This is a genomic window from Rheinheimera pleomorphica, assembly GCF_011634895.1.
GTDB classification, from domain to species: Bacteria; Pseudomonadota; Gammaproteobacteria; order Enterobacterales; family Alteromonadaceae; genus Alishewanella; species Alishewanella pleomorphica.
Genome location: NZ_SIRR01000031.1, coordinates 1 through 115,343, shown reverse-complemented (window position 1 = coordinate 115,343; position 115,343 = coordinate 1). Strand labels below are relative to the sequence as shown.

At 50.7% G+C, this 115,343-nt stretch carries 102 protein-coding genes and 3 tRNA genes (1 of these 105 running past the window's edge); 65 read left to right on the top strand and 40 right to left on the bottom strand.

All coding sequences use genetic code 11. The features are described 5' to 3' along the window. Both EYB30_RS16835 and EYB30_RS16830 read left to right on the top strand, forming a co-directional pair. Nucleotides 1–616, top strand: partial view of an HNH endonuclease gene (locus EYB30_RS16835; RefSeq protein WP_166840391.1) — the 3' portion only. Its footprint begins 173 nt before the window's first position; the window shows 616 of its 789 coding nt (coding positions 174–789); its start codon lies beyond the left edge, outside the window; it ends in the stop codon at nucleotides 614–616. 132 nt (nucleotides 617–748) lie between these two features. Continuing rightward, nucleotides 749–1,156, top strand: a complete 408-nt coding sequence (locus tag EYB30_RS16830; protein ID WP_166840389.1) for a DUF6508 domain-containing protein — start codon at nucleotides 749–751, stop codon at nucleotides 1,154–1,156. Between the two features lie 149 nt (nucleotides 1,157–1,305). Here EYB30_RS16830 and nth read toward each other — a convergent pair whose 3' ends face one another. The 11 genes from nth to EYB30_RS16775 all read right to left on the bottom strand — a co-directional run bounded on the left by nth (nucleotide 1,306) and on the right by EYB30_RS16775 (nucleotide 10,081). Further along, nucleotides 1,306–1,941 (bottom strand): endonuclease III, encoded by a 636-nt coding sequence (gene nth, locus EYB30_RS16825; RefSeq protein ID WP_166840387.1) that lies wholly within the window; start codon nucleotides 1,939–1,941, stop codon nucleotides 1,306–1,308. A gap of 5 nt (nucleotides 1,942–1,946) precedes the next feature. Further along, nucleotides 1,947–2,642: an electron transport complex subunit E gene (locus EYB30_RS16820; protein ID WP_166840385.1), complete on the bottom strand. Its 696-nt coding sequence runs from the start codon at nucleotides 2,640–2,642 to the stop codon at nucleotides 1,947–1,949. Nucleotides 2,643–2,659: 17 nt separating this feature from the next. Beyond that, on the bottom strand, nucleotides 2,660–3,286 hold the full coding sequence (gene rsxG / locus EYB30_RS16815; protein WP_166840383.1) for an electron transport complex subunit RsxG: 627 nt from the start codon (nucleotides 3,284–3,286) through the stop codon (nucleotides 2,660–2,662). Beyond that, on the bottom strand, nucleotides 3,283–4,350 hold the full coding sequence (rsxD, locus tag EYB30_RS16810; RefSeq protein WP_166840381.1) for an electron transport complex subunit RsxD: 1,068 nt from the start codon (nucleotides 4,348–4,350) through the stop codon (nucleotides 3,283–3,285). Before rsxD ends, rsxG begins: the two co-directional genes overlap by 4 nt. Further along, complete coding sequence (gene rsxC / locus EYB30_RS16805) at nucleotides 4,347–6,467, bottom strand: electron transport complex subunit RsxC (RefSeq protein WP_166840379.1); 2,121 nt, start codon at nucleotides 6,465–6,467, stop codon at nucleotides 4,347–4,349. The genes rsxD and rsxC overlap by 4 nt, the downstream gene beginning before the upstream one ends. Before the next feature lies 1 nt (nucleotide 6,468). Continuing rightward, entirely contained in the window at nucleotides 6,469–7,020 is a 552-nt protein-coding gene (rsxB, locus tag EYB30_RS16800; RefSeq protein WP_166840375.1) for an electron transport complex subunit RsxB, read from the bottom strand. Further along, a complete protein-coding gene (gene rsxA / locus EYB30_RS16795) occupies nucleotides 7,020–7,601 on the bottom strand; it encodes an electron transport complex subunit RsxA (RefSeq protein WP_166840372.1) in 582 nt (193 codons plus the stop codon). Before rsxA ends, rsxB begins: the two co-directional genes overlap by 1 nt. A gap of 129 nt (nucleotides 7,602–7,730) precedes the next feature. Then, nucleotides 7,731–9,656 (bottom strand): EAL domain-containing protein, encoded by a 1,926-nt coding sequence (locus EYB30_RS16790; protein WP_166840368.1) that lies wholly within the window; start codon nucleotides 9,654–9,656, stop codon nucleotides 7,731–7,733. Between the two features lie 145 nt (nucleotides 9,657–9,801). After that, nucleotides 9,802–9,878: transfer RNA gene (locus EYB30_RS16785), tRNA-Asn, on the bottom strand. Nucleotides 9,879–9,898: 20 nt separating this feature from the next. Continuing rightward, nucleotides 9,899–9,975: transfer RNA gene (locus tag EYB30_RS16780), tRNA-Asn, on the bottom strand. A gap of 29 nt (nucleotides 9,976–10,004) precedes the next feature. Beyond that, nucleotides 10,005–10,081 (bottom strand) — tRNA-Asn (locus EYB30_RS16775). 586 nt (nucleotides 10,082–10,667) lie between these two features. Between EYB30_RS16775 and EYB30_RS16770 the strand changes: the two genes are divergently transcribed. The 5 genes from EYB30_RS16770 (at nucleotide 10,668) to EYB30_RS16750 (ending at nucleotide 20,142) form a co-directional block, all read left to right on the top strand. Then, nucleotides 10,668–12,017 carry an MATE family efflux transporter gene (locus EYB30_RS16770; RefSeq protein WP_166840365.1) on the top strand — a complete coding sequence of 450 codons (1,350 nt, stop codon included), beginning with the start codon at nucleotides 10,668–10,670 and terminating at the stop codon, nucleotides 12,015–12,017. Continuing rightward, nucleotides 12,014–14,011, top strand: a complete 1,998-nt coding sequence (gene uvrB, locus EYB30_RS16765) for an excinuclease ABC subunit UvrB (RefSeq protein ID WP_166840361.1) — start codon at nucleotides 12,014–12,016, stop codon at nucleotides 14,009–14,011. The genes EYB30_RS16770 and uvrB overlap by 4 nt, the downstream gene beginning before the upstream one ends. 181 nt (nucleotides 14,012–14,192) lie before the next feature. Beyond that, nucleotides 14,193–15,284 (top strand): efflux RND transporter periplasmic adaptor subunit, encoded by a 1,092-nt coding sequence (locus EYB30_RS16760; protein ID WP_166840358.1) that lies wholly within the window; start codon nucleotides 14,193–14,195, stop codon nucleotides 15,282–15,284. Between the two features lie 2 nt (nucleotides 15,285–15,286). After that, the gene (locus EYB30_RS16755; RefSeq protein ID WP_166840354.1) at nucleotides 15,287–18,352 is read left to right on the top strand and encodes an efflux RND transporter permease subunit; all 3,066 of its coding nucleotides are present in this window, start codon (nucleotides 15,287–15,289) and stop codon (nucleotides 18,350–18,352) included. After that, nucleotides 18,349–20,142, top strand: coding sequence for a M14 family metallopeptidase (locus EYB30_RS16750; RefSeq protein WP_166840352.1), 1,794 nt, complete (start codon nucleotides 18,349–18,351; stop codon nucleotides 20,140–20,142). Before EYB30_RS16755 ends, EYB30_RS16750 begins: the two co-directional genes overlap by 4 nt. A gap of 9 nt (nucleotides 20,143–20,151) precedes the next feature. Here EYB30_RS16750 and EYB30_RS16745 read toward each other — a convergent pair whose 3' ends face one another. Both EYB30_RS16745 and fusA read right to left on the bottom strand, forming a co-directional pair. Continuing rightward, complete coding sequence (locus EYB30_RS16745) at nucleotides 20,152–21,429, bottom strand: acetyl-CoA hydrolase/transferase family protein (RefSeq protein WP_166840349.1); 1,278 nt, start codon at nucleotides 21,427–21,429, stop codon at nucleotides 20,152–20,154. 172 nt (nucleotides 21,430–21,601) lie between these two features. Continuing rightward, the gene (gene fusA, locus EYB30_RS16740) at nucleotides 21,602–23,701 is read right to left on the bottom strand and encodes an elongation factor G (protein WP_410200351.1); all 2,100 of its coding nucleotides are present in this window, start codon (nucleotides 23,699–23,701) and stop codon (nucleotides 21,602–21,604) included. A 512-nt stretch (nucleotides 23,702–24,213) separates the two neighbouring features. On the opposite strand from fusA, the gene EYB30_RS16735 reads away from it, so the two are divergent. The 7 genes from EYB30_RS16735 to murI all read left to right on the top strand — a co-directional run bounded on the left by EYB30_RS16735 (nucleotide 24,214) and on the right by murI (nucleotide 27,854). Beyond that, nucleotides 24,214–24,456 (top strand): type II toxin-antitoxin system VapB family antitoxin, encoded by a 243-nt coding sequence (locus EYB30_RS16735; protein ID WP_206674677.1) that lies wholly within the window; start codon nucleotides 24,214–24,216, stop codon nucleotides 24,454–24,456. Beyond that, a complete protein-coding gene (locus EYB30_RS16730; protein WP_166840341.1) occupies nucleotides 24,453–24,830 on the top strand; it encodes a type II toxin-antitoxin system VapC family toxin in 378 nt (125 codons plus the stop codon). The genes EYB30_RS16735 and EYB30_RS16730 overlap by 4 nt, the downstream gene beginning before the upstream one ends. Further along, the gene (locus EYB30_RS16725; protein WP_166840338.1) at nucleotides 24,823–25,164 is read left to right on the top strand and encodes a nuclear transport factor 2 family protein; all 342 of its coding nucleotides are present in this window, start codon (nucleotides 24,823–24,825) and stop codon (nucleotides 25,162–25,164) included. Before EYB30_RS16730 ends, EYB30_RS16725 begins: the two co-directional genes overlap by 8 nt. 269 nt (nucleotides 25,165–25,433) lie before the next feature. Then, nucleotides 25,434–25,853 carry a Tse2 family ADP-ribosyltransferase toxin gene (locus EYB30_RS16720; RefSeq protein ID WP_166840335.1) on the top strand — a complete coding sequence of 140 codons (420 nt, stop codon included), beginning with the start codon at nucleotides 25,434–25,436 and terminating at the stop codon, nucleotides 25,851–25,853. Beyond that, a complete protein-coding gene (locus tag EYB30_RS16715; RefSeq protein WP_166840333.1) occupies nucleotides 25,846–26,064 on the top strand; it encodes a hypothetical protein in 219 nt (72 codons plus the stop codon). Before EYB30_RS16720 ends, EYB30_RS16715 begins: the two co-directional genes overlap by 8 nt. A gap of 227 nt (nucleotides 26,065–26,291) precedes the next feature. Then, nucleotides 26,292–26,933, top strand: a complete 642-nt coding sequence (locus tag EYB30_RS16710) for a hypothetical protein (protein WP_166840331.1) — start codon at nucleotides 26,292–26,294, stop codon at nucleotides 26,931–26,933. 132 nt (nucleotides 26,934–27,065) lie between these two features. After that, nucleotides 27,066–27,854 (top strand): glutamate racemase, encoded by a 789-nt coding sequence (gene murI / locus EYB30_RS16705; RefSeq protein ID WP_166840329.1) that lies wholly within the window; start codon nucleotides 27,066–27,068, stop codon nucleotides 27,852–27,854. A gap of 58 nt (nucleotides 27,855–27,912) precedes the next feature. Here murI and rimO read toward each other — a convergent pair whose 3' ends face one another. The 10 genes from rimO to EYB30_RS16655 form a co-directional block, all read right to left on the bottom strand. After that, nucleotides 27,913–29,316 (bottom strand): 30S ribosomal protein S12 methylthiotransferase RimO, encoded by a 1,404-nt coding sequence (gene rimO / locus EYB30_RS16700; RefSeq protein ID WP_166840327.1) that lies wholly within the window; start codon nucleotides 29,314–29,316, stop codon nucleotides 27,913–27,915. A gap of 223 nt (nucleotides 29,317–29,539) precedes the next feature. Continuing rightward, the gene (locus tag EYB30_RS16695; protein ID WP_166840325.1) at nucleotides 29,540–32,686 is read right to left on the bottom strand and encodes an efflux RND transporter permease subunit; all 3,147 of its coding nucleotides are present in this window, start codon (nucleotides 32,684–32,686) and stop codon (nucleotides 29,540–29,542) included. Nucleotides 32,687–32,697: 11 nt separating this feature from the next. Continuing rightward, nucleotides 32,698–33,936 carry an efflux RND transporter periplasmic adaptor subunit gene (locus EYB30_RS16690; RefSeq protein WP_166840323.1) on the bottom strand — a complete coding sequence of 413 codons (1,239 nt, stop codon included), beginning with the start codon at nucleotides 33,934–33,936 and terminating at the stop codon, nucleotides 32,698–32,700. 4 nt (nucleotides 33,937–33,940) lie between these two features. Then, complete coding sequence (locus tag EYB30_RS16685; RefSeq protein ID WP_166840321.1) at nucleotides 33,941–35,224, bottom strand: TolC family protein; 1,284 nt, start codon at nucleotides 35,222–35,224, stop codon at nucleotides 33,941–33,943. A gap of 51 nt (nucleotides 35,225–35,275) precedes the next feature. Further along, nucleotides 35,276–35,611 (bottom strand): cobalt transporter, encoded by a 336-nt coding sequence (locus EYB30_RS16680; RefSeq protein ID WP_241698070.1) that lies wholly within the window; start codon nucleotides 35,609–35,611, stop codon nucleotides 35,276–35,278. Between the two features lie 82 nt (nucleotides 35,612–35,693). Then, complete coding sequence (gene ylqF, locus EYB30_RS16675; RefSeq protein WP_166840319.1) at nucleotides 35,694–36,629, bottom strand: ribosome biogenesis GTPase YlqF; 936 nt, start codon at nucleotides 36,627–36,629, stop codon at nucleotides 35,694–35,696. A 103-nt stretch (nucleotides 36,630–36,732) separates the two neighbouring features. After that, nucleotides 36,733–37,014: a hypothetical protein gene (locus EYB30_RS16670; RefSeq protein WP_166840317.1), complete on the bottom strand. Its 282-nt coding sequence runs from the start codon at nucleotides 37,012–37,014 to the stop codon at nucleotides 36,733–36,735. 143 nt (nucleotides 37,015–37,157) lie between these two features. After that, nucleotides 37,158–38,270, bottom strand: a complete 1,113-nt coding sequence (locus EYB30_RS16665; RefSeq protein WP_166840315.1) for a CsiV family protein — start codon at nucleotides 38,268–38,270, stop codon at nucleotides 37,158–37,160. Beyond that, a complete protein-coding gene (mfd, locus tag EYB30_RS16660; protein WP_166840313.1) occupies nucleotides 38,267–41,743 on the bottom strand; it encodes a transcription-repair coupling factor in 3,477 nt (1,158 codons plus the stop codon). Before mfd ends, EYB30_RS16665 begins: the two co-directional genes overlap by 4 nt. Nucleotides 41,744–41,779: 36 nt before the next feature. Further along, entirely contained in the window at nucleotides 41,780–42,379 is a 600-nt protein-coding gene (locus EYB30_RS16655; RefSeq protein WP_166840311.1) for a PilZ domain-containing protein, read from the bottom strand. A gap of 96 nt (nucleotides 42,380–42,475) precedes the next feature. On the opposite strand from EYB30_RS16655, the gene EYB30_RS16650 reads away from it, so the two are divergent. From EYB30_RS16650 to EYB30_RS16640, 3 genes are read left to right on the top strand one after another with little or no spacing between them, the layout of a single operon-like run. Next, nucleotides 42,476–43,675, top strand: coding sequence for a lipoprotein-releasing ABC transporter permease subunit (locus EYB30_RS16650; protein WP_166840309.1), 1,200 nt, complete (start codon nucleotides 42,476–42,478; stop codon nucleotides 43,673–43,675). Then, nucleotides 43,668–44,351, top strand: coding sequence for a lipoprotein-releasing ABC transporter ATP-binding protein LolD (gene lolD, locus EYB30_RS16645; RefSeq protein ID WP_166840307.1), 684 nt, complete (start codon nucleotides 43,668–43,670; stop codon nucleotides 44,349–44,351). The genes EYB30_RS16650 and lolD overlap by 8 nt, the downstream gene beginning before the upstream one ends. Beyond that, nucleotides 44,344–45,582 (top strand): lipoprotein-releasing ABC transporter permease subunit, encoded by a 1,239-nt coding sequence (locus tag EYB30_RS16640; RefSeq protein WP_166840304.1) that lies wholly within the window; start codon nucleotides 44,344–44,346, stop codon nucleotides 45,580–45,582. The genes lolD and EYB30_RS16640 overlap by 8 nt, the downstream gene beginning before the upstream one ends. Before the next feature lie 15 nt (nucleotides 45,583–45,597). On the opposite strand, the gene EYB30_RS16635 is transcribed toward EYB30_RS16640, so the two are convergent. Continuing rightward, nucleotides 45,598–46,125, bottom strand: coding sequence for a DUF2062 domain-containing protein (locus tag EYB30_RS16635; protein ID WP_166840302.1), 528 nt, complete (start codon nucleotides 46,123–46,125; stop codon nucleotides 45,598–45,600). A gap of 64 nt (nucleotides 46,126–46,189) precedes the next feature. Between EYB30_RS16635 and EYB30_RS16630 the strand changes: the two genes are divergently transcribed. Genes EYB30_RS16630 through tcdA form a run of 7 tightly spaced genes read left to right on the top strand, consistent with a single transcriptional unit; the run spans nucleotide 46,190 to nucleotide 53,590 of the window. Beyond that, complete coding sequence (locus tag EYB30_RS16630; RefSeq protein WP_166840300.1) at nucleotides 46,190–48,397, top strand: DNA internalization-related competence protein ComEC/Rec2; 2,208 nt, start codon at nucleotides 46,190–46,192, stop codon at nucleotides 48,395–48,397. 35 nt (nucleotides 48,398–48,432) lie between these two features. Beyond that, the gene (msbA, locus tag EYB30_RS16625; protein ID WP_166840298.1) at nucleotides 48,433–50,181 is read left to right on the top strand and encodes a lipid A export permease/ATP-binding protein MsbA; all 1,749 of its coding nucleotides are present in this window, start codon (nucleotides 48,433–48,435) and stop codon (nucleotides 50,179–50,181) included. After that, on the top strand, nucleotides 50,178–51,164 hold the full coding sequence (lpxK, locus tag EYB30_RS16620; protein ID WP_166840296.1) for a tetraacyldisaccharide 4'-kinase: 987 nt from the start codon (nucleotides 50,178–50,180) through the stop codon (nucleotides 51,162–51,164). The genes msbA and lpxK overlap by 4 nt, the downstream gene beginning before the upstream one ends. After that, nucleotides 51,154–51,351, top strand: a complete 198-nt coding sequence (locus EYB30_RS16615) for a Trm112 family protein (protein ID WP_166840294.1) — start codon at nucleotides 51,154–51,156, stop codon at nucleotides 51,349–51,351. The genes lpxK and EYB30_RS16615 overlap by 11 nt, the downstream gene beginning before the upstream one ends. Continuing rightward, complete coding sequence (gene kdsB, locus EYB30_RS16610) at nucleotides 51,339–52,091, top strand: 3-deoxy-manno-octulosonate cytidylyltransferase (RefSeq protein ID WP_166840292.1); 753 nt, start codon at nucleotides 51,339–51,341, stop codon at nucleotides 52,089–52,091. Before EYB30_RS16615 ends, kdsB begins: the two co-directional genes overlap by 13 nt. Next, entirely contained in the window at nucleotides 52,092–52,796 is a 705-nt protein-coding gene (locus tag EYB30_RS16605; protein ID WP_166840290.1) for a pseudouridine synthase, read from the top strand. 2 nt (nucleotides 52,797–52,798) lie between these two features. Further along, nucleotides 52,799–53,590: a tRNA cyclic N6-threonylcarbamoyladenosine(37) synthase TcdA gene (gene tcdA, locus EYB30_RS16600; protein WP_166840288.1), complete on the top strand. Its 792-nt coding sequence runs from the start codon at nucleotides 52,799–52,801 to the stop codon at nucleotides 53,588–53,590. On the opposite strand, the gene EYB30_RS16595 is transcribed toward tcdA, so the two are convergent. The 3 genes from EYB30_RS16595 to gltA all read right to left on the bottom strand — a co-directional run bounded on the left by EYB30_RS16595 (nucleotide 53,583) and on the right by gltA (nucleotide 56,681). Continuing rightward, on the bottom strand, nucleotides 53,583–54,032 hold the full coding sequence (locus tag EYB30_RS16595) for a SufE family protein (protein ID WP_166840287.1): 450 nt from the start codon (nucleotides 54,030–54,032) through the stop codon (nucleotides 53,583–53,585). The genes tcdA and EYB30_RS16595 overlap by 8 nt on opposite strands. Next, nucleotides 54,029–55,261, bottom strand: coding sequence for an aminotransferase class V-fold PLP-dependent enzyme (locus EYB30_RS16590; protein ID WP_166840285.1), 1,233 nt, complete (start codon nucleotides 55,259–55,261; stop codon nucleotides 54,029–54,031). The genes EYB30_RS16595 and EYB30_RS16590 overlap by 4 nt, the downstream gene beginning before the upstream one ends. A 136-nt stretch (nucleotides 55,262–55,397) precedes the next feature. Then, the gene (gene gltA, locus EYB30_RS16585; protein WP_166840283.1) at nucleotides 55,398–56,681 is read right to left on the bottom strand and encodes a citrate synthase; all 1,284 of its coding nucleotides are present in this window, start codon (nucleotides 56,679–56,681) and stop codon (nucleotides 55,398–55,400) included. A 392-nt stretch (nucleotides 56,682–57,073) separates the two neighbouring features. Between gltA and sdhC the strand changes: the two genes are divergently transcribed. The 8 genes from sdhC to sucD all read left to right on the top strand — a co-directional run bounded on the left by sdhC (nucleotide 57,074) and on the right by sucD (nucleotide 66,677). Then, nucleotides 57,074–57,451, top strand: coding sequence for a succinate dehydrogenase, cytochrome b556 subunit (gene sdhC / locus EYB30_RS16580; protein WP_166840282.1), 378 nt, complete (start codon nucleotides 57,074–57,076; stop codon nucleotides 57,449–57,451). Continuing rightward, nucleotides 57,442–57,789 (top strand): succinate dehydrogenase, hydrophobic membrane anchor protein, encoded by a 348-nt coding sequence (gene sdhD, locus EYB30_RS16575; RefSeq protein WP_166840280.1) that lies wholly within the window; start codon nucleotides 57,442–57,444, stop codon nucleotides 57,787–57,789. The genes sdhC and sdhD overlap by 10 nt, the downstream gene beginning before the upstream one ends. After that, nucleotides 57,790–59,562, top strand: coding sequence for a succinate dehydrogenase flavoprotein subunit (gene sdhA / locus EYB30_RS16570; RefSeq protein WP_166840278.1), 1,773 nt, complete (start codon nucleotides 57,790–57,792; stop codon nucleotides 59,560–59,562). A 12-nt stretch (nucleotides 59,563–59,574) separates the two neighbouring features. Beyond that, nucleotides 59,575–60,294 (top strand): succinate dehydrogenase iron-sulfur subunit, encoded by a 720-nt coding sequence (locus EYB30_RS16565; RefSeq protein ID WP_166840276.1) that lies wholly within the window; start codon nucleotides 59,575–59,577, stop codon nucleotides 60,292–60,294. A 102-nt stretch (nucleotides 60,295–60,396) separates the two neighbouring features. Then, entirely contained in the window at nucleotides 60,397–63,207 is a 2,811-nt protein-coding gene (sucA, locus tag EYB30_RS16560; RefSeq protein WP_166840273.1) for a 2-oxoglutarate dehydrogenase E1 component, read from the top strand. A 66-nt stretch (nucleotides 63,208–63,273) separates the two neighbouring features. After that, a complete protein-coding gene (gene odhB, locus EYB30_RS16555) occupies nucleotides 63,274–64,482 on the top strand; it encodes a 2-oxoglutarate dehydrogenase complex dihydrolipoyllysine-residue succinyltransferase (protein ID WP_166840271.1) in 1,209 nt (402 codons plus the stop codon). A 145-nt stretch (nucleotides 64,483–64,627) separates the two neighbouring features. After that, a complete protein-coding gene (gene sucC, locus EYB30_RS16550; RefSeq protein ID WP_166840269.1) occupies nucleotides 64,628–65,794 on the top strand; it encodes an ADP-forming succinate--CoA ligase subunit beta in 1,167 nt (388 codons plus the stop codon). Between the two features lie 10 nt (nucleotides 65,795–65,804). Continuing rightward, nucleotides 65,805–66,677, top strand: coding sequence for a succinate--CoA ligase subunit alpha (gene sucD / locus EYB30_RS16545; RefSeq protein WP_166840267.1), 873 nt, complete (start codon nucleotides 65,805–65,807; stop codon nucleotides 66,675–66,677). Between the two features lie 82 nt (nucleotides 66,678–66,759). Here sucD and EYB30_RS18765 read toward each other — a convergent pair whose 3' ends face one another. Next, nucleotides 66,760–66,891: a hypothetical protein gene (locus EYB30_RS18765; RefSeq protein WP_277816738.1), complete on the bottom strand. Its 132-nt coding sequence runs from the start codon at nucleotides 66,889–66,891 to the stop codon at nucleotides 66,760–66,762. A gap of 363 nt (nucleotides 66,892–67,254) precedes the next feature. On the opposite strand from EYB30_RS18765, the gene glnS reads away from it, so the two are divergent. Then, entirely contained in the window at nucleotides 67,255–68,922 is a 1,668-nt protein-coding gene (glnS, locus tag EYB30_RS16540; RefSeq protein ID WP_166840265.1) for a glutamine--tRNA ligase, read from the top strand. Between the two features lie 63 nt (nucleotides 68,923–68,985). Here glnS and EYB30_RS16535 read toward each other — a convergent pair whose 3' ends face one another. Beyond that, on the bottom strand, nucleotides 68,986–69,180 hold the full coding sequence (locus EYB30_RS16535) for a DUF3185 family protein (protein ID WP_166840263.1): 195 nt from the start codon (nucleotides 69,178–69,180) through the stop codon (nucleotides 68,986–68,988). Between the two features lie 128 nt (nucleotides 69,181–69,308). Between EYB30_RS16535 and EYB30_RS16530 the strand changes: the two genes are divergently transcribed. The 5 genes from EYB30_RS16530 to efp all read left to right on the top strand — a co-directional run bounded on the left by EYB30_RS16530 (nucleotide 69,309) and on the right by efp (nucleotide 72,936). Continuing rightward, nucleotides 69,309–69,932 (top strand): LysE family translocator, encoded by a 624-nt coding sequence (locus EYB30_RS16530; protein WP_166840261.1) that lies wholly within the window; start codon nucleotides 69,309–69,311, stop codon nucleotides 69,930–69,932. A gap of 28 nt (nucleotides 69,933–69,960) precedes the next feature. Beyond that, a complete protein-coding gene (locus EYB30_RS16525; protein ID WP_166840259.1) occupies nucleotides 69,961–70,290 on the top strand; it encodes a rhodanese-like domain-containing protein in 330 nt (109 codons plus the stop codon). Beyond that, nucleotides 70,265–70,804: a hypothetical protein gene (locus EYB30_RS16520; RefSeq protein ID WP_241698069.1), complete on the top strand. Its 540-nt coding sequence runs from the start codon at nucleotides 70,265–70,267 to the stop codon at nucleotides 70,802–70,804. Before EYB30_RS16525 ends, EYB30_RS16520 begins: the two co-directional genes overlap by 26 nt. Nucleotides 70,805–71,187: 383 nt before the next feature. Beyond that, nucleotides 71,188–72,357 carry an elongation factor P maturation arginine rhamnosyltransferase EarP gene (gene earP / locus EYB30_RS16515; RefSeq protein WP_166840257.1) on the top strand — a complete coding sequence of 390 codons (1,170 nt, stop codon included), beginning with the start codon at nucleotides 71,188–71,190 and terminating at the stop codon, nucleotides 72,355–72,357. 18 nt (nucleotides 72,358–72,375) lie between these two features. Next, nucleotides 72,376–72,936 carry an elongation factor P gene (gene efp, locus EYB30_RS16510; RefSeq protein WP_458411343.1) on the top strand — a complete coding sequence of 187 codons (561 nt, stop codon included), beginning with the start codon at nucleotides 72,376–72,378 and terminating at the stop codon, nucleotides 72,934–72,936. Nucleotides 72,937–73,025: 89 nt separating this feature from the next. Here the strand turns inward: efp and EYB30_RS16505 are convergent, their stop codons facing one another. Continuing rightward, complete coding sequence (locus EYB30_RS16505) at nucleotides 73,026–73,409, bottom strand: hypothetical protein (protein WP_166840255.1); 384 nt, start codon at nucleotides 73,407–73,409, stop codon at nucleotides 73,026–73,028. 9 nt (nucleotides 73,410–73,418) lie between these two features. Beyond that, entirely contained in the window at nucleotides 73,419–73,700 is a 282-nt protein-coding gene (locus EYB30_RS16500; RefSeq protein WP_166840253.1) for a hypothetical protein, read from the bottom strand. Between the two features lie 111 nt (nucleotides 73,701–73,811). On the opposite strand from EYB30_RS16500, the gene EYB30_RS16495 reads away from it, so the two are divergent. Continuing rightward, nucleotides 73,812–74,375, top strand: coding sequence for a sugar O-acetyltransferase (locus tag EYB30_RS16495; RefSeq protein ID WP_166840251.1), 564 nt, complete (start codon nucleotides 73,812–73,814; stop codon nucleotides 74,373–74,375). A 112-nt stretch (nucleotides 74,376–74,487) separates the two neighbouring features. Next, nucleotides 74,488–74,808: a hypothetical protein gene (locus EYB30_RS16490; protein ID WP_166840249.1), complete on the top strand. Its 321-nt coding sequence runs from the start codon at nucleotides 74,488–74,490 to the stop codon at nucleotides 74,806–74,808. 32 nt (nucleotides 74,809–74,840) lie between these two features. Here the strand turns inward: EYB30_RS16490 and EYB30_RS16485 are convergent, their stop codons facing one another. The 5 genes from EYB30_RS16485 to EYB30_RS16465 all read right to left on the bottom strand — a co-directional run bounded on the left by EYB30_RS16485 (nucleotide 74,841) and on the right by EYB30_RS16465 (nucleotide 80,025). Then, nucleotides 74,841–75,506 carry an exonuclease domain-containing protein gene (locus EYB30_RS16485; RefSeq protein WP_241698068.1) on the bottom strand — a complete coding sequence of 222 codons (666 nt, stop codon included), beginning with the start codon at nucleotides 75,504–75,506 and terminating at the stop codon, nucleotides 74,841–74,843. Then, nucleotides 75,506–77,332: a putative nucleotidyltransferase substrate binding domain-containing protein gene (locus EYB30_RS16480; protein WP_166840247.1), complete on the bottom strand. Its 1,827-nt coding sequence runs from the start codon at nucleotides 77,330–77,332 to the stop codon at nucleotides 75,506–75,508. Before EYB30_RS16480 ends, EYB30_RS16485 begins: the two co-directional genes overlap by 1 nt. 39 nt (nucleotides 77,333–77,371) lie before the next feature. After that, nucleotides 77,372–77,890, bottom strand: coding sequence for a hypothetical protein (locus tag EYB30_RS16475; protein WP_166840245.1), 519 nt, complete (start codon nucleotides 77,888–77,890; stop codon nucleotides 77,372–77,374). A 94-nt stretch (nucleotides 77,891–77,984) separates the two neighbouring features. Then, the gene (locus EYB30_RS16470; protein WP_166840243.1) at nucleotides 77,985–79,754 is read right to left on the bottom strand and encodes a sodium:solute symporter family protein; all 1,770 of its coding nucleotides are present in this window, start codon (nucleotides 79,752–79,754) and stop codon (nucleotides 77,985–77,987) included. Between the two features lie 7 nt (nucleotides 79,755–79,761). Further along, the gene (locus EYB30_RS16465; protein WP_134054540.1) at nucleotides 79,762–80,025 is read right to left on the bottom strand and encodes a DUF4212 domain-containing protein; all 264 of its coding nucleotides are present in this window, start codon (nucleotides 80,023–80,025) and stop codon (nucleotides 79,762–79,764) included. Nucleotides 80,026–80,185: 160 nt separating this feature from the next. Here EYB30_RS16465 and EYB30_RS16460 point away from each other — a divergent pair, with 160 nt between their 5' ends. Next, nucleotides 80,186–83,737 carry a PAS domain-containing hybrid sensor histidine kinase/response regulator gene (locus EYB30_RS16460; RefSeq protein ID WP_166840241.1) on the top strand — a complete coding sequence of 1,184 codons (3,552 nt, stop codon included), beginning with the start codon at nucleotides 80,186–80,188 and terminating at the stop codon, nucleotides 83,735–83,737. An 8-nt stretch (nucleotides 83,738–83,745) separates the two neighbouring features. Here the strand turns inward: EYB30_RS16460 and EYB30_RS16455 are convergent, their stop codons facing one another. Together EYB30_RS16455 and acs are read right to left on the bottom strand one after the other, a co-directional pair. Next, a complete protein-coding gene (locus tag EYB30_RS16455; RefSeq protein ID WP_166840238.1) occupies nucleotides 83,746–84,423 on the bottom strand; it encodes a LuxR C-terminal-related transcriptional regulator in 678 nt (225 codons plus the stop codon). Nucleotides 84,424–84,531: 108 nt separating this feature from the next. After that, nucleotides 84,532–86,496, bottom strand: a complete 1,965-nt coding sequence (gene acs, locus EYB30_RS16450; protein WP_166840236.1) for an acetate--CoA ligase — start codon at nucleotides 86,494–86,496, stop codon at nucleotides 84,532–84,534. A gap of 246 nt (nucleotides 86,497–86,742) precedes the next feature. On the opposite strand from acs, the gene EYB30_RS16445 reads away from it, so the two are divergent. After that, entirely contained in the window at nucleotides 86,743–87,900 is a 1,158-nt protein-coding gene (locus tag EYB30_RS16445; protein ID WP_174978764.1) for a DcaP family trimeric outer membrane transporter, read from the top strand. Nucleotides 87,901–88,048: 148 nt separating this feature from the next. Here the strand turns inward: EYB30_RS16445 and rne are convergent, their stop codons facing one another. Further along, nucleotides 88,049–91,171 carry a ribonuclease E gene (gene rne / locus EYB30_RS16440; RefSeq protein WP_241698067.1) on the bottom strand — a complete coding sequence of 1,041 codons (3,123 nt, stop codon included), beginning with the start codon at nucleotides 91,169–91,171 and terminating at the stop codon, nucleotides 88,049–88,051. Between the two features lie 500 nt (nucleotides 91,172–91,671). Between rne and rluC the strand changes: the two genes are divergently transcribed. Together rluC and EYB30_RS16430 are read left to right on the top strand one after the other, a co-directional pair. Next, the gene (gene rluC / locus EYB30_RS16435) at nucleotides 91,672–92,625 is read left to right on the top strand and encodes a 23S rRNA pseudouridine(955/2504/2580) synthase RluC (RefSeq protein ID WP_166840232.1); all 954 of its coding nucleotides are present in this window, start codon (nucleotides 91,672–91,674) and stop codon (nucleotides 92,623–92,625) included. Then, nucleotides 92,625–93,302, top strand: coding sequence for an HAD family hydrolase (locus tag EYB30_RS16430; RefSeq protein WP_166840230.1), 678 nt, complete (start codon nucleotides 92,625–92,627; stop codon nucleotides 93,300–93,302). The genes rluC and EYB30_RS16430 overlap by 1 nt, the downstream gene beginning before the upstream one ends. A gap of 135 nt (nucleotides 93,303–93,437) precedes the next feature. Here the strand turns inward: EYB30_RS16430 and EYB30_RS16425 are convergent, their stop codons facing one another. After that, nucleotides 93,438–94,037, bottom strand: coding sequence for a Maf family protein (locus EYB30_RS16425; RefSeq protein WP_166840228.1), 600 nt, complete (start codon nucleotides 94,035–94,037; stop codon nucleotides 93,438–93,440). Nucleotides 94,038–94,167: 130 nt separating this feature from the next. Between EYB30_RS16425 and yceD the strand changes: the two genes are divergently transcribed. The 21 genes from yceD (at nucleotide 94,168) to EYB30_RS16320 (ending at nucleotide 115,252) form a co-directional block, all read left to right on the top strand. Further along, nucleotides 94,168–94,695, top strand: a complete 528-nt coding sequence (gene yceD, locus EYB30_RS16420) for a 23S rRNA accumulation protein YceD (RefSeq protein WP_166840226.1) — start codon at nucleotides 94,168–94,170, stop codon at nucleotides 94,693–94,695. A 16-nt stretch (nucleotides 94,696–94,711) separates the two neighbouring features. After that, nucleotides 94,712–94,876: a 50S ribosomal protein L32 gene (rpmF, locus tag EYB30_RS16415; protein ID WP_008223049.1), complete on the top strand. Its 165-nt coding sequence runs from the start codon at nucleotides 94,712–94,714 to the stop codon at nucleotides 94,874–94,876. 6 nt (nucleotides 94,877–94,882) lie between these two features. Further along, nucleotides 94,883–95,923: a phosphate acyltransferase PlsX gene (gene plsX, locus EYB30_RS16410; RefSeq protein WP_174978763.1), complete on the top strand. Its 1,041-nt coding sequence runs from the start codon at nucleotides 94,883–94,885 to the stop codon at nucleotides 95,921–95,923. A 6-nt stretch (nucleotides 95,924–95,929) separates the two neighbouring features. Continuing rightward, nucleotides 95,930–96,889 (top strand): beta-ketoacyl-ACP synthase III, encoded by a 960-nt coding sequence (locus EYB30_RS16405; protein ID WP_166840222.1) that lies wholly within the window; start codon nucleotides 95,930–95,932, stop codon nucleotides 96,887–96,889. 40 nt (nucleotides 96,890–96,929) lie between these two features. Next, nucleotides 96,930–97,868, top strand: coding sequence for an ACP S-malonyltransferase (gene fabD / locus EYB30_RS16400; RefSeq protein WP_166840220.1), 939 nt, complete (start codon nucleotides 96,930–96,932; stop codon nucleotides 97,866–97,868). A 9-nt stretch (nucleotides 97,869–97,877) separates the two neighbouring features. Beyond that, nucleotides 97,878–98,624 (top strand): 3-oxoacyl-ACP reductase FabG, encoded by a 747-nt coding sequence (gene fabG / locus EYB30_RS16395; RefSeq protein ID WP_174978762.1) that lies wholly within the window; start codon nucleotides 97,878–97,880, stop codon nucleotides 98,622–98,624. A gap of 136 nt (nucleotides 98,625–98,760) precedes the next feature. Continuing rightward, on the top strand, nucleotides 98,761–98,997 hold the full coding sequence (acpP, locus tag EYB30_RS16390) for an acyl carrier protein (protein ID WP_008223041.1): 237 nt from the start codon (nucleotides 98,761–98,763) through the stop codon (nucleotides 98,995–98,997). An 80-nt stretch (nucleotides 98,998–99,077) separates the two neighbouring features. Continuing rightward, a complete protein-coding gene (fabF, locus tag EYB30_RS16385) occupies nucleotides 99,078–100,316 on the top strand; it encodes a beta-ketoacyl-ACP synthase II (RefSeq protein ID WP_166840217.1) in 1,239 nt (412 codons plus the stop codon). A 117-nt stretch (nucleotides 100,317–100,433) separates the two neighbouring features. Then, nucleotides 100,434–101,192 carry an aminodeoxychorismate lyase gene (pabC, locus tag EYB30_RS16380; protein WP_166840215.1) on the top strand — a complete coding sequence of 253 codons (759 nt, stop codon included), beginning with the start codon at nucleotides 100,434–100,436 and terminating at the stop codon, nucleotides 101,190–101,192. Next, nucleotides 101,186–102,193: an endolytic transglycosylase MltG gene (mltG, locus tag EYB30_RS16375; RefSeq protein WP_166840213.1), complete on the top strand. Its 1,008-nt coding sequence runs from the start codon at nucleotides 101,186–101,188 to the stop codon at nucleotides 102,191–102,193. Before pabC ends, mltG begins: the two co-directional genes overlap by 7 nt. Next, nucleotides 102,193–102,822 carry a dTMP kinase gene (gene tmk, locus EYB30_RS16370; RefSeq protein WP_166840210.1) on the top strand — a complete coding sequence of 210 codons (630 nt, stop codon included), beginning with the start codon at nucleotides 102,193–102,195 and terminating at the stop codon, nucleotides 102,820–102,822. The genes mltG and tmk overlap by 1 nt, the downstream gene beginning before the upstream one ends. Then, on the top strand, nucleotides 102,822–103,715 hold the full coding sequence (holB, locus tag EYB30_RS16365; RefSeq protein WP_166840208.1) for a DNA polymerase III subunit delta': 894 nt from the start codon (nucleotides 102,822–102,824) through the stop codon (nucleotides 103,713–103,715). Before tmk ends, holB begins: the two co-directional genes overlap by 1 nt. A gap of 11 nt (nucleotides 103,716–103,726) precedes the next feature. Continuing rightward, on the top strand, nucleotides 103,727–104,053 hold the full coding sequence (locus EYB30_RS16360; protein WP_166840206.1) for a PilZ domain-containing protein: 327 nt from the start codon (nucleotides 103,727–103,729) through the stop codon (nucleotides 104,051–104,053). Nucleotides 104,054–104,092: 39 nt separating this feature from the next. Beyond that, on the top strand, nucleotides 104,093–104,875 hold the full coding sequence (locus EYB30_RS16355; protein ID WP_166840204.1) for a TatD family hydrolase: 783 nt from the start codon (nucleotides 104,093–104,095) through the stop codon (nucleotides 104,873–104,875). Nucleotides 104,876–105,405: 530 nt separating this feature from the next. Further along, nucleotides 105,406–106,089 carry a GntR family transcriptional regulator gene (locus EYB30_RS16350; protein ID WP_166840202.1) on the top strand — a complete coding sequence of 228 codons (684 nt, stop codon included), beginning with the start codon at nucleotides 105,406–105,408 and terminating at the stop codon, nucleotides 106,087–106,089. Nucleotide 106,090: 1 nt separating this feature from the next. Beyond that, nucleotides 106,091–106,975 carry a methylisocitrate lyase gene (gene prpB / locus EYB30_RS16345; protein ID WP_166840200.1) on the top strand — a complete coding sequence of 295 codons (885 nt, stop codon included), beginning with the start codon at nucleotides 106,091–106,093 and terminating at the stop codon, nucleotides 106,973–106,975. 52 nt (nucleotides 106,976–107,027) lie between these two features. Continuing rightward, the gene (gene prpC / locus EYB30_RS16340; protein WP_166840198.1) at nucleotides 107,028–108,158 is read left to right on the top strand and encodes a bifunctional 2-methylcitrate synthase/citrate synthase; all 1,131 of its coding nucleotides are present in this window, start codon (nucleotides 107,028–107,030) and stop codon (nucleotides 108,156–108,158) included. A gap of 324 nt (nucleotides 108,159–108,482) precedes the next feature. After that, on the top strand, nucleotides 108,483–111,068 hold the full coding sequence (gene acnD, locus EYB30_RS16335) for a Fe/S-dependent 2-methylisocitrate dehydratase AcnD (RefSeq protein WP_166840196.1): 2,586 nt from the start codon (nucleotides 108,483–108,485) through the stop codon (nucleotides 111,066–111,068). Further along, nucleotides 111,068–112,255: a 2-methylaconitate cis-trans isomerase PrpF gene (gene prpF / locus EYB30_RS16330; RefSeq protein ID WP_166840194.1), complete on the top strand. Its 1,188-nt coding sequence runs from the start codon at nucleotides 111,068–111,070 to the stop codon at nucleotides 112,253–112,255. The genes acnD and prpF overlap by 1 nt, the downstream gene beginning before the upstream one ends. A gap of 700 nt (nucleotides 112,256–112,955) precedes the next feature. After that, nucleotides 112,956–113,357 carry a hypothetical protein gene (locus EYB30_RS16325; RefSeq protein WP_166840192.1) on the top strand — a complete coding sequence of 134 codons (402 nt, stop codon included), beginning with the start codon at nucleotides 112,956–112,958 and terminating at the stop codon, nucleotides 113,355–113,357. Between the two features lie 749 nt (nucleotides 113,358–114,106). Further along, nucleotides 114,107–115,252, top strand: coding sequence for a serine hydrolase domain-containing protein (locus tag EYB30_RS16320; RefSeq protein WP_166840190.1), 1,146 nt, complete (start codon nucleotides 114,107–114,109; stop codon nucleotides 115,250–115,252). Nucleotides 115,253–115,343 lie beyond the last annotated feature (91 nt).

Sequence of the window (115,343 nt, the reverse complement as noted above, 5' to 3'; positions counted from 1 at the left end):
GGCGCTGTGCGGAGCATGCCATGACAAGGTGACCAGGCGTGTTTGGTCTAAAGAGAAAGTGATACGTCACAACGAAAAGCCAAAGTGCGTTGTAGATGGATATGCGTCTGACTTCTTCGACATTGGGCAGAACGTGCCCAAGGTTGTTTTTGGAGGTACAGAATGGATAGAAACACCAGTCATAATCGAGGCGCTTGGAGAAACAATTCTAGGATTGGCCCGAAACGATGATTCTGGAATGGTTGAGATGTCCGGGGTCTTTCGCAATGATGATGATCAAGAAATATTCAGAATTGAGAACAATGAGTGGAAAGGATCGGCAGATAATTTTGATATTGATGTTGTAGGAAACGTACTCACCGTTAGAAAAGAAAAGCGAAAAATCGCTCTAAAGATCAGAGTTGAACCGCCCAACGCTTTTATCGTTGAGGAGATAGATATGCTCTTTCGAGGAGCAAGAATCTCAGGAGTTAGAGGCCAGGGCTTCAATGCTGTAGCTCCAGATGGTTCAACGATTGTAGTTGCCGGCCTGAAGGCAGAAAACTGTGCCGCCGGCGTAATTATCGGAGAAACGAGCGTCAGTTTAGGTCAGAGGTGTAAAAAGCTAAGGCTATAGCCTTTCGGGCAGGGGCCTTGTCACACAACAAATCGGTCAACCGGACGCCAAAAGCGTGGTGCTTTTGGTTCCCTCCGCTGGCGCTCCGGCGCCGGTTATCATCAGTGTTAGGCATCCGAAAGAGGTCAGAAAATGCGCGCAGTATTTCCAGATGAAAACCAAATCATGGAATTGGTTCAATTTATCCCCCTTCTTTACCGAGATGGTTTTGATCCCATTAAAAAATGGTGTGGTGGAGAAGAGAGAGATGGTGTTTTCACTATGCCATGGCCAGAGTATGAAGAAAACGTAGAAAAGTTTTTACGGGTAGCATCGCAAGAGCACTGGTGCGACTACGGGTATAGCCCAAAAGAAGCAAAAAAGATGATCGAAGATAAAAAATTAATCGAATCTTCTGGCCTCGACGAAATCAGGACTATGCTGACCTACTGCGTTCGTGGTGAACGGTTTTGTGATGGGCACATGGGTGCTATGATTCGTGAGGGTAAGATTGGATTAATTCTCAAACGGCTAAATGAATTATCAAGCAAAAATGCCTAACACATATGAGCCTTCTCGGAGTCAATAGGTAAAACCGCTCTTCTGGCCGCGTTAGCGGCCAGTCCGCTGTTCCATCTGTAAAATAGACTGCTTTATCTGTCATCATGGTTGCCTGGCGATAGTTTGCAACATTGGTCGCCTGATACTGCTTATTGCTCTGTCTTGTCTTTAAACTCACACAAGTCTTCAATAATACAGCTGCCACAGCGCGGTTTACGTGCCACACAGGTGTAGCGACCGTGCAGGATAAGCCAGTGGTGCACGTCGAGTTTAAACTCGGCCGGTACTACTTTAAGTAGTTTATGCTCGACCTCGTCGACATTTTTACCCGGCGCCAGTTTAGTGCGGTTGGATACGCGGAAAATATGCGTATCGACCGCTATAGTCGGCCAGCGAAAGGCAGTATTCAACACCACATTAGCGGTTTTGCGGCCAACGCCGGGCAGGGCTTCGAGTGCTTCGCGGTTCTCCGGCACTTCACCGCCGTGTTGCTCTATCAGAATACGGCAGGTTTTAATCACGTTTTCGGCTTTGGTATTAAACAGGCCGATAGTTTTAATGTAATGCTTAACACCGTCAACGCCTAAATCCAGCATTTGCTGCGGCGTGCGCGCGGCCGGAAACAAATGTTTGGTTGCTTTGTTCACGCCAACGTCTGTTGCCTGAGCGGACAGCAGTACAGCAATTAACAGCTCAAACGGCGAGCTGTATTCCAGCTCGGTGGTGGGCTTGGGGTTGGCCTCTCGCAGCCGGCTTAATATTTCAATGCGTTTTTGTTTATTCATTGTACTTACTGTGCCGTGCCGGTAACCCGGGCCCGGGCGATACTACCTTTTTCAACAGCTTGTTTTTGCTTAAGTTTGTTGTCTATGGTGTTTTTCAATGCGATTAACAGGCCCATGGCAAAAAAGGCACCCGGCGGTAACATCGCCAGCAAAAAGTGACTGTTGACTTTAAACAGTTCAATACGCAGCGCTTTGGCCCAGTCACCAAGTAGTAAGTCGGCGCCGTCGAATAAGGTACCCTGGCCGAGTATTTCCCGCATCGCACCCAGTAGCAATAACACCAGCATAAAACCCAGCCCCATCATAAAAGCGTCAATAGCCGAAGGCAGCACGGCGTTTTTCGAGGCAAAGGCTTCGGCGCGGCCAATAATGGCGCAGTTGGTAACGATTAACGGGATAAAAATGCCCAACGACTGGTATAAACCGAAGGTATAGGCATTCATCAGCAGCTCTACCGCGGTGACCAGGCTGGCGATGATTAGCACAAACACCGGGATGCGAATTTCGCTGGCAACATGGTTACGCACCAGAGAAACGACAATATTAGAGCCCAGTAGCACCACTAAGGTGGCAATACCCAGCCCAAGGGCATTGGTAATAGTGGCGGTAACGGCTAATAACGGGCACAGGCCCAGCAATTGCACCAGACCGGGGTTATTTTGCCATAAGCCCTGTAGAGTCAACTCTTTAAATTGGTTCATCAATATCTGGTACCTTATCAAACCGCACAGTTGGCTGGCATAGTGGCCAGCTGCGGGTGTTGCTGCACATACAGTACGGCATTACGCACCGCATTAATGACGGCGCGTGGTGTAATAGTCGCACCGGTAAACTGATCAAAGTCGCCGCCATCTTTTCGTACTGCCCATTTATCAGCATTGTCAGGGCTTACCACTTTACCGCTGAAGCTATAAATCCAAGGTGAACGGCGTGTTTCAATTTTATCGCCAAGGCCGGGGGTTTCTTTGTGCTCCAGCACGCGGCTGCCCAGCACAGTGCCATCGGGGCTTAGGGCAACAATTAAATCGATATTGCCACTGTAGCCATCCGGTGCAGTAGTTTCAATAATATAAGCACTAAGTTCACCGTTCTGACGCCAGCGATACAGGGTTTGGGCACTGGTTCTGCCCAGCAGCTGTGCGTCGGTTACCTGCAGACAATCCTGCAATAATGCCTGACCCGCATCAGCATTGGGCAGCACTTCCGATAAAATGGCCAGTTTGGCGGCCAGCCGCTGCTCGCTTATGCGCGCAGCAGTTTGTTGATTAACCAGGCTGAGTATGGCGACGCAAATTGCTGCCGCAGCACCTAATGCCAGTGCATTTTTACTGATAGCACGGATCATTTCAGTTCGCTCCGCGGGCGGTGGCCATAAGTGCGTGGCCGGGTGTAGTAGTCAATCAGCGGTACGACCATATTGGCCAGTAACACGGCAAAGGCATAAGCGTCGGGGTAACCGCCAAAATTACGGATTAAAAACACTAACAGACCAATTAAGCCGCCGTAGAGTAAACGGCCTTTATTGGTAGTTGAAGCCGATACCGGATCGGTGGCAATAAAAAATGCAGCCAGCATAGTGCCGCCACTAAACAGATGAAATAACGGTCCGGCGACAGTGTCAGAACTGGCCAGGCTGGCAATGCTACTTAGGACAAACAGGCTGCTCAGTATTGCTAGCGGGATGCGCCAGCTAATGATTTTTTGCTGAAGAAGCAGTAAGCCTCCGGCCAGATAGGCCAGGTTCACCCACAGCCAGCCTGCACCGGCGAAGCCATAAAACACCGGTTTTTGCAGGCTTTCGTCCAGCGTCAGACCGCGGTTAAGATCGGTGCGCAAGGTATCAAGCGGGGTTGCCATTGTTATGCCATCAATACTGCTTTGCAATTGTGACAAACTAAAGCCGCTGCAGCTGTACTGGCTAAATACCGTACATAGCGCATCAAGTGGTGTCAGGCTAACGCTTTGCAGTGATAAAGGCGGCAGCCATTGTGTCATTTGCAAAGGAAAGGATATCAGCAGCAACACATAAGCGGCCATGGCCGGGTTAAACAGGTTGTTGCCCAGGCCGCCATACAGCTGCTTTACGATAATGATGGCAAAGGCCGTACCGATAACAACCAACCACCAGGGAGCATAAGGGGGAATAGATATCGCTAACAACACGGCTGTTAGCAGGGCACTGTTATCCTTTAAACTTGGCAGCACCGCTTTGCCACGCAGTTTTAATACTGCCGCTTCACTGAGCCAGGCGGTGACGATGGCCAGCAACAGCTGGATAAGCACACCGTAGCCAAATAATACCGCCTGGACCGCGATGCCAGGCAGGCAGGCTAGCGTGACGATACGCATAATTTGCGCTGTGCTGCGCGAAATCCGTTGATGCGGTGAGCTGGCGATTTTAAAACTCATGAGTTCTCACTGTCGGCTTGTTTTTTAGCTTTTGCTCTGGCAATGGCGGCGGCGATAGCCGCTTTACGTGGATCTTCAATAGCTTGTTCAGCTGCAGCTGCGTCGGTAGCCGGCTCTGGGCTAGTCGCGTGCCCGGCGGCCTTTTTGGCTTTCGCCCGGGCTAAGGCTGCAGCCACGGCTGCTTTGCGTGGATCCGTCGTGCTAGTATCCGCTGTGCTTATCTCAGGCGCAGGGGAGGTGGCGACTTCAGTGGCGCCAGCCTTTTTAGCCTTGGCTCTGGCAATCGCCGCGGCAATAGCGGCCTGGCGTGGGTCTGTTGTGCTGCTATCTGCCGCCGGTTTATCTGTCGCTGTAGCCGGGCTGATGGCGTCGTCAGTTTTCACACTGTCGGCGGCTTTTTTGGCTTTAGCCCGGGCGACGGCAGCGGCGACGGCAGCCGCTTTGCTGTCAGCGTCAGACGCCGGCTGTGCCGCAGGCTCAGTGTTGGCGGCGGCTTTTTGCTGTTGGTATTCCCGCGCTTGCTGTTTTTTCTGTTCGCGCTCTGCCTGGATCACGGCTTTATCAGGGCCAGCGGCGCCGTCAGTTTGCTGCGCCTGGCGCGCTTTAATGCGTGCCAGGGCATCTGCAACGGCATCGCTGGCACCACTGGCCAGTTGCTGCTGTTGTCGTGCCGCGGCCAGTTGCTGGTTGCGTTCAGCCCGTTGTTGTTTCTCACGCTCTAATCTGGCGTTGCGGGCTTCAAAGCGCGCTTTGGCCTGCTCGGCTTTTAAAGCTTCGCGCTGCTGCTCACGGATCTCTGCTTTAGCCACGCGATAATATTGCACCAACGGAATTTCACTGGGGCAGACATAGGCACAGGCACCGCATTCAATGCAGTCAGCCAGGTTATACTCGGCTAATTTGTTCGTGTCTTTCGCTTTGCTGTACCAAAGCAATTGCTGAGGCAGCAAGCTGGCGGGGCAGGCATCAGCACAACTACTGCAGCGGATACACGGCATTTCTTTTGTATCTGCAGGCAGCTCTTGGGCGCTGGGTGCCAGAATGCAATTGGTGGTTTTTACCACCGGTACGCTTAAGTCGGCCAGTGCAAAGCCCATCATAGGGCCGCCCATTATTACCCGTTGGGAAGATTCAGGCTGAAAACCGCAAAAATCCAGCAAAGCCGATACCGGGGTACCAAGCAGTGCCAGTACATTTTGTGGCTGGCTCAGGGTATCACCGGCAACAGTGACAATACGTGACAGCAATGGCTGGTCGTCCAATACCGCTTGCGCTATGGCAAAGGCGGTGCCGACGTTTTGCATCACTATACCTATATCAACCGGACGCCGGCCATTAGGCACTTCTTTGTTGGTCAGCAATTGGATAAGTTGCTTCTCACCACCTGATGGGTATTTAGTGGGCACTGTGCGCACCAAGTAATTTTCGCGCTGATTACAGGCGGCCATCATAGCGGCGGCGGCGATGGGTTTGTCATCTTCAATACCAATAAGCACGGCTTTAGGGTTTAACAGCCGGCACAGAATATCAATGCCTTTGACAATAGTGGTGGCCGCTTCCTGCATCAGTAAGTCATCGGCACTGATGTAGGGTTCGCACTCTACTGCATTGATGATCAGATAATCTACCGGCTGCGTCACACCGCTTTTTAAATGAGTAGGAAAGCCGGCGCCGCCCATACCGGCAATGCCGCTGTCCTGGATCCGGTTTAGCAACGTCATTTTGTCACTGGTGGCAAAATTTAGCGGCTCACGTGGCCGCCACTGCTCCAGGCCATCGGGCTCAAGCAGCAATGTCAGCTCAGGTAGGGCTGAAGGGTGCGGGCTGGTATGCGGCATAATAGCGCGCACTATGCCGGAAGTAGGGGCATGTACCGGCACGGCCATAGAGTTATCGGCGGCCGTTAATGGCTGGCCTTTGAGTACCTGATCGCCGGGTTTTACCAGCAGCTGGCCAGCTACACCAATATGCTGGCGCAGCGGGATATACAGCCGATCCGGCAACGGCATAACCGCAACCGGTTTTTGGCTGGTTTGTTGCTTACGTGGCGGCGGGTGCACGCCGCCGTGAAAGTCCCAAATAACACCGGCTTGAATTTGCTGAAATAAACTTGGCATCTTACTCCACCACCTTGACCGGTATCGCGGTTAAATCCCATTTCCAACGCTCTGGCGTAGCGGACAGCGGTACCATATCGATACAATCAACCGGACAGGGTTCAACACACAAGTCGCAACCGGTGCATTCGTCTACCAGTACGGTGTGCATTAATTTTGACGCCCCGACAATGGCATCTACCGGGCAGGCTTGAATACACTTAGTGCAGCCAATACATTCATCTTCACGAATGTACGCTACCCGTTTTACCGCTTCGGTTTGCGCCGCATCAAGCGGTTTAGCGTCAACGCCCATTAAATCGGCCAGTTTGCGGATAGTGGCTTCGCCGCCGGGCGGGCACTTGTTAATATCATCGCCATTAGCAATCGCCTCAGCATAAGGCCGGCAGCCGGGATAACCACATTGCCCACACTGGGTTTGCGGCAAAATATCATCAATTTGCTCTACCAGCGGATCACTTTCTACTTTAAAACGGATAGCGGCATAGCCCAGCACGGCACCAAAAATCAGGGCCAGGCTACCAAGCGCTATCAGGGCGGTCAGCAAGGTCATCAGATTTTCACCAGCCCGGTAAAGCCCATAAAGGCCAGTGACATTAAGCCTGCGGTGATCATACCAATGGCGGCACCTTTAAAGGGTACAGGTACATCGGCAGCAGCCAGACGTTCGCGCATGGCGGCAAACAGGATCAGTACCAACGAAAAACCGACGGCGGCGCCAAAACCATATACAACGGAGTTAATAAAGTTGTGCCGGGCATTAACGTTAAGCAGGGCAACCCCCAGCACGGCGCAGTTAGTTGTAATAAGCGGTAAGAAAATGCCGAGCAGCCGGTACAGTGTCGGGCTGGTTTTATGTACTACCATTTCCGTAAATTGCACCACAACAGCAATAACCAAAATAAAACTCAAGGTGCGTAAATACAACAAATCCAGCGGTGCTAATAAATAATGATCAACCAGATAACTGCACAAGGATGCCAGCGTCAGTACAAAGGTAGTAGCAAGTGACATACCAATAGCCGTTTCCAGCTTGCCCGATACCCCCATAAAGGGGCACAGACCAAGAAACTTTACCAACACAAAGTTATTCACCAGTACGGTGCTGATTAACAACAGCAGAAATTCAGTCATCGTGGCGCTCAGGGAAAAATAAGGGCTATATTATGCAATTAAGCTGGCATCGACACAACCGGATAAAAGCTAAGGGTATTGCTGTTTGGGGCGTTGCGACACGCCCCGACACGGCTTGACTGATTCGCGCTACAGTGGGGCAGGTTTACCGACGTAATAGCCTTGGTTACCATCGATAAACAAGGATTCCAGCATATGTTTCTCTTCCTGGGTTTCTACGCTTTCAGCAAAAACACCAACACCGATGCGGTGCGCCAGATCGATCATCAGCCGCATAAAGTATTGATTGTTCTTATCGTCATTAATGTGACGGGTGTAGCTGCCGTCCATTTTGACGTAATCGGGTTTTAAATCGCGGAAAAATTTAAACGAGGTAATGCCAACGCCAAATTTTTCCACCGTTACCCGGGCACCGGCCCGGTGCACCATATCAATAAAACGCTTGCTGGTTTTCAGGTTTTGTTGCAAACCAAATTCAGTTACTTCAAATATCAGTTTGGCGGCAATATGGGCATCTTTTAATAAACGCCGTTCCAGCCAGATCACAAACTGGTCATCGTGCACGCAGCGTGCAGACAGGTTAAGGCCAAAGTACTGATCCTGTAAGTTCTTATTTTTGATTGTTGTTAATGCGGTTTCAATGATTAACCGATCTACCGCGACAATCCGATCCAGCTTTTCTGCCATCGCCAAAAAGGATGCGGTAGGCAGCGTTTGTCCTTCCTGGGTTTTAAAACGCACCAGAATTTCAGAATAGGCTTTGGACGAGCGATTAGACGGTTGTATTAACTGCGCTAACAAGCTAATTCTGTGATTACTTAATACATCATCAATCACGTTGCGCCAGTTCTGGTTGCCGTAGCCGCCACTGGACATCTCCAGGCCAGCCGATTCTTTTTGTAAATGCCAGGAATTAGACTGTTTAGTTTGCGCCAGACTGATAGAGGTATCGGCTACTGCCAGTAGCTCGCCAAGTGCCTTGCCGGATTCGTAAGTCACCAGACCGGTGTAAGCAACGGAGTCCAGCTCGGCAACTTTCTGATATTCATTCAGCCGGCTTTGCAGTTGCAGGGCAAAATTTTCGGCTTCTTTCGGCGTCACCCGCGGCAATAAAATACCAAAATCTGAGCTGTTAAGCCGGTATATTTTATGGTCTTTATAGGTACCGCTTAGTTTTTTAATGACGCCAGCCACTTCGCGTATATAGTTATCACCTTCCTGATAACCCCGGGTTTGGTTTAATGTTTGCAGCTCTGTGCAGCGGGTAATGGCAAAAACACCAAACTCGTTGTTTTCATTCTGGCGAATGTTTTCTTCGTAATATTGCACAAAGCGATTGCGGTTGGGTAACTCTGTGACCGGATCTTTATAGGCCTCTTCAGCGATTTGATGCGCATTGCTGGCCATTTGGTTATATTGACTGCGGGTATAGTTCGCCAGTTTCTGCAAAGCGGTATTAATGTCGGCAAATTCGGCCGGAATTTTCTGCCAGTCAGGTTCTGCTTTTTGCGGATCTTTAATAAAGCGGTCTATCAGTTCATTGACAGCAGTAGTGGTGCGCCGGTAACTGCGGCTGATGCTGCTTTTACTCAGTAACACCGGCAACCAGCCCAGCAGAAAAGGCAACAGCAGTAATATCAGTAACATTTGCTGAAACTGCTGTAACCGGGCACTGAAATCCAGCTGGTAGCTCAGCTGAATATTTTGTTGCTGGTTACGCACTGTTTGCGCTTTAAATTCGCTGCCAAATAACTGTAGCAGCCAGCTGGCTAGCGGCGCATGGTCACCGTTCAGGTTTTGTTCGTGCAGTACGGTACCGTCAAGCTGGCTGACACGCAGGCTTTTCAGGCTGAAACTACGATCTAGCTGACGGCTTAATACTTTGCCATCTCCGGTAATATGATGTTCGAGGATCTGCTCCATCGCCGTCCTGGCACTACGCTGAGCTGATTCCAGTTGTTGCTGGGTGTAAAACACCAGTATAACCAAAGCGGCACCGGCCAGAATAACGGCTGATAACAATTGGCTGATAAGCAGAGTACGCAATATTCTCATAAGCTGTGACCACCAGACATAACCAGTTTCCTTGTCCTAATGCTTAATATAGTTTAGGTATACGTAATAGAAAGCTAATTAAATCAAAAAAATAGTGATAAATATAGCAATAACGACAGACGGAGGAAAAAACGGGAGCTGTGGATGGCTCCCCAGACTGGACTCGAACCAGTGACCTACGGATTAACAGTCCGCCGCTCTAACCAACTGAGCTACTAGGGAATAGAATAAAACAGAGAAATTGGCTCCCCAGACTGGACTCGAACCAGTGACCTACGGATTAACAGTCCGCCGCTCTAACCAACTGAGCTACTAGGGAAGGGTGTAACCTGAAATCGTGTTTGCTGTTGGCTCCCCAGACTGGACTCGAACCAGTGACCTACGGATTAACAGTCCGCCGCTCTAACCAACTGAGCTACTAGGGAACAGCATTCAACGGGGCGCAATACTAATGCCAGCTATACCCACTGTCAACACTTTGCCACAGGGATTTTTGCCTTGTTGTATCACTTGCGTAATGTTTGAACAAAGCCAGAGTGATTGTCAGCCAGCCTGGCCTGATCAGGCGCAAAAAGCCGCCCGTTTTATCCTTAATATAAAAATAGAGCGGGCAACAGATGTCTGGTGATAGCATTATGACAGCACGACGCTATACCCCACGCCCACTACACAGAGTTACCCACAGAATCTGTGGATAACTCTGTGTACGGCCAGGGTGTTAACGGGGGCAGGGCTTATGGTTATTGGTTTAGCTGCAGGTCAAGCAACTTGCGACGAAAATATATATCAAGTTAAATCAGTGGCTTAGCAAAAATTTGTCACGGGGGCTTTTTAATCGACTGGTTGCAGAACTGGCACAAATTAAGCACGGCGGAATTGTGAACTGTTTTTAGGCTGTGGTGCGTATCAAGGACAAACGGTCAATTATTAACGGCAGATACGGCCAAATTAGCATAGTGTGTGCCCGTGCTTTTCTCTACAATAGCGCCATGCCGGAATAACTGTGTATTTATGACCACTGCCACTTCTTTAACACAAGACCCGATTAAACCAACGCTGGTAGCGATGACGTTGCCGATGCTGGTGGGCATGATCACCCTGATGACCTTTAATCTGGTCGACACCTTTTTTATCAGTATGCTCGGCACAGTGCAACTGGCCGCCATCAGTTTTACCTTTCCGGTATCTTTTACCCTTATTAGTTTATCGATAGGTTTAAGCATTGGTACCTCTGCGGTTATTGCCCGGGCACTGGGCGCCAAACGACTAACCGAAGCCCGCACAGACGGCCAGGTTGCTTTGTGGTTGGGGGCGGCGCTGGTGGCCTTGCTGGCGTTAATCGGTTACCTGTGTACCGTGCCCTTGTTTACTGCGCTTGGCGCAGGTGCTGAGGTAATGCCTTATATCCGGCAGTATATGGATATCTGGTTTGCCGGTGCGGTGTTATTGGTGTTGCCGATGGTAGGTAATGCTGTACTGAGGGCGGCGGGTGATACCAAAACGCCAAGCATGATTATGGCCGGTTCTGGCCTGGTCAATGCTGTGCTTGACCCGCTGTTGATATTCGGCCTGGGGCCGATCCCCGCACTGGGCATGCAAGGCGCGGCTATTGCAACGCTGATCTCCTGGATAGTGGGGTCAGTGCTTATTATCGCGTTATTGCTAAAACGGGACCTGATAGCCACACGCATGATCGCGCCAGCCGCGCTGTTTAGTATCTGCCGTAAAATTTTACGCATTGGCCTGCCAGCCGCAGGGGCCAATATGCTAACCCCTTTGGCGATGGGGGTACTCACTGCCATTATGGCCAGTTATGGTGCAGCAGCCGTGGCAGCCTTTGGCGTTGGTGCCCGGTTGGAAAGCATCGCCTGCCTGGTGGTGCTGGCCTTATCAATGACCTTGCCACCTTTTGTCAGCCAGAACTTTGGCGCCGGTTTAATGCAGCGGGTTCAGCAAGCGTATCGTTTATGCGCCCGCTTTGTGCTGCTGTGGCAGTTTGCGATTTATCTGCTGCTGGCGCTTGGCGCCATACCGCTGGCCAGGTTGTTCAGTGACGAAGCCGAAGTTATCAGTATTATCAGTCAGTTTCTGTGGATAGTACCGCTTGCGTATGGTTTGCAAGGCATTATTATTCTGACTAACTCGTCGTTTAATGCGCTGCATCAGCCCGGCAGTGCGCTGATTTTAAGTGTTATCCGGCTATTTGTGTTTTATGTGCCACTGGCCTGGCTGGGCGGTAAACTGTATGGTGTGACTGGGTTATTTATCGGCTGCGTGCTGGCAAATATTTTAACCGCAACGCTGGCCTGGTTTTGGTTTAACCGTGCCGTGGTGCGCACGTCACAGGAGAGTATGGTATGAGCCGCGACTTTGAGCTTCGTTCACCTTATCAACCTGCCGGTGATCAGCCCGAGGCCATAAATAAGCTAGTGGATGGTTTGCAAGCTGGCCTGGCACATCAAACCCTGTTGGGGGTTACCGGCTCTGGCAAAACCTTTACCATGGCCAATGTGATTGCCAGGGTGAACCGGCCAACGTTGATTATGGCGCACAATAAAACGCTGGCGGCGCAGCTGTACGGCGAAATGAAGGAGTTCTTTCCACATAACGCCGTGGAATACTTTGTCTCTTACTATGATTACTATCAGCCAGAAGCCTATGTGCCCTCAACTGATACCTTTATTGAAAAAGATGCCTCTATTAATGAGCATATAGAGCAGATGCGTTTATCCGCGACCAAAGCACTGATGGAGCGGCGTGATGTTGTCATTATTGCTTCGGTGTCGGCTATTTACGGTTTGGGCGATCCTGAGTCCTATATGAAAATGCTGCTGCATTTAAAAGTCGGGGATATTGTCGATCAACGCTTTATTTTACGCCGGCTGGCCGAGCTGCAATACAGCCGTAATGATATTGAGTTTCAGCGCGCAACTTATCGGGTACGGGGAGATGTCATCGATATTTTTCCGGCAGAGTCAGACGATGTTGCCGTGCGCGTAGAGCTGTTCGATGAAGAAATTGAACGTATCAGCATCTTCGACCCGTTAACCGGTGCGGTGGAAAAAGTCGTCACCCGTTATACGGTGTATCCGAAAACGCACTATGTTACGCCCAGAGAAAAAATTCTTGCGGCGGTAGATGAGATAAAGGTTGAGTTAAAGCAGCGCCGCGACGAGCTGATGGCGAATAATAAGTTGGTAGAAGAGCAGCGCCTGAGCCAGCGTACCTTGTTTGATATCGAAATGATGGTCGAGCTGGGTTACTGCTCGGGTATCGAAAACTATTCGCGCTATTTATCCGGTCGCGCCAATGGCGAACCGCCGCCAACCTTGCTGGATTATTTTCCCGCCGATGGTCTGATGTTTATCGACGAGTCGCATGTCACTATTTCGCAAATCGGCGCTATGTATAAGGGCGATCGCTCGCGCAAAGAAAATCTGGTTAATTATGGCTTTCGTCTGCCGTCGGCCCTAGATAACCGGCCGCTGAAGTTCGACGAGTTTGAAGCCATAGCGCCACAGCGTATTTATGTCTCGGCTACGCCGGCAGCTTATGAGCTGGAGCACTCTGCGGGTGAAGTGATAGAGCAGGTGGTGCGGCCAACGGGCTTGGTTGACCCACAAATTGACATCCGGCCGGTAGCGACACAGGTGGATGATTTGCTGTCAGAAGCATTTGACCGGGCGAAAAAGCGTGAGCGGGTGCTGGTGACCACCCTGACCAAAAAAATGGCCGAAGACTTAACCGATTACCTGAACGATCACGGTGTAAAAGTGCGTTACCTGCACTCGGATATTGACACCGTAGAACGGATGGAAATTATCCGTGACTTGCGTTTGGGTGTGTTCGACGTGCTGGTAGGCATTAACCTGTTACGCGAGGGCCTGGATATTCCTGAAGTGTCATTAGTGGCGATATTAGATGCGGATAAAGAAGGTTTCTTACGCTCTGAACGTTCGTTAATTCAGACCATAGGCCGGGCGGCGCGTAACCTGCAGGGCAGGGCCATTTTATATGCTGACCGCATTACCGGCTCGATGCGCCGGGCGATAGATGAAACCGAGCGGCGGCGCGCCAAGCAGCTGCAGTTTAATTTTGAACATGGTATTGCACCGACGGCAATAACGAAGAAAATTGCCGATGTGATGGACCTGGGCCAGGACGCTAAGGCATCCTTACCTATGGTGGCGGAAAAAGTGAAGCTTATCAAAGGTAAAACACCGTATCAGGTGGAAGCTGACATTAAGCAGCTGGAGCAAAAAATGCTGCAACATGCCCGCGAGCTGGAATTTGAACAGGCTGCGGCACTGCGCGACCAGGTGCATTTATTAAAGCAGGCGTTACTGGAAATTTAAGTTTAAAGCAGCAGCTTGGTGCTTTATCGACACAAACCCGCTGTATATAGCGGGTTTTTTCTTACCGGGGTAAAAAAGTTGCTGTGAGCCAATGATTTTTAAGGTTAAATAAGGCGATCTGGTCAGACTTGGCTAAGCTTGCTCTGTACCTTGCTTTTGTTACCGTTTCAGGATGATACCTATGTCACGCTGCTCGCCATTATTGCTTAGTGTTTTTTCTGCTGTTATTGCGTTATCTGCCTGCTCTAAAGTTGAACCCGAGCCATTACCGTCACCAGTGCGACCTGTGAAGTTGCATCAGGTAAGTGCTGAGGCGCAAGGCGCGGTCAGGCAATTTCCGGCCGTGGTAGCGCCAACAGAACGCGCCAGCCTGACGTTTCGTGTTAGCGGTAAGCTGGTGCAATTAGTTGCCCGTCCGGGGCAAATGGTCGAGAAAGGTGAGCTGCTGGCCAGGCTGGATGACACTGATTTTAAGTTGAAGCTTGACCAGGCCAAGGCCCGTTTTGAGCTGGCGCACACCCAGTTTGTCCGCGCCGAGCAGCTGATTGAGCAAAAGCTGGTGTCGCAAGCGGTGTTTGATGAAGCCAAAGCCCAGCTGCAGGTAGCGCAAGCCGATTTATCTACCGCCGAAACCGCACTGAGCTATACCCGACTGGAAGCGCCTTTTGCCGGCAACATTTCCCGTCTGCTGGTTGAAAACCACGAAAATGTCGCGGCGCAGCAGGGCATAATGGAATTGCAGGTGCGCGATCAGGTTGATGTGGTGATCCAGGTGCCGGAAGATGTGATCTCCAACGTGCGTAAAGATTTTGATTATCAGCCCGAAGTGGTGTTCGACTCTCATCCGCAGTACCGCTATCGAGCCCGTATCCGCGAGTGGGATACGCAGGCCGATCCTGCTACCAATAGCTTTAAAGTGGTATTTAGCATGCCCACACCAACCGAATTTAATGTGTTGTCCGGCATGACGGCCAATGTTATTGCTGAGGTCAGCAAAATAAGTACGGCGTACACTGATGCGTTATTTATTCCTGCCAGTGCCATCTTTATGCCAGCAGATGTGAGCCTGGCACAACAGCATAGTTTTGTCTGGGTGTATGACGCCAATACGGGCAGTGTCAGCAAGCGCCAGGTCAGTGTTAGCAGCCTGACCAGTGCCGGTGCAGCGGTAACTGCCGGCTTGGCCGCCGGGGAGCAGGTGGTCAGTGCCGGGGTACAGCAATTAACAGAGGGGCAGAAAGTCAGGCCCTGGGTGCGTGAGCGGGGGCTGTAACCATGGATCTGGCCCGTTATTTTATTCGCTACCGCACCTCTTCGTGGTTGTTCGCGGCTATTTTGCTGTTTGGTGGCATTGTCTCTTATCTCGGTCTGGGGCGGTTGGAAGATCCTCAGTTTACGCTGAAGCAAGCGTTAATTATTACCCAGTATCCCGGCGCGTCACCTACCCAGGTGGAAGAGGAGGTTACCTACCCACTGGAAAACGCCATTCAGCAACTGCCGTATGTTAATCATGTCACCTCCGTGTCCACTGCCGGTTTGTCGCAGCTGATGGTGGAAATGAAAGATACCTACCGCGCCAAAGCGTTAAAACAAATCTGGGATGAATTGCGGCATAAAGTCAACGATCTACAGCCGCAGTTGCCGCCCGGTGTGCGGCCACCGCAGGTAAAAGACGATTTTGGTGATGTGTACGGTATCTTGTATGCCGTCACCGGTGATGGCTACAGTGATGATGAACTCAGAGACTATGTTGACTTTCTGCGGCGGGAATTAGTGCTGGTGCCCAGTGTCGGTAAAGTGGCGGTTGGTGGTGTACAGCAGGAGCAGGTGATCGTTGAAATTTCCAGGCCGCGCCTCAGTGCACTTGGCATAGCGCCACAAACCTTATCGGCCTTATTGCAAAGCCAGAATATGGTGGCCAATGCCGGTTCAATTAAAGTAGGACCGGATCGGCTGCGCATTTACCCTACCGGCGAGTTTCAGTCGGTGTCGGAGCTGGAAAGCCTGATTATCTCCAGTCCGGATTCAAAAGAGCTGATTTATCTGGGCGATGTGGCCCGGGTGTATCGTGAAAATGCCGAAGTACCGGCGCAGTTGATCCGCTTTGCTGGTCAGAATGCATTAACGCTTGGCGTATCTTTTTCATCTGGCGTCAATGTGGTGGAGGCCGGTGCGCAAATTCAACAACGTTTAACTGAGCTTGAATATAACAAGCCGGTGGGCATGGAACTGCATACTATCTATAACCAGCCGGATGAAGTGGCCGGTTCCGTCAGGGGGTTTATTGTTAATCTGGCCGCTGCCGTAGCCATCGTCATAGTAGTATTGCTGCTGTTTATGGGGTTGAAAAGCGGTGTGCTGATTGGCCTGATTTTGCTGCTGACGGTGCTGGGCAGCTTTATTTTTATGCGGCAGATGAATATTGAGTTGCAGCGGGTGTCGCTGGGGGCGCTGATTATCGCGCTGGGCATGCTGGTCGACAATGCCATAGTGATCACTGAAGGTATTTTAATCGGCATGCAGCGCCGGCTGAAGCTGGCGGACGCGGCCAGTTTAATTGTCAAACAAACGCAATGGCCGCTGCTGGGCGCAACGGTTATCGCCATAGCGGCGTTTGCGCCTATCGGTTTGTCCAGTGATGCCACCGGTGAATTTGCCGGTAGCCTGTTCTGGGTGCTGCTGGTGTCTTTGCTGTTAAGCTGGGTGACGGCGATTACGCTGACACCCTTTTTTGCCAGTATGTTGTTTAAAGACAAAGTACAGATGGAGAACAACGCTGAGCAACCACTATATCAGGGCGCGCTGTTTAATGCTTATCGTACGGTGTTGATGTTGGCGTTGCGCTATCGCGCGGCAACCTATGCGCTGACCATTTTGCTATTGATCATGGCCGTTGTCGGTTTTACCAAGGTAAAACAGGTGTTTTTCCCACCGTCGAATACGCCGATTTTTCTGGTAGATCTATGGCAGCCTGAGGGCACCGATATCCGTCATTCAGCGGATGACGCCGTACGGTTGATGAATTATCTGGCCACGTTAGAAGGGGTTAGCCATGTTACCAGCACCAGCGGCCGCGGCGCTGAACGTTTTATGCTGACCTACCAGCCAGAGAAAAACTTTGCTGCCTACAGCCAGTTAATCGTGCGGGCCGAGCAGCGGGAACAACTGCCGGCTTTGATGCAACTGACCCGCAGTTATATCACCGAACATCTGCCGCGTTTGCAATATAAGCTGCTGCGGCTTGAAGTGGGACCATCAACACCGGCGAAAATAGAGGCCCGTTTTAGTGGTGCGGATCCGGATGTGCTGCGCCGCCTGGCAGAGCAGGCCAAAGCCATACTGCTGGCCGACGGCCGGGCGGTCAGTATCCGCGATAACTGGCGTGAGCGCACTAAGGTGATCCGGCCGCGCTTTAACGAGGCCATGGCTCGCCGCGCCGGCATCAGCAAACAGGACATTGATGAGGTGCTGTTAAGCAGTATGTCTGGCCGTACTGTCGGTATTTACCGCGATGGCACTCATTTATTACCCATAATTGCCCGCTCGCCACTGGCCGAGCGCGACAACCTGGATGCGCTTTACGACTTACAGGTTTACAGCAATAAACTGCAGCGCTATGTGCCGATAACCCAGGTGGTCACCGGTTTTGATTTGGTGTGGGAAGATGCGCAAATCCAGCGTCGTGACCGCAAACGCACCATTACCGTGATGGCCGATCATGACAACCTGTCGGATGATACGGCTTCTGCACTATTGGCAAGAGTAAAAGCAGATATTGAAGCCATCGCCTTGCCGACCGGTTATTTTCTGCACTGGGGGGGGGAGTTCGAAGCGCAGCAAAAGGCACAAAAAGCGCTGTTCAGCTCGTTACCGCTGGGCTATCTGATGATGTTTATTATTACGGTATTGCTGTTTAACTCAATGCGCAGTGCCTTAGTGATCTGGGCGTGTGTGCCGCTGGCGATTATCGGCGTCAGTTTTGGCTTATTACTGCTTGGTGCACCGTTCGGCTTTATTGCGCTGCTGGGCTTTTTAAGTTTGTCTGGCATGTTAATCAAAAACTGCATCGTGTTAGTGGAGCAAATCAAGCTGGAACTGGAAGACGGTAAGGACGCTTTTAACGCCGTGTTTGACAGTGCCGTCAGCCGGGTAAGGCCAGTGTCTATGGCGGCCATTACCACCATTTTAGGCATGCTGCCGCTGCTGGGGGATGACTTTTTTGCCAGTCTGGCTGTGGTCATTATGTTTGGCTTAGGCTTTGCTACCGTGCTGACCTTAGTATTTTTACCGGTGCTGTATTGCAGCATGTTTAACATTAAAACCGTACAGGAACCACAATGAAACTGTTCGTTGCTCCAATGTTTTGTGCCGGCCTTGTGGCTTCGGCTTTGGCCAGTGCCGCAGAAGACTGGTTACCCCCGTTACCGGCCTGGCAGGGTAGCAGTGAGGCACTGATAAAAGGCCGTGCAGATAACTGGGTCACTCCAGCCGAATTGACTGGGCTCACCGACAGCCCGGATTACGCAGCAACGTTGGCCTATATGCAGGCGTTGGTTGACAGCTCTGATTGGTTACAACTGGAGCAGTTTGGTGTCAGTCCGCAGGGCCGGGCGTTGTATTTGATTAAAGCCAGTAAGGCATTGCATAAAATCGCCAACAATCCGGCCCGGCCACTTTTGCTGGTGCAAGCGGGTATCCACAGTGGCGAGATTGACGGTAAAGACGCCGGTCTGATGTTACTGCGCGATATTGCCCATGGCAGTAAAGCGACGCTGCTGGACAATGCTGATCTGTTATTTATTCCGATTTTATCGCCTGATGGTCATGAACGGCGTGCTTTATATAACCGCATGAATCAACGTGGCCCGCTGCAGCAAGGCTGGCGGGCCACGGCACAAAATTTAAACTTGAACCGTGATTACGCCAAGGCCGATGCGCCGGAAATGCAGGCGCTGCTGGGCGTGATTAATCAGTATCAGCCCGACTTATACATTGATGTGCATGTTACCGATGGTGAAGATTACCAGTATGATGTTACCTATGGCTTTAACGAGCCCTTTGCCGCTATCAGCGTAAATTCGGCCAGTTGGCTGGCTAAGGTGTATCGCCCGGCGGTTAACACGGCGCTGGAGCAAGCTGGCCATATTCCCGGTCCGCTGGTGTTTGGTGTGGATAATAAAGATTTTAGCAAAGGCTTAAGCGGTTGGACGGCCAGCCCGCGTTTTTCCAATGGCTATGGTGATGTGCGCCACTTACCAACAGTTCTGGTAGAAAACCACAGCTTAAAGCCGTACCGGCAGCGGGTGCTGGGCACCTATGTGTTGTTGCAGCAAAGCCTGAAACTGTTAAATGAGCAGGGCAAAGCGCTGATACTGGCTCGCCAGGCCGATATGCAGGCGCGGCCAAAGCGAATGACATTAAGCTTTAAAGCGGCGGAGCAGGCCGATGTTATCGATTTTAAAGGTATCAGTTACGAGCTGCGCCAATCTGCGATCAGCGGCGACAGCTACGTCGCCTGGACCGGTCAACCAAAGCTATACCCGCAACTGCCGGTATATTGGGACAAGGTAGCTGATAAAGAGGTTGCCATACCGCAAGCCTACTGGATACCGCCAGAGCAACAGCTTGTCATACAGCGGCTTAAGCTGCACGGCATTGCAATAAGTGTATTAGACAAGCCGCAGAAAATCAGTCTGCGACAGCTCAGTGTTAGCGACTATCGTTTTGCTGACAAGCCGTTTGAAAGCCGGCTTATGCTCACTGACGCCAGCTTTGATGCGGCGGTGCAAAGCCGCAGCCTGAGTGCAGGTTGGGTTAGGGTCAGTACCGATCAACCGTTGGGACGGCTGGCGGTAGCTCTGCTGGAACCGACGGCACCGGATTCCTTCTTTAGCTGGGGCTTTTTCCCGGGCATGTTTGAACGTACCGAGTATTTTGAGCCCTATGCCATAGAGCCGTTAATTGCCCGTATGCTGGCGCAGCAGCCAGCGTTGCAGCAACAGTTTGAGCAAGCACTGGCAAAGGATGAACAGCTGAGAAACAACCCGCGTGAGCGTTATAACTGGTTTTACCGCCAAATGCCGTTTTATGACCAACAGTACCTGAAATACCCGGTATTCATTGAGCCCTAACCTTAGCCGTTACAGCGCCAGGCCCCAGTCGGTGCGGGCCTGCTCGGTTAACGCGGCGCGAAATTGTGGCGCCGCAATGTTAATCAGCGCTTGCGCCCGTTCAGTCAGGCTTTTACCGCGCAGGTTCGCTATGCCGTATTCGGTGACAATATACTGCACATGAGCGCGGGTGGTGACCACGCCGGCGCCGGGGCTGAGCATGGAGCTGATGCGCGACACGGTGCCAGCGGCGGCCGTGGCGGGCAGGGCGATAATGGCGCGGCCACCTTCCGATAAGGCTGCGCCGCGAACGAAGTCCATTTGACCGCCAACACCGGAATAAATTTTTGTGCCCAGTGAGTCGGCGCAAACCTGGCCGGTTAAATCAACCTGCAATGCACTGTTAATGGCCACCACTTGCGGGTTTTGCCGGATCACAGCGGTGTCATTGGTGTACTCTACATCCAAAAAGACCACCTGCGGATTGTCATGTATAAAGTCATACAGCTTTGGGCTACCCATAGCGAAGGTGGTGACAATTTTGCCGCGATGTTTGCGTTTATTCTGGTTGGTAATAACGCCTTGCTCTATCAACGGCAGCACGCCGTCAGAAAACATCTCGGTGTGTATACCCAAATCTTTTCGATCTGTCAGGCAACTTAGCGTTGCATCCGGAATAGCGCCTATACCCATTTGCAGACAGTCACCATCGCGAATAAGGCTGGCCACATGACGGCCAATTTGCCGGGTAATATCATCCTGTTTTGCAGCCCTGTGCAGTGGCATAGCGCTGCTATGTTCGACATAACGGTCAAACTGGCTGATATGCACAAAAGAATCACCGTGGGTGCGTGGCATTTGCGGGTTAACCCAGGCGATCACTTTTTTCGCTACCTGCAGCGCAGCACGGGTGGCCTCTACTGAGACGCCCAGGCTGCAAAAGCCATGCGCGTCCGGCGCGCTGACCTGCACCAGTACCGCGTCCAGCGCTTGCTCCTGGCTGCGAAACAGCTTGGGCACCTCTGATAAAAATATCGGCACATAATCGGCCTGGCCGCATTGCACCGCAGCGCGGGTGCTACTGCCAACAAAAAAACAGCGTTGCCGCAAATGGCCGCTAAGCGCTTCGTCGCAAAGTATCTCGCTGTGCTCTGTATGCAGCTGTAATAACGTCAGGTTGCGCCGTTCAAGCGCCACCTTGGCCAGTGCCTGTAGTAAAAAGTAAGGGGTAGCGGCCATCGAATGGCACCAAATCGTATCGTTATCCTGTAAAACACAAAGCGCTTGCTCTGCGGTATCAACGCGCATAAAAACTCCGGGCTATCTTAAACGGCTATATTGGGCATTAGCCTAACAGTGTAGCGGGGGAAAACTATGATGGGGATCAAGCGGTGGTATCCAGTGCGGTAAATTCAAACATTTTTAGGCAATAAAAAAGCCCCGCTGTGTTACCGGCGGGGCTTTTTCTAGCAGCTAGAACTTAGTTTTTAGCGGCTTTCTTTTCTTTTTCTTTGGCAATTACCGCATCCGCTACGTTAGTAGGACAAGGCGCGTAGTGTGAGAACTCCATAGAGAACTGACCACGGCCTGATGTCATAGTACGCAGGGTAGAGATATAACCAAACATTTCTGAAAGTGGTACGTCAGCTTTAATACGTACGCCAGTCACACCAGCTTCCTGGCCAGAGATCATGCCACGACGACGGTTTAAGTCGCCGATAACATCACCTACGTGATCTTCCGGCGTGAACACGTCCACTTTCATGATTGGCTCAAGCAGCTGTGGACCTGCTTTAGGCATAGATTGACGGAAAGCACCTTTAGCGGCGATTTCGAACGCGATAGCAGATGAGTCAACCGCGTGGAAGCCACCGTCGAACAGTTCAACTTCAACGTCCAGTACCGGGAAGCCAGCCAGAGGACCGGTTGCCATCATAGACTCGAAGCCTTTTTCGATAGCCGGGAAGAACTCTTTTGGTACGCTACCACCAACAACGGTAGAGGTGAACTTAAAGCCAGAGTTCTGCTCGCCCGGACGAATACGGTAGTCGATTTTACCGAACTGACCCGAACCACCAGACTGCTTCTTGTGGGTGTAGCTGTCTTCAACTTCACGGGTAATGGTTTCGCGGTAAGCAACCTGAGGCTGGCCTACTACTAACTCAACACCGTAAGTACGCTTTAAGATATCTACTTTGATATCCAGGTGTAATTCACCCATACCTTTAAGGATGGTTTCACCTGAGTCAACGTCAGTTTCAACACGGAAAGTTGGATCTTCAGAGACCATCTTACCGATAGCAATACCCATCTTCTCCACTGAACCTTTATCTTTTGGCGTAACAGAGATAGAGATTACCGGCTCTGGGAATACCATTGGTTCCAGTGTGCAAGGGTGCTTAGGATCACACAGGGTGTGACCGGTCTGGGTGTTGTTTTTCATACCGACGATGGCAATGATGTCACCAGCCTGCGCTGTGGTCAGGTCAGTACGGTCATTAGCGTGCATTTCAACCATACGGCCGATACGCTCGGTTTTACCAGTGAACGAGTTCAGGATGGTATCACCCTTGTTCAGTACACCAGAGTATATACGTACGAAGGTCAGGGCGCCGAAACGGTCATCCATGATCTTGAACGCTAACGCGCGGAACGGCTCATCTGGTGACACGATAGCGTGCTGGCCAGTCTCGTTACCTTCTTCGTCAGTCAGTGGCTGTGGAATAACTTCAGTTGGTGACGGTAAGTAATCAACAACAGCGTCTAACAGTAATTGCATACCTTTGTTTTTAAAGGCAGAACCACAGTACGTTGGGAAGAATGCCAGGTCGCGGCAACCTTTACGGATACAACGCTTGATATCTTCAATTGAAGGCTCTTCACCTTCCATGTAGGCCATTAACAGGTCGTCGTCTTGCTCAACGGCAGTTTCGATCAGTTGCTGACGGTACATTTCAACGTCATCAGCCATATCAGCTGGTACGTCGGTGACAGTGTAGTTTTCTGGCTGGCCAGAATCATCCCACACGTAAGCTTGTTTGGTTAACAGATCAACCACACCGGTAAAGGTGTCTTCGCGGCCGATTGGCAGCGTCATGATCAATGGGTTAGCGCCCAGCACTTTTTTAACCTGTTCGGTTACGCGGATGAAATCAGCACCGATACGGTCTAATTTGTTTACGAAAATCAGACGTGATACTTCAGCGTCGTTCGCATAACGCCAGTTGGTTTCTGACTGAGGTTCAACACCGCCAGAGCCACAGAATACGCCGATACCGCCATCCAGTACTTTCAGTGAACGGTATACTTCAACCGTGAAGTCAACGTGACCCGGGGTATCGATAACGTTGAAACGGTAACCTTTCCAGTAACAGCTTACGGCTGCTGACTGAATAGTAATACCACGCTCTGCTTCCTGCTCCATAAAGTCAGTAGTCGATTCACCTTCGTGAACTTCACCTAATTTATGGATCTTACCGGTCAGTTTCAAAATACGTTCGGTAGTTGTGGTTTTACCGGCATCAACGTGAGCGAAGATACCAATGTTTCTGTATAACGATAAATCAGCTGCCATAGTCATCTCTATAAGCTTGGGGTTTGAAAATAGTGCGACAATATACAGGATTTTAAATCGATTTGCCCGAAAAAAAATTATCCTGCAGTGCAAAATTTTTCGCTTAGCGTCAAAGCAGCGCTACAGTGCCGACTTTAGCAAAGGGTAAGCAAAGCTTGCCTGGCTTAGCCGGTATCCCGGTGCTGATATAACTTTGATGGGGCAGCGACATTTTAGTCACGTTGGCTTTGCTAACCTGGCAGTGTTGCATCAAGCAAACACAGCGGATGGTTGAAGGAGAGCAAGATGGGCAGGCAATTGAGACAAGTATCGGGGTTAATACTGTGTGCAAAGGGCGCGTTACAGCTTAGCAGCAACCCAGCTCACCAGCACCAGTCGGGCGGGGCGTCATCTCATGGTTATGGCCTGGGCTTGGGAATCGTGCAACGGCTGTGTGAGCGCCATGGCTGGTTGTTTGCGCTGCACGTTGACGGTTCGCGAGTAGCCGCCAGTATTTCATGGTGAAGATGCCAGTTTTGATGCATACTTATGCTTTATCTGATGTTGAGGTCGATATGCGTACCACAGTAACCATTGACGATGAGTTATATCAACAAGCGCTGGCGTTGGCTGAACCGGATATGGATAAAGCTGAGTTGTTTCGTGAGGCGATAAAAACCTATATTCGGGTGCAAGCCGCCCGTCGACTGGCAGCACTGGGCGGTACCGCCCCCGATATGCAACAACCTAAACGGCGCCGTGCTGAGCCTGCCGGGGCATGAGCGTATTAGTCGACACTTCTGTTTGGGTTAGTCATTTTCGGCAGCACAATTTGGTGCTGGTAGAGTTACTACAGGCTGATCTGGTTTTAACTCATCCGCTTATCGTATTAGAGCTGGCATGTGGTACACCACCGGCACCCCGCCAGCGAACATTAGCAGCGTTGCGGTTGTTACGTCAGGCTCAGCAGCCGGCCTTACAGGAAGTTGCTGATTTTATTGAACGCGAGCGACTCTACAATCAAGGTTGCTGTTCGGTTGATATGATATTGCTTTGTGCCACCTTATTAACTCCGGGCACAACACTTTGGACACAAGACAAAAGCCTGCAGCAATTAGCTAAGCGTTTTGGCATAGCGTTTAAGCAACATGACTGATAATACTGCCCCGGTACAGCGTCAGTTGGATGCGTACAATGCTAAAGATCTCGCCGCCTTTATCAGTTGCTACCACAACGATATTGCTATTTACCGTATGCCGGCAACGCAGCCTTCTTTAAAAGGCCGCGCTGCACTGGAAGCCTTTTATAAAACCGAACGCTTTAGCATAGCCGCGCTGCGCGCCGAAGTACTGCAGCGTATGGTTGTAGGTAATAAGGTTATCGACCACGAAAGGGTATATGGCATGACCGAGCAACCGTATGACGTAATGGTGGTGTATGAGGTACAAGACGGCCTAATACTAAACGCCTGGTTTTATCCTGTTGGGTGAATAGCGTCGGAAACGATCTTTATGCGTCAAAAGCAGTTATGCAACTTAATTTTGTTTGGATCACCAAATTTCTGCCACTCAAATTTAAGCTATCAAAGTTGGGTCACAGAGTAAAACTACCGCGCTGGACAGCACCAATTTACCTAATTTAATTATTTCTATGAAATCCATAGCAATTGTTTCTTTTGGTGTTTTGTGTATATTTAGGTTTAATTAAATGTTTTTTTTAGGTTAAAGTGAGGGGTGTTCACTGGCAAAGGAGGTTTCACGTGATCAGTTTCGAGCTGCTTTATATTGAAAATTTTGAAGAGCTACAACGGCCGCTGTATCGCAGTGGTAATTCTGTATCACCCGGTTTTAGCGAAAGTCGGGCGTTAAAAGATATTGTTACGTACGAGCGTGCTGGTATAGCTTACGTCAAGGCTAATGGTAATGGGTTCTCTACGTTTGATCACATCACTACAGGTATGAAACGCCAAGGAAAAAACGTATGGATGATAAAAAAGGGCATTCCGATTCCTGCTGGCTTGAAGATAGTGCATGATAGAACACCAACCAAAACAGGGCATTTTATGATTGCACCGGAAACTGATATGCCATTGATGAAGTACATCGGGCTGTTGCAGGAGCTTGGAGGGGATATGTCTAAATGTGTAAAACTAACACCGCAGGAGATTTTAAATGGCTAAGTTAGATGGTTTGGCAATACCGATGATCAAGGGTGACTGGCGTTTAGTTATAGAAGCGCTTGAGCAACGTTTGGCGTCAAACTTAAGCATAGATCTGGATAGCGTAGATGAAGATGAAGCTGCTGAGATATCAGAGGATATAGACCGGCTTGAAGGTATTCTTGGTTACCTGAAGTCTGAATACGAAAAAGAGTATGGTCAGGTCTATTAAGAAACAGGCAGTTAGGGCTGCCTGCTTGGTCTGGTAGGTAGGACATCGCGCCGAGCCAACATGATCTAAAAGGGTCCTGATTATGCATAATTGCTTAACCACAAAAAAGACTTAAATTACGCGCCGCTAACAAGTAATTATTATCGTCAGCTAAAAGCGCTGCCTGCGACGTCAACCCGCTGCGCGACTTTCCGCGCTAAATTTAGGCGTTCTACGCAAGGAAAGTCATGACTCCAGAGCATAAGTTCCATTCATATGTAACGACATTAACAATCATGGTTATGTATTTTATTATTTCAGAATTAGTTCCGATTATTGATGGTGTGGGCGATAGCTCAATGTACTTGAAACCTCTGGTGAGTGTTCTTTCGGCGTTCGGGCTATATGGGTTATTTGCAAAGGTTATGAATGGCATCGCATGTAACTGGAATTGGCTTAAAAGACATCTACTGGGGCCGACTTATTTGAACGGCACTTGGGTAGGAAGATTTATTAATAGCCAAAATGAGGAAAAGATTACGGTAGAGTTTTTTGAGCAAACTATGTCATCCCTTACTATCCGTGGTGAAGCCTTCAATTCAGATGGTTCAACGTATGCTCAATGGACATCTATTGCGGCATCAATTAATGAGCGCAATGGCGTTCTCACCTACACCTATACATGTGATTCACACATCGATTATTCTACGTTTCAGGGGATAGGGGTCTTTAGTTTCGAGCGTAAAAGCGCTCATCTGCCACCGACCTTTATCAAAGGGTATTCGGCAGATATCAACGATGGTGTCAGAACAGAAAACCGAGAAAAACGCATTTCAGAAAAGTTACTTGAATTACATGAGGCTTACGAGCTTGCCAGGCAAAACGTATAACACGTTGGCGAAGACATTTCTGAAACTAAAGTGCTGTGCAGTCAGCTAAGGTTTAACTGGCTGTGGCACAATGTTGCGCATTACAATTGCCCCCACCTTAGAGATTACAGCGCTGTGCACACGGAGCCTTTATTGCACCAACACCAATCGATAGGCGTATTTGACTCAGGCGTTGGTGGACTGTCGGTGGCGTGGGCTATTCGTCAGTTATTACCGGCAGAAAGCTTGTACTATTTCGCCGATACCGGCTATGCACCTTATGGTGAAAAAACCGATAGCGATACTTATCAGCGTATGCAAGCGATTACCCGGCATTTGCTGGCCTGCGGTGTAAAGGCGATAGTGGTGGCGTGCAACACGGCAACCACGGCGGCGATTAAAGAGTTAAGAGCGCAATATTCGCTGCCAATTATCGGCGTAGAGCCTGGCGTAAAACCGGCGGTACTGGCCAGTACAACCGGCGTAGTAGGGGTGCTGGCTACGCCGCGCACTTTGTTAACACCAGCCTTTGCCAGTTTAAGCCAGCGCTATGCGGGTAAGGCCCGGGTATTGCTGCAACCTTGTCCGCAGCTGGTGCCAATGATAGAGGCGCTGGAGCTAGATAGTGCAGTGATGCGCGAGCTGGTAGCTGGCTATACTCAGCCGCTGCTGGCACAGGGCGCCGATACCCTGGTGCTGGGCTGCACGCATTACAACTTTATTGCCGATGTTATCGCCGATGTTGCCGGGCCTGGCATCAACATAGTGCGCACTGAAATGGCGGTGGCAAAACAGCTGCAGCACCGCTTGGCACAAATGCAGCTGCTAAACAGCGGGGCAGTTGGCAAAGCAGACTGCTTTTACAGCAGCGGTGATGCTGGCCTGTTTCACCGCCAGTTGCGGCGGTTATGGCCTGCTGCTGCCACCGCTTTGCCGCTGTAATGCCAATAAAAAAACAGGCGGCCTAAGCCACCTGCTGCGGTTGTTTAAAGGCCTGCGGTTATTCGGCCACCGATGCCCATAAGTCGTATTCGTCGGCTTCTTCTACCACGGCGTCGATTATATCGCCCGCTTTAACCTTGGTTAAACCGTTTAAATACACCGCGCCGTCAATTTCCGGCGCGTCGGCAAAGCTTCGGCCAATGGCGCCTTCGTCGTCTACTTCGTCAATCAGCACTTTAATGGTTTTGCCAATTTTCGCCTGTAAGCGGGCAGTGCTGATAGCCTGCTGGGTTTGCATAAAGCGGTGGTAACGTTCTTCCATTACCTCATCCGGCACCGGATCGGGTAAATCATTGGCCTTAGCGCCTTCTACCGGGCTGTATTTAAAGCAGCCGACGCGGTCGAGCTGGGCTTCTTTAAGCCAGTCAAGCAGCAGCTGGAAATCTTCTTCGGTTTCACCGGGGAAGCCAACAATAAAGGTAGAGCGGATGGTCAGCTCTGGGCAGATTTCTCGCCATTTTTTAATCCGCTCTAATACTCGGTCGGCCTGGCCCGGGCGTTTCATCAGCTTTAAAATACGCGGGCTGGCATGCTGAAATGGAATATCTAAATACGGCAGTACCTTGCCCTGTGCCATCAGCGGAATAATGTCATCGACATGTGGGTAGGGGTAAACATAATGCAGACGTACCCAAATACCCATCTCACCCAGCGCTTCACACAAGGATTGCATTGAGGTTTTTACCGGCTGGCCATTCCAAAAACCGGTGCGGTGTTTTACATCGACGCCATAGGCGCTGGTGTCTTGCGAGATAATCAGCAGCTCTTTTACACCCGCGTTTTTTAAGCGCTGTGCTTCATCTAACACTTCACCGACCGGGCGGCTGACTAAATCGCCCCGCATCGACGGAATAATGCAGAAGGTACAGCGGTGGTTACAGCCTTCAGAGATTTTTAAATAAGCATAATGCTTTGGTGTTAGTTTCACGCCGTGATCCGGCACCAGCATGGTAAAAGGGTCATACTTGGGCTTAGGCACAAACTCATGTACCTGTTTTAATACGTTTTCATAGCTGTGCGGGCCGGTAATGCCCAGTACACCCGGGTGTACTTCGCGGATTTCATCTTCGCGCGCACCCAGGCAGCCGGTCACGATCACTTTGCCGTTTTCGGCTAAGGCTTCGCCGATGGTTTGTAATGACTCCTGCACCGCGCTGTCGATAAAACCGCAGGTGTTAACTATTACCAACTCGGCGTCATCGTAAGTTGGCACTATGTTGTAACCTTCGCTTTTAAGCTGGGTAAGAATACGCTCTGAATCCACCAGGTTTTTCGGGCAGCCAAGGCTGACAAAGCCGATGGTATTACCTTGGCCGCTAGCAGTTTTTGCCTGTTGGCTCAAGGTTTTACCGGCGGTGTCTAAGGTTGTGGTCTGGCTGGGATCAAAGGTTTGTACTGTCATAGTGTCTCTTAACGTCGGCTTAGCCTAAAAAAAGTCGGCGGATTATACCTGAAAGCGTGGCAAGAAACAGGTCGTGCTGGTTAAATTTTGACCCGTTTGCGGTTATTTTGCTGCAGCAGCGTAGAATTGCTGAGTACGGTTAAGCATAACGCTAACAACGGCAGACACAGCAACAGGCGGATAGCCGCGATGCTATCCGCCGGGAGTACGGTGTTGCCGGACGTTAGATGCTGGCCTGCTGGCCGGTTTTACTGGTGTGTTGATGCATCAGCCGGTACAGCGCCGGTAAAATAACCAGCGTCAGCAAGGTTGAGGTAATAATACCGCCAATGACAACGCTGGCCAGTGGCCGCTGAATTTCGGCGCCGGTACCGCTGTTAAACGCCATCGGCACAAAGCCAAGACTGGCTACCAGCGCCGTCATCAGCACTGGCCTTAAACGCTGCACTGCGCCTTGTGTAATCGCATCGGTCAGCGCCATGCCTTGCTCGCGTAGCTGTTTGATCATCGCCATCATGACCACGCCGTTAAGCACAGCGATACCGGATAACGCAATAAAGCCCACCGCAGCCGAAATAGACAGTGGCATATCGCGTAGCAGCAATGCAGCAATGCCGCCGGTCAGGGCAAGGGGTACGCCGCTAAACACGATCAGTGCATCTTTGGCAGAATTAAGCGCGCTAAATAACAGGCCAAAAATTAACAGCAAGGTTAGCGGCACCAGCCACTGTAAGCGAGCTGTTGCCGACTGCAGCTGCTCAAAGGTGCCGCCGTAGCCCAGCCAGTAGCCGGCCGGCAGGCTGAGCTGGCTGTTCAATGCCTGCTGCGTATCTGCGATAAAGCTGCCTAAATCACGCTCTGCTACGTTAGCTGTTACCACTATATTGCGCTTACCACTTTCGCGGTTAATCTGATTCGGCCCAGTCGATTGCACCAATTGCGCTACTTCCCCAAGTGGCACATAGGTCATTTCGCTGGCGGCATCTGTTGGTAACGCCACCGGCAGGCGCGCTAACGTCGCCAAATCAGTGCGCTGCGACTCGTGCAATCGCACCAGCAGCGGAAAACGCTTATCGCCATCGAAAATCTGCCCCAGCACCAGACCGCCAACGGCGGTTTGCAGCGTTTGCTGCACTGTGGCAACATCAATACCCAGTAACGCCAGATGCTCGCGTTCTGGCTCAACCGACAACAGCGGTAAGCCGGTCGCTTGCTCCATGCGCACATCTATCGCTCCAGGCACAGTGGCTAAAATAGCACTGGCTTGTTCGCCCAACGCTTTGAGCTTTTCCAGATCATCGCCATAAATACGCACCGCCACGTCGGTTCTGACACCAGCGATAAGCTCGTTAAAGCGCATTTCAATCGGTTGGGTAAACTCGTAGTTATTGCCGGGTACGGCCTGCACTTTTTGCCGCAGTAACTCCACAAAGGCGGCCTTGCTTAACGCCGGATCCGGCCATTGCGCCTGCGGTTTGAGGATAACAAAGGTGTCGGCCACGCTCGGTGGCATCGGATCGGTGGCAATCTCAGCAGTCCCAATTTTTGAGAACACCCGCTCTACCTGTGGTAACGCCATGATCTCCTGCTCCAGCATCTGCTGCATTTTTACCGCTTGCTCAAGGCCGGTACCAGGCACCCGCAGTGCATGCAGCGCCACATCACCCTCATCCAGTTGGGGCATAAACTCGCTACCCATTTTCGCCGCAGCATAGCCGCCCAGCCCAATTAGTAGCAGTGCCAGTAAAGCTGCCGTGCCACTGTAATGCAAACTAAGCTTAAGCACAGGCTGATACGATGCTTTAAGGCGCGCCAGCAGGCGGCTATCCTGTTCAGCGACTTTGCCCCGTACCAACAGCGCAATGGCGGCCGGTACAAAGGTAACCGCCAGGATCAAGGCACCTAACAAGGCGGCAATAACAGTAAAGGCCATCGGATGAAACATTTTGCCCTCAACACCGGACAAGGCAAAAATCGGCAGAAACACCAGCATAATAATCAGCACACCAAAGACGGCAGGGCTGAACACTTCCCGGGTGGCGTGATATACCACCTCAAGCCGCTCAGCTGCGCTTAGCAGCCGTTGCTGCTGATGTTGCGCCATACCCAAACGGCGCAGGCAGTTCTCCACCACGATAACAGCACCATCGACCATCAGGCCAAAATCAATCGCCCCCAGGCTCATCAGGTTACCGCTAACCCGGTTCAGCGCCATACCGCTGATGGCAAATAGCATGCTAAGCGGAATAACCAGGGCGGTGATAAAAGCGGCGCGAATATTCCCCAGGAAGATAAACAGCACGACGATAACCAGCACGGCACCTTCAAACAGGTTTTTTTGTACCGTCTGGATAGTTTTATCCACAAGGCTGCTGCGATTGTAAACAGCAACGGCCTGCACACCGTCAGGCAAATGCAGATTAATTTGCTGCAGACGCTGTGCAACGCGTTGTGAAACGGTGCGGCTGTTCTCACCGCGTAGCATAAACACGGTGCCAAGCACCGTTTCTGCACCGTTTTGCAAGGCGGCACCGGTGCGCAGCTCTTTGCCGATAAACACCTCAGCGACATCACGTACCCTTACCGGTGCATCATCGCGTTTTGCCAGCACCAGATTAGCAATATCATCGATACCGCGCAGTTGGCCCGGCGAGCGCACCAGCCACTGCGCGCCGTGGCGTTCAATATAGCCTGCACCGACATTGGCGTTATTGCGGCTAAGCGCGGTTGCTAAATCATCCAGCGTCAGTTTAAAGGCCAGCAGTTTGCCTACATCCGGTGCCACCTGATACTGGCGTACATAGCCGCCAATTGAGTTTACTTCGGTCACACCACGCACTTTTACCAACTGGGGTTTAATGGTGTAATCCTGCAAGGTGCGTAGATCTTCCGGGCTGTAACGGGTGCCGTCCGGCTTACGCGCATCGGGCGTTGCTGTGACCGAGTACATCAGAATTTCGCCCAGCCCGGTGGTTATGGGCCCCAGCGCCGGTTCGGTTTCTGGCGGTAGCTGTGAACGTACACTTTGCAGCCGTTCACTGATTTGTTGTCTGGCCCAGTAAATATCGGTGCCATCTTCAAATACCACCGTCACCTGCGACATGGCATAGCGTGACAAAGAGCGGGTATATTCCAGCTTTGGCAGGCCGGCCATGGCATTTTCAATCAGCAGGGTAAGCCGCTGCTCTGTTTCCAGCGGCGAGTAGCCGGGGGCTTCGGTGTTGATTTGCACCTGTACATTGGTAATATCCGGCACCGCATCCATTGGCAGGCGCTGTGCATGCCAAATGCCAAGTGCTGCCATCAATAAAGTCAGGCCCAGCACCAGATAACGCCTAGACAACGCGAATTTTAAAATCAAATCAATCATGGCAGGCGCTCCTAATGATCATGGCTGGCGCCAGCTTTTTCAACGTCTGCTTTAAGCAGGTAACTATTGTCGGTGGCGTATTCGGTGCCCGGCTTTAAGCCCGACAACACTTCAATATAGTCATCATCTTCTATGCCAAATTCAGGCATCCGCACTTCAAAGGTGTTACCGATGCGGGCAAACACCACCGGCCTATCGCGAAATGACTGAATAGCACTTTTACGCACGGCAATGGCCACCTCACGCTCAGCCACCAGAATATCCGCTTTGACATGCATACCTGGGCGCCAAAGGCCGTTGCTGTTATCAATCACGGCTCTGGCGCGGGCGATATGGCCATCGGTCATGGCGGGGGCAATAAAGCTGAGTGTGCTTTGTACACTCTGAGCACGGTGCAGGTTAAATACTGTCACTCTCTGGCCTGACTTAAGCTGTTGCAAATCAGAAGGGAAGGCTGATAATTCAACAAACACCCGGCTGAAATCGACAATTTCCAGCAGGCTTTCGCTGCCAACGACCTGGCCCGGATTAACCTGCCACTTAGTGATAACGCCGTTGGCCGGTGCTGTTAGGGTAAATGCCTGTAATGTGGTGGTATTGAACAGCTTTAGCAGTGGCTGGCCTTGTTCTACCTGCTGTCCCAATTCAACCAATACCTGTTGCACCTGAGCGGCATAGGGCGACTGCACCTGATATTGCCGGCTCGGGTCAACAGCAACCACACCAAACAAATGCACTTGCTGCGCCAGCAAACGCGTTGTAGCCAGCTCGGTTTTCAGCCCGCTAAGCTGTATCATCCGATCGCTCAGTTCCACCCGGCCTTCAAACGAGTCGTACTGCCACTGAAAGGTTTTGCCCTGATAGCTGGCGCTGACGGATACACCGTAAGAATGGGGCTCTGCAATGGTAGTATTGCCTAGCAGATAGTTATCCTCGGGCATAAAGTTAAGCACGTTCTGCTCGCCATCCAGCCGTGACAGCGTGACTTGCAGCTGCACATGCTCAGGCGGTACCGCGGTGCCTGCCTGATAGCTAAACACCCGCATTTCCGGTGGTACGCCGGATTCGAAAATACTTATTTCAACAGCAAAATCATCTTGTTGTAACAGACGGCCGCCGTGTGGGCCTTCTGGTGCTTCCTCAGCGCTATGCTCTTCAGCATCGTGATGACCTGGTCCGGCAAAGGCGCTTTGTAATAAGGTACTTAACAGCAGCAGACTGACAATTAAACAACGGTTAAAAATAGGCATAACATCACTCCAAAGCAGATAGACGAACCGGGCCTGATACGGTAAGGCTCTGGCCGGTTAAGCGTTCAAGTTCAAGTAGTTGCAGATGAAAGCGGCTTTGTGCGCTAACCAGGTCCACCTCGGCCTGGTGCAATTCCTGCTCAGCAGAGAGCAAGCTAAATAAGTCCACCTGTCCCTGCTGATAACCCCGCTCGCTGAGTTGTTGTAACTGCGCAGCCTTGGGAATAAGCGCGCTTTGCAATACGCTGGCGTACTGGCGTAACTGTTCCAGCTCCAGATAAATTTGCTGTACCAGCAATCGCAAGGCCGTATGAGTTTGCTGTTGCTGCAGTTGGCTGAGCTCAATGTGCGTGTTGGCGGCTAAACGTGCGCCAGCACTGACATCATTTAACTGCCACGGCATCGAAAACCCTAATACAAAAGCCGTGTCGTTATTGCTCTGTGTGCGGCGTATGCCCGCAGTTAGACTGATATCGGCGCTTTGCCCGGCCTGGGCCAGGCTTAACTGCGCCTGGTGCAGGCGGCTTTGGCTAACAAACTGCGCTAAGCTGGGTGACTGCAACAGACTGCGTTGTAGCTCAGCCAGTGCCGGCAACAGCGGCAGCGACTCCAGTGAGCCTTCGACCTGGGTAAAGTTGGCCGCTTCACCCCAGTGTGCGGCTAATTGGGCGCGGCCAAGTTCCAGCGCATTATCTAAGGCGGTAAGCGCCAATTGGCTGCGAATAAGCCGCAGCTCCAACCTGCTGACATCGGCGTCACTTAAACTGCTGGCCGCCGCCCGTTGTTTGGCCAGCGCCAATAAACGCTGTTCGCGTGCTAAGCGCTGCTGCTGCAGTTGCTGCTGTTGCTGTAGCGCTACCTGATGAATATAGCTGCGGGTGGTGGCCGACAACACATCAAGCCGGCTGATTTCAAACTGTTGCTGTAGCAAAGTGTGTTGCCACTGGTTTTTTTCCAGCCGGTATGTCCGTTTATCCCCCATTTCAATTAACTGACTCAGGGTTAGCGTCAGCTCCGCATTTTTCAACCCACGGCTGCTACCGGTGCCGGCAATATTTTCCAGGCTGACAGCAAATTCCGGGGTGGGGGTTAACGCCGCCTGCAGCTGCTGCGCTTCATTTAAACGCAGCTGATAGGGGTACTGTTGCAGCGCCGGTGCCTGTTTAAGGGTTTTCTCCAGCGCCTGCGCCAGGCGTAATGCCTCGCCGGCCAGCGCTTGCGGTAACACAAGCCAAGATACCAGACACACCATGACGGCCGTCATAGGTGCGGTAAATCTCATACGCATAGGTATGCTCCTGATTAATATTCAACAATAAAGACAGTGAATTAAGCAGGATCAGGCATTAGGTGGTGGTACGGCGGGCTGATAACTGATGGCGTTAAAAGACGGGGTAATAGCGGCTATCGCGCTGGTATTGGCTGGCGCTGCATCAAACCGATAATAATAAGCAATATGGCAGCTAACATGGGCGTGATGCAGATGGTTGTGCTCGTCGTCTTGTGCTGTCGTGTCAGCATGCGACGCAGACGCTGTCGTTGGCTCATGACTGTGTGATGAGCTGGTGTAGCTATGATGGTGATCAGGCAAGTGCATTACCATAGCATCACAGGCTAACACTGCATGGTTTAGCATAATTAACAGCAGTAGTATTAAGCCTGAGATAGGGCGCAATGATAATTTCCTGAAAACATGACGGCGTTATAGTAGCCTTGTAGCGTGCTGGCGGCAAGCATCATGACGCCAGCTAGCGCTACTAGCGGTATTTTCGCTGTGCTTTACGTTTACGCTCGGCTTCGCGCTCGGCTTTTTCTTTGGCTTTTGCGCCTTCCTCCGCTTTCGCGTCAATTTGTTCCTGGCTCACCATTTCCGGCGTTTCCAGTGTAATGGGGCCCAGGTTACCGGCGCGCAGCTCGGTAATTAAAATGCTGCCGGCTTTTTCTAAATCAACGATACCGCCTTTGCGCATCGCGCCGCGTTTTACACCTATGGCATCCATCAGGGCTAAATCGTTTTCTGGTTGCTCTGTTAAGCCAAAGCGTTGCATAACTGCTGCCGGGTAGGCTTTTAGCAGGTAGTCGGCGGCAAACATGGCAATATCGGCATAGTCAAATACTGTGTCTTTAATGGCGCCGGTCACCGCCAAACGGTAGCCACAGGTAGGCGGGCTAAGCTTGGGCCATAAAAAGCCCGGCGTGTCGGTTAAAATAACATTATTGTCCAGCTTAATGCGCTGTTGCATCTTGGTGACACCGGCTTCATTGCCGGTTTTGGCAATGGTGCGCCCGGCCAGGGTGTTAATTAAGGTGGATTTGCCCACATTAGGAATGCCCATAATCATTGCCCGGGCACCGCGAATGTCCAGGTTACGTTCGGGCAGCATGTCGTTACATAACTGCAATAAGGCTTTAATTTGTTCCGGGTTTTGCTGGCTTATCGGTATGGCTTTAATACCGGACTGGCTGTCAAAATGCTCAACCCAGCGTTTGGTCAGGGCAGGGTCTGCCAGATCGGCTTTGTTTAACACTTTAATACAAGGCGTATTGCCGCGCAGCTGCGGTACCAGTGGGTTTTCGCTGGAAAACGGAATACGCGCATCAAGCATTTCGATAATAATATCGACTTGGGGCATTACCTCGGCAATTTCTTTGCGGGCCTTGTGCATATGGCCCGGAAACCAGTTAATGGACATCCGTTGCTACCTATCAATAACAAATAATACACAGCGGCCGCGCTGAAACAGAAACGCCCACTGCAAAATGGGCGCTATGATAACTTAAAAGGCCGGTGGGATGTTAGTGCAGCACAAACTGGTAAAAGCTAAGTACCGATAGTGGTGCTAATAAGGCCGAATAACAGGCTACACCAGGTAAGCGGATAATGCCAAGATTGCGAAATAACAACAACAACTGAAACAAGCCCAGCAACGGCGGTAACAGCGTAAGCCAGATACTGCCGCTTAACGCAGGAAACAGCCAGCCCAGCAACGGATTGCAGCTGGTGGCGAGTACTAACAACGCCAATAACAGCAAGTACTGTGTCGGAGTAAACTCCGGTATTGGGATTAAATCATCCATAATGCTCTGCGAGAAGGTAACACTGTGCGGATAATATAGGAAAATAACATGGCATTTACCCGCACCGTTTTGTTTAAAAATGTAATAACGCGGCAAGCTTAGGCATTTGTCACCGTTTTAGCAATGCCTTTGCCATAAATTTATTACTCTGTTAGCAATTTGTGCTCGGTTTCATCCGTAATCTCTGGCTGTGGTGGCTCAAAACGCCGGATCTGCAGCACTATGCCAAGGTAGGGGTGATCCAGATAATGTATTTCGCCGCTGATCACCCGCCGGCTTTGCCGCACATGAATGGTTTTTAGCTGCTCAGCAGTGGGTAATCGTAAATTAAACTCAGTATTTACAAACAGGTAATGGTCAAGATGTAGCTTAAACAAGCCGTCGAGCTGCCATACCTGATCCGGCAGCTGGCCGGGTGTCAGCAGATTGTTACTGCTGATACTGTCAAGCGCAGTGTTGCTGCTGTCCGGCAAACGGCTGTTGGCGTTTAATTGTTGTAGCAACAGCTCAATATTGTTAAGCAGCTCATCGGCTGTATCGGGCTGAGCTGCCGGCAAGGGCGTCTCAGGCTGTGGCGACGTACTGTCTGTGTCGCTGATTGGTATTAGCGGCTGGCCCCAATAGTCAAATTGCTGACTGAAATTTTGCCCGGCAAACCAGCGGCTGGCAATAGCGCGCCGCTCGGTTACCGGTGCCTGGCGCCAGGCCGTATGCAGCAGCAAAGTAGTGCCAGGCAATCGTTTGATTTTACTGGCGATATCGCCAAGTTGCAGCGCGCTGTCTTCCGCCAGATAAGGCCCGGGCTGATGTTGACCGCTGCCACTGACGGCATAATCAATCTGCTGTGGGTAAGGCACTTTATTGTTGATGCGCCGTGGTTCAAACAGGCTGCTATGCTGCCAGCTGTATGGTTGGGGTTCGATAATACATAAGCTGCGCGGCATGGTGAAGGTCACTGGCTGGCTGTCTGGCTGTGCTACAGCGGCAGGGGGGCATAACGGCAGCTCTGATAGCAGCGTATCCAATTGCGGTTGATAGCGTGCTGTCAGCAAGTCATAGGCCCGGCCCGGTTTAATCGGCGTTACCGTATCATTAAATTGCTCTTGCAGCATCACCGGCGGCGTTTGACTAAACACCAGCATTTCCACTTCAAACCAGCGTTGTTCCTGGGCTTGCACTGTGTTTATTAGCGCAGTGCCCAGCGTAAAACACAGCCAGCTGGCGCTTATTGCACTGTAACGGACAGCTTTCGTCATTTTTCTACCTTATGTCTGGCAAAGTCGGACAACATATTGGCTATCAGACTTAAGCGTTCGGCACCGTCGTTTGACGCTATACTAAAGCGCAACTTCTGGCCGCCTTCAAGCTTAAACACCCGAGATTGTTTTTGAATAAGTTCAATAATATACGCCGGAGACACGGCGGTTTTATCACTAAATTCAACCAGACCGCCTTTATTGTTGGCTTCAATACGACGAATACCTAATTGCTCGGCCTGCAGTTTAAATTCAGACAAGGCGACCAGATTTTTCGCCGCATCGGGCAGCAAACCAAAACGGTCAATCAGTTCTACCTGCACGTCATCCAGCTCGTCATTGCTGCGCGCTGAGGCCAGTTTTTTATAACAGGATAAACGCAGGTTAACATCCGGAATATAGCTGTCGGGCAGCAGGGCCGGGATGCGCAGTTCAATTTCAGTTTGCTGGCTGAGCATAGCATCTAAACTGGGTTCACGGCCGTTTTTCAGCGCGTTGACGGCTTGTTCCAGCATATCCATATACAAGCTAAAGCCGACTGACTCGATCTGGCCGCTTTGTTCATCGCCCAGCAGCTCACCGGCACCGCGAATTTCCAGATCGTGTGTGGCCAAGGCAAAGCCAGCACCTAAATCTTCCAGGCTGGCAATGGCCTCCAGCCGTTTTTCAGCATCCTTCGTTAGCCGTTTCGGTGGCGGCGTTAACAAATAGGCATAGGCCTGGTGATGTGAGCGGCCAACCCTGCCACGTAACTGATGCAGCTGCGCCAGGCCGAAGTTATCGGCCCGGTTAATAACAATGGTATTGGCGGTGGGTACATCGATACCGGTTTCAATAATGGTAGAGCACAACAGCAGGTTAAAGCGCTGGTGGTAAAAATCAGACATGATTTGTTCCAGCTCGCGCTCGCGCATCTGGCCGTGCGCTATGCCAATGATGGCTTCAGGCAGTAATTCGGCCAGTTCAGCGGCGGTTTTTTCGATGCTGGCAACATCGTTGTGTAAAAAGTACACCTGGCCGCCGCGCAATATTTCCCGCATCACGGCTTCGCGAATAAGGCCTGCCTCATACTCACGGACAAAGGTTTTTACTGCTAAGCGTCGCGCCGGTGGCGTGGCAATTATGGATAAGTCGCGCATGCCGGACATCGACATATTCAGCGTACGCGGAATAGGCGTAGCGGTAAGGGTTAAAATATCAATATTGGCGCGCAGCGCTTTAATTTTCTCTTTTTGCCGCACACCAAAGCGGTGCTCTTCATCAACAATCAGTAAGCCCAGATCATGCAGCTTAATGTCGTCCTGCAGTAGTTTGTGCGTACCAATTAAAATATCCACTTTGCCGTTCTCTACATCCTGCAAAATGGTTTTTTGCGCTTTCGCGCTGACAAAGCGTGATAATACCTCAACCCGCACCGGCCAGTTAGCAAAGCGGTCTTTAAAATTGTCAAAATGTTGCTGTGCCAATAGGGTAGTGGGTACCAATATGGCCACCTGTTTGCCATCGTTGACAGCGACAAAGGCGGCGCGCATAGCCACTTCGGTTTTACCAAAGCCGACATCGCCGCATACCAGGCGGTCCATTGGCTGCGGGCTTTGCATATCGCGCAGCACAGCGTCAATAGCATCTTGCTGATCGGCAGTTTCTTCAAACGGGAAGCTGTCAGCAAAAGCCAGATATTGCGCTTCGTCAATGCTAAATGCATAGCCCTGATGTGCGGCGCGCTGGGCATAGACATCCAGCAATTCGGCCGCCACATCACGCACTTTTTCGGCCGCTTTACGGCGTGATTTCTCCCAGCTGTCGTTGCCAAGTTTGTGCAGCGGCGCATGTTCGGCATCACTGCCGCTGTAACGGCTAAGCAGATGCAAGGCGGTAACAGGCACATATAACTTGCTGCTACCAGCGTATTCAATGGTAACAAATTCGGCGCTGATACCGCCGGCATCGAGCAATTGCAGGCCCTGGTAACGGCCAATACCGTGTTGCAGGTGCACAACCGGCTGGCCAATATTCAGCTCGGCCAGGTTGCGGATCACGGTGTCGCTGGACACCTGCTGGCTGCGTTTACGCCGCCGGCGCTGGCTGATTTTCTGACCAAACAGCTCGTTTTCACTGATCAGCGCCAGTGGCGTGGGTTGTTGTAAAAAGGCGCCTTGCTCCAGTGCGCCTACCACGATACCAACATCATCGGCGCTTTTATAAAACGCCTGCAAATTGTCAAATTGCGATATATGCATGCCAGCTTTATGCAATAGTTGCAGTAAGCTTTCACGCCGGCCTTCGCTTTCAACAAAAAACAGCGCCCGGCCATGTTGTTGCTTTAACTGCAGAATAAACTGCTGTAATGCCTGCAAAGGGTTGTTTTGTTGATGATTAACCGCTAATGACGGTAAAGGCGCTAACGCCAGATTAGCCTGGCCGGCACGCGACGGTAGCTCTGCCTGGCTTAAGCGAATACGGCTGTAGGCTTTTAAACCGGCAAACAGCTGATCGACCGACAGGTACAGCTCTGACGGCGGCAATATCGGCCGCAGTAAATCTATCGCTCTGTCATCATAACGGCGTTTTAGCTCGAGCCAGAACTTGTCGGCGCTGTGCTGGATATCGCCCAGTAACAAGGTGCGGCTGCTCGCCGGCAGATAATCAAACAGGCTGGCGGTTTTTTCGGTAAATAGCGGCAGATAATACTCAATACCGGCCGGCAGCATACCCTGGCTAACCTGTTGATACAGCGATTCTTTCTCGTTTCGGGCGTTAAAGCGTTCGCGATAGCCGATACGAAAGCGTTCAATGGCCGCCTGATCCGTTGGAAATTCATGTGCCGGCAGTAGCTCAATAGCATCAACCTGCGCCAGACTGCGCTGGTTATCCGGGTCAAAGGTACGGATGCCGTCAACTTCATCATCAAAAAAGTCGATGCGATACGGCGTATTAGCCCCCATAGGGTACAAGTCGAGAATAGAGCCGCGCACAGAAAACTCGCCGTGCTCCATCACTTGTTCCACCGCCCGATAGCCCACAGCAGTGAGGCGGCGTTTTAAGGCGGCTAAATCAACCTGTTGGCCTTTGCTGATTAAAAAGCTGTGTAATGCCAGATAATCCGGATGACACAGCCGCAGCAGCAAAGTGCTTACCGGCACGATCACCAGGCCCTGGCGTAAACCGGGGAGTTGATGCAACGTTTTCAAACGTTGCGAGACAATATCCTGATGTGGTGAAAACACATCGTAAGGCAGGGTTTCCCAGTCGGGCAGGCTAAGCAGCGGGCAGTCAGCGTGCTGGCAGAATACGCTCAGCTCCTGTTCCAGCCGCAACGCGGTTGGGGTATCGGGTACCAATAATACGTAGGGTGCCGGTTGCTGCTCAATCAGCTGTGCTATTGCCAGCGGCAGCGCAGCGCCTTGTAAATTGCCCCAGTGTAACTGGTCTGCCGGCTGTTTTATCTGTGGTAATGCGAAAATAAGATCCATGTAAAACGGTTAACCTTAACTACCTTAAAGCCACTGTTAAGAAGATGTGTGTTGCTGACGTTGCTCAGCTTTTTGTTTTAATAAGCGCGACTGCTGATGCAGGCTGGCGCGGACAATCAGTTCGCGATCTTCATCTCTGATGCGGGAAAATACAACCTTTATCTGCCATTTATCTGCCTGTGGCTGACAACTGACCACCTGACCGTAGCAAAACACTGCGCCATCATTGTTATCGAGAAATAATTTTATCTCCAGTACCTGCAGCGGTGTAAAGGCGCTGTCTGCGATAAAGCAGCAGCCGCTGCCACCATAGCTTTGTGTGCTGTAGCGCTGAGCGCTGTCATCTTGCTGTTTCAGTACATAATGCAGTAGCAAGTCAATTTTGCGGGCCTGCTGCTGCAGATAACTGGCCAGCTCTTCTGCCAGCTCACCCAGCCGGTGCAGAGAGCGCAGTGCCGAGCTGTTCAGGCTGTTTACATCAGAGGCCAGTAAAAACGGTGCCGGAATGGCATTGAGCAGCGCCGCTTCATCGGGCAAAGCACCGGCAATGGCACGGGCATTCAGGCTGATACCGTGTTCAACACTAAAATAATCCTGATAGGCATCTGTTAGCTGCTCTAATGTTAACTCACTCATGGCGCTACCCTTGCAAGCTGCTTGTCACGACAAACAATAATCTCTATGATCGACGCCACTTTACCATCTAACGCAGGCCTTGTCCTGAATATTAGGATGCCGTTGCCAGTCAGTTTATTTATCGGTTTGCGCTATAGCCAAAGCCGCAAAGGTAATGCCTTTATCTCATTTATTACGCTGTTTTCGGTGGCCGGTATTTTTCTCGGCGTAATGGCGTTGACTATTGTCAGCTCCGTGATGAACGGTTTTGAGGGCGAGCTTAAAAAGCGCATTTTAGGTGTCATACCGCATCTGGTGGTGAGCGCGCCTGCTGAGTATGTTGAGCAGTGGCAAACGCCGCTGTTACGCCAGCCACAAGTGCAGCAGGTTACCCCCTTTTTGCAAGCCGAAGCGCTGGTGCAGTCGCCCAGACAGCTGACCGGTGTGTTATTGCAGGGGGTAAAAACAGACGCGTTACCCGATTTTATGCGCCAGGCGTTGTTGCTTGGTGACTGGCAGCAATTTGCCAGCCAGCGTTATGCCGTTGTGCTGGGGCGGGCGCTGGCGGAGCAGCTGGAAGTCAGCGTGGGTGACAAGCTACGTTTTATGCTGCCGCAGGCCGGCAGTTATACGCCAATGGGTTGGGTGCCGCGTCAGCGCCTATTTACCGTAGCGGGTATTTTAGATACCGGCTCGGATGTTGATAAGCTGGTAGCGCTGACCGGCCTGGCAGACTTGCAGCGTTTACTGGGCAGCAGTGCTACAGCCTCGCAGTGGCGTGTTACCTTAACCGAACCTTTTGCGGCGCCGGAGCTGGCGCAGCTACTGGCACAGGACAGCCAGTTGCAGGTACAGGACTGGCGGCAAAGCCATGGCAAATTGTTTGCAGCAGTGGCGATGGAAAAAGCCATGATGTGGCTGATGTTACTGCTGATTGTCGCGGTAGCGGCATTTAATATCGTATCGGCATTGGTGATGATGGTGACCGATAAACAGGCCGAGATCGCCATTTTAAAAACCCTCGGCATGAGCGACCGGCAACTGTTTAATGTGTTTGCTGTGCAGGGGCTGAGCAATGGTGTGGCCGGGGCTCTGTCCGGCGCCGTCGCCGGGGTGTTGCTATGCTGGCAGTTAAACCCGCTGCTGAGTGTACTGGGGCTGCAATTAGCGCCCGGCGTTATGCTGCCGGTAGATATCCGGTTTGGTCAACTTTGTTTAATTTTGCTCAGCGCCATCAGCCTGACCTTGCTGGCCGTGTGGTATCCGGCCAGACGTGCGGTGAGCATTAACCCGGCGGAAATTTTACGCGATGAGTAATGTACTGACAGCCACCCAGATCTGCAAAAGCTACCGTGACGGCCAGCAGGTTACCCAGGTATTGCATGGTGCTGATTTGCGAATTGAGCGCGGCGATATGCTGGCGATAGTCGGCAGCTCGGGGTCGGGCAAAAGTACCTTGCTGCACATTCTGGGCACTTTAGATAAAGCCGATAGTGGGCAGCTGAGTATTCTGGGCCATGACATTGCCAAACTTAGCGTGGCGCAAAAAGCCCGGCTACGGAATGAGCAACTGGGCTTTATTTATCAGTTCCACCATTTATTGATGGATTTTACTGCGCTGGAGAATGTCGCCATGCCGCTGTTAATCCGAGGTCTGAAAGCCGCTGAGGCTAACCGCCGTGCGATGACGATGTTAGAGCGGGTGGGGTTGTCGCATCGGGTGAGTCATCGTCCGGCTGAGTTAAGTGGTGGAGAACGCCAGCGGGTAGCGATTGCCCGCGCCCTGGTCAGCGAGCCGGCATTGGTGCTGGCGGATGAACCCACCGGTAACCTGGATCAGCACACGGCTGAAACCGTCTATCAGTTGCTGCGCAGCTTAAACCGCGAACTGGGCACCAGCTTTATTGTGGTGACGCATGATTTAGCACTGGCGTCTAAACTGGACAGCTACCAGTTGATGCGCGATGGCCATCTGGAGAGAGCAGATGGCTAATCTGGCCTGGCAACTGGCAAAGCGTTACCGCAATACCCGCCATAGCAGCGGCTTTATCCGCTTTATCTCGGCCAGCTCTACCTCAGGCATCGCGCTTGGAGTGGCAATTTTAATTCTGGCGCTATCGGTAATGAATGGCTTTGAACTGGCACTGAAACAGCGGTTATTGTCGGTGATCCCGCATGTTGAGCTGGAGGCGGTGCAGCAAAAAATTACCGATTGGCCGCGCAAACAGCAACAATTTGCTGCGGTTGCCGGCGTTGAAGCCGTTGCGCCCTACATTAAAACCAATGGCATGTTGCGCTTTGGCGCCGCGGTTAAGGCGGCCGAAGTGCGTGGCATAGCGCTGGATGCGGAGCGGAAAATCAGCGATTTTGCCGGTTACATCAGTGCCGGCCAGTTAGACACGCTGGCCGATACTGATGTTGTATTGGGACAGGGCATTGCCGATGCGCTGGGGGCGAAGGTTGGCCAGCAGGTACAATTGCTGTTACCTAAGCTGACTGACGATGGCCGCCTGGCCAGTCATGCCAGTACCAGTTTAACCGTCAGCGCTATTGTTGCCGTGGGTGGTCAGCTTGACTACAGCCAGATCTGGCTGAGCATGCCAACACTAGCGCAATTGCTGGAGTTTCAGCCGGACGCCATACAGGGCTTTGCGTTTCGGCTGCACGATGTGTTTGCAGCACCGGCGCTGGCTCGCGAACTGGGCCGCGTATCTGAGGACTATGTTTATCTGTTGGACTGGTTTCGCACGCAAGGCCATGTCTATCAGGATATTCAGATGGTACGCAGCATTTTATACCTGGTACTGGCACTGGTGATAGCCGTGGCCTGTTTTAATATTGTTGCCACCCTGGTGATGGCGGTGCGGGAAAAAGAGGGCGATATTGCCATTCTGCTAACGATGGGCGTATCACCGGCGACCATTATCTTTACCTTTATGTGGCTGGGCTGGCTTAATGGCCTGGTCGGCAGCCTGCTTGGCGCTGTAGCCGGCGTACTGCTGGCCAGTTATATTGAGCCGATATTTGCACTGCTTACGCAATGGCTGGGGCAGTCGCTACTGGACCCAAGTATTTACTTTATCAATTTTATTCCATCGTTATTGCAATGGCAGGACGTGGTGCTGACGCTGGGGGTGGCATTACTGATGAGCTTGCTGGCAACTTTATATCCGGCCTGGCGCGCCAGTAAAGTGCAGCCCGCGCGGGTGTTGGGGCAGCGCTAGCTTTCTGTTTGTTCGTTAATGTGGATGGCGTTTGCGTTTTAGCGCCCGCAGCAGCTGCGATTTACGTATTGATAAGCGCCACAACCAGTCAATAACAAAGTAACCCACAATGGCAGAACAAATGCCCATCAGCAGGCAGCCGGTTAAAAACGGTTTGCCAATGGTAGCGATACTGTGCTGCAACCAGGCCCAGCTGGCTTCAAAAGCAAAGGGCTCCATTGGTGTGCGCAGTGTGACCGTGCCGACCAGATAAGCAATATAAAATAAAATCGGCATGGTCAGCGGGTTAGTGACCCAGACCAATGCCACCGACAAGGGTAAATTAACCCGCAACGGTATAGCCACCGCCGCCGATACCACCATTTGAAAAGGTATTGGCATCCACGCAAAAAATAAGCCGACGGCAAAAGCGCCGCGCGCCGAGCGCCGGTTTAAATGCCATAAATTGCCGTCATGCAATAGCGAGCCAAATATCTTTAATAGCTTCTGCTGCTTGATTTTCTCAGGCGATGGTAGATATTTCTTAATAAAGTTCTTTGGCATTACAACCTATTCACAAAAAACAAACATGAAATCTTTTTGTATTGGTGTGCTCGCTGGCTGCCTATTGTCATTATTTTTGCCAATAGTGCCACCCTTTTTCACGCTATTTTTGCTGACGGCCAGCATTTTTATCGTGTTGGCCTACCGGCAATGGTGTTTAGCAGGCGTAGCGGCGTTCTTTATTTGTTGGATCTGGCACTATACGGCCTATGTTCAGGCCCAGCAGCAGATGCTAAGCATGGCATCGCCGCTGACCGGAGTCATTGTTGGTACGCCAAAACATTATGCTGAGTATAGCCAATTCCACTTTAAGCTTGATAGTGCGCCGGGGCGTAATTATCAGCTGATATTAAACTGGAGCGCACCTGCGACGGTGTTGCGCCCTGGGCAGCGCTGGCAACTTAGCGCCCGCTTAAAGCCGGTGGCTGGTGTCGCAAACCCTGGCGGTGTCAATCGCGAGGCGCAAGCTTTATTGCAGCAGGTGCTGGCGCAGGGCAGTGTCGATACCGCAACCGAGCCTAAGCTGCTGGCACAGCAGTTTAACTTGCGCCAATATTGGCTGGATAAAATGCAGGGTGCGACGGCCGCGCTTAATACCGGCCCTTTGTTGCTGGCGCTGACGATGGGAGAGCGCCAGTTTAGCCGCGAGCTGTGGTTGGGGCTGCAGCAGTCGGGGCTGGCACATCTGGTGGCAATATCCGGCTTGCATATTGGTTTAGTATTCGGCTGGGTGCTGTGGCTGTTGCGTATTGTACCCTGGCCGCTGCGCTATCTGGCCTGGCGCCGGCCGCTAGCTTTGCTGGTGGCGATGTTAGCCAGCTGCAGCTATGCCTGGTTGGCGGGGTTTGCCATACCAACGGTGCGGGCGATGCTGGCGCTGCTACTGTTAGTGGTCGCGCTGTTGCAGCACAGAAACCTCAGTTACAGCCATTATTGGCTATTGCTATGCGCAGTGCTGTTGCTGGCAGAACCTTTTTTGGCGTTAAGCAAAAGCTTTTGGCTGTCAATGTTGGCCGTTGGCGTGATCTTTTTTTTGTTATGGCAGCATGGCCCGGCCAGGTTAAGTCGCTGGCAACGCTTGCTGCTGTTTCTGCGCTTTCATATCAGCCTGAGCCTGTTTATGGCATTGCTTAGTGTATTGATGTTCGGTGGCAGTTCAGCCTTGACGCTGTTGTCTAATTTGTTATTTGTGCCCTGGTGTACGCTACTGGCTATTCCGTTACTGTTACTAGGCCTGCTGGCAGAGCTAACCGGCTTACCCGGGCGCAGCCTGCTGTGGCAGTTGTGCGATACGGTGTTTCAACCGTTGCAGTGGTGGTTGAACTGGAGCGCCAGCCAACAGAGCTGGTGGGCCGTGCCGGATGTGCCGCTGCTATCGATTGTGGCACTGGCACTGGTGTTGCTAGCACTGTATCTCAGTGGCCGCCGCTGGTTATACAGTGCGCTGGCGCTGTCACTACTGCCTTTGCTGCTGGCCTTTCACCGGCCGGTGCAGTGGCAGCTGCATCTTATCGATGTCGGGCAGGGGCTGGCGGTATTGCTGCAGCATGGCCAGCGCGGCTTATTGTACGATGCCGGCCCGCGTTATGGCAGCCATAGCGCTACCGCAGCGCAGGTATTGCCCTATTTACGCAGCCGGGGAGTGCGCCAGCTGGACTATTTGATTTTAAGCCATGATGACAGCGATCATACTGGCGACTGGCCCTTGCTGCTGACGCACTATCCGCAGGCGCAAATATACAGCGATATTAGCCATATTGATGCGGCAAGGCCTTGTGCCCAATTGCCAAAGCAGTTTGGCGCAGCCCGGTTAACCCTGCTGGACAGTCAGGGCGATTTCAGTAGCAAAAATGATCGCTCCTGTGTGCTACTGATAGCGCTTTATCAGTGGCGTATTTTATTGCCCGGTGATATTGGCCAGCAGGTTGAGCAGCAGCTGTTGGCGCGTTACCCACAGCTGCAGGCGCATGTGTTGGTACTGTCGCACCATGGTAGTAACAGCTCCAGTCATTATGCGTTTTTGCACCAGCTGGCACCGATGCTGGCATTGAACAGTGCCAGTTTATACAACCGGCACCAGCACCCGGCACAAGCTGTGCAGCTGCGGTTGCAGCAGCTTGGTATTCCGCTGCTGAATACCGCGCAAAGCGGTGCTATCCGGCTGAATATTACTGAGTCAGGTATCGTCATAAAGCAATACCGTGCACAAAGAATCCCCTATTGGTTACAAAAGCCGGTGGGAAATGCTGAAACCTTAGACGCAACACGCTAGAATAAGCCATATTTTATCTGCAGGGCGCTATTTTGGTGCAGCCGACTACAGTCACTTCTTCAACCGCGCGGCGTTTGCTGCGTTATGTAAAGCCTTACCGGCTGGGTTTTGTCGCCGCTGCCTTGGGCATGCTCGGCTATGCGCTGGTTGATGTTTACTTTATCTCGAATTTGCCGGATTTTATTGATAAGGGCATTAACGACAAAAACACGGATTATCTGCGCTATGCGCCGTTTTTTGTTATTGCGATCTTTATTCTGCGTGGTGTGTGTAATTTTGTTGCCAGTTATTGTTTGAACTGGGTAGGTACCCATATAGTGCAAAATCTGCGACAGCAATTGTTTGAACATTATATGCGCCTGCCCGTCAGCTTTCATGATCAACATTCTACCGGCGAGCTGATCTCTAAAGTCACCTACAACACTGAGCAAATTAAGCAGGCCACGTCAAAAGCGCTGGCGGTATTGGTACGCGAAGGCGTATTTGTTACCGGTTTACTGGTGATGATGTTTTATTACAGCTGGCAGTTATCGGCAATATTTTTGCTGATAGCACCGGTGATTGCCGTAGTGGTGCGGTTTGTGTCACGTCGTTTTCGCCTGCTCAGTAAAAATATCCAGACCGCAATGGGCGATGTCACCACCAGCTCAGAACAAATGCTCAACGGCCATAAAGTGATTTTATCTTTTGGCGGTCAGAAAATTGAAAGTAAACGCTTTGCCAGCATTAATAATTTAACCCGGCGTCAGGACGTAAAAATGGAAGCGACCCGGGCCATCAGCGTGTCGACCATTCAGATTATCGCCTCTTTTGCGCTGGCCTTTGTGGTGTATATGGCCAGTTTCCCGGATATGTTAAACAGCTTATCGGCCGGCGTCTTTACCACTATTGTTGGTGCCATGATGATGCTACTGCGACCGCTGAAACAGCTTACCACGGTAAACAGTGAGTTTCAGCGCGGTCTGGCCGCAGCCAGAAGCGTGTTTGAGGTGTTAGATCAGCCGGTAGAGCAGGACACCGGCAGCACAGTGCTGAATAAAGTGCAGGGTGATATTTGCTTTGATAAGGTTAATTTTACCTATCCGGGCCACGATAAGCAGGTATTGTTTGATATCAGCTTTAGCGTGCCAGCGGGTAAAACGGTGGCACTGGTGGGGCGTTCCGGCAGCGGTAAAACCACGATTTCCAGCTTGTTACCCCGCTTTTATGAGCTAAGCAGTGGTGATATTTTTATTGATCAGCATAATATCCGCGACTGTACGCTGGCATCGTTACGCCAGCAACTAGCGCTGGTGTCGCAACATGTCAGCCTGTTCAATGACAGTATTGCTAACAATATTACCTATGGCTGCACTGAGCCGGTGTCAGAGCAGCGTTTACTGGCTGTAGCAGAAAAAGCCCATGTGCTGGAATTTGCCAGCCAGTTAAAAGATGGCCTTAACACGGTGATTGGTGAAAACGGTGTCAGCTTATCAGGTGGCCAGCGTCAGCGTATTGCCATCGCCCGCGCGTTACTGCGCGAAGCACCGATTTTGATCCTGGATGAAGCGACCTCGGCACTGGATACTGAGTCTGAACGCAAAATTCAGGCCGCACTGAATGAGTTGTTAAAAGGGCGCACCAGCATTGTTATTGCACACCGTTTATCCACCATTGAAAATGCCGACAGCATTATCGTGATGGAACAGGGGCGTATTGTCGAGCAGGGCGATCATCATACATTACTGGCGCAAAACGGCGCTTATGCCCAGCTGTACAAATTACAATTTGGCGAGCCGCAGTGAGCCGCAGTAGTCAATGGCTAGAGCGGCTGTGGTATCAGCCCGGTAAGACGTACTGGCCATTATTGCCGCTTAGCTGGCTGTTTGGCGCTGTCAGCGCCGTGCGACGCGCTTTGTTTAGGGCGGGTATTCTGCGTCAGCAAAAACTGCCTGTACCGGTGATCATCGTAGGCAATATCAGTGTGGGTGGCACCGGTAAAACCCCGTTTACGTTGGCGCTGTGTCAGCTATTACGCCAGCAAGGCTGGACACCCGGTATTATCAGCCGGGGCTATGGTGCCAACATCCGTGTACCTACTTTGGTCAGCTTGCAACATAGCGCAGCAGAGGTGGGTGATGAACCCTTGCTGCTGGCACAACAAAGCGGTTGCCCTGTGGTCGTGTGTCCGGATCGGGTGGCAGCCGGTACGTTTTTACTGGCGAACACAGACTGCAATATTATTGTCAGTGATGATGGTTTGCAGCATTATCGTTTAGCGCGGGATGTCGAAATTATTCTACTGGACGGTAGCCGTGGGTTAGGTAATGGCCAGCTGCTGCCGGCAGGGCCGCTGCGTGAAGCGCCATGGCGTTTAGCTACAGCCGATTTAGTGGTGGCAAACAGCCAGAGCCTGGCGCAGGCTGATGGTGTGATGTCATTACAAGTCAGCGCTGCGAATGCCTTAGTTGGCCAAAACACATTAGCCCCTTGTGCGGTGACGTTAGTGGCGGGCATCGGTAACCCGGCACGTTTTGCCCGCACTGCGCAGCAAGCGGGTTTTACGTTAACACAGCAATATTACTTTGCCGATCATCATCGGTTTTCTGCCGCTGATTTTGCCGCCATTGACGGCCCGGTGCTGATGACTGAAAAAGACGCCGTAAAATGCCGCCCTTTTGCGAAAAACAACTGGTTTAGTCTGGGCGTAAAGGCGGAACTTGATCCTAGCCTTAGCACTAAACTTAATACAATTTTGACTAACCTGCGGAGCAGTTATGGCGCTTAAACTTGCATTAACCGAAATTCTGGCTTGTCCACTTTGCAAAGGTAAACTGAAGTACGATCAAGCCTCGCAGCAGCTGATTTGCAGCTTCGACCGGCTGGCCTTTCCGGTACGGGATAACATTCCGGTGCTGCTGGCCGATGAAGCGCGTGAACTGACACTGGAAGAGGTAGAGCAATGGCGTTCTTAGTCGTCATTCCGGCCCGTTATGCCAGTAGCCGCTTACCGGGTAAGCCGCTGGCTGATATCGGCGGCAAAAGCATGATCGAGCGGGTGTATCAGCAGGCACTGCAAAGTGGTGCCGGTCGTGTTGTCGTGGCGACGGACGATCAGCGCGTTGCTGCCGCTGTTGACGCTTTTGGCGGTGAGGTCTGTATGACCCGCGCTGAACACAACTCCGGCACCGAGCGTTTGGCCGAAGTGGTCAGTAAACTGGGCTTAGCCGCTGATACGGTGGTGGTGAACGTGCAGGGCGATGAGCCCTTTATACCGCCGCTGATTATCCGGCAGGTAGCGCAGAATCTGGCGGCGCAGCAAAAAGCCCGCATGGCAACCCTGGCGGTGCCGCTGTCTGACTCGGCAGAAATTGCTAACCCGAACATTGTTAAAGTGGTGAGTGATAAAGACGGTTATGCGTTGTATTTTAGCCGCAGCGTTATCCCGTACGATCGCGACGGTGTCGCCAGGGCCGATTTAGCGCAGCATTACCGGCGCCATATTGGTATCTATGCCTACCGTGCCGGTTTTATTCAGCAATATGTCAGCTGGCCAGCTTCGACGCTGGAGCAAATCGAAAGCCTGGAGCAGTTGCGGGTGTTGTGGCAGGGCGAAGCCATTCATGTAGACACCGCGTTACAAACGCCAGCGGTGGGGGTAGACACTGCGGATGATTTAGCCCAGGCCCGTCGTTATGCGGCAAGTCAGGCCTGAATGATGCCGGCTTTTAGTATCGTTGAGCAGCAGGCGGATTTTGTCGTGTTGCACAAAGCCGCTGGTGTCAGCTTTCACTCCGATGCGGGTGCTGGTCTGGTCGCCCAGGCTGAGCTTCAGCTGGGCTATAAGTTATACCCGGTCCATCGGTTGGATAAGGTTACCTCAGGCTTAATTTTACTGGCGCGCAGCAGCAGGGCGGCCGCAGAATTGACTGCGTTATTCACTGCGCATCAGGTAGAAAAATACTATCTGGCACTGGCCACGGGCAAACCAGCAAAAAAGCAGGGCTGGGTAAAAGGCGATATGGCACCTGCGCGGCGCGGTAGCTGGAAGCTGCTTAGCAGCCAGCAGCAGCCGGCGGTAAGCTATTTTATTAGCCAGGGTTTTACTGATTTACCGTTCAGGGCCTATCTGGTCAAACCCTACAGCGGTAAAACGCATCAGGTCCGGGTGGCGCTGAAAAGCCAGGGGGTGCCCATTTTAGGTGACAGCCAGTATCAGGGGGCGCCGGCAGATAGGGTGTATTTGCATGCGTATGCGCTGCGATTTTATTTAAACAACACCGAATATCGGTATGTGCAGGCCCCGTTGACGGGCAGCTGTTACCAACAATTAGCTCAAACTGGTCTGTTAACTGACTGGGCTCAGCCCTGGTTATTGCCATGGCCGGCTTATACTTTACCGAAACAGGCTACTGAATAACGATGTCCGATTATCAATTACGGTTTGCCGGCATTGCCCGGTTATATGGGGTGGCGGCACTGGAAACGTTTCGCGCGGCGCATGTCTGTGTAGTCGGCATAGGCGGTGTGGGTAGCTGGGCGGCTGAAGCGTTGGCGCGCTCTGGTATTGGTACTATTACGCTGATTGATCTGGACGATGTGTGTATCAGCAATATTAACCGCCAGTTGCATGCGCTGACAGACACTGTTGGACAGGACAAAGTTGCTGTGATGGCGCAAAGGATAAAGGCGATAAACCCGGATTGTATCGTGCATCAGGTAGAAGATTTTGTCACGACCGACAACCTGCGTCAGCTTATCAGCAGCGATATCGATTATGTGGTTGATGCGATAGATTCAATTAAAGCTAAGGTGGCTTTGCTGGCGCATTGCAAGCGCAATAAAATTAAAGTTATTAGTACCGGTGGCGCAGGCGGCCAGACCGATCCGACACAAATTCAGATTGCTGATTTAACCCAGACCATCAATGACCCTTTACTGGCGAAGGTGCGGAACAGCCTGCGGCGCGACTATAACTACAGCCGTAATCCTAAGCGACGCTTTGGTATTGATTGCGTGTTTTCTACCGAGCAACTGGTATACCCGCAACCGGACGGCAGCGTGTGTCAGCAAAAAACGGCCCAGCTTAATGCAGACGGCGAGGCAAGCAGCATGCGGTTGGATTGCAGCGGCGGTTTTGGTGCCGTAACGGTGGTCACCGCCAGCTTTGGTTTTGCCGCCGTATCCAGAGTGCTGAAAAAGTTGGCTATTTAGCCGGACAGCAGGCTTTAATGCGCTCTGCCATCGCGGTTAAACCATTACCGCGTGACTGGCTTAAATAGGGCTTTAAGTTCAGCTGGTCAAAGCTGTGGCATAAGTCAAATTTGCACAGCTCAGCGGTGGTCATACCGTTAACCAAACACAGCATAATGGCCATTAAACCTTTAACGATACGGGCTTCGCTGTCTAACACAAAGTAATGCCGGTCGGCGGTTTTGTCGTGATAATGCAGCAGCCAGGCCCGGCTTTCACAGCCTTTCACCAGTAGTTCCGGTTGCTTCATTTTCTCTGGTATTGCCGGCAGCTTTTTCCCCAGCTGCATCAGCACCCGGTATTTACTCTGCCAGTCTTTCGCCTGTTTGATGTCGGTTAGATCACGTTGCTGGATCTCCAGCAGCGCCGGCTTAGTATCTGCTAATAATTGTTCTAATGTCATGCAGTTAATATCTCCACGGCTTGCTCCAAAGCGAGCAGGCACCGGTTTACCTCATCCAGCGTATTATAAGCAGCAAACGAGCAACGCACGGCACCGTGCTGTGCAGAGTTGTGCTGCGCTAAGTAGCTAAACAATGGCATAGCACAGTGTTGGCCGGCGCGCACAGCAATATGTTGCTGATTGAGGAGTTCAGCCACATCAGCGGGGTGCTGGCCGTCAACATTTAATGCCACTATGCCTGCATTATGCACAGGCAGTGACAAAATATCTATGCCTTTTATTGCCGACAAGCCGGAGTAAAAGGCTTTTAATAACAGCAATTTATGCTCAATAATTTGCGCTATGTTGTAATTTTGTAACCAGTCTATCGCCGCAGAAAGCCCTATAGCGCCCGCAATGTTTGGCGTGCCAGCCTCCAGCCGGAACGGTAATTTGTTAAATGTAGTGTTAATAAAGCTGACGCTGTCTATCATTTCGCCGCCGGCGAAAATCGGTGTTAAGGTCTCAAGCCACTGGCTCTTACCATAAAGTACACCAATGCCCGTCGGGCCATAGAGTTTGTGGCCGGAAAACACGTAAAAATCACAATCGAGCTGTTGCATATCGGCGGGTTGGTACACTATACCCTGAGCGCCATCTATTACCGTTATAGCACCAGCTGCTTTTGCCTGCCTCACCATTTCTGCCACGGGCTGGATGTGGCCCAAGACATTAGAAATATGGCTGAAACTGACGACTTTAGGCTTTAACTGTAGTAGTTGCTGATATGCCACCATATCCAGCTGATGTTCTGCTGTTAATGGTACGACATCAATAATGATGCCATAGCGCTGACAGTGTAATTGCCAGGGCACGATGTTGGCATGGTGCTCCAGTTGTGTCAGCAAAATCCGATCGCCTGGCTGCAATACCGTATGCATTAAACCAAAGGCTATCTGGTTGAGCGCTGCTGTGGCGCCGCTGGTAAAGATGACTTCATGGTTATTTCTGGCGTTGATATAACCGGCTACAGTAGCGCGTGCCTGCTCAAACTGTGCCGTGGCCTGTTGGCTTAACCGGTGCGCACCACGGTGCACATTGCTGTTATGCCGCTGGTAAAATGCCGATACCGCATCGATAACAGCGTCAGGCTTGTGCATAGTGGCGGCATTGTCCAGATACACCCAGTCAGGTTGTTGCTGAAAAAAAGCAAAGTGCTGGCGAAACTGCTGAACATCAAAACCGGTCATGGGGGCAGGGGGTCCGCAAAGCTGAGATGGCGCGATTTTGCCTGTTTTTACCAGCAGGCGCAAATCCCGCTGCGCGACAGCCTGAATTTCAGGCAACAAAAAAGCGGCCGCAGCCGCTTTTAACCGAATGTAACGCTTAGCGCTTATTCAGTGGGGTAAAATCGCGCGCGGTGTAACCGGTATACAGCTGACGCGGACGACCGATTTTGTGGCCTTTTTCACCCAGCATTTCATCCCAGTGCGAGATCCAGCCCACGGTGCGTGACATGGCGAAAATCACCGTGAACATGCTGGTCGGGATACCGATGGCTTTTAAGATGATGCCTGAGTAGAAATCGACGTTCGGATATAACTTCTTCTCAATGAAGTACGGATCTTCCAGCGCGATACGCTCCAGCTCCATCGCCACATCCAGCAGAGGGTCCTTAATGTTCAGCTCTTTTAGCACTTCATGGCAGGTTTCGCGCATCACTTTGGCCCGTGGGTCAAAGTTTTTGTATACACGGTGACCAAAGCCCATCAAGCGGAAGCTGTCATTCTTGTCTTTGGCGCGGGCAACATATTCCGGAATACGATCGACAGAGCCAATTTGCTGTAACATTTTTAAGCAAGCTTCATTGGCACCGCCATGCGCCGGGCCCCACAGTGAAGCTACGCCTGCAGCGATACAAGCATAAGGGTTAGCGCCTGACGAGCCGGCTAAACGTACGGTAGAAGTAGAGGCGTTTTGCTCGTGATCCGCGTGCAGCATAAAGATGCGGTCCATGGCTTTGGCCAGTACCGGGCTAACGTTGTAGTCTTCAGCGGGTACAGAAAACATCATATGCAGGAAGTTTTCTGAGTAACTTAAATCGTTACGTGGATAAACAAATGGCTGACCGACAGTGTATTTATACGCCATGGCTGACAAGGTCGGCAGCTTAGCGATTAAGCGATGCGCGCTGCGTTTGCGCTGCATTGGGTCGTTGATATCCAGATCTGAGTGATAGAATGACGACATGGCGCCAACGACACCACACAGCATGGCCATAGGGTGCGCATCTACACGGAAACCCTGGAAGAAAGCCGCGATTTTTTCATGCACCATAGTATGGCGGGTGATGGTGTTTTTAAAATGATTGTATTGCTCAGCCTGCGGTAATTCACCTTCTAATAACAGGTAGCACAGCTCCAGGTAGTCTGAGTGTTCTGCCAGCTGCTCAATAGGATAGCCGCGGTGCAACAGCACGCCATTATCGCCATCGATATAGGTAATTTTTGATTCACATGAGCCGGTAGACATAAAACCCGGATCGAAGGTGAAGTAACCATGCTGACCCAAGGCGCGAACATCAATTACGTCAGTGCCGGCGCTGCCAGAGTAGATTGGCAACTCGAACGATTTCCCATCGACCTGCACGACGGCCTTTTTATCTGCCATTGGATTTCTCCTGTTGTTGTAGTATCGGGTTAAAGGAATTTAGCAAATTGGTCGCTATTCTACCTGCAAACGACCCTATAAAGTCAATTTTAATGCGTTTGTGCTTAATAAGTATTCGACTCTAGTATTATTGCCCTAAGGGGTAAACTGTGTAATGTTCCACATACGGATTTTTTCGAGTAAAACCAAACAAAAATTGTAATAGCGAGTTGTGAAATATATACTATTGCCGTTTTTAAACAGTTCACTCAGCAAGCACTTTTTGCTGATCTGGCAGCACTGATCCAGCTTGAGTAATAAGGTGTATTGGTTTTGGGTGTTGACTGTTTATACAGCAATGACAACGACAATGACAACAAGAGCTCGATAATGGGCATCGATGGGCAAGCACTGTGAAAAAACAAAGACCAGTAAATCTCGACCTCTCTACCATATCGTTACCGGCACCTGCCATAGCGTCAATACTGCACCGGGTTACCGGCGTGGCAATGTTTTTCGCACTGATTTTCGTCATTTGGGCCTGGGCGTATTCGCTTAAGGACCAGCAGAGCTTTGACTATGTTAAAGAACTGATGACGTCGAACCTGGCTAAATTCATCGCCTGGGGCACTATCACTGTGCTTATTTATCACTTAGTGGGCGGTATCCGTCACCTGGTGATGGATATGGGGCACTGGGAAGAGCTGAAATCCGGCAACTTAAGCGCAAAATTAGCCATTGCGCTGTGGGTAGTATTAGCAGTATTAGCAGGAGTATGGTTATGGTTCTGAATCAGGCAAGCCTGAAGCGCGACGGCGTACAGGATTACGTATCACTGCGGGCAACAGCGATTGTGCTGGCGCTGTACAGTGTCTTTATTCTGGGTTTCTTTATTTGTACTCCAGAAGTTACCTTTGAGGTATGGCAGGCGTTGTTCGCCAACGTACTGGTAAAAGTGTTTACCTTGTTAGCCTTAGTGTCGATTGCCGTGCACACCCGCATTGGTTTGTGGCAGGTGCTGACTGATTACGTTAAATCAGCCACACTGCGCGCTGTATTACAATTCTTCCTTTATGCGCTGGCTTTCGCTTATGTAGCGGTTGGCCTGTTTGTTTTGTGGGGTGCTTAAGTGACTATTCCAGTAAGAGAGTTTGACGCCATTGTAATTGGCGCCGGTGGTGCGGGCATGCGTGCGGCACTGCAAATTACGCAGTCTGGTTTAAGCTGCGCTTTATTATCTAAAGTATTTCCAACCCGCTCGCACACGGTATCTGCCCAAGGCGGTATTACGGTGGCGTTGGGTAACAGCCACCCGGATAACTGGGAATGGCACATGTTTGATACGGTAAAAGGCTCTGATTACATTGGTGATCAGGACGCTATCGAATATATGTGTAAAACCGGCCCGGAAGCCATTACCGAGCTGGAAAACATGGGCTTACCGTTTTCTCGTTTTGAAAACGGCCGTGTATATCAGCGCCCGTTTGGTGGTCAGTCGAAAAATTTCGGCGGCGAGCAAGCTGCCCGTACTGCCGCTGCGGCTGACCGTACCGGTCATGCCTTATTGCACCTGTTGTATCAGCAAAACGTAAAGAACAAAACGCAGGTATTTTCAGAGTGGTACGCGCTTGATCTGGTAAAAAACCAGGACGGTGCTGTAGTAGGTTGTACCGCCATCGACATTGAAACCGGTGAGATCGTTTATTTCAAAGCCCGTGCAACTGTGCTGGCGACCGGTGGTGCTGGCCGTATTTATGCCTCTACCACTAACGCGCACATTAACACCGGCGACGGTGTGGGTATGGCGCTGCGTGCCGGTGTACCGCTGCAAGATATGGAAATGTGGCAGTTCCACCCAACCGGTATTGCCGGTGCCGGTACGCTGGTAACTGAAGGATGTCGCGGTGAAGGCGGTTACCTGTTAAATAAAGACGGTGAGCGTTTTATGGAGCGCTATGCGCCAAACGCCAAAGACTTAGCCGGACGCGACGTAGTTGCCCGTTCAATGATGACGGAAATCCGCGAAGGCCGTGGTTGTGATGGTCCTTGGGGCGTGCATATTAAACTGAAACTGGACCATTTAGGTGCTGAAGTTTTGGAAAGCCGCTTACCTGGCGTCTGTGAGCTGTCTAAGACGTTTGCCCATGTTGATCCGGTTAAAGAGCCAATCCCGGTTATTCCAACCTGTCACTATATGATGGGTGGTATTCCAACCAACGTACATGGCCAGGTTATTTCACCTAAGGCTGATGGTTCAGAAGCCATAGTGCCGGGCTTATTTGCCTGTGGTGAGATTGCTTGTGTGTCAGTACACGGTGCCAACCGCTTAGGCGGTAATTCGTTGCTGGATTTAGTGGTGTTTGGCCGCGCCACCGGCTTGCATTTAGGCGAAGCCCTAGCTGCCACTACTGAGGGCCGTGCGGCGTCGCAATCTGATATTGATGCGGCTTTAGCCCGCACGCAGCGCTGGGAAGATACCAAACCAGGTCAGGGCGAAGATCCGGTACAAATTAAGAAAGACCTGCAGCAGTGTATGCAGCTGAACTTCTCGGTATTCCGCGAAGGCGAAGCGATGGCTGAAGGTTTATCGCAGTTAAAAGAAATTCGTGAGCGGTTAAAGTTTGCCCGTCTGGATGATAAGAGCTCAGACTTCAATACCATGCGTATTGAATGTTTAGAGCTGGATAACCTGATGGAAACCGCGTTTTCAACGGCAGTTGCCGCGAATTTCCGTACTGAGAGCCGCGGTGCCCATGCCCGCTTTGACTTCCCGGAACGTGACGACGCTAACTGGCTGTGCCACAGCGTTTACACGCCGGAAACCGAATCTATGTTTAAGCGTAAAGTGAACCTGGAACCTAAGTTCCGTGAAGCTTTTGCGCCTAAAGCGCGTTCTTACTAAGAGGGCTCAGCGATGAAGAAGTTAGTTTTCTCAGTCTATCGTTACAACCCTGATGTCGACAAAGCGCCGCGCATGCAGGAGTACACGCTGGATAACCCGGAAGGCCGGGACATGATGGTGCTGGATGCACTGTTAAAGTTAAAAGAACAGGATCCGACATTATCGTTCCGCCGTAGCTGCCGCGAAGGCGTCTGTGGCTCGGACGGTTTAAACATTAACGGTAAAAATGGCCTGGCGTGTATTACGCCGTTGTCAGCAGCCGGTTTAAAAGGCGGTAAGATTGTTATTCGTCCTTTACCGGGTTTACCGGTAGTGCGTGACCTGGTAGTCGATATGAGCCAGTTCTATACGCAGTACGAAAAAGTGAAGCCGTACTTAATCAACGACAGCAAACTGCCGCCAGCCGGCGAGTTTTTGCAGTCGCCGGAAGAGCGCGCCAAACTTGATGGTCTGTACGAATGTATCTTGTGCGCCTGCTGCTCAACGTCATGTCCGTCATTCTGGTGGAACCCGGATAAGTTTATCGGCCCGGCCGGTTTACTGCATGCTTATCGCTTCCTGGCAGATAGCCGCGACACGGCCACAGAGCAGCGGTTAAACGATTTGGACGATGCATTCAGCGTATTCCGCTGCCATGGCATCATGAACTGCGTTAACGTATGTCCAAAAGGGTTAAACCCGACCAAAGCGATTGGTGAAATTAAATCTATGTTGTTAAACCGGGCGCTGTAATGCGCCCTTTTTTGGTATGTGCATGAAAAATTGCCTGGTTGTATGCAGCCGGGCCGTTTTTTTGCTACTTTTTCCAGGTGCGCGGAAATTAAGGGAAACTAAATGCACGAAGGTGTAATGAAGGCGTGGTTAGAGTCTTCTCATCTGGGCGGCGGCAATATGGCCTATGTCGATGAGCTCTATGAATCCTACTTAGCTGAACCTACCAGCGTTGGTGATGAATGGCGTGAATTTTTCGCCAAGCTGCCAAAACTTGACGGTGTTGATCTAGAAACCCGTCATTCAGACGTCAGGCAACAGTTTGCCGAATTGGCCCGGAATAAACACCGTGAAGTGGTGGTGGTCAACTCAGGTACTGCCGCGGACAGCCGTCAGGTTAAGGTGTTGCAGCTTATTAACTCGTATCGTTTCCGTGGTCATCAGCAGGCCAATCTTGATCCGCTGGGCTTGTGGAAGCAGTCGCGGGTACGCGATTTAGAGCTGTCTTATCACGACCTGTCTGAAAGTGATTACGATACCGAGTTTAATGTTGGATCATTTGCCATTGGCAAAGAAACGATGAAACTGGGTGAGTTGCATAAAGCACTGGAGAAAACCTACTGTGGTTCTATCGGTGCTGAATACATGCACATCGTATCGACTGACGAAAAACGTTGGATCCAGCAACGTCTGGAGTCTATTCAGTCTGCACCTTCTTATGACAAAGCGGCTAAAACCCGTATTTTAAAGGGCTTAGTGGCGGCTGATGGTTTAGAGAAATACCTGGCGTCAAAATTCCCAGGTGCTAAGCGTTTTGGTTTAGAAGGCGGCGACGCCATGATCCCAATGCTGAAGGCGATGATCCATCGTGCCGGCGAGCAGGGCGCCAAAGATTGTGTTATCGGTATGGCGCACCGCGGCCGTTTAAACACCTTAATTAACGTGCTGGGTAAAAACCCGTCGAAATTATTTGATGAGTTTGCCGGTAAGTATGAGGTCGTTGGTGCTGGTGACGTGAAATACCATATGGGCTTTTCGTCAGATTTCGAAACCAGTGGCGGCAATGTGCACTTAGCCTTGGCGTTTAACCCGTCACACCTTGAAATTGTAAACCCTGTGGTGATGGGCTCAGTACGTGCCCGTTTAGACCGTCGCGGCTGTACTGATGGCTCGTTGGCGCTGCCCATTACTATCCATGGTGATTCTGCTTTCGCCGGTCAGGGTGTGGTAGCCGAAACTTTTAACATTTCGCAAACCCGTGCCTTTAAAGTTGGCGGTACCATCCGCCTGGTGATTAACAACCAGGTCGGTTTTACCACGTCAAATCCGGAAGACACCCGCTCTACCGAGTACTGTACCGATATCGCTAAGATGGTACAGGCGCCGATTTTCCATGTTAACGGTGATGATCCGGAAGCCGTCGTATTTGTAGCTCAGCTGGCAGTGGATTACCGCAACACCTTTAAGCGCGATGTGGTAATCGATCTGGTGTGTTATCGCCGTAACGGCCATAACGAAGCGGATGAGCCAAATGCAACGCAGCCGTTGATGTATCAGAAGATTAAAAAGCACCCGACACCGCGTGAAATTTACGCGAAAAAGTTAATTGCTGAAGGGTTGTTCAGCGCTGAGCAAATTAGCGAAATGACCGAGCAATACCGCGATGCACTGGATAAAGGCGATTGCGTGGTAGAAGAGTGGCGGCCGATGACAGAAAGCTCTGTCGATTGGACACCATTTTTAGGTCATGATTGGGATGCAACCTATGATGCCAGCGTGTCGGTAGAAAAACTGGTTGAGCTGGGCAAAAAGGCTACCAGCATCCCAGCAAGTCACACTTTGCAGCGTCAGGTTGGCCGGGTGTATGAAGACCGGGCTTTAATGCTTGCTGGCGAGAAGAAAATTGACTGGGGTTTTGCCGAAATTCTGGCCTATGCCTCAACCGTTGCCGATGGTAGCCGCATTCGTATTGTCGGTCAGGACTCTGGCCGTGGTACTTTCTTCCATCGTCATGCGGTTTTGCATAACCAGGCTGATGGCAGCACTTATACACCGCTTGAGCATATTAGCGACGAGCAGGGCCCGTTCCAGGTTTACGATTCGGCGTTATCAGAAGAAGCGGTAATGGCATTTGAGTATGGTTATGCTACTGCAGAGCCACGTGCCATGGTGATTTGGGAAGGCCAGTTCGGTGACTTCGCTAACGGTGCCCAGGTGGTTATTGATCAGTTCTTAAGTTCAGGCGAGCAAAAGTGGGGCCGTCTGTGTGGCTTAACGCTGTTATTGCCGCATGGTTATGAAGGCCAGGGGCCTGAACACTCATCAGCCCGCTTAGAACGTTTCCTGCAGCTATGTGCTGATCACAATATGCAAGTGTGTGTGCCGACGACGCCAGCGCAAGTGTTTAATATGCTGCGTCGCCAGATGGTACGTCCAATGCGCCGGCCGTTAATCGTCATGTCGCCTAAGTCGTTACTGCGTCATCCGCTGGCCACCTCAACACTGGAAGAGCTGGCAGCCGGTAAGTTCCATAACGTGATTGGCGAGATTGACGATATCAAGCCAGCAGATGTCAAACGCGTGGTGTTCTGTAGCGGTAAGGTGTACTACGAACTGCTGGAAGAGCGCCGCAAGCGTGAACAGAAAGATGTGGCGATCGTGCGTGTTGAACAGCTGTATCCGTTCCCGCATGACGAGATGGCCGAAGTATTAAGCCAATACCAACATGTTACTGACTTTGTCTGGTGTCAGGAAGAACCGCAAAATCAGGGCGCCTGGTACTGTAGTCAGCACCATTTCCGCTCTGCTATCCCTAAAGCAGGTTACCTGACTTACGCTGGCCGTGATGCATCATCATCGCCTGCTGTTGGCTATCTGTCGGTGCATAATAAGCAGCAACAGGCTTTGGTTAACGACGCCCTAAGCATTAAATAATACATTGTCCGGCCCCGGTAGTGGGCCGGTTGAACGAAATAAGACCAACCGGTAAAAGGTGAAAAAGTGGAAATTAAAGTACCCGTACTGCCAGAATCTGTTGCAGATGCAACCATCGCCACCTGGCACGTTAAAACAGGTGAAGCTGTTACACGTGATCAGGTATTAGTGGATATTGAAACCGACAAAGTAGTGCTTGAAGTGGTTGCCCAGGCCGATGGTGTAATGGGCGAAATCATTCATGACACCGGCGCTACGGTAACGGCAGAGCAGGTGATCGGTAAGATGGAAGCCGGCGGTGCGCCAGCAGCGAAAAAAGACGATGCGCCCGCTAAGCAGGACGACAGCAAAGCCGCGGCTCCGGCTGCAGCTGATGCAAAATCTGACGATAGCAATGACGATGCCTTAAGCCCTTCAGTACGCCGGATGATTGCAGAAAAAGGCTTAGATGCCAGCAAAATTAAAGGCACCGGCAAAAATGGCCGTGTCACCAAAGAAGACGTTGAAAAATTCGTTGCCGGCGCGCCTGCCAAAGCCGCAGCGCCTGCAGCAGCACCTGCAGCGGTAGCCGGTGATCGCAGCCAGAAACGTGTACCTATGACGCGTTTACGCAAGACCATCGCTAACCGTTTGCTGGAAGCGAAAAACTCAACTGCCATGTTAACTACCTTTAACGAAGTGAACATGAAGCCGATTATGGACCTGCGTAAGCAATATCAGGACGTGTTCGAAAAACGTCATGGTATTCGTTTAGGTTTTATGTCGTTCTATGTTAAAGCGGTAACTGAAGCGCTTAAGCGTTTCCCGGAAGTTAACGCCGCTATCGATGGCGACGATATTGTGTACCATAACTATTTCGACGTTAGCATCGCCGTGTCTACACCACGTGGCCTGGTAACACCGGTACTGCGTGATTGCGACAAGATGAACCTGGCGGAAATTGAAAAAGCCATTAAAGATCTGGCGCTAAAAGGCCGTGATGGCAAGCTGGCGATGGATGACTTAACCGGCGGTAATTTCACCATCACCAACGGCGGTGTATTTGGTTCACTGATGTCTACACCCATTATCAACCCACCACAATCCGCTATTCTGGGTATGCATAAAATCCAGGACCGCGTGATGGTGGTAGACGGCAAGATGGAAATTCTGCCGATGATGTATCTGGCACTGTCATACGATCACCGTATTATCGATGGTAAAGAGTCTGTCGGCTTCCTAGTGACCATTAAAGAGTTGCTGGAAGATCCAACCCGCATTCTGCTGGATATCTAATTATCCAAAAAAAGTAACTAAAAATGCTGTTGTTTTAGGGCAACAGCATTTTTTATCGAACCGATTGGCACTATAATATGCGCCGATCAAAAGTCAGGCTGCACCACAAGGGTAGCCTCCATATTCAAATGAACGGAAAATAGCCATGAATTTGCACGAGTATCAGGGTAAGCAACTGTTTGCCCAATATGGTTTGCCTGTATCTAAAGGCATCGCCGCAGCTACAGTTGAAGAAGCGGTAGCAGCTGCAGATAAAATCGGCGGCGATATGTTCGTTGTCAAGGCACAGGTTCACGCTGGTGGCCGCGGTAAAGCGGGTGGCGTTAAACTGGTCAAGAGCAAAGAAGAGATCAAAGCTTTCGCAGAGAAATGGCTGGGTAAAAACCTGGTAACTTACCAGACAGACGAAAAAGGTCAGCCGGTAAGCCGTATTCTGGTTGAAACCTGCACTGATATCGCCAAAGAGCTGTATTTAGGTGCGGTAGTAGATCGCTCTTCACGTCGTATCGTGTTTATGGCTTCTACTGAAGGCGGCGTGGAAATTGAAACCGTTGCCCACGAAACCCCAGAGAAAATTTTAAAAGCCGCTATCGATCCATTGGTAGGTGCTCAGCCTTACCAGGGCCGCGAGTTAGCTTTCAAACTGGGCCTTGAAGGCAAGCAAGTTAACCAGTTCGTGAAAATTTTCATGGGTCTGGCTAAACTGTTCCAGGAAAAAGATCTGGCCTTGTTAGAAGTAAACCCGCTGGTTATCACACCAGCTGGTGATCTGCACTGTTTAGATGCCAAACTGGTTATCGATGGCAACGCACTGTACCGTCACCCAGAACTGAAAGAAATGCAAGACCCATCACAGGAAGATCCACGTGAAGCGCACGCTGCTTCGTGGGAGCTGAACTATGTGGCTTTAGGTGGTGATATCGGTTGTATGGTTAACGGTGCTGGCCTGGCAATGGGTACCATGGACATCGTTAAACTGCACGGTGGCCAACCAGCTAACTTCCTAGACGTTGGCGGCGGCGCGACTAAAGAGCGCGTAGTGGAAGCATTCAAAATTATCCTGTCTGATGACGCTGTTAAAGCCGTATTCATCAACATCTTCGGTGGTATCGTGCGTTGTGACATGATCGCTGAAGGCGTAATCGGCGCAGTGAAAGAAGTTGGCGTTAAAGTACCCGTAGTTGTTCGCCTGCAAGGTAACAACGCAGAAGTTGGTGCAAAAGTGCTGTCTGAAAGCGGCCTGAACATTATCGCTGATACAGACCTGACTGGCGCTGCACAGAAAGTTGTAGCTGCAGCGGCTAAGGCATAAGGGGTAAGCAATGAGCGTTTTAATTAATAAAGATACCAAAGTAATTTGTCAGGGTTTCACTGGTGCACAGGGTACTTTCCACTCTGAGCAAGCCATTGCTTACGGTACTAAGATGGTTGGCGGTGTAACGCCAGGTAAAGGCGGTCAAACGCACTTAGGTCTGCCAGTGTTTAACACGGTAAAAGAAGCGGTAGAAGCAACGGGTGCAGAAGCATCAGTAATCTATGTACCAGCGCCTTTCTGTAAAGACTCTATCCTGGAAGCGGCTAACGGTGGTATCAAACTGATCGTTTGTATCACTGAAGGTATTCCTACCCTGGATATGCTGGATGCCAAAGTTAAGTGTGACGAATTAGGCGTACGCTTAATCGGTCCTAACTGTCCAGGCGTTATCACTCCGGGCGAATGTAAAATTGGTATCATGCCAGGCCACATTCACAAGCCAGGTAAAGTAGGTATCGTGTCACGCTCAGGTACTCTGACGTATGAAGCGGTAAAACAAACTACTGATTACGGTTTCGGCCAGTCTACCTGTGTTGGTATCGGTGGTGACCCAATCCCAGGTTCTAACTTCATCGACATCCTGAAGTTATTCCAAGAAGATCCACAAACTGAAGCCATCGTAATGATCGGTGAAATCGGTGGTTCTGCAGAAGAAGAAGCTGCTGCTTACATCAAAGCTAACGTGACTAAACCTGTTGTATCTTACATTGCCGGTGTTACTGCACCTGCTGGTAAGCGCATGGGCCACGCTGGTGCCATCATCTCTGGTGGTAAAGGTACTGCGGATGAGAAATTCGCAGCACTGGAAGATGCCGGTGTGAAAACCGTTAAGAGCTTAGCCGATATCGGTAAAGCACTGAAAGAATTGACCGGCTGGTAATTTCTTCGCTTAGGTTCAACAAAAACCCGCTATCACAGCGGGTTTTTTATTATAAAGTCGGCTCAAAAGAGCAGTGCTTTATTTAGAATAACGATTTAAAGAATGCTGCTATTTGACTACCAACAGATACGCCAGCATCCCATGCCATCCCTAAAGTGTCCAGAAGGCTGCCACCATCGACTGCTTGTACTTCACTTAATTGTAGTTCTCTCATGTTCACTCAGCTCCTTAAGCTAAAATTTCTTTGATAAAGCCATACACTGCTCCTGCGACAAATACTGCCGCAATAAGCTCGCCGACAAATCCACCGTTGACATCTTCAACTTGTTGTACCGATAACTCTTGCATAATTAATTCTCCATTATTTTTATCAACTCCGTTGTGAAGCTGACTTAAATATCATGACAGATGCTGCGTGGGGCACATAACTGGCAGAGTTATCAGCTTGAACACAAGACTGATAATTGGTGGAAGATAATATTGGTCGTAAAATCTTTTTTTACGCAGTGGTCAGTCAGCTTTCTGCTGCTATAATGCCGCGATATTTTTCGTTAAGCATTTAAGGATACAGCGCATTATGGCGGACGCAGAACATCGCCCAACCAATTTTATCCGGCAAATTATTGATACCGATTTAGCTTCCGGCAAGCACAATACGGTGCAAACCCGTTTTCCACCAGAGCCAAACGGTTATCTGCATATTGGCCATGCTAAATCTATCTGCTTGAATTTTGGTATAGCGCAGGATTACCAGGGCAAGTGCAATTTACGCTTTGACGATACCAACCCGGAAAAAGAAAACGTTGAGTTTGTTGAATCGATTCAGCGCGACGTAAACTGGCTGGGTTTTCAGTGGGATGGCGCCGTACGTTACTCGTCTGATTATTTCGAGCAGCTTTATGGTTATGCCGTTGAACTGATTAACAAAGGCCTGGCTTATGTTTGTTTTCTTAACAACGAGCAAATGCGCGAGTATCGCGGCAACCTAACCCAGCCGGGTAAAGTCAGCCCAACACGCGACACCAGCCCGGCAGAAAACCTGGCGCTGTTTGAAAAAATGCGCGCCGGTGGTTTTAAAGAGGGTGAATGCTCGCTGCGCGCCAAAATTGATATGGCGTCTAGTTTTATGTGTATGCGCGACCCGGTGATTTACCGGGTGAAATTTGCTCATCACCATCAGACCGGTGACAAGTGGTGCATCTACCCGATGTACGATTTTACCCACTGTATTTCTGATGCGCTTGAAGGCATTACACATTCATTATGTACGCTGGAGTTTCAGGATAACCGCCGCTTGTATGACTGGATTTTGGATAACATTACTATTGCAAGCCACCCGCAGCAGATTGAGTTTTCCCGCTTAAATCTGGAATACGCGGTAATGAGCAAGCGTAAGTTACAAACCCTGGTAGAGCAAAAAGTGGTTTCTGGCTGGGATGACCCACGTATGCCAACCATTGCTGGCCTGCGTCGCCGTGGTTATACCCCTGCTGCGATCCGTGAATTTGCCAAGCGCATAGGGGTTACCAAGCAGGATAATGTCATCGAAATGAGCGCATTAGAAGCCTGTATTCGCGAAGATTTAGATGCCGCAGCGCCGCGTGCTATGGCGGTACTGGATCCGCTTAAAGTGACGATCAGCAATTACCCGGCCGATGGCATCGAGTGGGTAGAGGCGCCGAATCATCCGAAAGATGACACCATGGGCAGCCGTAAACTGCCATTTGGCCCGGTGGTGTATATTGACCGTGCCGATTTTCGTGAAGAAGCGAACAAAAAGTATAAGCGTCTGGTATTAGGCGGCGATGTAAGGCTGCGTAATGCCTATGTTATTCATGCTGATGAAGTCATAAAAGACGCCGCTGGCAATATTATCGAGCTAAAATGCAGCTATTTGCCAGAAACCCTGGGTGAAAACCCGGCAGATGGCCGCAAAGTGCGCGGTGTTATTCATTGGGTTGAAGCAAGCCATGCCGTGCCCGCTGAGTTCAGGGTATATGACCGTTTATTCAGTGTCGCCAACCCGGGGGCCGAGGAAGACTTTTTAACCGTAGTGAACCCGCAGTCATTGGTAGTGAAACAGGGCCTGGTAGAACCGTCACTGCAACAGGCTAAAGCCGAGCAGGCCTATCAGTTTGAGCGCGAGGGATACTACTGTGCTGATAACCGCGACTCGACAGCTGAGAAGCTGGTGTTTAACCGCACGGTTGGCCTGCGCGACAGTTGGGGTAAAGAAGAAGAGTAAAAGCTGTTAGCTGATACAGACCAAAGGCCGCATTGCGGCCTTTGGTGCTGTTAGAGAGCAGGGTTATTTTTTGAGTAATAAACCCAGGCCAATAATAGCTGCCACAGCGCCCCCCACTAAAAACCAGATGGCATTATCAGTCGGATTACCGGTGACCACTTCAGTGACCTGAGACGCGGTAGAGTTATATTCGGTGTAGCCGAAGTACAGCAACACAATTCCCGCAACCAAAACAGCTAAGCCAATAATTTTATTCATTTAATTCTCCATTGTTTTTGTTTTAATGTGCAGCTGTAAACCGGCGCACTGCCTTGATAAACCACTATCAAAGCGTACTAAGTCTGGTATTATCAGTAGCAAATGTCCAATTCTGATACGGGTTTAGCATGGATTTGTTTCTTGCAGTGCTGTTTTTTGCCTTTTCTACCACCATTACCCCCGGGCCGAATAATGTCATGATCATGTCCTCTGGTGTTAACTATGGTATTAAGGCCAGTGTGCCGCATTGGTTGGGTATCTGTCTTGGCTTTCCTTTGATGGTACTGTTGGTGGGGCTGGGGTTTGGTGTGGTGTTTGAACGCTACCTCCATTTGCACCAGTTAATTAAAGTATTAGGTGTCGCTTATCTGGTATGGCTGGCCTGGCATATAGCCAGTGCAGAGCCAAAAGCGATAGAACAGGGTAAAAGTAAGCCGTTTAGTTTTATACAGGCGGCACTGTTCCAGTGGATTAATGGTAAAGCCTGGGTAATGGCCAGCGGCGCTGTGGCTGCTTTTACTACTGTAGGGGGCATTTACTGGCAGGAAGTCGGTATTATTACCAGTGCCTTTTTGTTGGTTGCCTTTCCCTGTGTGGGCGTCTGGCTGGTGTTTGGTGCGGCCTTGCGCACTGTGCTAACCCAGGCGTTGTTTCAACGCATCTTTAATATTTGTATGGCAGTGATCCTGGTGTTGTCAGTGGTTCCGGTGATGTTGGAAATCTGGCAATATTATTTCACACCTGCTATTTAGCTAGAGTGACAGTGAAGAGGGAAGCAAAATGAAATACCTGATATTAAGCCTGTTTTTACTGCTGTCTGCCTGTGCTACGACACCGGGAAAAACGGTATGGATAGATGTGCGCAGTGCGGATGAGTATGCCGCCGGTCATCTTGTAGGTGCTGTCAATATTCCACATACAGAAATAGCAACAGGCGTTACTGAACTTAAGTTGGATAAAAACACTAATATTGCACTGTATTGCGGGTCTGGCCGTCGTGCTGGTATTGCTATTGAGGCACTGCAACAGTTAGGTTATCGTCGGCTAACTAACGAAGGCGGCTATGACAGTTTGAAGCAAACACATGCTACAACCGATGAACGGCAATGAAGAGAAAATACAATTAGAACATGAAGCCGCACGCTTGTTTATGCGGCTTTACGAGCAGCGCTTTGGCATAAAAATGCGTCATATCTGGCATAATGAGCCGGCCCGGCCTGACGTATCCTGTTATTATGATGAGCAGAAGCTCGATCTGGAAATTGCCCACCTGTACGGCAGTGAAGCCGAAGCCATGCATATACTGGGACGGGAACTGGGTGAGAATACCCATAAAGAGCTGTTGGCACTACTGCGCACGCCGGCGCAACACCGGCTGTTAACCGCACTTAACCGGCTGATCAGTAACAAGGCTGAGAAAAGCTATAATACTGAGCGGGTATGGTTAGTGATCCGAAATGCCAATCCGCTGTGGACCCGGCGCGATATTCTGCAACATTACCGGGCGTTACACATGCCTAAACGCCATCCGTTTGAACAAATCTGGCTAATCGGCGATATGCAGGGCCAAAGCGGGATTTTGGCGTTGTATCCTGCGGCGTTAACTGCGTTGGAGCATGGCTGATGCTGGCGTTTTATCAGCGCTGGGGGCGCCGGCTATACCGGTTACGGCCAGTGTTTTTACTGTGCTGTGTGGCGGCGGTTTTGGCTTTTTTCTGGCTACTGTTTGCGGCAAGCCCCACCGAGGCACAGCGTTGGCAACTTAGCTGTGTGGTAGTTGGTCTTAGCAGTTTGTTGCTGTGGCTATGGGCCACGGTGTTTCATCAACCATTGCCCATGCTACACAGCGGTGCCGGTTTTACATTCAGGCTGAGAGTAAAACTGCAGTACCTGCTGCGCTACCTGTTGGCATTACTTATTTCAGTGTTATTACTTGCCACACTTTACCTTGGACTGCGCGTGCTTAAAGGTATAATAGCTTTCTTGTTTTTTTAGCTGAATGTTGTGATGACCACCTCTTTACCGCGCTGGGATATTTTTTGTGCCGTTGTTGATAATTTTGGCGATATCGGTATTTGCTGGCGTTTAAGCCGTCAGCTGGTAGCCGAGCATGGCATTGCAGTGCGTTTATGGGTAGATGATCTGGCCAGCTTTCAAAAAATTTGTGCCGGGGTGGATAGCACTAAAATGCAGCAGCAGTTACAGGGCGTCACCATCCGTTGCTGGTCTGCCGATACCGATTGGGCCAAGGAGCAAGTGGCTGATGTGGTTATTGAGGCATTAGCCTGTACGATACCCTTAGCCTATCAGCAAGCGATGGCGCAGCAAAGCAGTGCACCCTTATGGTTGAATCTCGAATATCTGTCGGCAGAGCAGTGGGTAGAAGGTTGTCATGCGCTGCCCTCACCACAGCCGCATTTGCCGTTACAAAAATACTTTTTCTTTCCTGGTTTTACAGCTGCCACCGGAGGCTTACTGCAAGAGGCGAATTTGCAGCAACAGGCCGCCGCTTTTAATACGGATAAAATGGCGCAGCAAGCGTTCTGGGCGGCTCTGGGGATTAGTGACAGCGCACGCTTTACGCAAAAAATTTCGCTGTTTGGCTATGATCATCAGCAAATTGCCAGCTTATTGCAATACTGGCAGGGGGCAGAAGCTGAAGTCTTATGTCTGGTGCCAGAAGGTGCTCTGGCACAGCAGTTAACGTTATTACATCCGGCATTAGCGGCAACACGCAGTCTGACACTGGGTGCCCTTACGCTACAGATCCTGCCTTTTATGCCACAGGAAGATTACGACAAATTACTCTGGGCCTGCGATATCAACTTTGTCCGTGGCGAAGATTCCGTGATCCGTGCGCACTGGGCAGCAAAGCCTTTTATCTGGCAAATTTACCGCCAGGCTGAGCAAGCCCATCTGGATAAACTGCAGGCTTTTATGCAGCGCTATTGTGTGCAAATGCCAGCTGAGCTGGCCACTGTCGTGCAGCGCTTCTGGCTGGATTGGAATACCGATGCCGAACTTGCAGATAGCTGGCAAAAATTTAGTGCAAACTGCGCGCAAATCGCCGACTATAACCAGCATTGGCGCACACAGTTAACGGCAAATGGAGATCTTGCCAGCAACCTCGTGCACTTTGTTGAAAAAAAATTTATAATGCGACGCAATTTTTCCTAACGAGAAGATATTTCAGTCATGATGAAGACAGCTCAAGAACTGCGTGCTGGCCAGGTGATTATGGTGGGCACTGAAGCGATGGTAATTTTAAAGGCCGAGTTTAACAAATCGGGTCGTAATGCTGCCGTTGTAAAAATGAAAATGAAAAACCTGCTGAATGGTCAGGGCATGGAAACGGTATACCGCGCTGACGATAAATTCGAGCAGGTAATGCTGGAAACCAAAGAAGTAACTTACTCTTACTTTGCTGATCCTATGTATGTGTTTATGGATTCAGAGTACAACCAGTACGAAATCGAAGCCGAGTCGATGGAAGGTGCGTTAAAGTACCTGGTAGATGGTATGGAATGTTCAGTGGTGTTCTACGGCGAGCGCCCAATTTCTGTTGACCTGCCAACTATCGTAGTACGCACGGTAACCTACACTGAGCCAGCAGCCCGTGGTGATACTTCAGGCAAAGTGATGAAACCAGCGAAAATTGAAACTGGTTTTGAGCTGATGGTACCGGCGTTCGTTGAAGAAGGCGATAAAATCGAAATCGATACCCGTACCGACGAGTACCGCAGCCGCGCTAAATAATTTGGCAGGTTAAATATAAAAAAAGGCGCTTCGGCGCCTTTTTTGTCGCAATGCTAATAACACCATTAGCCTGTAGACTTATGTGGTTACTACTTGTCTTCAGTTGCATACTTCAACATTAACCGACTGAAAAAACTGAAGTATAAAATACCAACAATAGTTACGAACAGTTTTTCGCCGACTTCGGTATCGGTAGCAAGGTACAGCTGATAACCTTCGTATACAACGCTGATGAGCACCGCAGCAAGCAATGCATACCAGAATTTACCAAAGCCTATCGTTTTACGCCAGGCATAGCCATAGCTGGCTATAACGGAAAGCGATGCAAAAACCAACAGAAACAACCAGCCAAAAATATCACTATTACTCATAGCGAATGGTTGTTGTGAGTCTTGCACAAAACTATAAATACCCAATAGCAGGTAGAGTATTGTGATGATAAAAAATAGTTTCCAGCCTGTGCGGTGTGTCATGAGAATGCCTTAATGCCAGTAGCCAAATGGGATGTCGCCTGGATCTTTAGGAAGGTTTTTCCAGGCGTTTGGTTCTTTCAGGTATTTTTTCTTAAAATTAATACTTTTTGCACCTGACGCCGGAAGCCCTGCAAGTATCGCTAACAAGCCTCTTGCTTCAGCAGAGTTAGGGCCTTTCATCGTCATTATAAATTCAAGTGACGGCAATAAATTTGTATATACCTTGTTTGCTTTACTTTTATTAGCAAAAATGCCGAACATAGCGGTAATAGGTTCTAATGCCTTAGACATGTTTCATTTTTCCTTTGTGAGATAGGTTAAAAAAATGTAGCATTTTATGCCATTTGACTCAAGCGGGCGTTCATGTTTTATGATAAAAATCAAATTAGGCAGCTAGATTATATGCGAACGGAAAAACAAAAAATGCTCAGTGGACAGTGGTATAACCCGCTGGATAAACAACTTAGCGCTGAGCGTTTGGCGGCGCGCAAGCTGCAGCAGCAGTTTAACCACAGCGCGCCGGATGATGAGGTACTGCGCCAGCAGCTGTTAAAACAGTGGCTGCCCAATAGTGGCAAGCATTTTTATATTGAACCGCCGTTTTATTGTGACTACGGCTACAACATAAATACCGGCAACAAGGTGTTTTTTAACTTTAACTGCGTGGTGTTGGATGTCGCGCCGGTAAATATTGGTAATAACGTGTTTTTCGGCCCGGCGGTGCAAATTTATACTGTTAACCATCCGCTGGATGCCGCTGAACGACGCACTTTGCTGGAGCAGGCAATGCCGGTGACTATTGGCGATGATGTTTGGATCGGTGGCGCGGTTGTTATTCTGCCGGGCATTACCATTGGCAAAGGAGCCGTGGTGGCAGCGGGTAGTGTGGTAACCAAAGACGTGCCAGCAGGGGTGTTGGCCGGCGGTAACCCATGCAAGGTATTAAAAGTACTGGCCACAGACTGAATTCCGTCGGCAGCCATGTATTGTAATTTTATTGTAAATTTAAGGTTTTAATCTGGCGTTCAGGGTAATGTTGTCACTATAGTTTGTACATTATTTTTGCAAGGGATAAAGCATGAAATTTTCCGTCCAAATAGTCTTATTATTAGTTTTTGTGGTTGCCGTACCGGCTCAGGCTTGTGGCTTTCGGTTAGCGGATGGCAAATTGCTGAAGTGCGGTATGGCGCGTATTGAAGTGGTAGCACTGGCCGGCCAACCTGAATACAAAGATGTAGAAACCTTAGGTGTCGATACCGGTGAGCCGGTACATGGCGAAACAACGGAAACGTGGTCTTACCGCTTAAAAGCCGATATGGGCGGCGACTACTTGGTGTCGTTAACGTTGACCGCTGGAAAGGTGACTGCGATCAGCCGCAAGCAGCTAGGCCGTTTATAACCTGTTAGTGCTAAAAGGTAGTCATCGCTAATTTAGCGCGACAGCAGGTATAAATCGCCCAGTGTCATGTTGTTGCCGCCTAGCTTAAGCTGGCTAAGCAGTAGCAGGGCACTGCTGTAGGCATCTTCTAACGCGTGGTGGTTTGCCATGTCGGGCAGGCCATGGCGCTTTAAGCAGTTGGGCAGTTTTAGTGCATCGTGTTTTACTACCTTGCCCTGACGCAGCAAGCGTTGCCATTCCATTTTCATGGTATCAATAAACTTAAAACGCGGTGTTTTGCCAAAACAGCGCTGACAGGCGACACGTAAAAATTGTTCATCTAAACCACTGTGATGCGCGACAAACACATAGCCGGCGTACTGTGTTAACAGTTCAGTCAGAACGACCGCCAGGTCTTGCCCCTGTTTCAGCTGATGATCATGCAGGCCGTGATATACCGCACTTTGGCCGACACTGACCGGGCTGCTGATAAGGTAGTGGCGCGCTTCTGAGAGCACAATTTCCTGCTGGCGGACAGGTACCCAGCCCATGCTGACAATATGATCTTTTTTCGGGTTAAGCCCGGTCAGTTCAAAATCCAGTACCAGAAAGGGCGCCTGTTGCACTGCTGTTGCGGCATTTGGCAAGGCAGTCTTGCTAAAGTTATCGACAACCGCACTTAAAGCAGTATTTTTGCGCCAAAGCCAGCTTAACATCATTACATATCCCGGCAGAAACGGTGCTTCAGGCTGGCCTGAGCGTCGTTTATTACGGCAAAGCTGTCTTTGAGCTGATGCCGCGCTAAACCGGATATTTCCATCGGATCTAGCAGGTTAGTCACATCATGGCCCTGTTGTAGGTCATGCTGGTGTTTTTCCCAGCGTAGCTGCGCCAGCAAATCAAAGGCGTCATTCAGGTTTTGGCAGTCTTTGCTGTCCATCTCGGCTTGGATTGCCAGTTGGTGTAGCCGCCGGCGGGTATTGACTTCATAAATGCCGGCTGACAATGCATAAACGCGGACTAAATCTGTGATCAGACTAATGCCGCGCTTTTTCAAATCCAGCCCTTTTTTGTGCTTGCCGTCTTGCTCGAGAATAAAGTTTTTAAAAAAGCCCAGCGGTGCTGTACGTTGCAGTGCCGCCTGCGCCAGGTGGTATAAAAACAGTGGTGCCTGAGCAGTGCGCTGCAGAATATCTTGCTGCAGTGCATTAAACAGGCCTTTACTGCCGTCGATAACCCGTAAATCAAAAAAAATGCTGGCTTTGAGCAGAGCATCCGGTGTGGGTGTGGCAATCCAACGGGCAAAGCGGCCAGACCAACCTTTTAAACTTAGCCGAAGCTCGCTGTTAGTGGCCATGATATTGCCTGGGCACAATGTAATGCCGCACTGTGCCAGGCCGTGACAGACAAACTCGGCCAGGGCACTGAAATAGTCGCCAATCTCGCCAACCGGTTCTTTTTCCAGCAGCAACGCATTGTCCTGATCGGCATTTAAGCTTTGATCCATTCGTGCCTGCGAGCCAAAAGCCAACCAACTGAACACACAGGGCGGCTCGCCCAGTTGTTGTTGCGCCAGATAAATCAGGCGTTGGGTGAGTGCATCGGTAACCGTGGTAATAATATGGCCGGCTTCGTAGGCAGGTACCTGCTGCTTGCTCAAGGTTATCGCTAGTGAAGAAATTTGCTGGCTGCAACGTTCCAGGCCGTCGACACTGGTTTGCCGGTGAATTTCGCCAATCAGATATACCGGGTGATCCTGCTGGCTACGGATAATGTCAGTGGCAGTCAGCATACCACAGCACACACCTTGCTCCAGTACGGGCAGGTGATGGATATTGTGCTGACTCATTTTCTGTACTGCTTCATATAAATAGGCGTGGCGGTCGATATGTTGTGGCTGGCGCGTCATAACCTGACTGACCTGAGTGCTGGCCGGCAGGCCCAGTGCCAGTACCCGGTTACGTAAGTCGCGGTCGGTAACGATACCCACCAGTTTGTCATGTTCTTCAACCAGCAAAGACGATACCCGGCTATCTGACATTAGTTTGGCGGCGGCCTGAACACTTTGCTCAGGCCGGATAGCAATTTTTCGCTGCTGCACGATATCACTAATTTTAAGCGTAAAGCGGCTGCTTTGTTGTTGCTCGCGATACTGGTGCAAACGACGGCTAAATAAACGCTGAAAGAAAATATCGATGTTTTTGTATTGATAACGACACTGATGAAACGCTGCGGCGTCCAGCCAGTACACCAGACCATCCTCGTCACATACCAGGGTGTCGTTATCGGTAAGGCCGGTGAGCAGCTGCTGATAACCATAAAAGTCACCGCTTTGCAGCTTGGTTAACAAGTGTTGTTGGTCACTATACAGGCTAAAAATACCGGTACGGACAATCAGCAGGCGCTCACTGCTGATGCTGACATGGTCCTGTGCCTGATGATAATACACCTTAATATGGCTTGATAAATGGCCAAGCGCCGGCGCATCCAGTTGATCAAAGGGGGTGGTTTCGGCCAGAAATTTGGTAACGTCAGCAACTTCCATTTTTTCTCCGCTTTAAGCAAATTAGCTGTTGCTATTGGCTCAGCTGTGACACAAAGCGATAAGCAGGGCATCGTCGCCAGCCAGCTTGCGCCACTGTCCGTCGACAGCCGTGTCTGGCGGCGGAATTTGTAAAGTGGCACTAAAATCAGCTTGCGCTTGCTGTTGGCAGTGCACTACCTGAGGGACACGACGTGCGCTGGCGCGGCGCTCAAAAAAGTATAAATCAACCAATTTTAACTGCGGGTTAAGCTGGTTCACTGAGGCATTGGCCACATCAGCGGCAATAAAGCGCAATGTTTGTGGATACAAATAACTCCAGGGCCGCCATACGGCAGTTTGTTCGACTGTTTTTACCACTATAACGCCCTCTGGCAGGCGTGAGCGTTGATGTTCAAACCAGCTGTATTCACTGTGGATCTGAAAACCCAGCATGGCTGCGCCGGCAAAGGCCGGGATTAGCCAGCGAGGTGCACTATTACGGCTGATTTTTCGTAGTAACAGCGCGATACCGGCAGCACCCAGACCCGCAACGACCGTTGCAATCAGTTCCCAAAGCATAAAAAGTATCCTGAAAAAGACGGGCTTTCACCATGAAAGCCCGTACGGTTATTGTGAGCTTGCGGTATTACTTAGTGCAAGCTTATTCAGTAACTTAGTGTCCAGTTGCTGTACCTGCGCCTTTCGGATAACGCACGCTTTCTACCAGTTCCTGGATATGTTTTGGTGGCGCCTCTGTTGCGGATGATACGGCAAAAGCGACAACAAAGTTAATCATCGCACCAACAGCACCAAATGACAGTGGTGAAATACCCAGCAGCCAGTTAGCCTGCACATTGTCAAAGGTGTTAGTGCCAGGGATGAAGAACCAGCCCAGATACAGGAAGATATAGATCACGGTAGACAGCAAGCCTGCCAACATGCCGGCGATTGCGCCTTTGTTGTTTACCCGTTTGGAGAAAATGCCCATCATCAGCGCCGGGAAAATAGACGCCGCAGCGATACCAAAGGCCAGAGCAACTACCTGAGCGGCAAAGCCCGGTGGGTTCATGCCTAGCCAGGTGGCGACCACTATGGCTACCGCCATAGAAATACGTGCCGCGCGCAGTTCACCTTTTTCACTGATATTAGGGTTAATAGAGCCTTTAATCAGGTCATGGCTTACGGCGGACGAGATAGCCAACAATAAACCGGCTGCGGTGGACAGTGCTGCGGCCAAACCACCGGCAGCAATTAAACCGATAACCCAGCTTGGCAGGTTCGCTATTTCCGGGTTAGCCAGTACCAGTATGTCGTTGTTCACTGTCAGCTCGTTGCCATTCCAGCCACGCTCAGTCGCAACTTGTTTGAAGCTGTCAGACTTGTCATTGTACAACTGGATACGGCCGTCGCTGTTTTTATCTTCAAACTTAATTAAACCGGTTTGCTCCCAGTTTTTAATCCAATCCGGGCGCTCCGTGTACTGAATAGCATCTGCCGTTGGGCCGGCCGGATAGATAGTGTTTAACAGGTTTAATCGCGCCATAGAAGCAACAGCAGGTGCAGTCAGATACAGCAGGGCAATAAACACCAGCGCCCAGCCAGCTGACCAGCGTGCGTCTGATACTTTAGGCACAGTGAAAAAACGGATAATAACGTGTGGTAAGCCAGCTGTACCAATCATCAGTGATAGGGTAAATAACACCATATTCAGTTTGTTTGATACATCAGCAGTGTAATCGGTAAAGCCCAGATCACGTACCACTAAATCCAGCTTTTGCAACAGCGGCATACCCGATTCAGTGTGCTCAGAGAACAAGCCCAGCGGAGGCAGCGGGTTACCGGTCAGTTGCAGTGAAATAAACACCGCAGGAATAGTATAAGCAATAATCAGTACCACATATTGCGCCACCTGAGTGTAGGTAATACCTTTCATACCACCCATAACGGCGTATAAAAATACCACGACGCCGGCAATGATCAGGCCGGTATCACTTTCTACCTCTAAGAAGCGTGAAAACGCGACTCCGGCACCGGTCATCTGGCCGATGACATAGGTGACTGACGCGATAATTAAACAGGCCACGGCAACAAAGCGGGCGTTTTTGCTGTAAAAACGATCGCCGATAAATTCCGGCACGGTGAACTTGCCAAACTTACGCAAGTAGGGGGCTAACAGCATCGCCAATAGCACATAGCCACCGGTCCAGCCCATCAGGAAGGTTGAATTGGCATAGCCACCGGCAGCGATTAAGCCGGCCATCGAAATAAACGATGCTGCCGACATCCAGTCTGCGGCGGTCGCCATACCATTCATTACCGGGTTAACGCCACCGCCGGCGACGTAGAACTCTTTGGTGGAACCTGCGCGGGCCCAAATCGCGATGGCGATATAGAGCGCAAAGGAGCCGCCAACAAAAATCAAGTTGATTGCAAATTGACTCATGACGCTGTTACTCCTCGTGCAGGTCAAATTCTTTATCGAGCTTATTCATTCTCCAGGCATAGAAGAAAATCAGCGCGATAAAGGTTAAGATAGACCCCTGTTGTGCAAACCAGAAGCCAAGGTCGGTGCCGCCTACGCTGATGCCAGATAACAGCGGACGCAATAAAATGCCGCCGCCGTAAGACACCAAAGCCCAGACGATGAGGCTGCCAACGATCAGGCGAAGATTCGCCGACCAGTAAGCCGCCGCGTTACGATCGTGCTCTGTCATAAATACACTCCTTTCCTTTGTTATTTTTATCTTGCAAAGTTAATCTAGCAGTAGTTAACACAAGTGAAAGCCCGACTTTAGTCGAACAGAGGGCGCAGATAATTGACTTGTGCTGTGCATTACGCCAAAAGTAAAACAACAATAATCACAGGAGAGCGCCGTGGCCGCTTGGGTAGTTGCTATATTGGCACTGTTGTATGTCGGTGGTTTGTTTCTGATAGCGAACTGGGGCGAGCGGCATGCCGATGATAAACTAATACGAAAGTATGGTGGCCTGATCTACAGCCTGGCGTTGGCGGTGTATTGTACCTCCTGGACTTATTATGGCGCAGTAGGCACGGCGGTAACCCAGGGCTGGGATTATATTCCGATTTACCTTGGCCCGGTGTTGTTGTTTATTTTTGCCCAGCCGTTTTTGTTCAAGCTAATGTATGTCGCCAAAAAACAAAACGTCACCTCCGTCGCCGATTTTATCTCTTCCCGTTATGGTAAGCGCAAAAACATTGCGCTGCTGGCCTCGCTGGTCTGCCTGGTGGTGGTGGTGCCTTATATCGCGCTGCAGCTAAAGGCGGTATCTGGCTCTTATCATGTGTTACTCGGCGGAGATGTTAGCGATGACGTCACTAACTGGTGGCAGGACAGTGCCTTTTTAAGTGCACTGGCAATGGCCTTTTTTGCTATTTTATTTGGTACCCGCAAATTACACCTGACCGAGCAAAGCCGTGGCGTTATGGTGGCTATTGCGTTCGAGTCTGTAGTAAAGCTGTTTGCCCTGCTAACCCTGGGGCTGGCAGTGTATGTCTTTGTCTTGGGCGATAGTAGCAATGTGTTTGGCCGCTTTGCTGAGCATGCGATGGCGCAACAACATAGCAGCAGTGATTTTGGCGCAGTAGAATTTATTACTAAAACCATACTGGCTATGGTTGCGGTGTTTTTATTGCCGCGCCAGTTTCATGTCGCCTTTGTCGAAAATGTTTCGCACCACCATTTACGCCATGCCCGGCGCTGGTTCTCACTGTATTTGTTTTTAGTCACTATAGTGGTGATCCCAATTGCGATAGGCGGTATGCAGTTATTCCCGCAAGCGCTTAACGCGGCAGACAGTTTTGTACTGTTGATCCCGGCCCAATCCGGGTGGAGCACGCTAAGTGTGTTGGTCTTTATCGGTGGCTTCTCGGCGGCCACCTCAATGATCATTATCGCCACCCTGGCGCTGTCTACCATGATCAGTAATGATGTGGTTATGCCCGGACTGCTACGCAGCAGTAAAAAACGCGGTCTGGGGCATGATTACAGTCTGCTGATATTACTGGTAAGACGTAGCATGGTCATACTGGTAATGGCGTTGTCTTACCTGTACTACCGTATGTTTGCCCGTAACTATGAGCTGGCAGAAACCGGCCTGCTGGCGTTTGCTCTGGTTATTCAGCTGGCACCGGCGGTGATAGGGGGGCTGTACTGGCGTCGAGGCAATGCCTGGGGCGTCTATCTGGGGCTGAGTATTGGCTTTGTATTGTGGTTCTATACGCTGATGCTGCCGCAATTAGTCAGTACCGGCGCTATCAACAGTAATATTATGCAAACCGGTTTGTTTGGCTGGCAGGCACTGATGCCGACAGCCCTGTTTGGCACTGAGCTGGACAGCTTAAGCCACGGTGTGTTGTTTTCCCTCGGCTTCAACCTGCTGTTTTACGTTTTGGGTTCTTTACTGACGCAGGTTAATTTGCAAGACAGGCTGCAGGCCGTTGCCTTTGTTAAGCCCAATTTGCCGGTAAACCATCAGGATACACCAGCGCGGCGTATCCGCATTCGTAATACGGATTTGAAAATCTTACTGGAACGTTTTGTTGGCGCTAACCGTGCGGCAGAGTGTTTGCAGGAATATGGCCGGCGCCAGCAAGTTGGCTTGCAACTGGATGATTTACCCAGTGTCGGTCTGGTCGAGCACGTTGAACGCGAACTGGCCGGCGTTATCGGTGCTTCATCGGCGTCGGCCATGGTTAATGCGGTACTGGAAGGCCGCCAACTGGCGTTTGAAGACGTTGTCACCCTGTTTGATGACACAACGCAGGCTATTCAGTTTTCGCGCAAAATTCTGTTTTCTACCTTAGAGCACTTAAGCCAGGGCGTAAGCGTGGTTGATCGGGAATTAAAGCTGGTCGCCTGGAATCGGGCGTATCTGGAGATGTTTGATTACCCCGAAGCCATGGTAAGGGTAGGCCGGCCAATTGCCGATATAGTACGTTTTAATGCTGAGCGCGGCCTGTGCGGGCCGGGTTCGTCCGATGAACACGTTGAAAAGCGGATTGCCCATATGCAAAAAGGTACCGCTCATGTGTTTCAGCGGGTACGTCCTGATGGCAAAGTCATAGAGATGCGTGGTAATCCGATCCCCGGTGGCGGCTTTGTGACCAGCTTTACTGATATTTCTGAACATGTTAAAGCGGTGCAGGCGCTGGCCGAGGCGAAGCAGCATTTGGAAGATCGGGTGCAGGAACGGACCCATACCATTTCTGAGATTAACCACGAGCTGCTGGGCGAAGTCAGACGCCGGCGCGAAACTGAGCAACAGTTACTGCAGGCCAAGGCCGAAGCGGAAGTGGCCAATGCCTCTAAAACCCGCTTTCTGGCGCTGGCCAGCCATGATATTTTGCAGCCACTTAATGCGGCAAGATTATTTACTGCAGCGCTGGCAGGCAGCCAGGATGTGCAGCAGCAACAACATATTATTAGCCAACTGGATAATTCGCTTAAAGCCTCAGAAGAGCTGATCTCGACCTTGCTGGAAATCGCGAAACTGGATGATGGCAAGTTGTCACCTGAAGTGCAGACGGTGTCGTTAAAAGAATTGTTATCGCAGTTGTCGGATGAATTTAGCTTACTGGCCAAGCAAAAAGGCTTACAGCTGCAGGTGAAAGCCGCGGATTATCAGGTGCAGACTGATCCGACCTATTTGCGGCGAATTTTGCAGAATATGCTGTCAAATGCAATAAAATATACGAAACAGGGGCGCATCCTGCTGGGCTGTCGCAAACGTGGTAATCAGTTATTGCTGCAGGTGTGGGACAGTGGCCCGGGCATTGCCGAGCCTGACTTACAGCGTATTTTTGAAGATTTTTACCGTATTGATGCTACTGCCAAAGGTCAGCAAGGTGTAGGTCTTGGCCTGGGGGTAGTAAACCGGATGGCAAAACTGTTAGGGCATCCGCTAAAAGTGGCGTCCTGGCCGGGTAAGGGCAGTATGTTCAGTATTCAGTTACCCCTGGTCGCCGCGGTATCGCGTATCGAGTTGCCATTGCCCACGACGAGTGTACAGCGGCCGGTACTGGGCTTATCGGTAGTCTGCGTTGATGATGATGCCGCGAACCTGGCTGCGCTGACGGTATTATTGCAACAATGGCAAATAAGCGATGTGGTGAGCTTTTACGATGAAGACAGCCTGCTGCAGTACGCCCGCAACCACCCCGCGCCGGATGCGTTGCTTATTGACTATCAGCTGGGCCAGCATCTTAATGGCTTACAGCTGTATGAAAAAATTAAACTGGCCTGGGGTAAGGTAAACGGCATACTGGTATCAGCGTCGCCTGAGGCGGGCTTGGCAATGAAAGCAAAGCAGTCTGGCTTGTTATTTCTGGCCAAACCCATCAAGCCAGCGGCGCTGCGCGCCAGCTTAAACCATATAAAGATGCTAAAACGTGCCAGTGCAGAATAGCAGCGGGGTTACTGCTGCGCCATGGCTTTGTTAACCGGTGGTTCTAGTGTTAAACGCTGGGCCTGTATTACTACCTGAGTACGATTTGTTACGCCTAGTTTGCGGAAAATCGCGGTAATATGGGCCTTGACGGTGGCTTCGGAGATATGCAAATCATAGGCGATTTGCTTATTTAGCCAGCCTTCTGTCAGGTAATACAGTACCTTATATTGCTGTGCGGTAAGTTGTGCTACTTTGGCCGCGAGGTCCAAATCATCTTCTGCCTCGTTACTGTGCTGCTCTAGCACCTGTTTCTTAATACCTTGTGGTACCCATAACTCGCCAGCCATGACGGCATTGAGGGCCGCACTGATATCGGCCGGATTGGCCGATTTAGGCACATAAGCCGAGGCGCCAAAGGCCATTACGCGGCGGATAACATCGAGCTCTTCACTGGCGGAAATAACCACTATTGGCAGGGTTGGATGCGTTTTACGCAGCTGGATTAGCCCCAAAAAACCACAGTTGCCCGGCATATGCAGGTCCAGCAACAGCAAATCGGTATCCGGGTGTTGCTCCAGTGCTTCACAGGTGCTGTCAAAACTGTCTGTTTCAATGGTGGCTTTGGTCGCAAAGGTACTGCTGATAGCGTTTATCAGTGCGTTACGAAACAGCGGATGGTCGTCAGCGACGATCAGTTTTGCCATCTTATCCTCCGGCGCAGGGGGTGTTGTTATTATAATAAAGGCCGCTTGTGCGGCCTTTTATACTGCGGCGAGCAGGGCACGCTGTCAAGCGCGCACTGACATTGTGGCTTATTTACGGTTTAAACGGTTGTTTACCAGCGTTTCTACCACCGACGGATCGGCCAGGGTTGAAATATCACCCAGTTGTTCATGCTCATTGGCGGCAATCTTCCGTAAAATGCGGCGCATTATTTTGCCGGAACGGGTTTTCGGTAGTCCGGTCGGTGCCCATTGGATCAGATCGGGTGTGGCAATCGGTGAAATCTCTTCCCGAACCCAGTCGCGCAGCGCTTTGGTTAATTCACTGCTTGGTTCTACGCCAACGCGTGGGGTTACGTAAACGTAAATTCCCTGGCCTTTAATATCGTGCGGGTAACCAACCACAGCCGCTTCTGCAACGGCATCATGTGCTACCAGACAACTTTCAATCTCGGCGGTGCCTAAGCGGTGGCCAGAGATATTAAGCACATCGTCAACACGGCCGGTCAGCCAGTAATAACCGTCGGCATCACGTTTGGCGCCATCGCCGGTAAAGTACAGGCCAGGGTAAGTGCTGAAATAGGTTTGTTCAAAGCGTTCATGGTCGCCATAAACAGTACGCATTTGCCCCGGCCAGCTGTCTTTAATGACCAGATTGCCCTCGCACTCGCCACTGAGTTCATTGCCCTCGTTATCGACAATGGCAGGTTTGACGCCAAAAAATGGCCGGGTAGCCGAGCCCGGTTTTAACTCAGTACAACCCGGTAATGGCGTGATTAAAATACCGCCGGTTTCCGTTTGCCACCAGGTATCAACAATAGGGCATTGGCCTTTACCAAATTTATCATGGTACCAGCTCCAGGCTTCAGGGTTGATCGGCTCACCGACGCTCCCCAGCGTGCGTAATGAACTTAGCGAACAGCCTTCTACCGGCGCATCGCCATGCGCCATCAGGGCGCGAATCGCGGTAGGGGCGGTGTAGAGAATGTTAACCTGATATTTATCCACAATTTGCGCCATACGTTTTACGCTGGGATAATTCGGCACACCTTCAAACATCACGCTGCTGGCGCCATTGGCCAGTGGGCCATAGACAATATAACTGTGGCCGGTTACCCAGCCAATATCGGCAGCACACCAGTAGATGTCACCGTCATGATAGTCAAACACATACTGATGCGTCATCGAGGCATACACCATATAGCCGCCGGTAGTATGCAGCACGCCTTTGGGTTTACCGGTAGAGCCAGAGGTGTACAGAATAAATAACGGATCTTCAGCATTCATCGGTTCGGCCGGGCAATCAGCGCTTTGCTGATTGAGCAGCTCGTGATACCAGACATCGCGGCCGTCTTTGCCTGCCTGCATATCAACATTTTTGCCGACATGTTTCACCACGATCACGTTTTGCACCGGCGAGGCATCGCCCAGGTGTGCCAGTGCCATATCGGTGTTATCTTTTAAGTTGGTCACCCGGCTGCCGCGCAGCGCCTGGTCGGCGGTGATCACCAGTTTCGAATCACAATCGACAATACGGCTACCCAACGCATCAGGTGAAAAACCGGCAAAAACGACCGAGTGCACCGCGCCAATACGGGCACAGGCCAGCAGTGCAACGGCGGCCTCCGGGATCATCGGCAGGTAAATCGTTACGCGATCACCTTTTGCCACGCCCAGTGCTTTCATGCCATTGGCTAACTTACAGACTTGCTGATGCAAATCAGCGTAGGTAACGCTTTTCTGTACCTCGGGTGAGTCGCCTTCCCAATAAAACGCAACTTGATCTGCGCGCTCTGGCAGATGACGGTCTAAACAGTTATAGCTGGCATTTAATACCCCATCGGCAAACCAGTTAATACTGACTTCTCCTGCGGCAAAGCTGGTGTTCTTCACGCGGGTATAAGGGGTAAACCAGTGCAGGCGTTTACCGTGCTCAGCCCAAAAGGCATCCGGAGCGTCAACAGACTGCTGGTACATTTGCTGATAGTGTTCATTGGTCAGCAGCGAGCGTTTCGCCGCACTGGTTGGTACCGGATAAACTGTTGGATGTGACATAACTTCCCCTGTGAGAGCTTCTAAAATCTTATGTTGTCTTTCTATCGAAGCCGCGTGTTAATTGAAATTAGACCTTAGTCTAGCCAAATTCTAAGCAGTGAGCGAACTGTTCATGTTCGCTTGTCAGCACGGCGTCAGGCGTCAGCCGGATTGCGACTAAAGGCTAATTGCAGGAATCCCGGTACTGCACCACAGTTGAACTGCAAAATTACCATTACAAGAATGAAAAAGATGGAGAGACGGCAAATGAAGAAAATAACAACTGTATCTTACCTCGCGGTCTGTGTAGCTTTGGCAAGTGGCGCGGTGCAGGCAAATGGTTTCAACATAGGTGACACTGATGTCACCTTTGGCGGTTATGTCAAACTTGATGCAATGTATACCGATAGCTCAGATGGTCAGATCGCCACAGGTATCGGCAGAGACTTTTATATCCCGAGTTTAACGCCTGTTGGCGGTGCGGATGAGGGCGGTACCTTTGATTTTCATGCCCGTCAATCACGCTTCTTCTTTAAAACCAATACTAAGCTGGAGAACGGCAAAACATTAGGCGGGCATATCGAGCTTGATTTTATGGCTACCGCCGGTGGTGACGAGCGTATCACCAATAGCTATTCACCGCGTTTACGTCAGGCATTTATTACTTATGACGGCTGGCTGTTTGGTCAAACATGGACCACCTTCATGGACTTAAATGCACTGCCTGATACGCTGGATTTTATCGGTAATACCGACGCGATGGTGTTCGGTCGTCAGGCGCAAATTCGCTACACCAGCGGCAATTTTCAGGTAGCCATTGAAAACCCGGAAACGACCGTAACACCTTTCGGTGGTGGACCGCGTATTACAACAGACGACAATGCTACGCCGGATCTGGTGTTTAAGTATGGTCAGAAAGCGGATTGGGGAACCTGGTCGGTGTCGGCATTAGTGCGCCAGCTTGCCTATGAGAGTGGTGCTATCGACAGCACAACATCTGCGTTTGGTGTCAGTGCAACGGCTAAAATCTTGTTAAGTAATAACAACGACATCCGTATTACTGCAACGACCGGCTCAGGTGTTGGCCGCTATATTGGCTTAAATACCGCAAACGGTGCTGTACTTGATGCCAACAATGAACTTGAAGCGATTGACTCGACAGCCTTTGCCATCGCCTACAAACATAACTGGAATAGCCAGTGGCGCAGTAGTCTGGTGTATTCACTGCTGAGTGTGGATAACGATGTCAATCTTACCGGCGCAGGGGCGACTAAAACCACCAATAGCTGGACAACTAACCTGATTTATCAGGCTGCAAAGAAGCTGATGTTCGGTATCGAGTATAAATTTGCAAATCGGGAGATTGAATCTGGCCTGGACGGTGATATGAACCGCATTCAGTTTAGTGCCAAGTATGATTTCTAAGCCGTAAACGGGATCACTGTAGGGGCGCATAATTGCGCCCCTTTTTACTGCCATTTTTATGACATAACAAATACATAAAACTGATACATAAAAGAAGGGGCGCAATTCTGCGCCCCTGGGTTATTTTACCAGTGCTGGTAGTAGCAGATTATTCATCTGCTTTAGGTTTGGTCATAGGCGCCGTTACCGCCTGACGGGCGAAAGCGGAACCTGCTGGACGCTGTGAGCTGGCAACAACAGGCCTTGCTTCTGCTGGCATTGCAGCAGGGGCGGTGTTGTTTGGCTCAGTACTGTCTGTCTGCTCAGGCTTGGTCATCGTCGCCACCACCATTTGGGCATAGCGGCTACCGCCAGCTTTAGCAGTTGTTACCGCTACTGCGACCGGTTCAGCATTCACATTGCTGTCAGGCTCAGCCGTTTGTGGTGCCACTACTGCTGTGGGCTGTGCTGGTTTTTCAACAGCCTGTTGCGCTGGCGCAGCCGGTGTATCTACTGTTTCCGTTGGCGCAGCAGGTGCTACTGCAGCAGGTGCCGGCTCGGCATTAGCTGGCGCACTGTCTGCCGGACTGGCGGCTTTGTCAGCTTTTTTCGGCGCCAGTTTACGTCGGGCACGGGCTTTGGGCTTTTCCTCCACCGTTTCTGGCGTATGCTCTGCTGCAGTGTCAAGTGGCGCAGCTTCCGCCGCTTCCGCTACTATTGCTGGCTCGCCGGCACTGTTATCAGCAGTTTCAGCGGTATTAATTACCGCTTCGGCTGCGGTGTCCTGAGCAACAACAGGCTCAGCTGTTTCTTCCGCTGGCGTCTGGTCCTGCTCTTTTTTGCGCTTTTGTCCGGCAGCACGCAGATGCCGTGGCGAGCGACGGTTACGGCTACGTGGTTCTGCAGCCTCTTGCGCCGCCGTTTCAGCTGTTGCGTCAGTGCCAGCTTCAGCGTTTGTCTCTGAACTTGCTGCTGCGCTGCTGTGCTGCTCTGCGTCCGGGTTGGTAGTATTGTCTTGTGTTGGCGCTTCGCTGACGCTGGTGCCAACAGTATCAACAGCAGCAGTATCAACAGCGACAGTATCAACCACTGCTGCAGTAGCGGCTTCGGCTGAGGCCGTGCTTTGTGCTGCCAATGCTGCTGGCTGCGATGCGCTTTCAAGTGTCGCTACAGTTTCTACCGTTACCGCCTCTGTTACTAAAGCTTTGTCCATCCGCACAGATTTACGCATATTGCGGCGTTGGCGACGCTCTGCAACGCGTTGTGGCGCATCATCGTCGTCTTTATTAACAGCGGGGGCTGGCGCTTTGTCCTGCGGCTTTTTCGCGTCATGCTGCGCGCGCGGTGGTCGGGAATCCTGCTGCGGCCGTTGCTGACGCTCATTTTTATGTCCGCTTTCGTCTTTTAGCGGGCTATGGGGCGCTTTATCTTCAGCATCATTGCGGCGACGCGGTTTATTGCGACGGCGGTTATTGTCGCGATTCGCATCACGGTTACCATCACGGTTTTGTTCGCGGTTGCCATCACGATTATTGCTACGCGGCGCATTACGCTCAGGCGTTTTGGTTGTGGCTTTGGTTTCAGCAACACTTTCACTTGGCGCAAACACTTTAGCAAACCAGTTGCTGATAGCGGCAAACAGGCCCGGGCTTTGCGCTGGCGCGGCATCAATTTTTGCTGCCGGACGCTGCGCGGCGCTATCGGCGATATTAATCGCCGAAATAGCTGGCTTTTCTTTTACTGCATCTGACGCAGGCTGATACAAGGTTGTTGTCGCCTCTGGCGCTTTTACCAGATTGTAACTGACATCATCAATCTCTTCGTCGATACGGATGCGGATCACTTCATGGTTTGGCGTTTCTAAGTGCTCGTTTGGAATAACGAACACACGAATACCATGGCGTTTTTCAATGCGGCGCACAGCGTCGCGTTTTTCATTCATCAGATAGGTGGCAACAGACACCGGTACCTGAGCATGAATTTGACTGGTATTGTCTTTAATCGATTCTTCTTCGATTAAACGCAGGATAGACAGTGCAGATGACTCAGTGCTGCGAATGGTGCCGCGGCCATGGCAACGCGGGCACACATGTGTTGCTGACTCACCCAGCGATGGGCGCAGACGCTGACGCGACATTTCCAGCAAACCAAAGCGCGAAATACGGCCAATTTGTACCCGGGCACGGTCGTGTTTAACGGCATCCTTTAAGCGGTTTTCCACTTCGCGCTGGTGGCGCACCGGCGTCATATCGATAAAGTCGATAACGATCAAACCACCTAAGTCGCGCAGGCGTAACTGACGGGCAATTTCATCGGCGGCTTCTAAATTGGTATTAAACGCCGTTTCTTCAATATCGCCGCCTTTGGTGGCTTTAGACGAGTTGATATCAATAGCGGTTAAGGCTTCAGTGCTGTCGATAACGATAGAGCCACCTGATGGCAGGCGCACTTCACGGCGAAACGCCGATTCAATTTGGGTTTCAATTTGAAAGTGCATAAACAGCGGCACTTCGCCCTGATACAGCTTAACGCGGTGGGCAAAGTCAGGCCGGAATTGCTGAATATAGACTTTGGCTTCTTCAAAAATACGTGGGTTATCGATCAGGATTTCGCCGACATCACGACGCAGGTAATCGCGGATGGCGCGAAATACCACATTACTTTCCTGGTGGATTAAAAACGGTGAAGGGCGCTTTTGTGCTTCTTCAGTTATGGCAGACCAATGCTTTAACAGTGCTTTTAAGTCGTAGTCCAGTTCTTCATACGATTTACCGACACCGGCGGTACGTACGATTAAACCCATGCCATCCGGCATTTCTAACTGACCTAACGAGTCCTTTAACTCCTGGCGCTCATCACCTTCGATGCGACGGGAAATACCGCCAGCACGTGGGTTATTGGGCATCAGTACTAAGTAAGAACCGGCGAGGCTGATAAAGGTGGTTAAGGCGGCGCCTTTTTGACCGCGTTCTTCTTTATCAATCTGAATAATAACTTCCTGACCTTCTTTTACCACTTCTTTAATGTTTGGGCGGCCATCGAAGCTGTAACCAGAGGGGAAGTATTCGCGGGAGATTTCTTTTAAAGGGAGAAAACCGTGACGGTCAGCGCCGTAGTCAACAAAGGCAGCTTCTAAGCTTGGCTCAACCCGGGTGATTTTACCTTTGTAAATATTGGCTTTTTTTTGTTCATGGCCCGGGCTTTCAATATCCAGGTCATACAGTTTCTGGCCATCGACCAGTGCAACGCGGATTTCTTCTTCCTGCGTGGCGTTAATTAACATTCTTTTCATCGTTAGTGACTCGCATTTATGCAGCCACAACGCAGCCCGGTGGGCATCTGCGTGTTCAGACGTTATCAAACACTAATGGGTGCAGTCTCACGACTGGAATGTCTGAAGAAACCAAATTGTCACTGCATAAGCTTTTGTGATGGCTTTGCAGTTTATGCTGTTTTCGTTTTGGATCTGAAACACACCGCCCTTAAGCGCTGCGTTATAGCAATATTTTTTATGCTCTGGTTGACCGGAACTCATGTTTTGCCGCTGTTGATAACAGATTACGCAACATTATCTCAGGCAAATGGCGTTTGGTTTACGTCGGGGGTATAAAAAACGTTGGTTTTCACCACGATTTCGGTATGATCAGTCCCCCAAGCGCTGCCGCACAAATTCTCTTACGTCACTTTGAGCGCCCTAATTGCCAGTTTTTGGCATAATTAGCGGGAGGATTATCCCACTAATGCGCAGCCGATAGCAACTGAAATCTAATATTAGCAGAGTATTCAAAACCCATGACCGAAGAAATCAAGTTACCTGTGCAAATAATTGAAATAGAACCTGATTTTATTGGTCAGCGCATAGACAATTTTTTATTGGCGCGGCTCAAAGGCGTACCAAAAAGTGTTATTTATCGGGTTTTACGCAAAGGTGAAGTGCGAGTGAACAAAAAACGCATCAAACCTGAATACAAACTGCAGCAGGATGATGTGGTACGCATTCCACCATTAACAGTGGCGGCAGAGGGCGAACCGGTATCGGTAAAGCTATCCATGGTGAAAAACCTGGAACAACATATTTTATTTGAAGATAACGACTTGATTGTGCTCAATAAACCTTCAGGTATGGCAGTGCATGGTGGCAGCGGTTTACAATTTGGTGTGATAGAGGCGCTGCGGGCATTGCGACCATTGGCAAAACATCTGGAACTGGTGCACCGGCTTGACCGTGATACCTCGGGTTGTTTATTGATCGCGAAAAAGCGCTCAGTGTTGACTCATTTGCATGAGCAATTGCGCAATAAAACCGTTGAGAAAAAATACTGGGCACTGGTCGCCGGTGACTGGGACAACAAGGTGCGTAAAGTTACTGAGCCGTTGAAGAAAAACACCCTGCAGTCTGGTGAGCGGGTAGTGCGGGTAGATGAAAAAGAGGGTAAACCGTCTGAAACCCGCTTTCGTATTTTACAGCGTTACCAACAAGGCACTTTGGTAGAGGCCTTTCCGGTGACGGGTCGTACTCACCAAATCCGGGTACATACTGCCTGCAAAGGCCACCCGATAGCCTGCGATGATAAATACGGTGACAACACCTTTACCGCACAGATGCAGCAAATTGGCTTAAACCGGTTATTTTTACATGCTAAAACCTTAAGCTTTATGCATCCGATGACCGAAACCACTATGCGGGTAGAGGCGCCATTAGATATGGCGCTGGAGCAAGCGCTGGCAAAATTAACGAGAAAGTAATGCAAACAGTAGTAACAAAGCCTCTGCTAACAACAGAGAAGGTGTCACTGGTAATTTTTGACTGGGACGGCACAGTAATGGACTCGGTGGGGCGTATTGTATCGTCATTACGTGCTGCTGCTGGTATAGCCGCGCTTAACGTGCCAACTGAGCATCAGGCCAAGCAGATTATCGGCCTTAGCTTGGATCCGGCGTTTGATATTTTGTTTCCCGGTATCACTGACGACAAACGCCAGTTAATGTTTCAGCATTACCGTGAGCAATATATGCTGCACGATAGCACGCCAACGCCATTATTCGCCGGTGTAGAGCAGGTGCTAACACAGTTAAAAGATAACAATATCAAATTAGCCGTGGCAACCGGCAAACAGCGCCGCGGCCTTAACCGTATGTTTGCGGAAACCGGCCTGGATAAGTATTTTGATACCAGCCGCTGTGCTGATGAAGCGCAGTCGAAGCCGCACCCGGAAATGCTGCAGCAAATTCTGCGTCAGCTGGACGTGCCGGCAGAGCAGGCGGTGATGGTGGGCGATACCAGCCATGATATGAAGATGGCTCAAGCCATTGCAATGCCGCGGGTTGGTGTAACCCATGGCGTGCATGGTCGCGACGTATTAAGCCAGTTTTCGCCCAAAGCCATTATCGATACGATGCCGGAATTATTGCAAGTTTTATAAATGCAGATTATGCCAGGTGGGTTCGGTTTGCTCTAAGGCAACCGTTGCAGGCCAGGATGGCCGAATCGAGCCCCCATGGATGGGTTCACGGCGTGTTGCTGTGGGCAAACCGAATTCACCATTGCACTGATTTTGTCAGCTAAGCAGCACATTAACACCTTCATTTAACAACATCTGGTTTAGCCGGATCAGTGGCAGGCCAATCAGGCTATTGGGGTCGTCACCACTGAGTTTACTAAATAAGCTAATGCCCAGGCCTTCGCTTTTAAAGCTGCCGGCACAGTCCAGTGGTTGCTCTTTGTCGATATAAGCAATAATTTCGGCATCGGTTAATACGCGAAAGCTAACATTAAATGGCTCAACCATAACTTGCACCTTGCCACTTTGTGCATTAACCAGCGCCAGACCGGTTAAAAAGGTGACACTTTGGCCGCTAAAGCGGCGCAGTTGCGCACAGGCATTTTCTGCGCTGTGCGGTTTGCCAATAATGGCGTTGTCAAATACCGCTACCTGGTCAGAACCAATGACTAAACCTGAGCTTAAACCTGTGGCCACTGCCTGTGCCTTGGCAATGGCTAAGCGATGTACCAGTTGCTCGGCCGTTTCATTTGGCCGGGGCGTTTCATCGACATTGGGTTTGATGGCGGTAAAGTTGCGGCTAAGCCTAGCCAGCAACTGTTGGCGGTATACCGAAGTAGACGCCAGGTAAAGCGGCGGTGAGGCGTGTTCAGACATGGTAAAAATAGCCTTAGTATTCAGATTGTGACGCACTATAAACAGAATGCTAAAATAGCGCGAGAAAAACGACAAAAAACTGCCAGAACCCTTTGACAGTGCAGGGTGGCTTCTATATGATGCGCGCCTTATGCAAAAAGTAAAAATGCCCGTTACTATAGATCCGGTTAAAGCCGCGCAAAAACGTTCTGATTATGAAGGCGTTATTTTGCTGGCTACGCTAACCCGATTAACGCAAAGCCTGATACATTCTGACGGCGAGGTAGCGGTACGAGTTGAATGCGGTACTGACCAGCAAGGCCTGACTGTAATACAGGGTAGCGCTTCTTGCGAAGTGAGTGTAACCTGCGAACGTTGTGGCGAAGCCATGACAGTGTCGCTGGACTGCAATTTTGCATACACTCCGGTTAAACCGGATGATGACGCTGCTTTGGAGTTAATTCCTGAGCGTTACGACGTGATCGAGAAAGACGAGCACGGCGAAATAAATTTACGGCAGTTAGTGGAAGATGAGCTGATTCTGGCGTTACCACTGTTTCCGATGCACGACGAAGCGGTTTGCTCCGTTAGTGCGGCATCGATGAGCTTTGGTGACATAGGCCCGGAACCGGAAAAACCCAATCCTTTCGCTATACTGGCAGAATTAAAGAAAAAGTGAGTTTAGGAGAAATACCATGGCTGTTCAGCAAAACAAAAAATCACGTGCACGCCGCGACATGCGTCGTTCACACGATGCATTAACTGGCCCAACGCTGTCAGTTGATTCTACTACCGGCGAAACACACCGTCGTCACCATATTACTGCCGATGGTTACTACAAAGGCCGTAAAGTAAAATAAGTCTGAGTGCACCGGGTGCAGCCGCTTAAGCTGACACTTGCCTTAGACATGATGGGGGGCGATCACGGCCCCCATTCTACTATTCCTGCCGCTTTGGCAGCGATTTGCGAATTTCCAGAACTCCAACTTATCCTTTGTGGCGATGAAGCCCTGTTAACCGAGCAGTTAAAGCTGCACGGTGTGTTCCCGCATCCGCAACTTTGCATTCGGCATAGCAGCCAGGTGGTGTCAATGGCCGACAAACCCTCTGTTGCCTTGCGCTCTAAGCGTGATTCCTCTATGCGGGTAGCGCTGGATCTGGTTGATAAAGGCGAGGTGCAGGCCTGTGTCAGTGCCGGCAATACCGGTGCCCTAATTGCCATGGCGCACTTTGTGCTGAAAATGCTCAATGGCGTTGACCGTCCGGCCTTGGTTAGCGCTTTGCCAGCAGTAGAAGGCAACCCGGTGTATATGCTGGATTTAGGTGCCACGGTAAACTGTGACGCCGACACCTTATTTCAGTTTGCCGTGATGGGCGCCGTAATGGCCGAAGAAGTCATTGGCATTAGCCAGCCCAAGGTAGCGCTGCTGAATATGGGCGAAGAAGAAATTAAAGGCTCTGACCAAATAAAGCGCGCCTCTATGCTGTTGTCCGACTGTAACGACATTAACTATATTGGTTACATAGAAGGCAATGATATTTTTACCGGTAAGGCCGATGTTATCGTTTGCGATGGCTTTGTTGGCAATGTAGCGCTGAAAACCTGTGAAGGGGTGGCAAAACTTATCCTGCGCCGCTTTGAGTCCAGCATTAAAGACAAGGTCACTGCGCAATTATTCGGCTGGTTAATCAAACCTTTTATAAAAAACCTTTATCAGGGCGTGAACCCCGACCACTATAACGGTGCAAGTCTGATAGGATTGCGCGGAATTGTAGTGAAAAGTCATGGAAATGCGACTAAAGATGCATTTCTCAGTGCCATCCGGCAAGCGGTGCGTGAGGTTGAACGTCAGGTACCCGCTAAGATAAAAGATCGGTTGGAACACGTATTAATTGATAAAGCGTAGGTCCTCATGTATTCACGCATTATAGGTACCGGGAGTTATTTCCCGTCTCAGGTTCGCAGTAACGCTGATCTGGAGTCTATGGTTGAAACCACAGACGAGTGGATTATCGAACGCACCGGCATTAAAGAGCGGCGCATTATTGGCGACGATGAAAGCGTTGCCACTATGGGCGCACAGGCCGCTTTGCAAGCGATTGACGCCGCCGGGATTGATAAAAACAGCATAGACATGATTATCTGTGCCACGACCAGCGCGTCGCGCGCTCTGCCCAGTGCCGCCTGTGAAATTCAGCGCGAGCTGGATATTCCAGCTATTCCGGCTTTTGATATTGCCGCGGCCTGCGCCGGCTTTTGTTATGGCTTAAGCGTTGCTGATCAGTATATTAAAACTGGCATTGCCAAACGTATTTTGGTGATAGGCTCCGACTGTTTATCCCGCCTGGTGTCGCCGGAAGATAGAAGCATGGTGATCTTATTTGGCGATGCCGCCGGCGCCGTGTTGTTAGAAGCATCTGAACAGCCGGGTATTTTGTCTACCCATATACATGCTGACGGCAAATATTCAGAGCTGCTGTATGTCGATAACCCGATCCGCGGTGATGAGCAATCTGTGCATCAATCCTGGGGTTCAATGAAAGGCAACGATGTGTTTAAAGTTGCCGTGACCAAGCTCTCTGAAGTGGTTGAGCAAACGCTGGCCGCGAATAATCTGCAAAAATCACAGATTGACTGGCTGGTGCCGCATCAGGCTAACCTGCGTATTATCTCCGCTGTGGCGCGCAAATTAGATATGTCGATGGAGCAGGTGGTTATCAACCTGGACCGATATGGCAACACTTCTGCGGCCACGGTGCCAACTGCATTGGATGAAGCCATCCGTGATGGCCGTATTCAGCGTGGCCAAACCTTATTACTGGAAGCCTTTGGCGGCGGTTTCGCCTGGGCGTCGGCGCTGGTGCGTTACTAAGCATCAGCCAGTATTAATTTCAATACTTGCAGGACCTATTATGACAACCAAACTTGCAATTGTGTTTCCAGGTCAGGGCTCACAAAGCGTTGGCATGCTTGCCGATTTACATGCCGAATTTGACATAGTAAAACAAACCTTTGCTGAGGCATCTGACGCACTTGGCTATGACTTATGGGCCCTGGTAGCACAAGGCCCGGAAGCGGATTTAAATGAAACTCACCGTACCCAGCCAGCGCTGTTGACCGCGTCTGTGGCGGTGTGGCGCTTATGGCAGCAGCAGGGCGGTGCTACCCCCGCTTATTTTGCCGGGCATTCACTGGGTGAGTATTCAGCGCTGGTGTGTGCCGGCGTATTAACGCTGGCGGATGCGGTAAAGCTGGTTGAAAAACGCGGTAACTATATGCAGCAGGCCGTGCCGGCCGGGGTTGGCGCTATGTCGGCTATTATCGGTCTGGACGATGCGGCTATTGCTGCAGCGTGTGAACAGGCTGCGCAGGGCGAAGTGGTATCGCCCGTTAACTATAACTCACCGGGTCAGGTGGTGATTGCTGGTCATAAAGTGGCGGTAGAACGTGCCGGTGAATTATGTAAAGCGGCCGGCGCCAAACGTGCACTGCCATTACCGGTAAGCGTGCCGTCACACTGCGCCTTAATGCGCCCGGCGGCCGAGCAATTAGCGCAGGATTTAGCGGCATTAAACTTTAACAATGCTGTCATACCGGTAGTCAATAATGTTGATGTTGCTATCGCTGCAGACAATGTGGCCGTTAAAGATGCGCTGGTGCGTCAGTTATATAGCCCGGTACGCTGGACAGAAACCATAGAGTGGTTAGCGGCACAGGGCGTAACTGACGTGTTGGAACTGGGCGCCGGTAAGGTACTAAGTGGCCTGATTAAACGTATCGATAAAGCATTATCCACCGCTTCAGTGGGTGACGTTGCCACACTCCAAGCAGCGCTTGTGGCAGAGAATTAAGGATTTAACATGACAGCATTTATTTCATTAGAAGGCAAAGTGGCTCTGGTAACCGGGGCCAGTCGTGGTATTGGTCGCGCTATTGCCGAGCAGTTAGCTGCATTGGGTGCCAAAGTAGTGGGTACCGCAACGTCAGAGAAAGGCGCTGCGGCCATCAGCAGTTATTTAGGTGACAATGGCTGTGGTCTGGTGTTAAATGTGGCCGATACAGAATCGATTGAGCAATGTTTAACCGAGATAAAAAACCAGTTTGGCGAAATTGATATTCTGGTTAATAATGCCGGTATTACCCGCGACAACCTGTTAATGCGGATGAAGGATGAAGAGTGGTTTGACATTATGCAAACCAACTTAAACTCGGTGTATCGCTTAAGTAAAGCAGTACTGCGCAGCATGATGAAAAAGCGCTTTGGCCGTATTATCAGCATAGGTTCAGTAGTTGGCTCTATGGGCAACGCGGGCCAGACAAACTATGCTGCAGCTAAGGCCGGTGTACTGGGCTTTACCAAGTCACTCGCTCGCGAGGTGGCATCACGTGGTATTACGGTCAATGCGATAGCGCCGGGTTTTATTGATACCGACATGACCAAAGAGTTGTCGGATGAACAAAAAGAAGCCATTTTTGCTCAGGTGCCGGCTAACCGTTTAGGCCAGCCGGAAGAAATTGCGGCCACAGTGGCATTTTTGGCCTCGAACCAGGCAGCCTATATTAATGGTGAAACAATTCACGTAAACGGCGGTATGTATATGGTGTAAGCCAATGCAGCTAAGCAGGTTTGACCAGCGCAAAATGCTGATCGTCAAGCTTGCAACCCTGTGAGCTTACGCATAAACTAGCGCCACACAAAATTGCACGAACTGTTGCGATTTATATGAGAAAAAGGAAGAAAAGATGAGCAACATCGAAGAACGCGTTAAGAAAATTATTATTGAACAACTGGGCGTTAAAGAAGACGAAGTGAAAAACGAAGCGTCTTTCGTTGACGACCTGGGCGCTGACTCACTGGACACTGTTGAGCTGGTGATGGCGCTGGAAGAAGAGTTCGATACTGAAATTCCTGACGAAGAAGCTGAAAAAATCACTACTGTTCAGTCTGCTATTGATTACATCAAAGCACACGCTGAGTAAGTTATCAGCTTGCAGAACGGGTAGCTAAGCTACCCGTTTTCGTTTTAAGATCGATGAAAATGTCCATGGCGGAGGGTTTTGTGGCAAAACGTCGTGTGGTTGTTACCGGTTTAGGCATGTTAACGCCGCTGGGTAATGATGTTGCCTCAAGCTGGCAGGGCTTACAGCAAGCCAAAAGTGGTATCTCACTGATAGAGCATTTCGATACCAGTGCCTATACCACTAAATTTGCTGGTTTGGTGAAAGACTTTGATGTAGAGCCGTTTTTTTCTGCCAAAGAAGCAAAAAAAATGGATCTGTTTATTCAGTATGGCGTGGCCGCTGGTATTCAGGCGTTTCGCGACTCTGGCATCGAAATTACTGAGCAAAATGCGCCCCGTATCGGCGCTGCGGTTGGTTCAGGTATCGGTGGCCTTGGGTTGATTGAAGAAAACCATACCAAGCTAATCAACAGTGGGCCAAAACGGTTATCACCGTTTTTTGTGCCGTCGACCATCATTAATATGATTGCCGGTCAGCTGTCGATAATGCTGGGCTTGCAAGGGCCGAATATCAGTATAGTGACTGCCTGTACCACAGGGGTGCACAATATTGGCCATGCGGCGCGGATGATAAGCTACGGTGATGCCGATGTGATGATCGCCGGAGGTGCCGAAAAAGCCTCTACGCCGCTGGGCATGGGCGGCTTTGGCGCGGCGCGGGCATTATCTACCCGTAACGACGCGCCACAGCAGGCCAGTCGTCCCTGGGACAAAGACCGTGATGGTTTTGTACTGGGCGATGGTGCTGGTGTTATGGTGCTGGAAGAGTATGAACACGCCAAGGCGCGTGGCGCTAAGATCTATGCCGAACTGGTTGGTTTTGGTATGAGTGGCGATGCCTATCATATGACATCACCTCCGGAAAATGGTGCCGGCGCCGCGTTAGCGATGAAAAATGCGCTGCACGACGCTCAGGTTAATCCGGAACAAGTGGCCTATATCAATGCGCATGGTACTTCAACGCCAGCTGGTGATATTGCGGAAACTATGGCAATTAAGTCGGTATTTGCCAACAACCTGGATAAGTTAATGGTCAGTTCGTCCAAGTCGATGATTGGTCATTTATTAGGTGCGGCCGGTTCGGTAGAATCGATTATCACCGTGTTGTCGTTACAGGATCAGCTGGTGACGCCCACCATTAATCTGGATAACCCGGACGAAGGTTGTGATCTGGACTATGTGCCGCACCAGGCACGCCAGGTCAAGATGGAATATGCCCTGTGTAATTCCTTCGGCTTTGGTGGTACTAACGGTTCTATCCTGTTTAAACGGGTATAATTAGCTGTTTTTACAACGTTAATCTGTTACGTACTCAACAAAGGCTGCCATAGTGCAGCCTTTGTTTTATCGGCTTTTTAAGGCATACTGCCGTCAGTTTGGTTTTCGGTGGCGGCTATGCAAGCGCTAATCAGTCCTTTTGATCGCAGCTTTAATTATGGCGATGGTATTTTTACCACCATGCAGGTGCGTGCCGGCAGCATCTTACTGTGGCCTTTGCATTTACAAAGGTTACAGCGTGCAGCGTCGCAGTTAGGCTTTGCTGCCATCGACTGGCAAAGGGTGGAGCAGCAAGCTCACGGCGCGGTAACGGCGGCACAGCAGGTGATTAAGCTGCTAATTTCTCGCGGTGATGCTGGCCGGGGTTATGCACCGGCTGATGGGTGTCGCCCTAATATTTATGTCAGTGTCAGCCCTATGCCGGATTACCGCCAGGAGCAGACACAAGGAATATGCCTGCAGTTGGCACGTTTACAACTGGCAGTACAACCCGCACTTGCCGGGCTTAAGCATAATAACCGTCTGGAGCAGGTACTGCTAAAACAAGAACTGGCCGGTACCGCTGCTGATGATTTGCTGGTACTGGATCAGCTGGGTTTTATCACTGAAGCCACTGCCGCCAATGTATTTTTGCAGCGTGCCGGCCAATGGTATACCCCGGCACTGACACGCGCCGGCGTCGCCGGTGTGATGCGTCAGCATATTATGCAAAGTGTCGATATTCGTGAAGTAGACTGGACCGCCGCCGAGCTTGATAGCGTTGACGCGATGTTTATTTGTAATGCGCTGATGGGTATAGTGCCGGTGCGCCGCTTGGCCAATCGTAATTTAGCCATGACGGACGTAGAACAGTTTACAAAGCAGGTGATATGTTAAAATCGATCAGACTTATTCTGTTATTGGGCGTGGCGCTGGCCGTGGCCTATTATGCTGCGGTGCGCTATGTACAACAGATAGCACTGCCATTACCTGCTGGCATTCATACCGTAGCAGCAGGCAGCTCGGCGACGACGCTGTGCCGGCAATGGCAGCAACAGCAGTTAGTGACGAATACACAATGCCTGATGTTACGTGTATACCTGAAGCTGCATCCGGCAGAGGCTGCGGTGCAGCAGGGGGTATATCGTGTAACGGATCAGCGCAACTTGCTGCAGGTTCTGGCACTGTTTCGCAGTGGCCGCGAAGCGCAGTTTGCTGTTACCCTGATTGAAGGCGAAACGGTACAACAAAGTTTGCAACGTTTGGCCGACGCCGAGTATCTGCAACAAGACGTAGCCTCTGCCGGCCAGTTATTGCACATGTTGCCATGGCCCGCCCAGTGGGGCGAGCCGCCTCAGAGCAGTGAAGCGTTACTTTACCCTGACACCTATTATTACACGGCGGGCAGTAAAGCCAGTGCCCTGATTGGCCGGGCGCAGCAAAAGTTGTTAGCCGAGCTGGAACAAGCCTGGCAGCAGCGCCATGGCGACTTGCCGCTACAGAACCCTTATCAGCTGTTAATACTGGCGTCGATTATTGAAAAAGAGAGTAGTTATCCGCCGGAGAAAACCCTGGTCGCCTCAGTGTTTGTGAACCGGCTGCGTAAAAATATGCGCTTGCAAACCGATCCCACCGTCATTTACGGTTTGCCCGACTTTAATGGCAATATTACCCGGGCCGATCTGAACAATCCGCACCCGTATAATACCTACCGTCATCGGGGCCTACCGCCCGGGCCTATTAGTCTGGTGAGCCGGGCGTCGTTACAGGCAGCAGCGAAACCGGCTGAAACCGAACTGTATTATTTTGTCAGTAAAGGGGATGGTACGCATCAGTTTTCGGCAACGTTGCAACAACATAATGCTGCAGTGAAAAAATATATTCTTGGAGAGCACTAATGACATCTCAGCCTAAGTTTATCGTCGTCGAAGGGCTGGAAGGCGCAGGCAAGAGCACCGCTATTGCCTTTATTAAGCAGTATTTGCAGCAGCGGGGCATTACGCCGGTGTGTACCCGTGAACCTGGTGGTACGCCGCTGGCAGAGGCGCTGCGTGATTTGGTAAAACAACTGCACAGTACAGAGCAGGTGGCAGCAGAAACCGAATTGCTGCTGATGTATGCCGCCCGGATGCAGTTGCTGCAAAATGTTATTCGTCCGGCGCTCGACGCAGGCAAATGGGTGCTGGCCGACCGGCACGATATGTCTTCCCGCGCTTATCAGGGCGGCGGCCGTCAGCTAAACGAGCAGTTTATCAATCAGCTGCGCCAGGCTGTGCTGGGAGAGCTACGCCCCGATTTAACTTTGTATCTGGATATTGACCCAGCCGTTGGTCTGGAGCGGGCACGCCAGCGCGGTGAACTCGACCGGATAGAACAGGAACAACTGGCTTTTTTCCAGCGCACCCGGCAAAAATATTTGCAAATTGCCCACAGCGAGCCGGGCATTGCCATTATTGATGCCAGTCAGGCGTTGGCGCAGGTGCAGCAGCAGCTTAAGGCCGCATTGGATCAGGTGTTGACGGCTTGATGTTGCCCTGGCTTACCCGCTATCAGCAGCAGCTGAATACCTTGCTAACGACCGGACAACTGGCGCATGGCTTGTTATTGGCCGGGCCAGAAGGTATTGGCAAACATCAGCTGGCGAACTGGTTGGCGGCCGCGTTACTGTGTACAGCTCAGACGGTGCCCTGTGGTCAGTGTAAAAGCTGTTTATTACGCCAGGCTGGCAGCCATGCTGACTTGCTAATTATTGACAGCAGCGGTACCAGTATCGGCGTAGATGCGATACGACAGCTCAGTCAGTTTATGGCTGGGCGTGCCCAGCAGCAGCGCAATAAAGTGGTGTTATTGCCAGACGTGGAAAAATTAACCGAAGCTGCTGCCAATGCGCTGTTAAAGACATTGGAAGAGCCGCCACAGGACAGTTTTCTTATTCTGCAAACCAAGGCTAGCAATAGCCTGGCGCCAACCCTGCTTAGCCGGTGTCAGCACTGGTCACTGGCGGCAGAGTACGGTGACGACACTCAGGGCTGGCTGGCGCAGCAAAGTAACAGGGCAGTGCCGGATTTTTTGCTGCACTATTGTGCGGGTGCACCGTTAAAAGCCCTGACGATGCTGGAGTCTGGTGAAGCAGATCAGCTTGAGCTGTTACTTAATCACCTGGCCGCTTTTTTTAATGATACCCAGTCGTTATCGCAAACGGTTAAGCAGTTAGAGCAGGCAACCGCAGTGACAACATTACTGGGCTGGTTTTTACGCCGTCGCTTGTTGCCGCAGTTGGCTGATATGGCACCGGCACGCATTCTGGCGATACATCAACTGTATAGCCGCTGGTGCCGTGACGAAATACAAATTTTAGGGCAGAATAAGCAACTTGCCTTAAGCGCTTTCTTAACCGAGCTAAAACGGCTGCAAGGTTAAGTGGAGGATATATGGAAGAGCTCACTATTGGCTTTAACGATTTAAAAGACTTGTACCGCAGTTATATGCCGTTTCTGAAAAGCGGTGGCTTGTTTGTGCGCACCCCGCGGCAATACAAGATGGGGCAGTCATTGGCGTTAAGTGTTACCTTGCCGGATTCACTGGAACCCATAGTGGTAACAGGCAAAGTAGCCTGGATCACGCCGCACGGCTCACAAAGTTCTAACCCGGCGGGCATTGGTATTAGCTTTATCGACGATAAAGCCCAGCTTGGTGCCCAGATTGAGAAACTATTGGGCGGCATGCTGAATTCGGCCGATCCGACCCACACTATTTAACGTCATTATCGCAACCTTATAAAAACGCGAGAGTAGCCTTTGTTTGTAGATTCACATTGTCACCTGGACCGGCTTGAGCTGGATAAGCTCGGGCTAAGCCTGGAGCAGGTTATTGCTAATGCACAAGCGCAGCAAATAGAACATATGCTGTGCGTTTGTGTCAGCCTGGCAGAGTTTGAGCAGATGCGCGCGCAGGTTGCTGACTTTTCGCTGGTGTCCATTTCCTGCGGTGAGCATCCGCTGCATCAGCAGGATACGGTTTCTGCCGAGCTGTTGCTGGAAAAATGCAGTAGCTCTGATGTGGTAGCCGTGGGAGAAACCGGGCTGGATTACTTTTATGCACCAGAAGCCAAACGTAGTCAGCAGGATGCCTTTGTCAGCCATATTCAGGTCGCCAAACAGCTGAGTAAACCGCTGATCATCCATACCCGCGATGCCCGTGCTGACACTATCGCCTTAATGCGCAGCCATCAGGCAGACAACGCCGGTGGTGTACTGCACTGCTTTACCGAAGACTACGCTACTGCCAAAGCGGCGCTGGATCTGGGCTTTTATATTTCGATATCCGGTATTATGACGTTTCGTAATGCCGATGAGCTGCGCGGCGTGGTAAAAAAACTGCCACTGGATCGTCTACTGATAGAAACCGACGCACCTTACCTGGCACCGGTGCCGTATCGTGGTAAAACCAACCAGCCGGCTTATGTGACTGCCGTGGCAAAAGCGGTGGCTGAGGTGAAGGGCATTGAGCTGCAACAGCTGGCACAGCAGACGACCGCTAACTTTTATAAACTGTTTAGCCTGGCAAGAAAAGCGGCTTAAATTCAATGTATTAGGTAAAAGAAGCCCGGAACCAATCCGCATTGTTCCGGGCTTAGGGGAATGGCTCATAGGGAATGAGCCGTGCGCTATCGTTACATACTACAAAGTCGGTGGAGGTAAGATGTAGTGTAGTTAATGCACGATATTTTGCCTCGTATGAAAGCTGCACTGACAGCGTTGAAGCAATGGTGCTTTTTCTTTTTTACTGCCAGCTTATCCTCAACTTATCCCCAGCTTATTCCGTGAAACGGGCAATATTACTGCGTTTAACCTGTTTTGGGGGCAAGTACTATCGCCAGCTTACTTAGAGTCATAAAGTATTATCTCTGTTTATTTAATAAACAAAAAATCTAAAAAAAAACTGGTGCCAGCGGCATAACTATGGGTGCTAATACATGCCGTGGCGGTAATGGCTGTAAAGTCATAACGGCAAACTTTAGTCTAATTGTCGACAATACTGTTATTTGTTAGCTTGACTTAGCGCATAAAAGGCTATAAAACTACATTATTCTTTTTTTATGTCGACAATTATGCCTATTTTACATCCTTCATTACGCGCCCCTATTACTGCTGCCGACAGGGTGTTGTTGGAAATTCAGCGTGCTATTGTTGAAGGCGATATTGTCGCCGGCAGCAAAATAAGTGAGCCGGAACTGGCTAAGCGTTTTGATTTAAGCCGTGCACCACTGCGCGAAGCCTTAGCCCGCTTAGAGCGATGTCACCTGATTGAGCGTATTCCTAATGCCGGTGCCCGGGTGGTGAAATTGTCGACACAGGGTTTGTTGTCGTTATATCAACTGCGCGAGACACTGGAGGGTATGGCGTGCCGGCTGGCTGCCGAGCATATGGCCGATGATGAAATTGCTGAGCTGCGAGCCTTGCTGGATCAGCATTTAAGTACACAGCGGGTGCGCGAAGGCGAAAGTTACTACCAGGAAGCCGGTGATTTAGACTTTCATTACCGGGTAATTCTGGGCAGCAAAAACGAGTATTTAATCAATATCTTATGTGATGAGTTATACCATCTGGTGCGGATGTACCGGGTACAGCTGGGCATGAACGGGCCGCGGGTATCGCGGGCATTTGACGAACATAAAGCTATTCTTAATGCCATTGCCAATCGCGATGGTGAACTGGCCGACCTATTGATGCGCCGCCATATAGCGGCATCGCGGCGTAATATCGAAAAACAACTGGACCAAACGGGGAACTAACATGAGCACACTGACTGCCGGACAAAAACTACGCGCTGCGATAAGTGCAAATCAACCACTGCAAATTGTCGGCACTATCAATGCTTACACGGCAATGATGGCCGAGCGTACCGGCCATCAGGCGTTGTATTTATCGGGTGCCGGTGTGGCTAACGCCTCTTTTGGTTTGCCGGATTTAGGCATGACGTCGTTAAACGATGTGTGTGAAGATATCCGCCGTATTACCGGCGCCACCAGCTTACCGCTGCTGGTCGATGCCGACACCGGCTGGGGCGGGGCCTTTAATATTGCCCGTACCGTAAAAGAAATGACCCGTGCTGGCGCGGCCGGCTTTCATATCGAAGATCAGGTGGCGCAAAAGCGCTGCGGCCACAGACCTAACAAAGAAATCGTTAGCTTAGATGAAATGGTCGACCGGGTGAAAGCCAGTGTTGACGCCCGCACGGACGAGAGCTTCTTTATTATGGCGCGCACCGATGCCTTAGCACAGCAGGGGCTGGATGCGGCCCTTGAACGCGCTATCGCCTGTCAGGACGCCGGTGCTGATGCCATTTTCGCCGAAGCGGTGCATACGCTGGAGCAATACCAGGCCTTTACTAAAGCACTTAAGGTGCCGGTGCTGGCCAATATCACTGAATTTGGTCAAACGCCACTTTACAACAAAGCTGAGCTGGCCAGTGTTGGCGTGGCCATGGTGCTGTATCCGTTAAGCGCCTTTAGGGCGATGAATAAAGCGGCACTGAATGTATACCAATCTATTTTAGACAACGGCGATCAGAAAGCCGTGGTAGACGCCATGCAAACCCGTGCTGAGCTGTATGACTTTTTAAACTACCACAGCTTTGAAGAAAAACTCGATCAGCTGTTTAGCAGCAAAAAATCGTAATTGTTAGTGTTGAATATTGAGCTTTTAATTTAAAGACAACGGGGAGAACACCATGTCAACAGGTAAAGTACTTTCAGGCGCAGGCTTGCGCGGTCAGGTCGCCGGCAAAACGGCGCTGTCTACCGTGGGTAAAACCGGCTCTGGCTTAACCTACCGTGGTTATGATGTAAAAGATTTAGCCGCACAGTGCAGCTTTGAAGAAGTGGCGCACCTAATTTTAAAAGGCGAGTTGCCAACACAGGCTGAGTTAAATGCCTATAAAGCTAAATTAAAAAGCCTGCGCAGCTTACCACAGGCATTAAAAGATGTATTAGAGCGCATTCCGGCCAGCGCCCATCCGATGGATGTGATGCGCACCGGCTGCTCTATGCTGGGTAACCTGGAAACGGAAGCAAGCTTCGACCAGCAGCAGGATGCGACCGACCGTATGCTGGCGATTTTCCCGGGCCTGGTTAACTACTGGTATAACTACAGCCACCACGGCAAGCGTATCGACGTTGAAACCGGCGCCAACTCTATCGCCGAGCAGTTTTTGTGGACCTTACACGGTGAGAAACCATCAGCCCTGCATATCGATGTGATGCAGGCGTCACTGATTTTATATGCTGAGCATGAGTTTAATGCCTCTACCTTTACCGCCCGTGTGTGTGCGTCCACACTTAGCGATATGCATTCGTGCATTACCGGTGCTATCGGTTCATTACGCGGCCCACTGCACGGTGGTGCCAATGAAGCGGCGATGGAGCTGATTGAAAAGATGGATAACGCTGATGATGCCGAGCAAAAACTGCTGGGCATGCTGGAACGCAAAGAGAAGATCATGGGCTTTGGCCATGCGATTTACTCAGAGTCTGATCCACGCAATGCGGTTATTAAGGAATGGTCTGAGAAGCTGGCTAAGGCGAACGGTGATACTAAGCTGTATGACGTATCTGTACGCTGTGAAGCGGTAATGTGGCGTGAGAAGAAGCTGTTTTGTAACGCAGACTTCTTCCATGCCTCGGCCTACAACTACATGGGTATTCCAACCAAGCTGTTCACGCCGATTTTCGTCTGCAGCCGCTTAACCGGTTGGGCCGCCCACGTGATGGAGCAGCGCGCCGATAACCGTATTATCCGGCCAAGTGCCGACTACGTTGGCGTAGAGCCACGTAGCGTGAAGCCGCTTGCCGCTCGCGGTTAACAGAGCAGCAGCATTGAGGGGCGTAGAAACTGATCGGTTGCAACACCCGCCATGCTCGCCACAGCAACTCGTCCTTATGCCTACGGCAGGACTCAGACACTCTGTGGCTGCGCTAGCGGGGTTCCAACCTCACATTGCTGCAAACAAATAGATAGTTCAGCTTCAGGTGATAAAGCCAAATCGGCTTGATCTAAGCCAACCGTTGAAGCCCCGGATGGGCTGAGACGAGCCCCCAGGGATGGGTTTACGGCGTGTTGGCGTGGTCAAGCCGGTTTGTGCGTTAAACCTCAGTCTGGTTATAACCAAGACAAACAGGTAATTACAATGAACAGCCAATACCGTAAAAAACTGCCCGGCACCAACCTGGATTATTTTGATACCCAGGCCGCGGTAGATGCCATAGAGCCCGGCGCTTACGCCAAACTGCCGTATACCTCGCGTGTGCATGCAGAAAACTTAGTGCGCCGCTGTGACCCGGCCATGCTAACCGATGCATTAAAGCAGCTGATTTATCGCAAACGCGACTTAGACTTCCCGTGGTTTCCGGCCCGCGTGGTGTGCCACGATATTTTAGGCCAGACCGCACTGGTCGACTTAGCCGGCCTGCGTGATGCCATCGCCGAAAAAGGCGGCGATCCGGCCAAAGTAAACCCGGTAGTACCAACGCAACTAATCGTTGATCACTCATTAGCGGTGGAACATGCCGGCTTTGAAAAAGACGCTTTTGCGAAAAACCGCGCTATTGAAGACCGCCGTAACGACGATCGCTTCCATTTTATTAACTGGACGAAAAAAGCCTTTAAAAACGTCGATGTCATTCCACCGGGCAACGGCATTATGCACCAGATCAACTTAGAGCGGATGTCACCGGTAATTCATGCCCGAGATGGCGTGGCCTTTCCCGATACGTTAGTGGGTACCGACAGCCATACGCCGCATGTGGATGCACTGGGCGTTATCGCCATTGGTGTTGGCGGCTTAGAGGCTGAAAGCGTCATGTTAGGCCGTGCCAGCTGGATGCGCCTGCCGGATATTATCGGTGTAGAGCTTACCGGCAAAGCGCAACCTGGCATTATGGCCACCGACATCGTGCTGGCACTGACCGAGTTTTTACGTAAAGAAAAAGTGGTATCAAGCTACCTGGAATTCTTTGGTGAAGGCGCCGACAGCTTAAGTTTGGGTGACCGGGCAACCATATCTAATATGACGCCGGAATACGGCGCCACCGCGGCCATGTTCAGCATTGACCAGCAAACACTGGATTATTTAACCTTAACCGGCCGTGAGCCAGAGCAGGTAAAACTGGTAGAAACCTACGCCAAAACGGCTGGCCTGTGGAGCGAGAGCCTGAAAACGGCTGAATATGAGCGGGTACTGAAGTTTGATTTATCCAGCGTCGGCCGCACTATGGCCGGCCCGTCTAACCCGCATGCCCGCTTATCCACCAGCGATTTAGCCGCTAAAGGCATTGCCGGTAAATATGAGCTGGAAGAGGGTAAAATGCCTGATGGCGCGGTCATTATCGCTGCTATTACCAGCTGTACTAACACCAGCAACCCGCGTAACGTTATTGCCGCAGGTTTGCTGGCGCGCAATGCCAATAAACTGGGTTTAACGCGCAAGCCGTGGGTGAAAACCTCATTAGCACCAGGCTCTAAAGCCGTGCAGCTGTATTTAGAAGAGGGCGGTTTACTGCCTGAGCTGGAAAAACTTGGTTTTGGTATTGTCGCCTTTGCCTGTACTACCTGTAATGGCATGAGCGGCGCGCTGGATCCAGTAATTCAAAAAGAAGTGGTAGAGCGTGATTTATACGCCACAGCGGTGTTATCCGGTAACCGTAACTTTGACGGCCGTATTCACCCTTATGCCAAGCAAGCGTTTTTGGCATCTCCTGCCTTAGTGGTGGCCTATGCCATTGCCGGGACTATCCGCTTTGATATCGAAAAAGACGTGCTGGGCTACCATGATGGTAAGGCGATAACGCTGAAAGATATCTGGCCAAGTGATGCTGAAATTGATGCGGTAGTGGCGCAAAGCGTGAAACCCGAGCAGTTCCGCAAGGTATACGAGCCCATGTTTGCGCTAAGCGTAGATTACGGTGAGAAAATCAGCCCACTGTACAACTGGCGGCCACAAAGCACCTATATTCGCCGGCCACCTTATTGGGAGGGGGCTTTAGCAGGTGAGCGCAGCTTAAAAGGTATGCGCCCGCTGGCATTATTGCCGGACAACATCACCACCGACCATTTATCGCCGTCTAACGCCATTATGCTGGACAGCGCAGCTGGTGAATATCTGCATAAAATGGGCCTGCCGGAAGAGGACTTTAACTCCTACGCTACCCACCGTGGTGACCATTTAACCGCGCAGCGCGCCACCTTTGCCAATCCCAAGCTGATTAACGAGATGGCCATTGTTGATGGTAAGGTGAAACAAGGTTCATTAGCGCGCGTTGAGCCTGATGGCAAAGTGATGCGCATGTGGGAAGCAATTGAAACCTATATGCAGCGCAAGCAGCCACTGATTATTGTCGCCGGTGCCGATTACGGCCAGGGCTCGTCACGTGACTGGGCGGCCAAAGGCGTGCGTTTAGCCGGTGTTGAAGCCATCGCGGCCGAAGGCTTTGAGCGTATTCACCGTACCAACTTAATTGGTATGGGCGTGCTGCCGCTGGAGTTTAACGCTGGCACTACCCGTAAAACGCTGGGCTTAGATGGCACGGAAACTTACGACGTAGTGGGCGAGCGCACACCGCGCGCTACCTTAACGCTGGTTATTCACCGCACTAACGGTGAAGTGCTAAATGTGCCGGTAACTTGTCGTTTAGACACCGCAGAAGAGGTGTCGATTTACGAAGCCGGCGGTGTACTGCAGCGTTTTGCGCAGGACTTTTTGCAAGGAGCAGTGTAATGGCTGCTCCTCAAATCAAAATCCCCGCCACTTACATGCGTGGCGGTACCAGCAAAGGCGTGTTTTTTAAACTGACTGACTTGCCCGCTGCAGCTCAGGTACCGGGCAAAGCACGTGACAACCTGCTGCTAAGGGTTATCGGCAGCCCGGACCCTTACGGTAAACACACCGATGGTATGGGCGGCGCAACGTCCAGCACCAGCAAAACGGTGATCTTAAGCAAAAGCGCCAAAGCCGAGCATGATGTCGACTACCTGTTTGGCCAGGTAGCGATAGACAAGCCGTTTATCGACTGGAGCGGTAACTGCGGTAACTTAACTGCAGCGGTTGGCTCTTTTGCTATTAGCAATGGGTTGGTGGCGCAAGATCGCATCCCGCAAAACGGCATTTGCACCGTGCGTATCTGGCAGGCCAATATTGGCAAAACCATTATTGCCCATGTGCCGATGACCAATGGTGAAGTGCAGGAAACCGGCGACTTTGAACTCGATGGTGTGACTTTCCCTGCGGCTGAAGTGCAAATTGAGTTTTTAGACCCGGCCGCCGATGAAGGCGAGGGCGGTGGTGCCATGTTTCCCACTGGCAATCTGGTTGATATGCTGGACGTACCCGGTGTGGGAAGTTTTAACGCGACGCTAATAAACGCCGGCATTCCGACTATCTTTGTTAATGCCAGCGACATTGGTTACACCGGTACCGAGCTGCAAGAGGCCATCAATGGCGACAATGCAGCACTGGCGCGCTTTGAAACCATTCGCGCCTATGGCGCAGTAAAAATGGGCCTGATCAGCGATATTTCTGAGGCTGCCGCGCGGGCGCATACGCCAAAAATCGCCTTCGTCGCGCCGCCACAAAGCTATGTGGCCTCCAGCGGTAAGCAGGTAAATGCCACTGATATCGACTTGTTAGTCCGGGCGCTGTCGATGGGTAAATTGCACCACGCCATGATGGGCACCGCAGCCGTTGCCATCGGCACCGCCGCTGCCATTCCCGGCACCCTGGTTAACCTGGCAGCCGGTGGTGAGGATCGCGAAGCCGTGCGCTTCGGCCATCCGTCTGGTACCTTACGCGTAGGTGCTGCGGCAACCCAGGTTAACGGCCAGTGGACAGTAACCAAAGCCATTATGAGCCGCAGCGCGCGGGTGTTAATGGAAGGGTTTGTGCGCGTACCGGGTGATTGTTTTTAACGATTTTGTATAAGCTGAAAAGGGCGCTACGGCGCCCTTTTTTTGGTCTTTTCGAACAGCAAATACTGCTGGACAAAACAGGTTAAAAGTAACCTCAGGGTTGATAAACACTATCGCTAACTTACGCGGCTGAGTGGTCTCAAATTGCATGTATGGATACACAGTTTTGGTGAATATATTGTTAGCAAATTAATCGCAAGGTATAAACCTGCTTTCTACACTCACCGCCAGGTAAACCGTTAAAATTCTGTTGATTTAGGTGGGGTTATTGGATAGTTTGTTGCCAATTATTAAAGATAGAAGGGAGCAAGCACTGCGTGAAAGCGTGCAAGCTCCAATTTATTAAGCTGTTAGCAGGTTTTCGGGTTTTAACGGTTTCAGTCAGTAGTTTTGTTCCGGCTTTGCTCGCGTTTGGTTTTCTTAGCGGCAGCGCCAAAAGGTTAAGTTCGCCAGTTTGTGGGTTTGCTGCAAACGGTGGTGGCGGTAGCGTTGTTCTTAATGGCTTCGCTTAAATAGTTTTACTGGTTCCGGTTGGCTCGCCGTATCGCAGCTGGCCGGTGTAGTTTTTTAATTAAAAGCAGCCGTGCCGTTGTTCGGGTTTGCCAGTGCGGCAAGCCGCGCAAGTTCGGTTCAGGCTGCTAACAAGCAAAGCCAGCCGACGCGCACCGCGCAGCTGCTTTGAGCGTTATGCGGTTAAAGCATGAAAACTCATACTATCGACTCAACTTATAGACAGTTTTATATCGCCGACGCTGGATTAGATCCTGATGCTCCTGAAGATTGGAGTGATCAACACGTGTTTCAGCGATTCAACGCCCTAACCAATATTGTTGCTCTGTGTCCTGAAGGAGATATAACTGCAAGAGTGAAACCTTTTGCTCCAGGTGAAAAATACCAGAGTGAACAGGAACCTGATTTTGAGGTTAAAACTCAAATAACTATTTTGAGTGGGCGGCTAGGTGTTTTTGGTTGGCCAAGAGAGCCGCTTGAAGAGTATTGTGTGCAACCCGGTAAGTACGTGATTTATTTCAAAGGTTACAATCTTTGCCAAGTTAACGAAGAACATGATTTTTACACAGTGGAGTTCGAGCATGCCGCATAACAAGGCCCAGCAATTCGCAGCCTTTGGCTGCCGGACTCGCTACGCTCGCCGCTGTGGGCGGCGTTAGCAGGCATTCGGGGTTTTAAGGGTTTTAGTCAGTAGTTTTGTTCGGGCCTAGCTCGTGTTTGGCTTACCAAGCGACACTAGCAAATCGTCAAAGCTCGCCAGTTTGTGGGTTTGCTGCAAACGGTGGTGGCGGTAGCGTTGTTCTTCGTGGCTTCGCTTAATAGTTTTACAGGTTCCGGTTGGCTCGCTGTGTCGCAGCTGGCTGGTGTAGTTTTTAATTAATAGCAGCGTGCCGTTGTTCAGGTTTGCCAGTGCGGCAAGCCGCGAAAGTCCGGTTCAGGCTGCTAACAAGCAAAGGCAAAGCGACGCGTACCGCGCGCTTGCTTTGAGCGTTAGCAGGTGTTCGGGTTTTAACGGTTTCAGTCAGTTGTTTTGTTCGGCCTTGCTCACGTGTGGTTTTCTTAGCGGCAGCGCCAAAAGTTAAGGTTCGGCAGTTTGCGGGTTTGCTGCAAACGGTGGTGGCGGTAGCGTTGTTCTTTGTGGCTTCGCTTAAATCGTTTTTAGGTTCCGGTTGGCTTGCCGTATCGCAGTTGGCTGGATTAATTTTTAATAAAAAGCAGCTTGCCGTTGTTCAGGTTTGCCAGTGCGGCAAGCCGCGAAAGTCCGGCTCAGGCTGCTAACAAGCAAAGCCAGCCGACGCGTACCGCGCAGCTGCTTTGAGCGTTAGGTAACTTACAAATACTATGAATCGTCTAGCCATTTTTATATTTGCTTTAGCACTTTCAAGTTGTAGTGCGGGTTCTGATTATCGCAGTGTTTCTTCAATTGTTCAGTCAGATAAAGCCGCAATGGCTAGTTTGGCTGAAGAACTTCAACAAGAGCATAAGGCCGGAACTTTTGATGGGCTTGTTCTGGTTGCTCAAAGAGACGTTGTTTTATTCAAGAGCGCCTATGGCTATGCTGACAGGGAAGATTCTGTGAAAAATAGTTCTGCAGCAATCTTTGATATGGGGTCAATTGCAAAAACATTTACCGCAGCAGCCGTGCTACAACTTGCCCAGAAAGAAAAACTACAGCTTTCTGACACGATTGGAGATTTTTATCCAACGGCGCCTGATGAAATAAAGCCTATAACAATTACGCAGCTTTTAGGGCATTCAAGCGGATTGGATAATTTCCACAATGAGTCTGACTTTGAGTTGATGGATAAAGCTCAGGCTGAACGCAGAATCTTGGAAATGCCGTTAATTGGTAAGCCTGGCGAGAAAATTGCGTATTCCAATGCGGCGTACACTCTTTTGGCTGCTATCGTAGAGAAAGTGAGCGAACAACCATTTCAGGATTATGTTCACGACAACTTACTGACCCCGTTAAACTTGAAGAGCACCGGTTTCTACCAAGATCAACGAGTATCATTAAATAACTTAGCTCGCGGCTACGGAGGAGATGACCAAGGCCTTACCACTTTTGAAAAAGGCTTAACCTGGGCACTAATTGGTGCTGGTGGTATGGTTACGTCAATTGATGATTTAGCTATTTGGTCTGCTGCACTTAAAAACGGAGCCATGTTCCCTGTAGGGGCGTCAAACTTAGCTTTTTCTAAAGCAAATGAACGGTGGTTGCTGGGGAGTTTAGCGCAGGTCGAAATTAGTGGTGAATCCATCATTCAGATGGGAGGCAGCACTGACTATGGCTACACCGCTCTGATTCAGTTTGTTCCGAACCGAAATCTCTTAATCGTTCTGTTGCTAAATGCACATGACAGTAAATATAAAAATGCCACGCATCATCGGCTTAGTAGAAATCATATACTGCCCTTATTGCTTGGCGAGGGCGAAGAGTTACCTAACAATTCAATGCAGCCGACCGCTAACGCGTCGGCTGATTGAGGCGTTAAGTTTCCGAGTTACCCATGATCAGTAGACACCTTCTATAGTTAGGTATCGTACCTGACACTGAGGTGCAAAATGGCCAGACATA

What these genes read in the sequence shown, in the direction of transcription:
- EYB30_RS16830 (WP_166840389.1), top strand. Translation starts at nt 749, where the DNA reads ATGCGCGCAGTATTTCCAGATGAAAACCAAATCATGGAATTGGTTCAA.
- nth (WP_166840387.1), bottom strand. Translation starts at nt 1,941, where the DNA reads ATGAATAAACAAAAACGCATTGAAATATTAAGCCGGCTGCGAGAGGCC.
- EYB30_RS16820 (WP_166840385.1), bottom strand. Translation starts at nt 2,642, where the DNA reads ATGAACCAATTTAAAGAGTTGACTCTACAGGGCTTATGGCAAAATAAC.
- rsxG (WP_166840383.1), bottom strand. Translation starts at nt 3,286, where the DNA reads ATGATCCGTGCTATCAGTAAAAATGCACTGGCATTAGGTGCTGCGGCA.
- rsxD (WP_166840381.1), bottom strand. Translation starts at nt 4,350, where the DNA reads ATGAGTTTTAAAATCGCCAGCTCACCGCATCAACGGATTTCGCGCAGC.
- rsxC (WP_166840379.1), bottom strand. Translation starts at nt 6,467, where the DNA reads ATGCCAAGTTTATTTCAGCAAATTCAAGCCGGTGTTATTTGGGACTTT.
- rsxB (WP_166840375.1), bottom strand. Translation starts at nt 7,020, where the DNA reads ATGACCTTGCTGACCGCCCTGATAGCGCTTGGTAGCCTGGCCCTGATT.
- rsxA (WP_166840372.1), bottom strand. Translation starts at nt 7,601, where the DNA reads ATGACTGAATTTCTGCTGTTGTTAATCAGCACCGTACTGGTGAATAAC.
- EYB30_RS16790 (WP_166840368.1), bottom strand. Translation starts at nt 9,656, where the DNA reads ATGAGAATATTGCGTACTCTGCTTATCAGCCAATTGTTATCAGCCGTT.
- EYB30_RS16770 (WP_166840365.1), top strand. Translation starts at nt 10,668, where the DNA reads ATGACCACTGCCACTTCTTTAACACAAGACCCGATTAAACCAACGCTG.
- uvrB (WP_166840361.1), top strand. Translation starts at nt 12,014, where the DNA reads ATGAGCCGCGACTTTGAGCTTCGTTCACCTTATCAACCTGCCGGTGAT.
- EYB30_RS16760 (WP_166840358.1), top strand. Translation starts at nt 14,193, where the DNA reads ATGTCACGCTGCTCGCCATTATTGCTTAGTGTTTTTTCTGCTGTTATT.
- EYB30_RS16755 (WP_166840354.1), top strand. Translation starts at nt 15,287, where the DNA reads ATGGATCTGGCCCGTTATTTTATTCGCTACCGCACCTCTTCGTGGTTG.
- EYB30_RS16750 (WP_166840352.1), top strand. Translation starts at nt 18,349, where the DNA reads ATGAAACTGTTCGTTGCTCCAATGTTTTGTGCCGGCCTTGTGGCTTCG.
- EYB30_RS16745 (WP_166840349.1), bottom strand. Translation starts at nt 21,429, where the DNA reads ATGCGCGTTGATACCGCAGAGCAAGCGCTTTGTGTTTTACAGGATAAC.
- fusA (WP_410200351.1), bottom strand. Translation starts at nt 23,701, where the DNA reads ATGACTATGGCAGCTGATTTATCGTTATACAGAAACATTGGTATCTTC.
- EYB30_RS16735 (WP_206674677.1), top strand. Translation starts at nt 24,214, where the DNA reads ATGCATACTTATGCTTTATCTGATGTTGAGGTCGATATGCGTACCACA.
- EYB30_RS16730 (WP_166840341.1), top strand. Translation starts at nt 24,453, where the DNA reads ATGAGCGTATTAGTCGACACTTCTGTTTGGGTTAGTCATTTTCGGCAG.
- EYB30_RS16725 (WP_166840338.1), top strand. Translation starts at nt 24,823, where the DNA reads ATGACTGATAATACTGCCCCGGTACAGCGTCAGTTGGATGCGTACAAT.
- EYB30_RS16715 (WP_166840333.1), top strand. Translation starts at nt 25,846, where the DNA reads ATGGCTAAGTTAGATGGTTTGGCAATACCGATGATCAAGGGTGACTGG.
- EYB30_RS16710 (WP_166840331.1), top strand. Translation starts at nt 26,292, where the DNA reads ATGACTCCAGAGCATAAGTTCCATTCATATGTAACGACATTAACAATC.
- rimO (WP_166840327.1), bottom strand. Translation starts at nt 29,316, where the DNA reads ATGACAGTACAAACCTTTGATCCCAGCCAGACCACAACCTTAGACACC.
- EYB30_RS16695 (WP_166840325.1), bottom strand. Translation starts at nt 32,686, where the DNA reads ATGATTGATTTGATTTTAAAATTCGCGTTGTCTAGGCGTTATCTGGTG.
- EYB30_RS16690 (WP_166840323.1), bottom strand. Translation starts at nt 33,936, where the DNA reads ATGCCTATTTTTAACCGTTGTTTAATTGTCAGTCTGCTGCTGTTAAGT.
- EYB30_RS16685 (WP_166840321.1), bottom strand. Translation starts at nt 35,224, where the DNA reads ATGCGTATGAGATTTACCGCACCTATGACGGCCGTCATGGTGTGTCTG.
- ylqF (WP_166840319.1), bottom strand. Translation starts at nt 36,629, where the DNA reads ATGTCCATTAACTGGTTTCCGGGCCATATGCACAAGGCCCGCAAAGAA.
- EYB30_RS16670 (WP_166840317.1), bottom strand. Translation starts at nt 37,014, where the DNA reads ATGGATGATTTAATCCCAATACCGGAGTTTACTCCGACACAGTACTTG.
- EYB30_RS16665 (WP_166840315.1), bottom strand. Translation starts at nt 38,270, where the DNA reads ATGACGAAAGCTGTCCGTTACAGTGCAATAAGCGCCAGCTGGCTGTGT.
- mfd (WP_166840313.1), bottom strand. Translation starts at nt 41,743, where the DNA reads ATGGATCTTATTTTCGCATTACCACAGATAAAACAGCCGGCAGACCAG.
- EYB30_RS16655 (WP_166840311.1), bottom strand. Translation starts at nt 42,379, where the DNA reads ATGAGTGAGTTAACATTAGAGCAGCTAACAGATGCCTATCAGGATTAT.
- EYB30_RS16650 (WP_166840309.1), top strand. Translation starts at nt 42,476, where the DNA reads ATGCCGTTGCCAGTCAGTTTATTTATCGGTTTGCGCTATAGCCAAAGC.
- lolD (WP_166840307.1), top strand. Translation starts at nt 43,668, where the DNA reads ATGAGTAATGTACTGACAGCCACCCAGATCTGCAAAAGCTACCGTGAC.
- EYB30_RS16640 (WP_166840304.1), top strand. Translation starts at nt 44,344, where the DNA reads ATGGCTAATCTGGCCTGGCAACTGGCAAAGCGTTACCGCAATACCCGC.
- EYB30_RS16635 (WP_166840302.1), bottom strand. Translation starts at nt 46,125, where the DNA reads ATGCCAAAGAACTTTATTAAGAAATATCTACCATCGCCTGAGAAAATC.
- EYB30_RS16615 (WP_166840294.1), top strand. Translation starts at nt 51,154, where the DNA reads ATGGCGCTTAAACTTGCATTAACCGAAATTCTGGCTTGTCCACTTTGC.
- kdsB (WP_166840292.1), top strand. Translation starts at nt 51,339, where the DNA reads ATGGCGTTCTTAGTCGTCATTCCGGCCCGTTATGCCAGTAGCCGCTTA.
- EYB30_RS16605 (WP_166840290.1), top strand. Translation starts at nt 52,092, where the DNA reads ATGATGCCGGCTTTTAGTATCGTTGAGCAGCAGGCGGATTTTGTCGTG.
- tcdA (WP_166840288.1), top strand. Translation starts at nt 52,799, where the DNA reads ATGTCCGATTATCAATTACGGTTTGCCGGCATTGCCCGGTTATATGGG.
- EYB30_RS16595 (WP_166840287.1), bottom strand. Translation starts at nt 54,032, where the DNA reads ATGACATTAGAACAATTATTAGCAGATACTAAGCCGGCGCTGCTGGAG.
- EYB30_RS16590 (WP_166840285.1), bottom strand. Translation starts at nt 55,261, where the DNA reads ATGACCGGTTTTGATGTTCAGCAGTTTCGCCAGCACTTTGCTTTTTTT.
- gltA (WP_166840283.1), bottom strand. Translation starts at nt 56,681, where the DNA reads ATGGCAGATAAAAAGGCCGTCGTGCAGGTCGATGGGAAATCGTTCGAG.
- sdhD (WP_166840280.1), top strand. Translation starts at nt 57,442, where the DNA reads ATGGTTCTGAATCAGGCAAGCCTGAAGCGCGACGGCGTACAGGATTAC.
- EYB30_RS16565 (WP_166840276.1), top strand. Translation starts at nt 59,575, where the DNA reads ATGAAGAAGTTAGTTTTCTCAGTCTATCGTTACAACCCTGATGTCGAC.
- sucA (WP_166840273.1), top strand. Translation starts at nt 60,397, where the DNA reads ATGCACGAAGGTGTAATGAAGGCGTGGTTAGAGTCTTCTCATCTGGGC.
- sucC (WP_166840269.1), top strand. Translation starts at nt 64,628, where the DNA reads ATGAATTTGCACGAGTATCAGGGTAAGCAACTGTTTGCCCAATATGGT.
- sucD (WP_166840267.1), top strand. Translation starts at nt 65,805, where the DNA reads ATGAGCGTTTTAATTAATAAAGATACCAAAGTAATTTGTCAGGGTTTC.
- EYB30_RS18765 (WP_277816738.1), bottom strand. Translation starts at nt 66,891, where the DNA reads ATGAGAGAACTACAATTAAGTGAAGTACAAGCAGTCGATGGTGGCAGC.
- glnS (WP_166840265.1), top strand. Translation starts at nt 67,255, where the DNA reads ATGGCGGACGCAGAACATCGCCCAACCAATTTTATCCGGCAAATTATT.
- EYB30_RS16535 (WP_166840263.1), bottom strand. Translation starts at nt 69,180, where the DNA reads ATGAATAAAATTATTGGCTTAGCTGTTTTGGTTGCGGGAATTGTGTTG.
- EYB30_RS16530 (WP_166840261.1), top strand. Translation starts at nt 69,309, where the DNA reads ATGGATTTGTTTCTTGCAGTGCTGTTTTTTGCCTTTTCTACCACCATT.
- EYB30_RS16525 (WP_166840259.1), top strand. Translation starts at nt 69,961, where the DNA reads ATGAAATACCTGATATTAAGCCTGTTTTTACTGCTGTCTGCCTGTGCT.
- EYB30_RS16520 (WP_241698069.1), top strand. Translation starts at nt 70,265, where the DNA reads ATGCTACAACCGATGAACGGCAATGAAGAGAAAATACAATTAGAACAT.
- earP (WP_166840257.1), top strand. Translation starts at nt 71,188, where the DNA reads ATGACCACCTCTTTACCGCGCTGGGATATTTTTTGTGCCGTTGTTGAT.
- efp (WP_458411343.1), top strand. Translation starts at nt 72,376, where the DNA reads ATGATGAAGACAGCTCAAGAACTGCGTGCTGGCCAGGTGATTATGGTG.
- EYB30_RS16505 (WP_166840255.1), bottom strand. Translation starts at nt 73,409, where the DNA reads ATGACACACCGCACAGGCTGGAAACTATTTTTTATCATCACAATACTC.
- EYB30_RS16500 (WP_166840253.1), bottom strand. Translation starts at nt 73,700, where the DNA reads ATGTCTAAGGCATTAGAACCTATTACCGCTATGTTCGGCATTTTTGCT.
- EYB30_RS16495 (WP_166840251.1), top strand. Translation starts at nt 73,812, where the DNA reads ATGCGAACGGAAAAACAAAAAATGCTCAGTGGACAGTGGTATAACCCG.
- EYB30_RS16490 (WP_166840249.1), top strand. Translation starts at nt 74,488, where the DNA reads ATGAAATTTTCCGTCCAAATAGTCTTATTATTAGTTTTTGTGGTTGCC.
- EYB30_RS16485 (WP_241698068.1), bottom strand. Translation starts at nt 75,506, where the DNA reads ATGATGTTAAGCTGGCTTTGGCGCAAAAATACTGCTTTAAGTGCGGTT.
- EYB30_RS16480 (WP_166840247.1), bottom strand. Translation starts at nt 77,332, where the DNA reads ATGGAAGTTGCTGACGTTACCAAATTTCTGGCCGAAACCACCCCCTTT.
- EYB30_RS16475 (WP_166840245.1), bottom strand. Translation starts at nt 77,890, where the DNA reads ATGCTTTGGGAACTGATTGCAACGGTCGTTGCGGGTCTGGGTGCTGCC.
- EYB30_RS16470 (WP_166840243.1), bottom strand. Translation starts at nt 79,754, where the DNA reads ATGAGTCAATTTGCAATCAACTTGATTTTTGTTGGCGGCTCCTTTGCG.
- EYB30_RS16465 (WP_134054540.1), bottom strand. Translation starts at nt 80,025, where the DNA reads ATGACAGAGCACGATCGTAACGCGGCGGCTTACTGGTCGGCGAATCTT.
- EYB30_RS16455 (WP_166840238.1), bottom strand. Translation starts at nt 84,423, where the DNA reads ATGGCAAAACTGATCGTCGCTGACGACCATCCGCTGTTTCGTAACGCA.
- acs (WP_166840236.1), bottom strand. Translation starts at nt 86,496, where the DNA reads ATGTCACATCCAACAGTTTATCCGGTACCAACCAGTGCGGCGAAACGC.
- EYB30_RS16445 (WP_174978764.1), top strand. Translation starts at nt 86,743, where the DNA reads ATGAAGAAAATAACAACTGTATCTTACCTCGCGGTCTGTGTAGCTTTG.
- rne (WP_241698067.1), bottom strand. Translation starts at nt 91,171, where the DNA reads ATGAAAAGAATGTTAATTAACGCCACGCAGGAAGAAGAAATCCGCGTT.
- rluC (WP_166840232.1), top strand. Translation starts at nt 91,672, where the DNA reads ATGACCGAAGAAATCAAGTTACCTGTGCAAATAATTGAAATAGAACCT.
- EYB30_RS16430 (WP_166840230.1), top strand. Translation starts at nt 92,625, where the DNA reads ATGCAAACAGTAGTAACAAAGCCTCTGCTAACAACAGAGAAGGTGTCA.
- EYB30_RS16425 (WP_166840228.1), bottom strand. Translation starts at nt 94,037, where the DNA reads ATGTCTGAACACGCCTCACCGCCGCTTTACCTGGCGTCTACTTCGGTA.
- yceD (WP_166840226.1), top strand. Translation starts at nt 94,168, where the DNA reads ATGCAAAAAGTAAAAATGCCCGTTACTATAGATCCGGTTAAAGCCGCG.
- rpmF (WP_008223049.1), top strand. Translation starts at nt 94,712, where the DNA reads ATGGCTGTTCAGCAAAACAAAAAATCACGTGCACGCCGCGACATGCGT.
- EYB30_RS16405 (WP_166840222.1), top strand. Translation starts at nt 95,930, where the DNA reads ATGTATTCACGCATTATAGGTACCGGGAGTTATTTCCCGTCTCAGGTT.
- fabD (WP_166840220.1), top strand. Translation starts at nt 96,930, where the DNA reads ATGACAACCAAACTTGCAATTGTGTTTCCAGGTCAGGGCTCACAAAGC.
- fabG (WP_174978762.1), top strand. Translation starts at nt 97,878, where the DNA reads ATGACAGCATTTATTTCATTAGAAGGCAAAGTGGCTCTGGTAACCGGG.
- acpP (WP_008223041.1), top strand. Translation starts at nt 98,761, where the DNA reads ATGAGCAACATCGAAGAACGCGTTAAGAAAATTATTATTGAACAACTG.
- pabC (WP_166840215.1), top strand. Translation starts at nt 100,434, where the DNA reads ATGCAAGCGCTAATCAGTCCTTTTGATCGCAGCTTTAATTATGGCGAT.
- mltG (WP_166840213.1), top strand. Translation starts at nt 101,186, where the DNA reads ATGTTAAAATCGATCAGACTTATTCTGTTATTGGGCGTGGCGCTGGCC.
- tmk (WP_166840210.1), top strand. Translation starts at nt 102,193, where the DNA reads ATGACATCTCAGCCTAAGTTTATCGTCGTCGAAGGGCTGGAAGGCGCA.
- holB (WP_166840208.1), top strand. Translation starts at nt 102,822, where the DNA reads ATGTTGCCCTGGCTTACCCGCTATCAGCAGCAGCTGAATACCTTGCTA.
- EYB30_RS16360 (WP_166840206.1), top strand. Translation starts at nt 103,727, where the DNA reads ATGGAAGAGCTCACTATTGGCTTTAACGATTTAAAAGACTTGTACCGC.
- EYB30_RS16350 (WP_166840202.1), top strand. Translation starts at nt 105,406, where the DNA reads ATGCCTATTTTACATCCTTCATTACGCGCCCCTATTACTGCTGCCGAC.
- prpB (WP_166840200.1), top strand. Translation starts at nt 106,091, where the DNA reads ATGAGCACACTGACTGCCGGACAAAAACTACGCGCTGCGATAAGTGCA.
- prpC (WP_166840198.1), top strand. Translation starts at nt 107,028, where the DNA reads ATGTCAACAGGTAAAGTACTTTCAGGCGCAGGCTTGCGCGGTCAGGTC.
- acnD (WP_166840196.1), top strand. Translation starts at nt 108,483, where the DNA reads ATGAACAGCCAATACCGTAAAAAACTGCCCGGCACCAACCTGGATTAT.
- prpF (WP_166840194.1), top strand. Translation starts at nt 111,068, where the DNA reads ATGGCTGCTCCTCAAATCAAAATCCCCGCCACTTACATGCGTGGCGGT.
- EYB30_RS16325 (WP_166840192.1), top strand. Translation starts at nt 112,956, where the DNA reads ATGAAAACTCATACTATCGACTCAACTTATAGACAGTTTTATATCGCC.
- EYB30_RS16320 (WP_166840190.1), top strand. Translation starts at nt 114,107, where the DNA reads ATGAATCGTCTAGCCATTTTTATATTTGCTTTAGCACTTTCAAGTTGT.